Here is a 104,732-nt window from a genome sequence, read left to right on the forward strand (position 1 = left end):
ACCGGCCTGTCACGCCGGGGGTCGCGGGTTCGAGTCCCGTCCACTCCGCCAAAAGAATTTGAGAAAAAAGCAAAAAGGCCACTATATGTGGCCTTTTTGCTTTTCGCTGATTGGCTAGTCTTGGCTCTTGTTCCCTAACATTCCTGCATGTAGACTCGACTAGTCATGGAGTGGTCATGAGCATCATTCAAGCTCTCGGATGTGAGTGTCTGACAGCCTTGAGTCCTGTCCGCTTTAACGGCGATTGATCAATGTCAGGTTGAAGGGCGAACAGAAAGTTCGCCTTTTTTGTATTTCTCCTGTCACAAACCACTTGCCCATAGCTGTAACTAAGGATCCCCGCATGTTTGATGCAGTACGCAACAACAAGAAGATTGTTCAGGTTTTTTTGCTCTTGATTACGCTTCCGTTTGCTTTTTGGGGGGTTGATTCCTACGTCCGGAACATGAGTGGAGGGGATGAGGTCGCCAAAGTCGGGAGCATCACCATTGGGCAGGTAGAGTTCCAGCAGGCTCTTCGTGAACAGCAAGAACGCTTGCGGGCAAAGTTGGGGGCAAATTTTAATCCTGCGATGATGGAGACCGTCGAGGCGCGTCGAGCTGTTCTTGAGAATCTGGTGAACCAGCGGTTGCTTGCGCTCGACTTGTCTAAGAAGCACGTGACTGTCTCTGATCAGAAACTCCGCGACACCATTGCAACAATTCCTGCTTTCCAAGAAAACGGTCATTTTTCGCTGCCTCGTTACGAGGCCGCACTGCAGGCTGAGGGCATGAGCCAGGCTGTCTTCGAATCACGTTTGCGACAGGACCTGGCATTGCAACAGGTGATCGGCGTGCTGACCGAGGGGGCTTTGGTCTCACGCAAGTCTGCTGAAGGCGTGTATGCCGTTCAGCAGGAGGAGCGTCAGGTTAGTGAAGTGCGTCTTGGGGCTGATCAATACGCTACGTCGGTAAAGCTGGCGGATGACGCTGTGCAGAGGTTCTACGACAGCAATCGCAAGCAGTTCGAACTGCCTGCCCAGTTGCGGGCGGAGTATCTCGTCCTCAACCGGGATGAACTGGCTGCGCAGATTGTGGTGAGCGACGCTGATGTCCGCAAGGAATACGACGCTCATCCGGAACGCTTCCGCCAAGGGGAGGAGCGTCGTGCTAGCCATATCCTCATCCAGGCGGACAAGGCTGCCGGCGATGTCGTCCTCAAGGCCGCCAAGGAGAAGGCCGAGGCCCTACTTAAGCAGGTGAAGGCCAATCCTGCCGACTTTGCAAAGCTCGCCAAGGAAAACTCACAGGATCCCGGCTCAGCTGATAAGGGCGGTGATCTTGGTTATTTTGCCCGCGGAGCTATGGTCAAGCCCTTTGAAGACGCGGCTTTTGGGTTGGTGAAGGAAGGCGACTTGTCTGGCGTTGTCCAGTCGGATTTCGGTTTCCACATCATTCGTCTGACTGGGATAAAGGCCGAAAAGGCGCGAGCCTTCGAGGATGTTAAGGCTGAGCTCGCCGCGGAATTGAAGCGTGCGGAGGCCGCCAAGAAGCTGGCCGAACTTGTCGATGCCTTCAGTAATACGGTCTATGAACAGGCGGATAGCCTCAAGCCGGCGGCTGAGAAATTTAAGTTGCAGATCCGTACGAGCGACTGGATTGCTCGAGACGGCAAGATGCCGCCGCCCTTCGACAATCCGAAGCTGGCCGCAGCTATCTTTTCGGACGACAGCGTCAAGAACAAGCGTAATACCGAGGCGGTGGATGTAGGCGGTGGAAGCATGGTGGCCGCGCGGGTACTCGACTTCAAGCCATCGTCCCTGCGCCCGTTTGACGATGTGAAGGGCGATATCCGCAAGGTGCTTTCAGCCGAAGAGGCCGGCAAACTTGCCGAGGCTGATGGTGAGTCCAAGCTCGCCAAATTGCTCAAGGGAGAGACGCTCGAGCTTGGCTGGAGTGCGTCCCACCCTCTGCAGCGGGGCACGCAGGGTTTGCCTCCCGATGCGTTGCGAGCGGTTTTCCGCGCGCCGACGGACAAGTTGCCGACCTACGCCGGCGCGAAATTGCCTGGAGCGGGCTATGTATTGTTCCGTGTTGAGAAAGTTAGCCGCCCGACCATCGCTGAGAATGATCCCCGCTTGGAAGCTCTGCGGCAGCAATATGCACGGATTCTGGCTGAGCAGGATTTCTCCGCCTATATCGCAGCATTGCGCAAGCGTTACGACGTGAAGATCAATGCTGCGGCACTTGAGTCCCCCAAAGACAAGCAATAAGCAGTACTGACTTCGAGCGCAACAAAAAAGCCCTTGTTGAACAAGGGCTTTTTTGCACCAAGAGCGGATTCGGCAGTTAGCCCTGATCGGGGTTGCCGAGTGCCGTTGTATTGAAGCCACCATCGACGTACATGATCTCGCCAGTGATGCCACTGGCCAGATCCGAGCACAGGAAGGCGGCTGCATTGCCGACTTCTTCGATAGTCACGTTGCGGCGCAATGGCGCATTGCGTTCGTTGAAAGCGAGCAGCTTGCCGAAACTGCCGATGCCGGATGCAGCCAGGGTCTTGATGGGGCCGGCGGAAATGGCGTTAACACGGGTGCCTTCAGGCCCCACACTGACTGCCATGTAGCGAACGGCTGCCTCCAGGCTGGCCTTGGCCAGGCCCATGATGTTGTAGTTGGGCATGGTGCGCACTGCGCCCAGATAGGACAGGGTGAGCAGCGAGCCGTTGCGCCCCTTCATCATTGGCCGTGCGGCCTTGGCGAGGGCAGGGAAACTGTAGGCGCTGATCTCTTGGGAAATCCGGAAGGCTTCGCGGCTTGCCCCGTCGAGGAAGTCGCCCTCGAGGGCTTCGCTCGGCGCGAAAGCGATGGAGTGGACGAGACTATCCAAGCCGTCCCACTGCTTGCCGAGCTCGGTGAACAAGTCGGCAATTTCATTGTCGTTTTGGACGTCGCAGGGATAGACCAGCGAGCTGCCGAACTCGGCAGCCATTTTGGAAACCCGTTCAACAAAGCGTTCATTCTGATAGGTGAACGCAAGTTCGGCACCTTCCCGGTGCATGGCTTTGGCGATCCCGTAGGAAATCGAGCGGTTGGACAGCAATCCGGTGATGAGAATGCGTTTGCCGGCGAGAAAGCCCATGTAAGGTGTCTCCAGTGAATAACCGTTCAATTATAACGGATGCTTCCCAGCCGTGCGTCGCCACGGACGGCCGGGCGATCCGTTAGACTTGACACCATGCGCGCGACAATTTCGTATTTCCTTCTGGTGTTACTCGTCCTGGTTACGGCTGGTTGCGGTCAGGGTTGGAACGATCCCTATCCCGCAGCGGAGCAGGGCAAAAACATTCTGTACACCGCCTTCACTCAGCGGCCCAAGCATCTGGATCCGGTGCAATCGTACAGCGAAGATGAAGCAACCTTCCTCAGCCAGATCTATGAGCCGCCGCTCCAGTATCACTACTTGAAGCGTCCATTCCAGCTGGACGTGCTGTCCGCCGCCCAGATGCCTGTCTTGCGCGAGTACGACGGGCAGGGGCATCTTCTGCCGGCAGGCAGCGATCCGGCCAGGATCGCCCGCAGTGAATACGAGATCCGTATCAGGCCCGGGGTGCGCTACCAACCGCATCCTGCCTTTGCCGTGGATGCAAAGGGTGTGCCGGTGTACTGGAATCTGAAAAGGGAGGAACTTGAAGGCCGGCGTGTGCTGGGTGATTTTCCCCTGACTGGGAGCCGGGAGCTGACAGCTGATGACTTTGTCTATCAGATCAAGCGGCTTGCCCATCCGCGCCTGCATTCCCCGGTGCTTGAATTGATGGGCGACTACATCGTCGGCTTGAAGGACTTGCATGCGCGTCTGTTGGCCGACGAGAAGGCTGGGCGTTACCCCAGCCGGGATGCGTGGATTGACCTGCGCGGCTACACCCTGAGTGGTGTCGAGATCGTGGACCGTTACACTTATCGGATCAGTATCAAGGGAACGTACCCGCAGTTTCCTTACTGGCTGGCCATGAACTTCTTCGCGCCGCTCCCGTACGAGGTAGACCGTTTCTTTTCCCAGCCGGGCATGGCGGAGCGCAATCTGACGCTGGACTGGTGGCCGGTGGGGACCGGGCCGTACATGCTCGTGGACAACAATCCCAATGCGCGCATGACCTTGGTCCGCAACCCGAATTTCCATGGGGAGAGCTATCCGTGTGACGGTGAGGCCGGGGATCGTGAGGCAGGCCTGCTGGCCGACTGCGGCAAGGCGCTCCCGTTCGTCGACAGGGTGGTTTTTACTCGGGAAAAGGAAAGCATTCCGTACTGGAACAAGTTTTTGCAGGGTTACTACGATGCGTCGGGGGTCTCGTCGGACAATTTCGACCAGGCTGTCCAGATGGGAGGGCAAGGGGATGTGACCCTGTCTGACGAGATGGTGGCCAAGGGTATTAAGCTCAATACCTCGGTGGCTCCCAGTGTCATGTACATGGGCTTCAACATGCTCGATCCCGTGGTCGGCGGCAACAGCGAGCGTGCCCGCAAGTTGCGTCTGGCCCTATCGATCGCGATCGATCAAGAGGAGTTCATTTCGGTCTTTCTCAACGGACGCGGTCTACCCGCCATGCATCCGATCCCGCCTGGCATCTCGGGCTACAGGGCCGACAAGGCGGGCCTTAACCCTTATGTGTATGACTGGGTTGATGGCAGGGTGCGTCGCAAGCCGGTGGAGGAGGCCCGTCGGCTCCTCGTTGAAGCGGGATATCCAGGCGGACGGGATGCAAAGACAGGGGAGCCGCTGGTGATCAACCTGGACACCACCGGTAGCGGCCTTGGGGATAAAGCCTCCGTTGATTGGCTGTCCAAACAGCTCAAGCAGTTGGATATCCAGTTGGTTGTACGAGCCACGGACTACAACCGTTTTCAGGACAAGATCCGCAAGGGCAATGCCCAGCTTTTCTACTGGGGATGGAACGCCGATTACCCGGATCCAGAGAATTTCCTGTTTCTGCTTTATGGTCCGCAAGGCAAGGTCAAGAGCCAGGGTGAGAATGCCGCGAACTATGAAAACGCCGAATACGATCGTCTTTTTGAGCGCATGAAGGCGATGCCCAACGGGCCCGAGAGGATGGCGATCATCGAACGCATGCTGGCGATCCTGCAGCACGATGCGCCATGGGTCTGGGGGTTTTACGAAAAGGCTTACACGCTGCAGCACGGTTGGCTGTACAACCGAAAGCCAGGCAAGATCATCCGCAACACCTTGAAGTATCAGCGAATTGATGTTGCGGCCAGGGCCAAAAAACGTGCTGAATGGAATGCGCCTGTACTGTGGCCACTGAGCCTGGTCGCCCTGCTCGCTGCGCTTATCGTGGCGCCGGCCGTCATCCACTATCGACGGCGTGAGCGCGCCGCGGCTGATGGATCTGCTTGATCAGGCTGCTCCGCCAGTGGGTCGGCGGGCGCGCATGGCTTGCAGGACGTGCAGCAGAAGCCCGAAGGGCAGAAGCAGACCGCAGCCCATGTGAATCCAGCTGGTGGTTGCGCGTTGAGTTTCGTCCGCGAGGTAGTACAAGCCATAGCCGCTCAGGATCAGCCCCGCCCACAGCAGGAACAGGCTGCCGCCGGACAGGCGGTGAGTCCCACGCTGCCACGCGGGCATCACGTGGGTGGTCCAGATGCTGCCCAGCACGGCCAGGCCGAACATGGCTGCGGCTCCATGTGCGCGCATGGCCCAAGGCTCCAGGGGGTGGCGGGCGGCGTCTTCAGGAAGCGGGAGCAGGTAGTGGGCCAGCATCCATACCACACCGCTGCAGAGGAGCAGAAGGGTGCTCAGGTGGACGGCATGGCGTTGACGACGCCCTGGTCGAACGGCTTTGCGGGGGCGTGGATGGGGATGTTCATGCATGAAGGGCGTGTCCTGGGGAGGCGTCGTGGCCCAGCGCTGACCAGAAGCCGGAACTGGCGTGAAGGGTGTCGGGTGCCTCAATGATGGCGGCGCTGGCATCCAGTTCGGCCAGCAAGGGGCTGGCATGCTGGCCAAGCAGGCTGACGATCTTGGTCAGTGCGTCTGCGGTGCAGCAGCTATCGGCAATGACGGTTACGCTGCGCGGGCGGCATTGTGCAACGCCGTGGCGGGGATCGACAATGGGGGATGTGTCGGTCTGAGTCCCGCTGCGCCCGAGAACGAATTCGCCTGAGCTGGCAACGGCCTTGTTGGCGATGTGGCCGAGGGGGATGGACCGCGATGCATCGCCCGGGTGACGGACCGTCAGCGGATGGCGCAGTCCCTCGCGGCTGAAATTACGGAGATCGCCACCCGCATTTACGCATGCCTCCAGCACGCCGAAGTCTCTCAAGACGTCAATGGCCTGGTCGACGGCGTAGCCCTTGGCGATACCGCCCAGGTCAATCCATAGGGGACGCCGGAAAAAAACTTGGCCGTCCTTGTCGATTTCGATGTCTTCCCAGTTTGCTTCCCGGTCGGCTGCGGGCGCCGCCGGGGTGGGCAGAAGCTGATGCCGTACCAGTGCCGGGGCCATCGTAGGGTCGAACAGACCACCGGATAGCTGTGCAAACCGTCGGGTGGCCAGCAGGACTTCCCGGGTATGGGCGCTGACGCTTACCGGGCGCAGATGGGCTTCCCGATTCAGGCGGGAGATCTCGCTGTCCGGCGAATGGAAGCTCATGGCCCGGTGCACGGCTGCGATGGTCTCGAAGGCGGCTTCTACGGATAGCGCCGCGCGGTGTGCATCAGCTGCCGTCACGTCGATATGTACGTAAGTCCCGAGCCACGGACGGATCCGTCTCAAGGCGCAACTGCTCATCGTGACTTGGTCAGCTGGGCGTGCAGTGCCAGCAGGCGCTGAACGCCGGCTGTGAGGTGGGAGCAGGACAGGGTGGCACCGCTGATGTTCTTGATGTCATCGCCGAAATGGAAGGGCGTATCGAGGCGGCGTCCGGTGAACTGCTTGCGCCAGCTGGGGGTGCGTACTTCGTAACCGTGGGTTTCCCTGTATTCGAGAATTTCCAGGGAGCGGACGGAGCCATTGGCGCCCACCGCCACGGCGTAGGTCACCCATTCGACCTTGCCGAGCACGTCGTCCACATACAGGGTGCCGAGCAGCTTGTTGCCGGCCCAGGCTTCGATCTGACGGATTTCGCCGCGCTGACGCACGCTGGCGACGGCGTCGAGGCTGCGGAGTTGCTCGGGCGTCAGTCGTAGCACGCGCGCATCGAATCGGTCCGCCTCGGGAAAAGCTGCTTTTTCGGCCTGTTCGACGCTCAGGTACTGGGCGGCCTCGACGCTCGGCGGACAGAGCGCGCTCAGGCTGGCGCTGGCCAGGCTGATCAAGGAAACAGTGCTCCAGCTGTCACAGGACTTGCTCATCGTTGTTCCTTCGTTTAAAGCACAAAGCCCGGCCAGTCAGGGAGGACTGCCGGGCAAAGTTGAGAATACAGGCTCCGCTCCTCGATCAGAACTGGTAGCCAATACCCAGGTTCAGGCGATCGCGGGTGCGATCCAGCTGGAAGCGCTGCACGTCGGCCTTCAGGACTACGTTGTCGCCGACACGCAGGTTGGCGCCGACGGTGACCACCTTCTCGTCACGCTGGGAGTCGGCTTCCAGGCCCGCCGGCATGGCGGCGTAATTGGCCGCCGTGTTGAACACCTCGTAGCGCGCGAAGGGGCTCAGACGGTATTCGCCGCCTTCCCACAGCTTGTAGGCAGCCTGGGTGTACCAGCCATAGAAGGACTTGGGCACCAGGGTACCGCCGGCAAACTGCAGGTTGAACTGGCTGGTGTCGGTAATGGCGCCGCGGGCGTAGAGGGCGGCCAGATCCCACTTGCCGGGGGTCCAGCGCGCGTGGGCATCCCACAGGGTCACACGGGCGTCCGGGGCGTACAGGCCGGCCTTGGTGCTGTCGGCAGCGGTGTTCTTGTGGGAGACCTTGCCGGAGAAAACGCCGGCGCCCACGTCCAGGCCGGGCGTGCCGCGCCAGCTGACGGCGCCGTAGGCCGACAGGTTGTTGGCCTTGGCGAGCTGGCCTTCCTGATGCAGAGCGCCCAGCGGCGACTCCTTGCCTTCGCTGCTGGTGCCATCCCACTTGTTTAGGTCAAAGCCGCTGGTCAGGCCGACGTCCCAGCGCAGGCCGGCGTCGGTCACGCCAAAGGCGGACATGCCAACTTCGCGCCAGGTGGTCGGGATGATGGCTGTCTCGACGAAATTGCGCTCAACACCGTAGTAGGAGGTCGGCTCGTGGCTCAGGTTCATGAAGCCGAGAGGGATCAGGAACAGGCCACCCTTGAGGCCGACGTTGTCGTTGAGGCGGTGTTCTACGTAGATCTGCTCGACCTCGACTTCACCTTGGTCGTCGGCCGAGGCGATGGCGTGCTCGAACTCGAATTCGGTGACGATGCGGGTCCGCTCCGAGGCTTGGTGCGTGATGCCGATAACTGCCCGGCGTACATCCATCTTGGTGTTGCTCTGGTCGCGGAAGGGGCGGTTGTAATTGACTTCGCCGTAACCGAAGAAGCTGGTCTGGCCACTGGAGTTGCTGACGGCCAGGGGCGCCTGATAGGCCTGGGCTGGTGCCGAGGCAGGGCTCGGGACGGCAACCGGTGCCGGAGTTGCAGAAGTGGTGGTGGCTGCGACAGGGGCCTGGCTGGCCGTTGCCTGGGCCTTGACGGTTTTCAGCTCAGCCTTGACGGCTTCGAGCTCGGCGGCGAGGCGTTCGAGCCTGGCCATCAGTTCCGCGTCGGTTGCGGCATGGGCGCTGCCAGTGGCAAACAGGGCCGCGAGGGCCAGACAGATCGGGGTGCTCTTCATCGTCGTTTCTCCGGAATCGGCAAGCAGGCTTGAATGTGGAAGTCGGTATCGGCTCAGGGGATGTAGCCGTCGGTCAGCGTGTTCAGGAAGCTCACCAGGTCGGCGATCTCGCTCTCGGTCAGGGCTGGGGTGTCGCCAGGTTTGCGGTTGTACGGCACTTCGACGGTATTCACGTTCTTGCGGTAGGCGGCGGGCAGATCGTTGAATTTCTGCACGATGCCGCTGGCGTCGGTCGGGTACCACTCCTCTGGGTTGGTATCCCGGCGAACGTAGAAGCGGACCGCATCGGTGAGGGTCTTGAGGGCGCCGTTGTGAAAGTAGGGGCCGGTCTTGGCGATGTTGCGCAGGGTTGGTACCCGGAACGCGCCGCACAGGTCGGTCCGGGGGGACAGATCGGTACGCACCGGGCCGCACAGGCCGAGGTCGTAGTAGCTGGCGTCGGCGTTGGCCCTGATGTCCATATTCCGGGGCACGCCGAGGGTGTCGTAGGTGAAGTCGGTGAATAGCGGGGGATGGCCGTCGGCGGCGGTGCCGACGTGGCAGGCGGTGCAGTTACCCTTGTTCGGGTCGTTGAACAGGGCCCAGCCGCGCATCTCGGCGTCGGTGAGCTGGACTTTGCCGGAGAGCCACAGGTCGAATTTGCTGCTGAACGGCGCGAAGTCGGCGTCTTCCAACTGGTACTGCTGGAGCGCGTACTGCAGGCGGGCAAAGGCGTCGGCGGGGCGGTTGAAGATGTCGCTGCCGAAGACCTTCATGAATTCGGCAGCATTGGTAGAGCGCTTGAGCTTGGCCACTACGTCGTCGGCGCTGGTGTTGGCCATTTCGTTCGGGTTGAGGAGAGGGCCCGAGGCTTGGTCGCCGAGGGTGTTGGCGCGGCCGTCCCAGGTGAAGCCGCCGGTGGGCGTGCCATCCTTGGCGAAGTAGAAGGCCGTGTTGAACTTGAGGTATTTGAGTGACGGGGCCTGGCGTCCTGCTTCGTGGCCGGCATCCGCGCCGGCTGGCACCGAACGGGTGTCTGCGGCAGCGTAGTGGTTGGCCTTGTCGTGGCAAGTGGCGCAGGACATGGCGCCGGTGCTGGACAGGATCGGGTCGTTGAACAGCTTTTCGCCGAGTTGGGCTGCTGCGGACAAGCCGCTGGCGCTGTCTGTCCCGACCCCCCCGCTGCTTCCTCCTCCACCTCCGCCGCAGGCTGGGAGAAGCAGGGTCATGAACAGGGATAGGGTAATCCGGGCGAGGCGGTGCATCGAAGGGCTCCAGTCAGTCGGCATCGGCGATGAACCTGGGCGGCATGCAGGCCGTCAGGTTGTCTCCTTTTCGCTGGCTGGCTGGGCGAAATGAACCGCGTGGCTGGCTTGCGTGCGAATGAAAAAATAGGATTCATTCGCAAATGAGAATGAATCCTATGTTACGGCTGATGCCCGAAATGGTCAATGCCCCTGACCTGAATAGGGTGTTTTATGCCGTCTGGAGAGCGGTGTGCGGGACCTTTTTTAGTTGGGGGGAAGCAGTCTTCCGTCCTTGAGGTGCTTGCCGAGCAGGTCGATCAGTTCGTCCACAAGGCGAATGGAAGATTCGGGATTGACCGATTCGGTGACCGCCGACCACACCGGTTTGGCATCAGGCAATCGGTACAGCAGGGTCTCGACGACGACCCGGGTGGTCTCGACGGTGTAGCCGGGGGTTTCGTAGGAGTACGGGTAGTAGCTCAGGAAGGGGCTGTAGTAGGGCCGATAGTAGGGCCCCATCCGCCAGAACAAGGGATCGTGGCCGAAATGGGTTTGCGGGGGGACGATGGTTTGCGACTTGTCCACGGACACCAAGCGGGCGACCAGGGCGGTGTCGAAACCCTCGGCTACCAAGCGTTGGCGAATGCTATCGGCTTCGGGTGTGGGCGCCAGTTCAAGCAGATGTCCGGCGCTGGCCTGCACGCTCCTGGGCATGCGCTGGACGATACGGTTCTCGGCCATCTTGCGCAGGTTATCGTCGTCCTTCGCGGATACGAAGACTGCAATCTTGTGAGGAATGGCGTTGGGTGTGCCTGCATCCCGCCAACTGGATTTGATGGTGCTGGTCGAGCAGCCGGCGAGCAGGAAAATACACATGTAAAGCGTCAGCACGGATAGGAAACGAAGACGCATGAAGGACTCCGAAGGCGGTGGGAATTCGTGTGTATGCCTGAGACCGCCGAACAGCAGCAGGATTCAATGAAAATCCCGGCTTCTTGGGGCGAGCTGACCCAGCAGCGCTGAGCGGTCTACGACCCGTTTGGCGTGCAGGTGCACCACCTTGTCCTGGCGGACGATCTGTCCATACACGCCGAGCAAGCGGGTGCCCAGCAGGATGCGTCTTTCGGCTTCCAGGAGTTCGGGGCGGACGATGACGTTGATCCAGCCGGTTTCGTCCTCGATGGTGACGAACATCGTGCCTTTGGCCGTGCCCGGACGCTGGCGGCAGGTGACGATGCCGGCTGCTCGGGCCAGCTTTCGGTCCGGGCAGTTGGAGATTTCTGCTGCGGTCAGAAAGCGTTCGGCCCGTAAGCGGGAGCGCAGGAAGAGCAGTGGATGCCGGCCCAGGCTGAAACCCAGGTGCGCGTAGTCGGCGATCAGGTCCTGAGTTTCGCTGGGGGCGGGCAGGGGCAGCCGGTCGTCCGCCAGCGGCGCCTGGTGGAGCAGGCCGGGGGCGGAGTGAGCGCCGCTGGCGTCCCACCAAGCCTGGCGCCGGTGGCCGGCCAGGCTGGCGAGGGCGCCGGCGGAGGCCAGCGCGCGGAGCTCTCCGGGATCGAGTCCGGCCCGGCGTGTCAGATCGTCCACCGACAGGAAGGCGCTATCCTGCCTGGCAACGACGATGCGCTCCGCAGCGGCGGCGTTGAAGCCCTTGACGAGGCGCAGACCGAGGCGGGCGGCGGGGATATCCGGGGCGTTGCTGGAGGGCTCCTGGGTGCACTCCCAGTCGCTGGTGCCGACATCGGCCGGGCGGACTTCGACCCCATGACGCCGGGCGTCCTGGATCAGCTGGGAAGGTCCGTAGAAGCCCATCGGCTGGCTGTTGAGCAGACCGCACAGGAAGGCCGCCGGCTCGAAACGCTTGAGCCAGGCGGAGACATAGACCAGCAGCGCGAAGCTGGCAGCGTGGGATTCCGGAAAGCCGTAGCTGCCGAAGCCCTGGATCTGCCGGCACAGCGCCTCGGCGAATTCCGGGGGATATCCTCCTGCGAGCATGCCGGCCGTCAGGCGCGCCTGGTAGTGCTGCAGGTCGCCCTTGCGTCCCCAAGCGCCCATGGAGCGGCGCAGTTGATCCGCATCGCCAGGGCTGAAGCCGGCGGCGACCATCGCCAGCTGCATTACCTGTTCCTGGAAGATCGGCACGCCGTAGGTACGGGACAGGACCGGCTCGATTTCCGGCCGTGGATAGTCGATGGGTTCCAAGCGGGCCGCCTTTTCCCGCGCCTGCAGGTAGGGGTGGACCATGCCGCCCTGGATCGGCCCGGGCCGGACGATGGCCACCTCGACGACCAGGTCGTAGTAGGTGCGGGGCCTCAGGCGCGGCAGCATGCTCATCTGGGCCCGGGACTCTACCTGGAAGACGCCCATGGCGTCGGCTTCGCAGAGCATGTCGTAGACGGGAGCTTGCTCCCGCGGGATATCCTCAACCGCAAAGGACTGACCACGCCAGCGGGAGATGAGATCCAGGCTGCGGCGGATCGCCGAGAGCATGCCGAGGGCCAGCACGTCCACCTTAAGCAGTCCCAGGGTTTCCAGATCGTCCTTGTCCCACTGGATGACGGTGCGATCGGCCATGGCGGCGTTTTCCACCGGAACCAGTTCGGCCAGCGGGCCGCGGGAAATCACGAAGCCGCCTACGTGCTGGGACAGGTGACGGGGAAAGCCGACGAGCGTGTTGGCGAGTTCGAGCAGCAACTGCGTGCGCGGCGCGTCCGGATCGAGGCCGGCTTCGCGCAGGCGCTCCGGTGCCACCCGGCTGCCGTCCCACCAGGCCAGGCGGCGGCTGAGCTGTTCAAGTTGGCCGAGGTCGAAGCCGAGGGCACGGCCCACGTCACGCAGGGCGCTGCGGGGACGGTAGCGGATCACCGTGGCGGCCAAGGCGGCCCGGTCCCGACCGTACTTGTTGTAGATGTACTGGATGATCTCTTCACGCCGGTCGTGCTCGAAGTCCACGTCGATGTCGGGTGGCTCCCGGCGTTCTTTGGACACGAAGCGCTCGAAGAGCAGATGCCCTTCCTCCGGTTTGACCTCGGTGATGCCCAGCGCGTAACACACCACCGAGTTGGCCGCCGAACCGCGCCCCTGGCACAGGATCTTCTTGCTACGGGCGAAGCGGACGATGTCCTCAACGGTGAGGAAGAAGGCCTCGTACTTGAGGTCGATGATCAGCGCGAGCTCCTTGTCGGCCTGGGCGCGGATGTCGGCAGGAACCTGATCCCGACCGTGTGTGGCTGGTGGGTAGCGGCGCCGCAGGCCGGCGTCCACCAGCGCGCGTAGATGGGATCCCGCCGTGGCGCCGGGGGGCACGATTTCATCCGGGTATTGATACCCCAGTTCGCCGAGCGGACAGTGGCAGCGGGCGGCAATCACCAATGTTTCGGCCAGCCACTCAGGCGGGTGGCGGCGGGCCAGGCGCTGGCGGCTCTGCAGGTGGAGTTCGGCATTGGCGGCCAGCCGGTAGCCGGCCTCGTCGAGGCTGCAATGATGGCGCAGTGCACTCAACACATCGGCCACGGGCTGGCGTGACGGGTGGTGCATCAAGGGCGCGCAGGTGCTGGCGACTGGGATGCCAGCAGTATGCGCTGCTTCGGCGATCCACGCCTGCCGGCTGTGGTCGTCGGGCCCCATCGGGAAGAGGGCGGCGATCCAGGCTCTGTCGGGGAAGAGGGCGGCCAGCCAGCCGGCGTCATCCGTGAGCGTGGTGGAGGTGGTGTCCGGCGGAATCAGCAGGGCCAGGCAACTGTTGAGACCGCCACGCAGATCGTGCCGATGCAGCCGGTACTGGCCCTTTTCTGTTGCCAGCCGGCCGCGGCTGATGAGGCGGCACAGCTGGCCGTAGCCCTCCCGGTTTTCGGCGAGCAGCACGAGCTGCGGGCCGTCCTCGAGCTGGATGCGGGTGCCGACGATCAGCTGCAGCCGTTCCTTGTTTGCCTGCCAGGCCGCGTAAGCCCGCACGACGCCGGCCATGGAGCATTCGTCGGCCAACGCCAGTGCGGTATAGCCGAGGGCTGCGGCCTGTTCTACGAGCTCCTCTGGATGCGAAGCGCCGGTCTGGAAACTGAAGTTGGAGCGGGCACAGAGTTCGGCAAAAGCGGGATGATCCTGTTGGGGCATGAGTTAACTGTATATAAATACAGTTAACTCAACAAGCCATACTTCCGCGCTTCAAGACGTGCTCAAAAAGAACAGCCCCGACACGGCGTGAACCGATGTCGGGGCTGTTTCGGGAGCGGCGACCGTGAGGTCGCCGGGCTCCCGGTAGCTGTAGCTGCTTCGCGATCAGGCGAAGTTGGCGGCAGCGAAGTCCCAGTTGGCCAGGCTGTTCAGGAAGGTTTCCACGAACTTGGGACGGGCATTGCGGTAGTCGATGTAGTAGGCGTGTTCCCACACGTCGATGGTCAGCAGGGGCTTGCCTTCGCCGCTCTTCAGCGGGTTGCCGGCAGCACCGGTGTTGACGATGTCGACGGAGCCGTCGGCCTTCTTGACCAGCCAGGTCCAGCCGGAACCGAAGTTGCCGACGGCGGAAGCCTGGAAGGCCTTCTTGAATTCGTCGAAGGAGCCCCACTTGGCGTTGATGGCGTCAGCCAGCGCGCCGGCGGGAGCGCCGCCGCCATTCGGCTTGAGGGAGCTCCAGAAGAAGGTGTGGTTCCAGACCTGGGCGGCGTTGTTGTAGATGCCGCCGGCCGGAGCCTTCAGGAAGGTCTCTTCGACGGACAGGTTTTCGTACTCGGTGCCCGGGATGAGGTTGTTCAGGTTGGTCACATAGGCTTGGTGATGCTTGCCGTAGTGGTATTCGAAGGTCTCCTCGGAAATATGGGGGACCAGGGCGTTCTTGGCGTAGGGCAGTTCGGGCAGGGTATGAGCCATTTGTTTCTCCGGGGTATAGGAAATTGTCCGACTATTCTAGTCGGGATTGGATTCTCTGCACAATCGGCCTCGGCGTACCTCATCCGGTCGCCGGTTCCACCCGCTATTTTGCACCGCAACTAGCTGGAATGCTTGTCTACCTTTGCATCTACGACGCCGTCGTGGAATTCGACGTGGATGAGATCCCCCAGAACGAGCCCACTGGCGGAGCGAATAATCTGGCCCGAGGCATTCCGTGTGATGCTGTAGCCGCGGGACAGGACGCCGCGGGGATCGAGGTGGGCCAGGTGCTGGCCCAGGGTGTTGAGTTGCGTCCGGCGATCGGCGAACAACTTGTGCATGGCCCGCTGCAGTCCTTGCTCCAGCATGCTCAGCCTCTGTTGCCGGCTGGGCAGATCGGGCCTGCGGGCGGCCAGGCGCAGTTCCAGCGTGGTGACCCGCGTCCGGTGGGCGGACAGCTGCTGGCTAATGCGGGCCTGCAGGCGTTGCTGCAGATTCTCCAGTTGCAGCCGGCCGGCGTGCAGACGTTGGCGGGGGTGGATCAGGCGTGCGGCGGCCCGGTCGACGCGCTGGGCTGCGTTCTCGATACGCCGTTCCATGGCTCGTTTGAGGCGATGCGCCAGTTGCTCCAATCCTTCCCGTGCTTCCACGTAGCCGGCGCTGACAAGTTCGGCCGCTGCGGTTGGCGTGGCGGCGCGCAAGTCGGCGGCGAAATCGGCGATGCTCACGTCGGTCTCGTGGCCAACACCGACCACCACCGGCAGGGGGCAGGCGCGAATGGCGCGGGCGACGCTCTCGTCGTTGAAGGCGGCGAGGTCTTCCAGGCTGCCGCCGCCACGTACCAGCAGCAGTACGTCGTTGCCGTCCAGCTCGGCGCGGAGGCCGGCCTGCCTGATCGCCGCAGCGATCTGGGTGGGAGCGTCGGCGCCCTGGACCAGACTCGGATACAGGCTGACTGGCACGTGCGCTGCCCGGCGTGCTAGCGCGGCAGTCACATCGCGCCAGGCGGCGGCCTGGGGCGAGGTGATGACCGCGAGCCCCCGTGGAAAGCGCGGCAGCGGCCGCTTGCTGGCCGGATCGAACAGGCCCTCCGCTTCAAGTCGCGCCTTCAGGCGCAGGAAGGCCTCGTAAAGATTGCCGACGCCCGCCTGACGGACAGACTCGACGTTCAGCTGGTAGTCCCCGCGGGCTTCGAACAGGGTCACCAGCGCGCGGACTTCGACGCGCATGCCGTGCTCCAGGCGAAAGCCGAGCAACTGGGCCCGGTTGCGCCATATGGTGCAACGCACCTGCGCCTGATCGTCCTTGAGCGTGAAGTAGACATGCCCCGAAGCGGCGCGGGTCAGGGTCGACACCTCGCCGGCGATCCACAGCAGAGGGAAGCTGCCCTCGAGTGCTTCGCGGGCCGCGCGGTTCAACCAAGACACGGAAACGACTTCGCCGGAGTTGACTTTGGTACTGATTTGCGGGGTGTTCATGGACTTGAATTCTACCGGAATCCACATCTCGCCCAGGGTGGGGGCAAAAAATCCAGCCCAGGCTCTTGACTTGCCAAAAAACTTATAAGTTATTGATTTAAAACAAAAGTGTATATCGCCTCATTTTTGACCCGACCACTAAAAAGCCTTACGAACTACGGGTTTAGCGTCCTCCCTTGGCATCAATCCACAAAGTTATCCACAGAATTTGTGGATTGTCTGACACGTTCCATGTGTTGCTCTGCAACCTAGGGCAGGTTAGAGTCATGGGCTTCGTCCGATTCTCAGGAGCGCTCGCGTGTTCGCCATTCTCCAAGCTGCCGGCTGGCCCATCTGGCCCTTGTTGTTTGCTTCGATCGTGGCCGTGGCCTTGATCATCGAGCGGCTTATCACGCTGCGTCGCAGCAAAATTCTTCCTGACGGCCTGGTGGACAAGGTCGTTGCCGAAATGCGCCAGAGCGGCGTCACTTCCGAGATGCTCAACCGCGTTGCGCTCAGTTCCCCGTTGGGCCGTGTGCTGGCCGCCGGCCTGCGCAACGTGCGCAGCCCGCGTGAAGTGATGAAGGAGTCAATCGAGGAAACCGGTCGCGCGGTCACTCACGATCTGGAACGTTTCCTGACCACCCTCGGCACCATTGCATCGATCAGCCCGTTGATGGGGCTGTTCGGCACCGTCGTCGGCATGATCGAGATCTTCGGCTCCCAGGCGCCCGGCGGCTCCAACCCCCAGCAGCTGGCCCACGGTATCTCCATCGCCTTGTACAACACCGGTTTCGGCCTGGTCATCGCGATTCCGAGCATGATCTTCTGGCGCCATTTCCGCGCCACCGTCGATGGCCTGGTGATCGAGATGGAGCAGCAGGCGATCCGTCTCGTCGAACTGATCCACGGCGAACGCCGCTGAGGCACCGGCCATGAACTTCAGTCGCGGCCGCTCCCGCGAGGAGCCGGAAATCAACCTGATTCCGATGATCGACGTGTTGCTGGTGATCATCATTTTCCTGATGCTCACCACGACCTATTCGCGATTCGCCGGGCTAGAGATCAACCTGCCCACAGCGGATGCCCAGGTCAGCGACGACAAGCCGGTCGAGATCAACGTGGCTGTCACCGCCGGTGGCGAGGTGGTCATCAACAAGCGCCCGGTCAACGGCACCGACGTGGCCGCCATTGCCGCAGCGTTGCGCGCCGTGGCGCCTGCCAACGCCAAGGATCCGGTGGTCATCATCAATGCGGATGCAAAGGCTGTCCATCAGCGTGTTATCGATGTGATGCAGGCGGCGCAACAGGCCGGCCTGATTCACATTTCCTTCGCCACTCAGGCTGCCCAGCGCTGAGTCTGTAGCACTTCATGCCACGTAGCGCCCCCGGATTCTGGCAGAGCCGAGGGGCGCTCGCATGGAGCCTCCTTCCCCTCTCCCTGTTGTTTGCACTGCTGGCTGGCCTGCGTCGCCGGCTCTTTGCGTTGGGTCTCCTGAAGTCTGTCCGCTTGCCCGTGCGGGTTGTCGTCGTCGGCAACGTCGCGGTGGGTGGAAGCGGCAAAACACCCATCGTGCTGTGGTTGGCGGAGCTCTTGCGCGACCGTGGTTTCAAGCCGGGCATCGTCAGCCGGGGCTACGGCGGGGCGGTTGAAGGTGTTGCTCAGGTGCCGGCCGACGGCGACCCGGCCCGCTTCGGCGACGAGCCCGTGATGATGGCGTCCCGCTCGGGCTGCCCGGTCTTCGTCGGGCGCGACCGTCCTGCTGCGGGGCAGGCCTTGCTGGAAGCCCACCCGGACGTGGATGTGCTGATCGCCGACGATGGCCTCCAGCATTATCGGCTGGCGCGGGATCTGGAAGTCGTAGTGGTGGACGAAGCCACCCTCGGCAACTGCCTGCGCCTGCCGGCGGGGCCGCTGCGGGAAGGCTTGGGCCGCGTTCGCGAAGCGGGATTGGTGCTGGCCCACGGCGCCCTGTCGGTGCGCTTGTCCGCAAAGATCCGCCCGGTGCCGGTGTTCCAGTTCGGGTTGGCCGGTTCGCTGTTCGAACGGCTCGGGCGGCGTGAAGAACGTTGCGACGCGGCGGCCTTCCGCGGTCGCCGGATCCATGCGATGGCCGGTATCGGACGACCCGAACGCTTCTTCAGTCAGCTCGAAGGGCTGGGCTTGAGCATCCAGCGGCGCCCATTTCCTGATCATCACGCGTTCACCGCGGCCGATCTGGCAATTTCCGATGGCGATGTACTTCTGATGACGGAGAAGGATGCGGTAAAATGCGCGCCTTTCGCCCCGGCCGACAGCTGGGTGTGGCCGGTCCGTGCGCAGCTTGCGCCGGGCGCGGCGGAACTGATTGTGGAGAAGCTCGATGGACCCCCGACTGCTTGAAATCCTGGTGTGCCCGATTACCAAGGGCCCGCTCGACTTCCACAAGGACAAGCAGGAGCTGTGGAGCGTCAGCGCCCGCCTGGCTTACCCGATTCGTGACGGCATCCCGGTGATGCTGGAGGAAGAAGCCCGGCCGCTGACTGACGAAGAAATCGCCCAGTCCCGCTGACATGGGTTTCCGTATCGTCATTCCGGCCCGCTATGCGAGCAGCCGCTTGCCTGGCAAGCCACTGCTCGACATTGCCGGCAAGCCGATGGTCCTGCGCGTTCTCGATCGGGCTCTGCAAGCTGGCGCCGACGAGGTATGGGTGGCCACCGATCACGAGGGTATCGCTGCGGTGGTCGAGCAGGCAGGTGGCAAGGTCGTCATCACCGATGCCGGGCATCCGTCGGGCACCGATCGACTGGCGGAAGTGGCAACGCAGCTGGGTTGGGGCGACGACGATATCGTCGTCAATGTGCAGGGTGACGAGCCGCTGATTCCGGCAGGGCTGATCGGTCGCGCGGCTGAGTGCCTGGCCAGTGACGCCGAAGCGGCTATCGCCACTGCCTGCCATCCCCTGGGTTCAGCGGAAGAATTCTTCAATCCGAACGTGGTGAAGGTCGTGCTCGATGCCCGGAGCCGAGCGCTGTATTTTTCCCGGGCGCCGATTCCGTGGGCGCGGGACGCATTTGCGGAAGAGCGTGGCGTGCTGCCGGTCGGCCTGCCAGCCTATCGCCACATCGGTCTGTATGCCTACCGGGCCGGTTTCCTTAAGCGTTATTCCAGCTTGGCGCCGTCGCCGCTGGAGCAATGGGAAGCGCTCGAACAGTTGCGGGCGATGGCCCACGGTTTCCCCATCCGGGTCATGGTGCTGGACCAGGCTCCGCCCGCCGGAGTGGATACCGCTGAAGATCTTGAACGTGTCCGCCAGGCGTTTGACCTTGCGGAAGTTTCGCGATAGTTTCGCAATCCCATGTCGTATCGACAATAACCAGAGGAGGGAAAGACATGCGTTTGATTCTGTTGGGACCGCCGGGCGCCGGCAAGGGCACCCAAGCCAATTACATTAAGGAAAAGTTCGGCATTCCGCAGATTTCCACCGGCGACATGCTGCGTGCGGCCGTCAAGGCCGGCACCCCGCTGGGTATCGAGGCCAAGAAGGTCATGGATGCTGGCGGCCTCGTGTCCGACGACATCATCATCGGTCTGGTTAAGGACCGCCTGAAGGAAGCAGACTGCCAGTCCGGCTACATGTTCGACGGCTTCCCCCGTACCATTCCGCAGGCCGAAGCCATGAAGGCTGCCGGCGTGCCCATCGATTTCGTGCTCGAGATCGACGTGCCCGATGAAGAGATCATCGGCCGCATGTCTGGTCGTCGCGTGCACGTGGCTTCCGGCCGCACCTATCACGTCAAGTTCAATCCGCCCAAGGTGGAAGGCAAAGACGACGAGACCGGCGAGCCGCTGATCCAGCGCGACGACGACAAGGAAGAAACTGTCAAGAAGCGTCTGGACGTGTACCACGCCCAGACCAAGCCGCTGGTCGCCTATTATTCCGATTGGGCGGCCAAGGGTGACGCGAACGCGCCCCAGTATCGCAAGATCGGCGGCCTCGGCAAGGTCGAGGAAATCCGCGAGCGTGCCTTCGAAGCGCTGAAGTAAGCGCCCAGTTCGCACTCGCAAAGGGCCGGCTTCATGCCGGCCTTTGTTTTTTCAGTGGCGCAATCTGCGGCAAGAGGATCCGGATGGCGAAGAATCTGCTTTATGCGCAGTCGGGCGGCGTGACTGCAGTCATCAATGCGTCGGCGGCCGGCGTGATTACCACTGCACGCCAGGCCGGCAAGGCGGTCGGGCGTGTATTGGCGGCGCGCAACGGCATCCTGGGTGTGTTGCGGGAGACCCTGCTGGACACGGCGGTCCTGTCGGACGCAGAGTTGGCCCGCTTGCGCGCAACGCCGGGCGGTGCCTTCGGTTCGTGCCGCTTCGACCTGGATGCGCTGGAGCGCAATCCGGCCCAGTACGACCGCCTGTTCGACGTGCTCGCCGCCCATGATGTCGCTTTCTTTCTTTACAACGGTGGTAACGGCTCGATGGAGACCTGCCGCCAGATCCAGGTCGCGGCAGACCTGCGCGGCTATCCCTTGACCGTGGTCGGGGTGCCGAAGACCGTCGATAACGACATTGTGCTGACCGACTGCTGTCCGGGTTACGGCTCGGCGGCCAAGTATCTGGCCACTTCGATCCGGGAGGTCGGCCTCGATCTGGCGGCGATGACGACCGGCGGCGGGCGGGCCTTCGTGCTGGAGGTCATGGGGCGCAACGCCGGTTGGCTGGCCGCCGCCTGCGCGCTGGCAGCGGAGGAAGAGGACGCTGCACCGCATCTGATCCTGCTCCCCGAGGTGCCGTTCGATGAAGCAGCCTTCCTCGCCCGTGTGAAGGAGGTCGTCGAGCGCATCGGTGCCTGCGCGATCGTCGTGGCAGAAGGCATTCGTGGCCCTGACGGGCAGATCCTAGCCATGCTCGACCGCAACCAGAAGGGCTACGTCCAGTTGGGCGGGGCCGGGGAGGTGGTGGCGGAGCGTATCCACTCCTGTCTCGGCTACAAGGTGCATTACGCGCTGGCTGATTACCTGCAGCGTTCGGCTCGGCACCTGGCATCCCGCACGGATACGGCCCAGGCATTTGCTGTCGGCAAAGCAGCGGTGCGGCGGGCGCTGGCTGGAGAGCACGGCGTTGTCGGCATCGAGCGCGTGTCTGACCAGCCCTATCGCTGGCGCACTAACCTGCAGCCCTTCGAGCGGGTGGCCAATCTGGAGCGGACGTTACCGCCGGAGTTCATCGCTGCCGACGGCTTTGGCGTGACCGAGGCGTTCAAGACCTGGTGCCGCCCGCTGATTGCCGGTGAGGACTGGCCGTCATTCCGGAACGGCTTGCCCGATTACCTGCATTTGCACTTGAACCTGCCGGTGATGGCGGCGCGCCTGCCTTCTTACGAGGTTTGATCCGGCGCTGTGGCCGTCTTCCTGGCGGACGGCCCCGCGCGACGGTTCAGGCTGGGACTGCCGGGTTGAGGCTGTACGTGCCGGTCAGGCTGGCCTGGGCGAGGATGTGCCCGGTCATGGCATCGCGCACCTGCTGTCCCGTGAAGATGCCTTCGAGGGGCAGGCGGGGAATGTCCAGCGCGTATACCGTAAAGACGTAGCGGTGCCGGATGGAGTCGTTCCACGGCGGGCAGGGGCCGTCGTAGCCGAAGTAGTTGCCCTTCATCTGTTCGTCGCCAGCGAACCATCCGGTGTAATCGTTCAGGCCGTGCCGGCTGCCGTCGGGCAGGTCCGGGCCAGGCTTGCCGTTGGCGGTGACCGCGCTGGAGTGCGCACCCTCCGCAATGCTGGTGACGGAGGCCGGCAGGTCGATGAGCGCCCAGTGGAAAAAGTCCACGCGGGGTAGGTCGGCGGGCACAGAGCGCCCTTCCTGGTTGACGTCGTCGCCGCGGCTCGGAACGTCCGGGTCGTGGCAGATCAGCACGAAGGAGCGAGTTCCTGTAGGCGTGTCGTTCCAAGCGAGATGTGGGTTGCGGTTACTGCTGAGGCTCACATGCCCTTCTGCGGCGGGCACGCAGAAGGCGAACTGGCCAGGAATTACGCTGCCGTCGGCAAAGCTGTCGCTGTGTATCTTCATGTTGGTTCGTCTCCCTGAGTGGTTTGGCTGATTGTAGCCAAGATCATACTCAGCTCGCACCGCGCCGGCGGAAGTCGGCGAGCCGGAAGCCGAGTGCGAACAGGACCGCGAAATACACGGCGATGCCGCCGCAGATGAGGGCTGACAGGCGGATCACCCGTTCCAGGCTACTGGCATGCAGCCACAGGCTGTCCGGGCCTGCAGTGAGGTAGATGCCGCAGGCCAGGGCCAGCAGCGCGACGGCCAGCTTGGCCCCAAAGGCACCCCAGCCCGGTTGCGGGTTATAGACGCCCCTGGCGCGCAGGCCGCGGTAGAGCAGGGTAGCGTTGAAGCAGGAGGCGAGGCCGATGGACAAGGCCAGGCCGGCATGCTGGAAGGGGCCGATGAAGGCAAGGTTCATCAATTGGGTAATGATCAGCGACATGATGCCGATGCGCACTGGTGTGCGCACGTCTTGTCGTGAGTAGAAGGCCGGGGCGAGCACCTTGACGAGGATCAGCCCGGTTAGTCCCAAGCTGTAGGCGACCAGCGCGGTCCGAGTCTGGAGCACATCGTTCGCGCTGAAGGCGCCGTGGTGGAACAGGGTGCTGATCAGCGGCACCGCGAGCAAGGCAAGGCCGACGGACGCCGGTAGCGTCAGCAGCAGGGTCAGGCGCAAGCCCCAGTCCAGCAGTGCGGAGAACTCGGCCGGCTTCTCGTCTGCATGCATTTTCGACAGGCTGGGCAGCAGGATGGTGCCGAGCGCCACGCCGAGCATGCCGGACGGGAATTCCATCAGGCGGTCGGCGTAGTACAGCCAGGACACGCTGCCGCTTGGCAGGAAGGAGGCGAAGACCGTGTTGATCAGCAGCGAGATCTGGCTGACCGACACGCCGAGGATCGCCGGTGCCATCAGCTTCAGGATGCGTCGCACGCCCGGGTCGGAGAAATCCAGCGAGAAGCGCGGCAGCATGCCGATCTTGGCAAGCGGGCGCAGTTGCAGCACGACCTGGGCAAGTCCTCCGATGAATACGGCCCAGCCCAGCACCAGGATGGGCGGATCGAAATAGGGGGCCGCGAACAGCGCCATGAAGATGAAAGACAGGTTCAGCAGCACCGGCGTGAAGGCCGGAATCGCAAAACGGCTCCAGGTGTTCAGCACGCCGCCGGCGAGGGCCACCAGCGACATGAAGAAGATGTACGGGAAGGTGATGCGGGTGAGCTGGACGGTCAGCTCGAACTTTTCTGTGTTGTCGGAAAAGCCGGGGGCGGTGGCGTAGATGATGGCCGGCGAGGCCAGTGCACCGAGGATCGAGACGATCAGTACGACCAGGCCCAGTGCGCTGGCGACGTGATTGATCAGGCGGTGGGTTTCGTCCGGGCCGCGCTTGTTCTTGTACTCCGCGAGGATGGGGACGAAGGCCTGGGAGAAGGCCCCTTCGGCAAACATGCGGCGCAGCAGGTTGGGCAGGCGGAAGGCGACGACGAAGGCATCCATCTCGATGCCGGCGCCAAAGGCGCGGGCCTGCACGAAATCACGCACGAAACCCAGGATCCGCGACAGCAGGGTCATGCCGCTGACCGTGACGAGGGCGCGGAGAAGGTTCATCGAAGCCATTTTTGGGAGATCGAGCGGGCAAAGAGGGGCGATGTTAGCGGCTTATTGCGCTGTGCAGCAATGCGATTTTTTTAGCAAAAACAGGGCTGCAGCAGGGCTGGCGCCCGTCGCAGGAGTCGATGGGGTAAAATGGCAAAAATTTCTATGAGTTCGACCGGATGAAAACAACGTTCCTAGATTTTGAGCAGCCTATTGCAGAGCTTGAGGCGAAGATCGAAGAACTACGCTTTGTGCAGGACGATTCGGCGGTGGATATCTCCGAGGAGATCGCCCGCCTGGAGCAGAAGAACCACGGCCTGACCAAGGATATCTATGCCAAGCTGACGCCTTGGCAGAGCGCGCTGGTGGCGCGACATCCCCAGCGCCCCTATACGTTTGACTACGTGCAGCACATCTTCACCGACTTCGAAGAGCTGCACGGCGATCGCAACTTTGCAGACGACAAGGCGATCGTGGGTGGTCTGGCGCGTTTCAATGGCCAGTCCTGCATGGTGATCGGCCATCAGAAAGGTCGCGACACCAAGGAAAAGATCTTCCGCAATTTCGGCATGCCGCGCCCCGAGGGTTACCGCAAGGCGATGCGCCTAATGAAGCTGGCCGAGAAGTTTGGCCTGCCGGTGTTCACCTTCGTCGATACGCCGGGCGCCTATCCCGGCATCGATGCGGAAGAGCGCGGCCAGTCCGAGGCCATCGGCCATAACCTCGCCGTGATGGCCGAGCTGAAGGTGCCGTTGATCTGCACCATCATCGGCGAAGGTGGCTCGGGCGGCGCGCTGGCGATCGCAGTCGGCGACCAGTTGCTGATGCTTCAGTACTCCACCTATTCGGTGATTTCGCCGGAAGGTTGTGCCTCCATCCTGTGGAAGAGCGCAGAGCGCGCCTCCGACGCTGCCGAGACGATGGGGATCACCGCTTCGCGGCTGAAGTCCCTGGGGCTCATCGACAAGGTGGTCAATGAGCCTGTCGGTGGCGCCCATCGAGACCATCGAGCGATGGCGCAGAACCTCAAGCGGGCGCTGCAGGACGCGCTGCGCCAGGTCTCCGAGCTGTCGCCGTCGGAGCTGCTCGAGCGCCGCTTCGAGCGGCTGATGAGCTACGGCAAGTTCAAGGAAATTGCTGTCGACTGAGCTCGCAGCGCGGGTTGCCGCCAGTTGGCGGCAACTGTCCGCCCCACCCCGCGAGGTTCGGGTTGGTCTGAGCGGCGGGCTCGACTCCTCGGTGTTGACGCACGTCCTGGGCGGCTTGCGGAGCGCGCTCGGGATTGAGCTGAGCGCCGTTCACGTGAGCCATGGCCTCGTGGCCGGTTCCGAAGCGTGGGGCGATGTGTGTGCTGAGCTTTGCGCCGCGCTCGATGTGCCATTTACGGTTTGCCCGGTTGAGGTGGACAGGGCTCACCCCTGTGGCCTCGAGGCCGCAGCGCGGGAGGCTCGGCGGACGGCGCTGCTGCGCGGCCTGGACCGCGGTGTGCTGGCTCTGGCCCACCATCGGGACGACCAGGCCGAAACCATTCTGTTTCGTGCGTTGCGCGGCTCTGGCGTCAAGGGCCTGGCCGGCATGCGCGACTCCGTCGATGTTGGCGCGGCCGCGCGGATCTGGCGGCCCCTGCTCGATATCCCGCGCCAGCTGTTGCATGACTATGCGCTCCGGCATGGGCTGCGCTGGATCGATGATCCAAGCAACGCCGACACAGCCTTCACGCGCAATTTTCTGCGCAACACGATCCTGCCGCAGCTCGACGCACGTTTCACCGGCGCATCGGCCAACCTCGCCCGCCTGGGGCGATTGGCCGGCGAGGCCGAGGGGTTGCTGGAAGAACTGGCCGATGGCGACCTGGAACTGCTGAGTCTGGCCGGAGGGACACGGCTGTCTTACCCGCCGGCGCTGGCCCTATCGTCTGCCCGTTTGCGCAATGTGTTGCGGCGTCTGCTCGGGCAGGCCGGTTTGCCGATGCCGGACGAGAATCGCTTGCGCGAGGTTGAGCGCCAGTTCCGTGAAAGTGGGGCTGCGTCGGGATCGCGAATTCCGTTGGGCAAGGTTGCGCTGTGTGTCTATCGCCAGCACTGGTGGCTGGAAGCGGCTACGTTGCTGGTTGGTGCCGTTGAGTCCCGTTCGTGGCGTGGTGAAGCTTCCGTCCCATGGTGTGGCGGCGTGCTGGATTTCACTCCCGTGGTGGGGCAAGGGCTGGCGGCGGATCTGCTGAAATCTGCGGCGTGTGCCCTGCAGTCGCGTCACCCCAGCGCTCGCATGCGCCTTCATGCTGGCGGCCCCTCCCGGAGCCTGAAGAACCTCTGGCAGGAGGCGGGGGTTCCGCCCTGGTTGCGGGATGCCGTGCCGATGCTATGGGTTGATGGTCGGCTCGCGTGGATCGCCGGGGTCGGTGTGGCAGCCGAATTCCAGTGCCCGTCCGGCCAGGCCGGCATCCTGCCCCGCTGGTCAGTGTTCGCCTGAGCTTCCGGAGCCCTTGTCGCGGCTGGGGGCGAGGAGCTGGGCAAGCTCGACGGCGGAGCGCACTCCCATTTTCTCGAAGACCCGCGCCCGATGAACCTCGACGGTGCGCATCGAGATGTTCAGTTCGTCGGCGATGACCTTGTTGAATTTGCCGGCCAGTACCAGGTTCATGACTTCCTGCTCCCGTGGCGTCAGTAACGCCAGGTGGTTGCTAACCGAGGCCTGGGTTGCTTGGCTGGCCTGGCGCTTGGCATCTTGGGCCAGCGCCCGGATGACCACATCGACCAGTGCGTTGTCTTCAAAGGGCTTCTCGAGGAAGTCAAAGGCGCCTTTTTTCAACGCACTGACCGCCATCGGCACGTCGCCATGGCCGGTCAGGAAGATCACCGGCAGCGTATTGCCGCGTTCCTGCAGCACGTCGAAGCATTCCAGGCCGCTCATTTCCCGCATGCGGATATCCAGAACGATGCAGCCGCGCCAGTCCGGCTGCCAGGCGGCCAGGAACTCCTCGGCGGAGTCCCATTCGGCGCTCGCAACCTCCTTGGTCCGGAAGAGCCAGGTGAGGGCGTCGCGGATGGCTTCGTCGTCGTCAACAATGTGGGCGAGGGGCGTGCTCATGGCGGAATCGGCAGGGAGAAGTGGAAAATCGTACCACCGCCCGGGTTGTTCTCGAAGCTCAGGCGACCCCGGTGAAGTTCGGCGATCGAGCGGCAGATGTTGAGCCCGATGCCCATGCCTTCAGCCTTGGTGGTGAAGAAGGGGGCAAACAGCTTTTCCGCGACCTCTGGTGGAATGCCCGCGCCCCGGTCGGCCACGGTGCATACCAGCGTACCGTTCTGGCGTTGGGTCCGGATCATCAGGCGGCGAGTCTCGCGCGGGTTGTCCGCCATGGCGTCCATGCCGTTGCGGATCAGGTTCACCGCGACCTGCTCAATCATCACCGGGTCGGCGTGGATTGAGGGCAGGTTGTCCTCCAGCTCCAGTTCGATGAGGACGCCGCGCCGGTCTGCGTCGGGCTCCACCAGGCCGACGGCTTCCTTGAGGATGGCATTCACATCCACCGTTTCAAACTTGGGCTCGCTGCGCCGCACGAAGGTGTGTACGCGCCGGATGATCTGGCCGGCCCGCTGGGCCTGCTTGCCGATCTTCTCGAGGATGGTCGTCAGCTCCTTCTTCGGCAGGTCGCCGTTGCCGAGCATGTTCAGGCAGCCGGTGTTGTAGCTGGAAATGGCGGCCAGCGGCTGGTTGAGTTCGTGGGCGAGGGTGGAGGCCATTTCGCCCATGGTGACCAGGCGGGCGGTGGCCTGCAGGCGTTCCTGCTGCTGGCGTGCGAGCTCCTGGGCGCGCTTTTGCTCGGTGACATCCACCACTGAGCCCATCCAGCCAATGTGCTTCCCGCTGGAGTCGATCAGCGGGGCTTCGATGAGCAGTGCGTCGAAGCGCTCGCCATTGCGGCGCATCAGGCGGATCTCCATGCCCTGGGGAGGTGCATTGCCGCCCAGCACCAGCTCATGGACGGCGCGAGTGCGCTCCAGGGCTTCGGGGGCCCAGTAGGGCATGGGGGGCGTCAGGCCGACCAGCTCCTCAGCGCTCCAGCCGACCATGCGGCAGAAAGCCGGGTTCACATAGGTGATCTTGCCGGTCAGGTCGCGGGCGCGCATGCCAGTATTGAGGGAATCTTCCATGGCCTTGCGGAAGGCGTGTTCGGCGCTAAGCGCTTGCTCGGCCTGCTGGCGGCGTTTCATGTGCCGGCGCAACTGCCACAGACTCCATACGATGGCGGCGCCGAGTACGCCGAGGGAGCCCATCAGCAATAGCGGAATCCAGCGCACCTCGCTCTTGTAGGCGGTGACGTTGACCGTCAGGCCGTGGCCGGGCGGCTCGAAGGGGATTTCGTAGTTGAGGCTGGACAGCGGGGAGACCTTGGACTTGGCGGCAATCTCGGTGCCCAGGTTGTTGCTCACCGAAACCCGGTAGCGTTCAGAGAACCACCATGGAATCTGGCGGGCCAGCATGTTGTTCAATGAATAAACGCCGACCACTGAGCCCAGGTAGCGGCCGCCGTCGAAGATCGGAACATGGGCCTCGAACTGGGTCTGGTTGTCGAGGACGGCATAGGCGTCGCTATAAACCGGTCGACCGAGGGAGCGGGCCAGGCGATAGGCCGAGGACGACGGAAAAGTGCCCGATGCTTCGCCAACAAGATGGCTGTCGGTGTAGGGAGGCTCCGACCCCTTGACGCGTCCGCTGGGGTCGAGCCAAAGCACACGGATCAGTCCGCTCTCCGGGTCCAGGGCCTGCTTGAGGCGGGCCTCGGCGGTGGCGCTCGGGCGGCCGTTGGACAGCAGGGCCGGCCCGAGCTGGGTCAGTTGCGCATCGTTGCGTTCGAACTGAAAAGATAGATTCTGCTCCATCCACAGCACGTCGTTGATCAGCGTGGCGCGCTGCTCTTCGGCGTCCTGGCGGTGGGTCAGCCACAGCAGCGCCGCCATCGTGGCGATGAACAGGGCTACGGCGGCGTAGGGCAGGCTCCAGTACCAGCTCGGCGGAGGAGGGGCTGAATTCGACGGAGGCAAGGGGTTGAGAATCACGAACGGGAGGATTCCTAGTTATCGCCGGCCTGGCCGTTTAGAGCCATCCGATGTTTCCACACTGCGGATGACCACAATTGAGCCTATTGATGCTGTCTTCCAGAGTGCAGTGCTGCAGTCTGCCGGAATTGCGCCTCATGTACCATGCCGCCTCGACTGCCCATAATGGAGATTCGAATGTATTTGCGTAGCCTGCTGTTCGGCCTGATTGCCATGGGGGCGTGTGCGATGGCCGCGGCCCAGGCGCCGATAGTCATCAAGTTCAGCCACGTGGTGGCGGCGGACACTCCTAAGGGCAAGGCCTCCGAGTATTTCAAGAAGCGCGCCGAGGAACTGACCCATGGCAAGGTCAGGGTGGAGGTCTATCCGAACAGCACGCTCTACAAGGACAAGGAAGAGCTCGAGGCCCTGCAACTGGGCGTCGTGCAGATGCTGGCGCCGTCCCTGGCCAAGTTCGGACCGCTTGGCGTGAAGGAGTTCGAGGTCTTCGACCTGCCTTACATCTTCGACGACTACGCCGACCTGCATCGGGTGACCCAGGGGCCGGTCGGGGCGAGCATCCTGAGGAAGCTCGAATCGAAGGGGATCGTCGGCCTGGCGTACTGGGACAATGGCTTCAAGTCTTTCTCTGCGAACACGCCGATCCGCACGCCGGCTGACTTGCGCGGCAAGAAGTTGCGTATCCAGTCGTCGAAGGTTCTGGAGGAGCAGATCCGTGCCGTTGGTGGCATGCCGCTGGTGATGGCTTTCTCCGAGGTCTATCAGGGCTTGAAGACCGGTGTCGTGGATGGCACTGAAAATCCCCATTCGAACACCTACACCCAAAAGATGCACGAGGTGCAGAAGTATCTGGCGGTGACCAATCACGGTTATCTCGGCTACGCGGTCATTGCCAACAAGCGCTTCTGGGATGGTTTGCCTGCCGAGCTGCGGGGCCAGTTGGAGCAGGCGATGCGGGAGGCAACGGTCTACGCCAACCGGATCGCGAAGGAGGAGAACGACAAGGCACTGGAGGCGATCCGCAAGAGCGGCAAGGTGCAGGTGTATATCCCCAACAAGGATGAGCGGCTGGCCTTCAAGAAAGCCATGCTGCCGGTGCATCAGAAGATGGAGGCCCGAATCGGCAGCGAGCTGATCCATTCAATCTACCGGGAAACCGGCTTCGATCCGTCGCGACTCTAGCCGTCTGCCAGTTGTCAGGGTAGGGGTGGTTCGCCGTGGGTGGCCGCTTTGTGATAAAAGGCGTGTTTTCCCGGCGGCCACTGTCCGGTTACCGGTGAGTCCTGTGCGAGGCCTTCGTTGTCGTCCCCTTCCCCTGTTTTGCCCGAGCATGATTGCTATCACTGCGGGCTGCCCATTCCCGCAGACGTAGACCTCCCCGTCGACATCGAGGGGGTTCGCCACCAGATGTGCTGTACCGGTTGCCAGGCCGTGGCCCAGTCCATTGTCAGCAGCGGGCTCATCGATTACTACAAGCGCCGCGACGCGATGCCCGAGCAGGCCCGCGAGGCGATGCCCGACGAGCTGAAGGATCTGGGGCTGTTCGATCACCCGGATTTCCAGCAGGGATTCGTTAAGCCGATTGGCGAGCATGAGCGCGAGGCGGCGCTGATCCTCGAGGGCATCACCTGCGCTGCCTGCATCTGGCTGAACGAGCAGCACGTGGCCCACCAGCCCGGCGTGACGGCGGTGGACATCAATTACGCGACGCGCCGTGCGCGGGTGCGCTGGGACGAGCGGCGCATCAAGCTGTCGGACATCCTGGCGGCAATCCACGCCATCGGCTACCGCGCCTATCCCTACGACGCTGCGCGGTCCGAGCAGATCTCCCAGCGGGAACGCCGCTCCGCACTGTGGCGCCTGTTCGTGGCCGGCTTCGGGATGATGCAGGTCATGATGTACGCCTTCCCGGTGTATATCGCCGACGCCGGCGACATGACCAGCGACATCGAGCAGTTGATGCGCTGGGCGAGCCTGATCCTGACAGCGCCGGTCGTGCTGTATTCCGCCGCACCGTTCTTCAGTCACGCCATACGCGACATCCGCCTGCGCCGACTGGGCATGGACGTGCCGGTCGCACTTGGCGTCGGGGCAGCCTTCGTGGCCAGTTGCTGGGCTACGCTGGTGGGCAAGGGTGAGGTGTATTTCGATTCGGTGACGATGTTCGTCTTCTTCCTGCTGTGCGGCCGCTACGTGGAGATGCTGGCACGGCAGAAGGCTGTGCGCGGTGTCGAAGAAATGGGCAAGGCCCTGCCGGCCTTCGCCGAGCGCCTGTCGGCCTATCCGGCCCAGGAGGGCGAGAAGGTTCCGGTGTCACAGTTGCTGGCGGGCGATGTGATCCGCGTCAAGCCGGGCGAAGCCGTGCCGGCCGATGGCGTTGTCGTCGATGGGAATAGCCAAGCCAATGAAGCGCTGTTGACCGGCGAGAGCCGGCCGGTGCCCAAGGCTCGTGGCAGTGAAGTGACCGGAGGCAGCATCAATGTCACCAGCCCCTTGCTGGTGCGCGTCACCCGTACGGGGGAGCACACTCGCCTGGCGGCGATCCGCCAGCTGATGGAGCGGGCATCGGCCGAGAAGCCGCGCGTGGTGCAGCAAGCCGATCAGGTGGCGGCGTGGTTTATTGTTGTGCTGCTGATTCTCGCTACCGTTACGGCTGCGGGGTGGTGGTGGTTTGATCCAGATCGGGCTCTGTGGGTCTTCGTGTCGGTGCTGGTGGTCAGCTGCCCGTGTGCGCTGTCCCTCGCTACGCCGGTGGCGCTGACAGTGGCCACGGACGCATTGGCGCGTATGGGGGTGCTGGTCACGCGCGGCCATGCTGTCGAGGCGCTGGCGCGGGCCCGGCACTTCGTTTTCGACAAGACAGGAACCCTGACCTACGGCGAGATGCGCCTTGAGCAGGTGCGCTTGCTCGGGGATCAGGCCGAAGGCGAAGCTCTGGCCCGAGCTGCCGGGCTGGAACAGGGGTCGGAGCACGCCATCGCGGTGGCCATCCGGTTGGCGGCCAAGGATGAGGCTCTTGCTTCGTTTGCCGCCCTGCAGGCCGTGACAGGGCAGGGTGTCTCGGGAGAGCTGGCTGGTGTGGTTCACCGGATCGGCCGGCCGGCCTTCGTGGCCGAGCTTGCGGGTTCCCCGATTCCGGCGGCTTTGCTGGAGGACGAGCGTTCGGGTAGAACGGTGGTCGCGCTGGCTTCGTCGGCCGGCTGGATTGCAGGCTTTGCCCTGAGCGACGGCTTGCGGGAGGACTGCGCCGCCACGTTCGATACTTTGAGGGGGCAGGGCATGGAACTGTCCATCTTCAGTGGCGATACGCCGGCTACCGTGACGGAGCTGGGGGGGCGCCTGGGCGTGGCGCGGGCGGAAGGTGGGATGACGCCAGAGGGAAAGCATGCCGCGCTGACGTTGTTGCAGCGTGATGGCGCAGTCGTGGCGATGGTTGGCGACGGAGTGAACGACGCGCCGGTACTGGCCCAGGCCCAGGTGTCGATTGCCATGGGCGGCGGGACGGATCTGGCTCGCAACCAGGCGGACATCGTGCTGCTGGGGGCTCGTCTCGGTGTGCTGGCGGAAGGCGTGGAGTTGTCGCGGCGTGCGCTGCGCATCATCCGGCAGAACCTGTGGTGGTCCTTCGCCTACAATTTCACGGCGGTGCCGCTGGCCATGTCCGGCCTCGTGACGCCCTGGATGGCGGGCATCGGGATGTCCGCCAGCTCCTTGTTCGTAGTCTTGAATGCTCTGCGCCTGCAACGGCGGCGGGCGAACTGAAAGCCATTTCTCATGGAAAGCCTGTATCTGCTCATTCCCATGTCCGTGCTGCTCGTCTTTCTGATCGGGGTGATCTTCTGGTGGTCTGTTCGCAGCGGCCAGTTCGATGACCTCGAGGGGCCTGGCTATCGTGTCGTCAGTGATGACGACACGCCGCAGCCAACTCCGCGTGGTGAGGGGGAGAAGGATGCAAATGGGCGCTGACATTGCAGCTCCGATCACCCCGCAATGTGAAGGGTTTTTGACGCAGGTCAAGACCGGCCGGCAGGACTTCTCCCATACTTCGTCCCAAGTTCAAGGCGCAGACAACAAGCAATACCGGGCGCCTTCTGGATCACGGTCCAGACTAAAGTCTCTCTGTTGGGGTTGGGGGTGCGCGATGCGCACCCTTTTTTTTGTTCACAATCGCGCCAGCAGCCCCGCGCGCCGCGCCATTTGCTCCTCGTCGTGCTGTGATGAGCCGAAAAAAGCCGAATTGACGCATCAACCTGCTAAAATTCCAAGCTTTCGGTTTTTCGACCATCCTTTGTCTCACTGGAGCAAGCAACATGGCTATTGAACGCACCCTCTCCATCATCAAGCCCGACGCCGTCGCCAAGAACGTGATCGGCCAGATCTACGCCCGCTTCGAAGGCGCCGGCCTGAAGATCATCGCCGCCAGGATGGTGCACCTGTCCGAGCAGGAAGCCGGCCAGTTCTACGCGGTGCACAAGGAGCGCCCCTTCTTCAAGGATCTGGTGTCCTTCATGACCTCCGGCCCCGTGATGATCCAAGTGCTGGAAGGCGAAGGCGCCATTGCCAAGAACCGTGAGCTGATGGGCGCCACCGACCCGAAGAAGGCCGCTCCGGGCACCATCCGCGCTGACTTCGCCGACTCCATCGACGCTAACGCCGTGCATGGCTCCGACGCTCCTGAAACCGCTGCCGTGGAAGTGGCTTTCTTCTTCCCGGGCATGAACGTTTACAGCCGTTAATGATCTCTACCGGCGGGGCGGAATTTCTCCACCCCTCTGGTCTGGATGGAAATAACACGTGGTCAATCTTCTCGATTTCGATGCCGAAGCCCTCACTGAATGGTTCGTCCAGCAGGGTGAGAAACCATTTCGCGCCAAACAGGTGCTCCGCTGGGTGCACCGTTTCGGCGAGACCGATTTCGAGCAGATGACCGACGTCGCCAAGTCGCTGCGGGCCAAGCTCGCAGCGACGGCGTGCGTCACGCCTCCGGTTCCGGTGCGTGACAGCGTGTCAACGGACGGCACGCGCAAGTGGTTGCTCGACGTGGGCAACAGCAACGCGGTAGAAACGGTGTTCATTCCCGAGACAAACCGCGGCACCCTGTGCATCTCCTCGCAGGCCGGCTGCGCGCTCGATTGCGCGTTCTGCTCGACGGGCAAGCAGGGCTTCAATCGCAATCTCACGGCAGCCGAGATCATCGGCCAGTTGTGGCTCGCCAATCGCATGCTGGGTGCCAACGGCGATGGCGAACGGGTCATCAGCAATGTCGTGATGATGGGGATGGGCGAGCCCCTAGCCAATTTCGACAACGTCGTATCGGCGCTCAAGCTGATGCTTGACGACAATGCTTATGGGCTTTCCCGGCGGCGCGTCACAGTGTCCACGTCTGGCATCGTGCCGGCCATGGATCGCCTGCGCGATGCCTGTCCGACCGCTCTGGCGGTATCGCTGCATGCGTCTAATGACGCGCTGCGCGACAAGCTGGTGCCTATCAACCAGAAGTATCCGCTGCGCGAACTGATGGCTGCCTGCCGGCGCTATCTTGAGAAGGCGCCGCGGGACTTCATTACCTTCGAGTATGTGATGCTCGACGGCATCAACGATTCCGATGCACACGCACGGGAGCTGATCGCGCTCACTCGCGACGTGCCGTGCAAGTTCAATCTGATTCCTTTCAACCCCTTCCCGAGCTCAGGCTTCGATCGCTCCCCAGCGCAGCGCATCAAGCGCTTTGCCGAGATCCTCATTGATGCCGGCATCGTCACGACCACCCGCAAAACCCGCGGCGATGACGTGGATGCAGCCTGCGGCCAGCTCGCTGGCCAGGTCAAGGACAAGACCCGCCGGACGGCCACCCGGATCGTGCCGGTGGTGGAGGTGCGCTCCTGATGCGTAACTGGCTGGTGCTGGGGGGGCTGGCGCTGGTGCTGGGGGGGTGTGCGGCGCCGATGCTGCCCGCTGACACGGGCAGGCTCGAACGTCCGGTGTCCGATCAGCCGGCAGGCACCGATGCCCGCCGTAAGGCAAAGGTGCACGTTGAGCTCGGACAGGCGTATTTCCAGGTTGGCAAGTATGGCGTCGCCCTGGACGAGGCCAAGGCCGCTGTTCAGTACGACTCCGGTTATGCGCCCGCTTACCAGCTTATGGGGCTCGTGCATATGTTTTTGCAGGAGAACCAGATTGCCGCGAGCAACTTCGAGTATGCGATGCGGCTGGCTCCCGGCGATCCGGAAATCATGAACAGTTATGGCTGGTTCCTGTGTTCCTCCGGCAAGGAGAGCGCCGGCCTCGAACTGCTTGGCCGGGCGGCACGTAATCCGTATTACCAGACGCCAACCCGTGCATATGCCAACGCCGGCCTGTGCCAACTCCGCCTCCGCAACGATGCTGCTGCGGAGGCTCAGTTCCTGCGCGCCCTCGAGGCTGATGGCAGCAATATCCAGGCATTGTTTCATCTGGCTGACATTACCTATCGGCGAGGGGCTTACGAGGCTGCGAAGCGCTACCTCGCCGTGTTGCATCAGGGTGGAGAACCGACCGCAGAGAGCCTGTGGCTGGCGATCCGCATCGAGCGTCGGCTGGGAAACAGGCCGGCCGAGACGAGCTACGTGCAGCAGTTGCGGCGCCGTTTTCCTGAGTCGCCGGAATATCAGGCTTTCTTGCAAGGGCAGTATCAGTGACAGACTCTCAAGCACTTTCGTCTTCGGCCGAGCCGCCTGTGGCTGACGGCTCCGTGGGCGATACCCTGCGCCGTGCCCGCGAGGCGCAAGGCTTCAGCCTTGCCGAAGTGGCGAACGCGCTCAAGCTCAATGTGCGGCAGGTCGAAGCACTGGAAGGCGGCCGGTTTGACGAATTGCCGGGTCTGGCCTTCACGCGCGGTTTCTTGCGCAACTATGCGCGCCTGCTGCGGGTAGACGTCGCGCCCCTGCTGGCGACCCTGGATCGCCCCGCCGACACGTCCGTGGAGCTGATGCCGGCGTCCAACGCCCATGGGGACATCCCTCAGGAAGGCCGTGGCCGTTTCCGGAAGTCGATCCTGCCGGGCGTGCTGGCGGCTGCAGGATTGTTCGGCGTGGTTGTTGCAGGCTGGTATTTCGATACTCAAAAGAAAGTGGTTGAGAACGTGGCCGTACAGGCGCCGGAGCCTGTGCCCGAGAATGCGCCCGGTGGGGCGACGACGCCGTCGCAGGATGCATCTGTTGCGCCCGTTATCCCGCAGGGGGCTCCCGCACAGCCTGCTGAAGTCGCAGCGCCGTCGCCAGCTGACAGCGCTGTTCCGCAGGCGGCGACGGCTTCCACCGTGCCGCCCCCTGTTGGCACTCCGGTGCCTACCGTTGTGGCTCCCGCCGACAAGGCAGTCGAGGCTCCGCAGGCAAAGCCGGCCGGGGAGAGCGGCGCAGATCAGCTCGTCTTCGAGTTTTCCCAGGATGCGTGGGTCGAGGTGAAGGACAAGAACGGCAAGATCTTGCTGTCGCAGCTTGGCAAGGCAGGGGCGCGTCGTGAGGTGAGTGGCACTGGGCCCTTCTCCCTGGTCGTCGGCAACGCCCGGTTCGTGAAATTGCAGCGAAACGGCACCCCCGTCGATCTGACTCCGGCCACCAAGGTGACGGTGGCACGTCTCAAGCTCGAATAATCAGGCGCTTCGTTTATGGATCTACTACTTTCAGGGCGCGCTTGCGCCCGTCGTCAGACCCGTCAGGTTCGCGTCGGCCATGTGTCGATTGGCTCCGGTGCGCCCGTCGTCGTGCAGTCGATGACCAATACGGACACCGCCGATGACTTCGCGACCACGATGCAGGTGGCCCAGTTGGCGCGAGCCGGTTCCGAACTCGTCCGGATCACCGTCAATAACGACGAAGCGGCCAAGGCCGTGCCGAAGATCCGCGAGAAGCTGCTGGCAATGAACCTCGATGTTCCGCTGGTTGGCGACTTCCACTACAACGGCCACAAGCTGCTGGCTGACAATCCGGCCTGCGCCGAGGCCCTCGACAAGCTGCGCATTAACCCGGGCAACGTGGGGCAGGGCGCCAAGCGCGACACCCAGTTTGCGTCGATCGTCGAAATGGCTTGCAAGTACGACAAGCCGGTACGGATCGGCGTCAACTGGGGTAGCCTCGACCAATCGGTGCTGGCGCGCATCATGGACGAGAATGCCAAGCGGGCCGTGCCGCGCGATGCCGGCGCGGTGATGCGCGAGGCGCTGGTGACGTCGGCGCTGGAGTCTGCAGCGAAGGCCGAGGAGTATGGCTTGGCCGGCAACAAGATCATCTTGTCGGCCAAGGTCAGCAGCGTGCAGGACCTGATCGCTGTATATCGTGACATGGCTGCCAAGTGTGATTACCCGCTGCATCTGGGCCTGACGGAAGCTGGTATGGGGTCGAAGGGCATCGTGGCGTCGACGGCGGCTCTGGCGGTGCTGCTGCAGGAAGGCATCGGCGACACGATCCGCGTGTCCCTCACCCCCGAGCCCAACGGCAGCCGGACTCAGGAAGTCATCGTTGCTCAGGAGATCCTGCAGACGATGGGCCTGCGGGCATTCACGCCGATGGTCACCGCCTGCCCGGGTTGCGGGCGTACCACAAGCACCCTGTTCCAGGAGCTGGCGTCCGACGTGCAGTCCTTCGTGCGCGACAACATGCCGATCTGGCGCGATCAGTACGATGGCGTCGAGAACATGAGCCTGGCGGTGATGGGCTGCATCGTGAATGGCCCCGGCGAAAGCAAGCATGCAAACATCGGTATTTCCCTGCCGGGTACTGGTGAGTCGCCCGCCGCGCCGGTGTTCGAAGACGGGGTGAAGACCCAGACCCTCCGGGGCGACAACATTGCCAATGAATTCAAGGCCATCATAGAAAACTATGTGGCCCGCACCTACCCCCGCAAGGGCGCAGCGGCCTGATCCGCGCGTTACAGAAAAACAAAAGGAATCATGAGCAAGACCCTCCAGGCCGTGCGCGGGATGAATGACATCCTGCCCGATGAAGCAGAAATCTGGGAGCAATTCGAGGAAATCGTCCGCAACTGGCTGCATAGCTATGGCTATCGCCCGATCCGCATGCCGCTGGTCGAGCCGACCCCGCTGTTCAAGCGGGCCATCGGTGAAGTGACGGACATCGTCGAGAAGGAAATGTATTCCTTCGAGGACGCTCTGAATGGCGAGCATCTGACCCTCCGTCCGGAAGGCACCGCCTCCTGCGTGCGGGCCGCGATCCAGCACAACCTGCTGTTCAGCCAGCCACGCCGCCTGTATTACCAGGGCCCGATGTTCCGTCACGAGCGTCCCCAGAAGGGGCGTTACCGCCAGTTCCACCAGGTCGGCGTCGAGGCGCTGGGTTTCGAAGGCCCGGACATCGATGCTGAGCACATCCTGATGTGCGCGCGCCTGTGGGATGACCTCGGTCTCGACGACGTCAAGCTTGAGATCAATTCCCTTGGCAGCAGCGATGAGCGTGCGACCCACCGGGCTGCGTTGATCGCCTACCTCGAACAGCACCAGGCCCGTCTGGACGAGGACGGCAAGCGTCGCCTGTACACCAATCCGCTGCGCATCCTTGATACCAAGAATCCGGATCTGCAGGATCTGGTCGAAGGGGCCCCGAAGCTGGCCGATTTCCTCGGTGAGGAATCGATCAAGCACTTCGAGGGTGTCCAGGCTGTTCTCAAGGATGCCGGCCTGCCTTATCGCATCAATCATCGGTTGGTGCGCGGCCTGGATTACTACAATCGCACCGTTTTCGAGTGGGTTACGACCCGTCTCGGGGCCCAGGGCACGATCTGTGCCGGCGGGCGCTACGACGGTCTCGTCGCCCAACTGGGTGGCAAGCCGGCTCCGGCGGCGGGCTTCGCAATGGGTGTCGAGCGTCTGCTCGCCCTGTGGCTCGAAAGCGGTGGCGAGGCCGAGCGCATCGTCCCCGATGTTTACCTCGTTCATGCGGGTGAGGCCGCCCAGCGGGCAGCCTTCCGGGTGGCCGAAATGCTGCGCGGTACCGGGTTTGCGGTAACCCAGCACTGTGGCGGTGGCAGTTTCAAATCTCAGATGAAGCGGGCAGACGCCTCGGGTGCGCCGTTTGCGGTGGTAATCGGTGACGACGAGGCCGCTGCTGGTGAAGTCAGTCTCAAGCCCTTGCGCGACGGTGGAGAACAGATTCGTGTTCCCATGGAAGTGCTCCCCGAAACCCTGGCGGATCGCCTAATCGAATCGGAAGAAGACGATGGCAGCATTTGACCTCGAAGAACAGGAACAGATTTCCCAGATCAAGGGCTGGTGGGAGCAGTACGGCAAGCTCGTCACGGCGCTGGCGATCGTTGTAGCGCTGGCCTCGGTCGCCTGGCAGGGCTGGAACTGGTACGTGAGCAAGCAGAGCGCAGAAGCTTCTGCGCTGTACGATGCCGTGCAGCAGGCGGCGGCCGAACACAATGCGCAGAAGGCTCGTGAAGTTGCCGGGACGCTGATCGAGAAGTACGGCGCTACGTCCTATGCAGATCTGGCCGCGTTGCTGTCCGCCAAGGTCCAAGTGGAGGCGGGGGATCTGAAGAACGCCCGCGTACCGCTGGCCTGGGCCGCAGAGAAGGCCAATGACTCCGCCCTTCGCAGCCTCGCAAAGCTGCGTCTGGCAACCGTCCTGCTGGACGACAAGGCCTACGATGAGGCGCTGGCTCAACTGCAGGCCAAGCCCGACGACGAGTTGGCTGCCCGCTATGCGGATCTCAAGGGCGACATCCTGATGGCGCAGGGTAAACCGGCTGAAGCACGCGTCGCCTACAAGGCTGCGGTGGACGCGCTCGGCGATGCATCGAAGGTTGAATCCGCGACCCTGCGTGAAGTTGCCCAGGCCAAGCTGGATGCGCTCGGGGGTGTCCAATGATGCGGCTTCGTCCGAGCCTTGTCGCGGTTGTCGCGTCCCTCAGTCTGGTTGCGTGCTCTTCCTGGAACCCCTTCGCAGCTGGAGATGGGAAGCTGGCCGCCTTGAAGCCGGTGAGGAATCCGGTGCGTACCGCCGAGATCTGGCGCGCGAGCGTCGGTGATTCCGGGGCGTTCGTGCTGCAGCCGGCTCTGGCTGGCGATGCTGTCTTTGCTGCAGGGCGTGATGGCAAGGTCGTGAAGCTGCAGGGCGGCAAGATCGTCTGGAAGACCGACGTGGGCGTTACGGTATCCGGTGGTGTTGGCAGCGACGGGCAGCTCGTTCTGGTTGCCTCGCCGAAGGGTGACGTCATCGCGCTGGACGGCGCCAGCGGGCAGATTCGCTGGAAGGTCAAGGTCAATGCGGAAGTGCTTGCGGCGCCGGCGGTTTCCGACGGGATCGTCGTGGTGCGCAGTGCTGACAGCCGCTTGTTCGGCCTCGAGCCCGGCAACGGCAAGCAGCGCTGGGTTTACCAGCGCGCTACGCCCCCGCTGGCCTTGCGCAGTTCGGCTGGCGTCGTGCTGGACGACAAGCTGATCCTCGCCGGCTTCCCTGGCGGCAAGCTGGCGGCGCTGAATCCTGCCAACGGCTCACTGATGTGGGAGGGTACTGTCGCGATCCCCCGCGGGGCGACCGAACTCGAGCGTGTGGCCGACATTACCAGCCTGCCGGTGATGAGTGCCCGCGCGACCTGCGCCGTGGCCTATCAGGGGCGGGTAGCATGCTTCGACATGTCCAATGGCTCCACGCTGTGGACGCGTGATCTGTCCAGCTCTCGTGGGCTGGACGTGGATGAGCGCCATGTCTTCGTTACCGACGAAAAAGGGGCTGTGCATGCCCTTGACCTCTCCAATGGTGCAAGCGCCTGGAAGCAGGATCAACTGGCTGGACGCTCGCCGGGGCGTCCCCGTGTCATCGGAGGCTATGTGATCGTCGGTGACGGTTTTGGAGACATCCATGTGCTGCGTCGTGACGACGGAACGCTGGTCGGTCGCAGCCGGGTCGTATCCAGCGCCATTACAGCCGATCCGCAACGTGCGGGCAGCGATGTCGTGGTGCAGACCCAGAACGGCACAATTTACGCCCTCGGCGTGCAATAACGGAGTCGCTGACGCGTGAAACCCACTCTTGTCCTGGTCGGACGCCCCAACGTGGGCAAGTCCACCTTGTTCAACCGCCTTACCAAGACGCGTGATGCGCTCGTGGCGGACTTTCCGGGGCTGACCCGCGACCGTCGTTATGGCCTCGGGCGTGCGGCTGAGCGGGAATTCCTGGTCGTCGACACCGCCGGTTTCGATCCGGTGGCGAAGGAAGGCATCGTTCATGAAATGGCCAAGCAGGCCGAGCAGGCGATTGCGGAAGCCGATGCCTTGCTGTTCATGGTGGATGCTCGCGCCGGCCTGACGCCTCATGATGAACAGATTGCGACGCGTTTGCGTCGTGCCGGTCGCCCAACCTTCCTCGTAGTTAACAAGGCGGAGGGCATGAACCGGGCGATGGTATCGGCCGAATTCCATGCGCTTGGGCTCGGCGATCCGCTGTGCATTTCGTCGGCCCACGGCGACAACGTCAATGCCTTGATGGAGTTGATCCTCGAAAGCTTTCCCGTCGATCCGGATGACGACGATGCCGCCGGCAAGGGGCCGCGAGTGGCCATCGTCGGCCGCCCCAACGTGGGCAAGTCTACGTTGGTCAATACGCTGATCGGCGAGGAACGCGTCATTGCCTTTGACATGCCCGGCACCACGCGGGATGCGATCGAAGTGCCGTTCGAGCGCAATGGCCAGCATTACACCCTGATCGACACCGCCGGGCTGCGCAAGCGCGGTAAGGTCTTCGAGGCCGTGGAGAAATTCTCCGTGATCAAGACCCTGCAGGCGGTCGAGCAGGCCAATGTGGTGGTGCTCGTGCTTGACGCCAGCCAGGAAATCTCCGATCAGGACGCGCATATCGGCGGCTTCATCGTCGAGGCTGGCCGAGCGTTGGTCGTGGCGGTCAACAAGTGGGATGCGATCGACGACTATCGTCGCCAGCGGGTCAAGGAAGATATCGCCCGCAAGTTGCCCTTCCTCGGCTTTGCCCGCTTTCTGTACGTTTCTGCGCTGAAGGGGCAGGGCATCGTGCCGATGCTCAAGTGTGTGGACGGCGCCTATGAGGCGGCCATGACCAAGTTGTCTACGCCCAAGCTGACGCGTCTGCTGCTCGATGCCGTGCTGCGCCAGCAGCCGCCGAGGCATGGCGGTTTCCGTCCCAAGATGCGCTATGCGCACCAGGGCGGCATGAATCCGCCGGTGATCGTGATTCACGGCAGTGCGCTGGACGACGTGTCTGCATCCTATGTCCGCTATCTGGAGCGGACGTTCCAGGAAGCGTTCAAATTGCAGGGCACGCCGTTGCGGATACAATTCAAGTCGTCGCACAACCCCTACGCGAACAAAGATTAAGTAACCCGTTTTCCACACCTGCGAGCCAGCGCCCGCTGATGCGGCGGTGCAGCAAATGGCTCTATAATTATTCCAAACTAAAACCATAGAGGTTATGACATGAGCAATAAGGGGCAACTCCTGCAAGATCCGTTTCTCAACGCCCTGCGTCGTGAACACGTGCCCGTTTCCATCTATCTCGTGAACGGCATCAAGCTCCAGGGGCAGGTGGAGTCTTTCGACCAGTATGTTGTGCTGCTGAAGAACACGGTCACCCAGATGGTGTACAAGCACGCCATTTCCACCGTCGTTCCGGCTCGTCCGGTCAACATCCAACAGGAACAGAACGAGGCTGCGAGCTGAGTTCAATGACTGCCCGGCCGCAATGCGGCCCAATCCAATCCGGGTTTTCGCGTGTTTGACCGGCCTTCCGCGGGAACCCGCGCGCTTCTGGTTCAGGTCGATTTCGGTCAGGGCGGCATCGACGAGCGCCTGTCCGAAATCGGCTTGCTGGCGACCAGTGCCGGTGCCACGGTGGTCAGCATCGTCAAGTGCCGCCGGCAGGCTCCCGATCCCGCCCTCTACATTGGCAAAGGCAAGGCTGACGAGATCCGAATGGCGGCGCAGCTCGACGAGGCCGACATTGTCATCTTCAATCATGACATTACGGCGGCGCAGCAGCGCAACCTGGAGCGGGTGCTGGAACGGCGCGTGATCGACCGCTCCGCCCTGATCCTCGACATCTTTGCGCTCCGTGCCAAGAGCCATGAGGGCAAGTTGCAGGTTGAGCTAGCCCAGTTGCAGCATCTTTCCACCCGGCTAGTCAGGGGGTGGACGCACCTGGAGCGCCAGAAAGGCGGCATCGGCCTGCGTGGCCCCGGTGAAAAGCAGTTGGAAACCGACCGTCGTCTGCTCGGTGAGCGCGTTAAGCTGCTGAAATCGCGGCTGGCCCAACTGGAGCGCCAGCGCGGAGTGCGGCGCCGGGCACGGGAGCGTCGAGATGTTCTGACCGTATCCTTGGTGGGTTACACCAACGCAGGCAAGTCCACGCTGTTCAATGCCTTGACCAAGGCAGGTGCCTATGCGGCCGACCAACTGTTTGCAACGCTGGACACCACGTCGCGACGACTTTTTCTCGGGGAAGCCGGGAACATCGTGCTATCGGACACGGTCGGATTCATTCGCGATCTTCCCCATTCTCTTGTCGCGGCTTTCCACGCCACTCTCGAGGAGACCGTGGCTGCGGATGTTCTGCTGCATGTCGTGGATTCATCGAGTGAGGACAGGGAGGGGCAGATAGCGGCGGTCAATGTCGTGCTCGAGGAAATCGGTGCCGGCAGCCTTCCGCAGATCCAGATCTGGAACAAGATCGATGCCACCCTGGCCAGTCCGGAGGTCCAGCGGGACGCGTGTGGTAATATCTCGCGCGTTTTGCTTAGCGCCAGGACGGGTGAAGGGCTCGATTTGCTGAGGCAGGTGCTGTCCGATATCGCACTTGCCCACAAGGCATCGTTGGCGGCCAAATCGGCAACACAGGATTCTGTCTGACGAATCCTTTCCCACCACCTTCCCGGAGCGGATTTTTACTGTGATCACAGGCATTCTCATGTCTCTCAACGATCCCAAATGGGGTAATCGCGGCGGTGACAACCGCGGCGGCGGCGATGGAAACCAGGGGCCTCCCGATTTGGAGGAACTCTGGCGCGACTTCAACCGGCGCCTTTCCGGCATGTTCGGGCGTGACTCGGGGCGCGGTAACGGATCGGGTGGCGGGGACGGAGGCAATCGCACTCCCGACTTCAACATGCGGCAGTTCGGCGGCGGGATTGGTCTGATTGCTGCCTTCGCAGTCGTTGTGTGGCTGGCCAGTGGTTTCTATATCGTCGACGCGAGCCAGCGCGGTATCGTGCTGCAGTTCGGCCGATTCCAGGAGGCGACCGAGCCCGGCCTGCGCTGGCGCCTGCCGTATCCGATCCAGACCCACGAACTGGTCAACCTGACGGGCGTGCGAACGGTCGAGATCGGCTATCGTGGGTCGGAGCGCAACAAGGTGCTGAAAGAAGCCCTGATGCTGACCGACGACGAGAACATCGTGAACATTCAGTTCGCGGTGCAGTACATCCTGAAGGATCCGCAGCAGTACCTGTTCAGCAACCGCAACTCCGACGATTCGGTGATTCAGGCTGCCGAGACGGCGGTGCGCGAGATCGTCGGTAAGAGCAAGATGGATTTCGTGCTCTACGAGGGCCGTGAACAGGTTGCTGCCAACGCCCAGAAATTGACGCAGGACATCCTGGATCGCTATTCAACCGGTATCCAGGTCAGCAAGGTGACGATGCAGAACGCCCAGCCGCCCGAGCAGGTGCAGGCCGCTTTCGACGACGCGGTGAAGGCTGGTCAGGACCGGGAGCGCCAGAAGAACGAAGGTCAGGCCTATGCCAACGACGTGATTCCGCGCGCCCGTGGTGCAGCCTCCCGCCTGATCGAAGAAGCGGATGCCTACAAGGGGCGGGTGGTTGCCCAGGCAGAGGGCGATGCTTCGCGCTTCAAGCAGATCTACACCGAATACGCCAAGGCGCCTGAGGTTACGCGCCAGCGTATGTATATCGACACCATGCAGCAGATTTTCTCCAATACCTCCAAGGTGATGGTGGATGCACGCGGCAGTGGCAATCTACTGTACCTGCCGCTCGACAAGCTGATCCAGCAGACGGCTGCACCGGCCAGCGTGCCGGCAAGCGAGCCCGTCCAGGCCAGCCGCCCCATGTCATCGCCAGTGGCAGAGAGCAATGTCGCCCCGCCGCGGGCTGATGCGTTGCTGGGGGAATCCCGCACCCGTGAGGCTGCGCGCAACCGTGACCGTGGAGAGCGCTGATGCGTGAACGATTGCCTTTGTTTTTTGGTGCGGGCCTGTTCGGCGTGGCCGTGCTGTCCATGTCCTTGTTTACAGTGGATCAGCGTCAGCACGCGCTGGTCTTCCAGTTGGGGGAAGTGAAGGGGCAGATCAGCGAGCCGGGTCTGCATTTCAAGATCCCGCTGATCCAGAACGTCCGCTACTTCGACAAGCGCATCCTGACGATGGACACCTCCGAGCCGGAGCGCTTCATCACTTCCGAGAAGAAGAACGTCCTGGTGGACCTCTTCGTGAAGTGGCGCATCGTTGATCCCAAGCTCTACTATGTATCTGTCGGTGGCGATGAGATGCGTGCCCGCACCCGCCTTGAGCAGACGGTCAATGCTGGTCTGCGCGAGGAGTTCGGCAAGCGTACGGTGCATGAGGTCGTCTCCGGTGAGCGGGAGAAGATCATGGATGAGATGCGCGTGAAGGCAGACCTCGACGCCCGGAAGATTGGTGTGCAGATCGTCGATGTTCGCCTCAAGCGCGTGGATCTGCCGGTCGAGGTTTCCGAGTCCGTCTATCGTCGCATGGAGGCTGAGCGAAAGCGGGTGGCGAATGAGCTGCGCTCCCAAGGTGGTGCCGAGGCGGAGAAGATCAAGGCCGATGCTGACAAGCAGCGGGAGGTGATCATCGCTGAAGCCTATCGTGATGCGCAGAAGGTTAAGGGTGAAGGCGATGCCAAGGCGTCCGCAATCTATGCGCAGGCCTTTGGACAGAGCCCTGAGTTCTTTGCCTTCTACCGCAGCCTCGAGGCGTACCGTAGCAGCTTCAAGAGCAAGTCGGACGTGATGGTTGTCGAACCCAACTCCGAGTTCTTCAAGTACCTCAAGAGTGCAGGTGGACGGGCCGCGGCCAACAGCGAGCCCGGAAAGAGCAAGAAGTAACAATGGGGCGCTCCCTCATCCTCGCCTTCGCGCTGATGCTGGTGCTTGAAGGCGTCGTCCCCTTTGTCGCGCCAGCCCTGTGGAGGGAAACATTCGCCCGTCTGATCCGTATGGCGGACGGGCAGATCCGTTTTGTCGGCCTCGGCTCCATGCTGCTTGGCCTCGTTGTCCTATTTGTTTTTTCGTAAGGCGCTACCTCATGTTGCGTTGGGTTCTACCCGAATATATCCAGGATGCCTTGCCCGCTGAGGCGGCCAAACTGGAAGATCTGCGCCGTCGCCTGCTCGATGCCTTCCGTCTCAATGGCTATCAGCTCGTTGCGCCGCCCCTGCTGGAATACCTGGAGTCCCTGTTGACCGGTGCCGGTCAGGATCTCCAACTCAAGACCCTCAAACTGGTCGATCAGCTGTCTGGCCGTACGATGGGCGTGCGGGCCGACATCACGCCCCAAGTGGCGCGTATTGATGCGCACCTGCTCAACCGCAAGGGCGTCGCCCGCCTGAGCTATTGCGGCAGCGTTGCCCACGCAGTCCCTTCGTCCCTGACGGCGACCCGCGAGCCCCTGCAGCTTGGCGCCGAGATCTATGGTCATGCAGGCCTCGAGGCTGACGCCGAAGTGATCCGACTGCTTGCCGAGGCGCTGCAAGCTGCTGGTGTGGGAACGTCCCGCATCGACCTCGGTCATGTGGGGCTTTTCAAGGCGCTGGTGGCCAAGGCTGGGATCGGGGCCGAGCGGGAGGAGCCTCTGTTCGATTGTCTGCAGGCCAAGGATCTGCCCGGTTTGCGTGATTTGCTGTCCGGTGTCGCCGAAGATGTCCGCGACGCGCTGCTGGCCCTGCCGACCCTCTACGGTGGCGCTGAAGTGCTGGCGCGCGCGCGCGGGATCCTGCCGACCGACGGGGAAATCCAGGCTGCACTGAGCGATCTCCAGTGGCTGGCTGATGAACTGGAAGGCCTGCCCATCAGTTTCGATCTGGCCGACCTGCGTGGTTACCATTACCACAGCGGAGTGGTCTTCGCGGCCTACGGTGGCAGGTCGCCCGTCGCGCTTGCCCTCGGTGGGCGCTACGACAGTGTCGGCAGAGCCTTTGGACGTGGTCGCCCGGCGACCGGTTTCAGCCTGGATTTGCGCGAGCTGGCGGCGCAGGTTGCCGACCCGGCTGTGCCGGGGGCCGTCCTGGCACCCCGCGGGCGCGATCCACAGTTGCAGGCGGCCATTGCCGCCCTGCGCGAAAGCGGCGAAAGCGTAGTGATTGAATTGCCCGGCCATGACGGCACGTGGCGCGAGGCCGGCTGTGACCGGCATCTGGTTCTGCGGGGCGGTGCCTGGCAGGTTGAACCGCTTCAGGGAGAGTGAATAAATGGCAAAGAATGTAGTGGTTGTGGGCACCCAGTGGGGTGACGAAGGCAAGGGCAAGATCGTCGACTGGCTGACCGATCAGGCTCAGGGGGTTGTCCGCTTCCAGGGCGGTCATAATGCCGGTCACACGCTGGTCGTCGGCACCACCGAATACAAGCTGAACCTGGTTCCGTCCGGTATCGTGCGTGATGGTGTGCAGTGCTTCATCGGGAATGGAGTGGTGCTCGACATCCACCATCTGCTGGCCGAGGTCCGTGGCCTGGAAGCGGGTGGCATCAAGGTGCGCGAGCGCCTGAAGATCAGCCCGGGCTGTCCGATCATCCTCGGTTACCACTCCGCGCTCGATCGCGCCCGTGAGGCCAAGAAGAGCGCCGGCGACAAGATCGGCACCACCGGCAAGGGCATCGGTCCCACCTACGAAGACAAGGTGGCCCGTCGCGCTTTGCGTGTATACGACCTGTTCCATCCGGAGCGCTTCGCCGAGAAGCTGAAGGAGAACCTGGACTACCACAACTTTGTGCTGACCCAGTATCTGGGCGCTGATCCGGTGGATTTCCAGACTGTCTACGATCAGGCACTGGCCGATGCGGAAGAGATCCGCCCGATGGTCACCGACGTGTCCGCCGATCTCTACGCAATCAACAAGTCCGGCGGCAACCTGCTGTTCGAAGGCGCGCAAGGCACGCTGCTGGACATCGATCACGGCACCTACCCGTTCGTGACCTCCAGCAACTGCGTGGCCGGTCAGGCTGCGGCGGGCAGCGGTGTCGGTCCTGGCCGTCTGCACTATGTGCTGGGTATCACCAAGGCCTACTGTACCCGTGTTGGCGGCGGCCCTTTCCCGACTGAGCTGGATTTCGAGACCGCGGGTACGCCGGGCTATCAGATGTCCACCGTCGGCCGTGAATTCGGTACCGTGACGGGGCGTAAGCGTCGTTGCGGCTGGCTGGATCTGGCTGCACTGAAGCGCTCCATCATCATCAATGGGGTGTCCGGCCTGTGCATCACCAAGCTGGACGTGCTGGATGGTCTGACCGAACTCAAGCTGTGCACCGGCTACATGCTCGACGGAAAGCGCGTCGATCTGCTCCCGATGGGGGCCGAGGAAGTCGTGCGTTGCGAGCCCATTCTCGAGACGCTGCCCGGCTGGAGCGGCACAACCTTTGGTGCGCGTACGTGGGATGCGCTGCCGCCCGAAGCCCGTGCCTACCTGCACCGCATCGAGGAGATCTGCGAAGTGTCCATCGACGTGATCTCGACCGGTCCGGAGCGTGACGAGACGATCCTTAAGCGCCACCCCTTCGGGGCCTGATAAGGGTTTTGCTTCCGCCAGTTGCTTTTTGCGAGCAGTGGCGGACAGCAAGCAAACAAAAAGCCGACGGTTTCGTCGGCTTTTTGTCATTTGCGTGACGGCTTTTGTTACTTGATCGTCGCCTTGCCGCGCAGTTCGGCGATGTGGCGTTCAACGCGCTGCTGCTCGAGGCGCTGCTTGATCTGGCCCTTCACCTCGTCGAAGGTCGGTGCCTTGAGGGGGCGGCTGTCTTCCAGTTTGATGACGTGGTAGCCGAAGTCGGTTTTCACCGGCGTGGTGGTGATCTTGCCCTTTTCGAGTTTGGTCAGGGCTTCGGCGAAGGGTTTCACGAAGCCGGCGGGATTGGCCCAGCCGAGGTCGCCGCCCTTGTCCTTGGAGCCCGGATCCTTGGAGTGCTTGGCGAGCTCCTCGAACTTCTCACCCTTTTCCAGTTTGGCGATGATGGATTTGGCTTCGTCTTCCTTCTCGACCAGGATGTGGCGCGCCTTGTATTCCTTGTCACCAAGCTGCGACTTGATCTTGTCGTACTCGGCCTTGACCTCGCCATCGGTGACAGGGTGGCTCTTCACGAAATCCTGCAGGTAGGCGCGGATCAGCACGGCCTGGCGAGCCAGTTCAACCTGTGCCTGCATCGCTGCGGACTTCTCGAGACCCTTCTTGCGGGCTTCCTGGGCGAGCACTTCGCGACGGACGAGTTCTTCCTTCACTGCGTTACGCAGTTGTTCGGAGTCGGGCGTGCCTTGGGACTTCTGCTCGGAGATCATCACGTCGGCGCGTGCCTGGGGGATGGCCGTGCCATTGACCGTTGCCACGGTTTGGGCAAAGGCGGGAAGCGCAATGGTGACGGCGAGGAGGGACAGAGCCAGGCGGCTCGGGATGATTTTCATCAGTTTTCCTTGCTGGTGGAGCGGGTTGAAATTCAACTTTCGTCGGGTGTCCTGGCCTGGATGGCCAAGGCATGGATGTCACGGCGCATCATGTCACCGAGAGTGTCGTACACCAGGCGGTGGCGGGCGACAGTGTTCTTGCCGCTGAAGGCATCCGAGACGATGCTGAGGCGGTAGTGGCCACCGCCGGAGCGCGCACCGGCGTGGCCGGCATGCAGATGGCTGTCATCGATCAGTTCGAGGCTCGAGGGGGCCAGCACGCTTAGGCGCTGACGGATCTCGTCCATGACGCTCACGGCAGTACCTTCTTGAAGGGCTTGACGGTGCATCTCACGAACACGCCGGTGGTCGCGTAGGGATCGGCAGCGGCCCAGGCCTCGGCGTCGGCGAGGGAGGGGAACTCTGCCACGATCACGCTGCCTGTGAAGCCGGCAGGGCCTGGGTCGGGGGAGTCCACGGCCGGACAGGGGCCGGCCAGTACGAGGCGGCCTTCCGCTTGCAGGGCCTGCAGGCGGGCAAGGTGTTCACCGCGCACGGCCATGCGCTTGTCCAGGGAGTTGGGGGCGTCTTCGCCGATCAGGGCGTACAGCATTATTTGGATTCCTCTTCGATGTAACGGGACAGCAGCATTCCCTGAGCCAGCACGAACACGAGCATCAGGCCCATGCCGCCAAACAGCTTGAAGTTGACCCAGGTGTCTTCGGAAAAGTTGTAGGCCACGAATAGGTTGATGAATCCCATCACGCCAAAGAACCCGGCCCAGGCCAGATTGAGCCGGCCCCATAGGGCTTCGGGCAGTTTCATCTGGGCTTCAAGCAGACTGCGGATAAGGTTCTTGCCAAGAAACTGTACGGAGAACAGCAGGGATCCGGCAAAAAACCAGTACAGCACAGTCGGTTTCCATTTGATGAAGGTCGGATTTTGAAAGAACAGGGTGGCGCCACCGAAAACCGTGACGATCACGAGGCTGACCCACAGCATGGTGTCCACCTTGCGGTGGCGGAACCATACCCAGCCGATCTGGCCGATGGTGGCCGCGATGGCTACGGCGGTTGCCGCGAAGATGCCGGCAAACTTGTAGGCGATGAAAAACAGGATGATCGGAAACAGGTCGAAAAGAAATTTCATCAGTTCGGAACAGAGGGGAAGCTGGGCGGGGGCGTGAGTGGAGCCGGTCAGGCGAGGTCAGTGCGGTTGCGCATATGGTCGGCCAGGCCGAGGATCGCGGCCCACAGCTTGTCTCGTAGTGGACCGACGGGAAGGCATTCGTCAAAGGCTGCTTCCATGCACATCAGCCACTGGTCCCGTTCCCTGGAGGCGATTGCGAAGGGAAGGTGACGGGCGCGCAGGCGCGGATGGCCGAACTCCTGCTCGTAAAGCGGAGGGCCGCCTAGCCAGCCGGTCAGATACTTGAACAGCTTCTCTTCCGAGCCGGACAAGTCTTCGGGGTGCATCTGGCGGACATCCCATGCCTCGGGCAGGGTATCCATGAGTTCGTAGAAACGATGGACGAGGCGACGAATCGTCTCTTCGCCGCCGAGTTCGGAGTACGGGGTCAAAGGTTCAAGTGCCATGTATGTCCTGCTCTCCAATACGGCCGCAGCGCAGGTTGGCGGGCAGTGCTTCGTCCATCATGCGCGGACGTGGCAGGCCGAGGCTGGCCATCAGGTCGATGAATTCCTGCCGGGTACGTCCGGCCAAGCGCGGATTGCTGCCTTTTTCCTGGGCCACGCTGGAGACGCGGGCGCCCCGGTAATCGTGGCCCGGATAGACAAGTGTTTCGTCTGGGAAGGTGAACAGGCGTTCGGTGATGCTGTCGTACAACTGACCGGCGTCGCCCCCCTGGAAGTCGGTGCGGCCGCAGCCGCCGATCATCAGGGCATCGCCGGTGAAGAGCCGGTCGCGCCAGTGGTAGGTGACGCAACCCGGCGTGTGTCCCGGGGTAGGAATGACTCGGATCACCTCGTTGCCAAAGACGATTGTGTCGCCGTCGCTAACCGTGCGATCGGCACAGCCCACGCCGCCTCCAGCGCTGATGATGCTGCGTGCACCGGTCACTTCGCGCAGGCCGGCCGAACCGGTGATGTGGTCGGCATGCACATGAGTCTCCATCACCCAGACCAGTTGGAGTTCCTGCTCCTGAAGAAAGCTGATGTAGGCGCCCACGTGCTCCTTCACCGAGTCGATGATGACCGCATCTCCGGTCAAAGGGTCGGCCAGGAGGTAGCTGAGCGTGCAGCTGCTCGGATCGAAGAACTGGCGGAACAGGATCATGGGCGTGGCGCCGAAACGGGATAGCATCGATTCTAGCTGCAACTCAGGCTTTTGTTGTGGCTCGCAGGTGGATGCTGGCCGTCAGTCCGCCACCCTGCCGCGGAGTCAGGCGGAATTCTCCGTTCTGGCCGCGCACGATGCGGTCTACGATGGCGAGCCCGAGGCCTGATCCCTTGGTGTTGCTGCGAGCCGATTCGAGACGGGTGAAGGGCCGCTTGACGCGTTCGATGTCGGCTTCGGGGATGCCCGGGCCGCGGTCGAGGACACGGATGGTCGGCCGGCCCTGGTCCGTGCCGACCTCCAGTTCAGGTGTCTCTCCGGCGTAGCGCAGTGCGTTCTCGATCAGGTTTGTTACCGCCCGACGCAGGGCTTGCGGGCGGGCCACAGCCATGACACGGCCGATGCTGCGTAGTTCAAGCGTGAAGCCGCGCCGGGCGTAAAGGGTGACGAGTTCTGAGGCGAGTTCCGAGAGATCCAGCATTGTCAGCGCTTCGCCGCCGTCGAGTTTCGAGAATTCCAGGAACTGACCGATGATGCGGTCCATGTCTTCGATGTCGGAGACCATCGCGTCGATGTCGGCCGGGTCGGCGCCGCACATCTCGATGCCGAGCCGCAGCCGGGCTAGGGGAGTGCGTAGATCGTGGGATACGCCTGCCAGGATGAGTGCCCGGTCGGCGTCGAGTTGCTGCAGGTCGTGGGACATCTGGTTGAAGGCGTGGGCGAGATCGGACAGTTCGGCAGGGCCGCTTTCGCTCAGTTGTGGCGGCACCTCGCCACGCCCCACGGTGCGAGCCGCCGCTGCCATTGCCTTGAGGGGGCGACTGAGGCGCGAGACGATCATGTAGGCGCCCAGGGTTGCCAGGCACAGGGCGGCAGCTCCCCACCACATCCATTCCAGCGCGTGCGGGCGGATGATCCGTTCGCTGGGCAGCATGACCCAGAATTCCATGCTTTCCGATGGCGGATCGTCGTCCAGCCGGAAACTGACCCAGAAGCCGGTCAGTCCCTCCCAGGAGGATGCAAAGCGGGTGTCCATGCCGAGTTGCTTGCGGACATCGGTGATGACCATCCGCATGATCGCCGTGTCTTCCAGTGGCAGCACCTTGTCCTGCGTTTCAGCGGGATAGATGCGGATGCCTTCCAGGGTCGCCAAATCGAGCAGCAGGTCCTTGCGTCGTGCCGGGTCGGCATTGAGGAGTGCCGTGCGGGTCAGGTTGATGATGCTGATGACCGTCTGGGCAGTCTGACGTGCCCGGCTGGACTGGTCGAAATGGCTGAAGATGGCCGACCACACCGCCACTGAAGCCAGCATTAGCGTTGCGACGACGAGAAAGATGCGCCACAGCAGCGTGCGTGGCGCAGCATGGAAGAGTGACAGATAGCGGGCCGATGCCATGATGCGGCGGGCGAGGAGGTGCGCTGCTGCTGGTCTTGCTAGGCGTGCTTGTTGCCGTCCGGCACGAAGACGTAGCCGAAGCCCCACACGGTCTGGATGTAGCGGGGCTTGCCCGGGTCTTCCTCGATGAGCTTGCGCAGGCGGGAGATCTGCACGTCGATGGAGCGGTCGAACACGTCGTATTCGCGGCCCCGGGCGAGTTCCATCAGGCGGTCACGTGAAAGCGGCTGGCGGGGATGCTGCAGCAGCACCTTGAGCAGCGCGAACTCGCCGGTAGTGAGCAGGGTTTCCTCGCCGTTGCGGATCAGCATGCGCGTGCCAAGCTGCACGACGATCTGCCCGAAGCGTACGTCCTCGTCGTCGGCCGCCGGAGCGCCGGGGGGCATCTGCGGCTGGCGGCGCAGCACGGCGTTGATGCGGGCCACCAGCTCGCGCGGGTTGAAGGGTTTGGGGAGATAGTCGTCGGCACCCATTTCGAGGCCGACGATACGGTCCACGTCGTCGCCCTTGGCGGTGAGCATCACGATAGGAATGCCGTTGTTGGTGCCGCGCAGGCGCCGGCAGATGGACAGGCCATCCTCGCCCGGCAGCATCAGGTCGAGCACCATCAGGTCGAAGTGTTCGCGCAGCAGCGCGCGATCCATCTGCGCCGCGTCGGCCACTGTCTTGACGTTGAAGCCTTGTTCGCCAAGGTAACGCTTTAGTAGGTCGCGCAGGCGGAGGTCGTCGTCGACGACGAGGATGCGAAAGCTCTCTTTTTCCATGGGTCGAATGCTAGCCGCTCGTTCGCGAGCCGGCTAGCGGCACGGTGAAGGACGCCGGTAAAGAAACGTAAGTGGGGCGGCAGGCCTAACATTCCCTTACAAAGCGTCGCACGCTGTATTGTCCTGCCTGCCAGAATCAAATCGGCCCGCTTCCCGGAGATGCCTGAATGATCGCGGCCGGGTTAGGATAAGCGTCATGTGCAACGAAACAACTTTGCCGAACAAGTCTGGTCGAGGCCCGAGCTTGACGCTGGGGTTGTTGCTGGTGGGCCTGCTGGTATCCGGGGCCTCGGCAGCCCAGGGCAACGAGCGCTTGGGCCCGTTCCTCCGCCAGTATGCGGTTCCCCAGGATCGTCAGGGGCGTGAAATGCCCGCTTTTTCCGCTGAGCCGATTCGGCGGCAGGAGGTGGACGAGAGCCGCAATCCACGCCGTTGGTCGCCCGAGGAGCGGCGCCAGCTGCGGCGGGATGTTCACGACGCTGGACGGGATCTGTATGGCGATCGCCATCGCCGTCCGGACTGAGCACAGGCGGTGGCTTGCGTTGTGAACGCGGCTGCCGGCACCGGAGGCGCGGTAGAATGCGCCTCCTATGAAGATTCTCGCCCTCGAAACCTCTACTGAACACGGTTCCGTCGCCCTGCTCGACGGCGCTTGCATCGTCGAACGTCCGGTGCGTGGCCGGCCAGGCCATTCGGAAACCATTCTTCCCGAAGTGCGTGCGCTCCTGAAGGAAGCTGCGGTCACGCTTGCCGAGCTAGATGCGATTGCCTTTGGCGCCGGCCCGGGAGCCTTTACCGGTTTGCGTTTGGCTTGCGGTGCCGCCCAGGGGCTGGCGCTGGGCGCCGGCAAGCCGGTGGTGCCGGTATGCACGCTGGAGGCGCTGGCGGAACAGTGCGAGCAGCCGTCGATTTTCGTTGCCGCAGATGCGCGCATGTCGGAAGTTTATTTTGCCGCGTACCGGCGCGTTGACGGTCGGCTGGTTGAACAGCTCGCACCTGCCTGCGCTGTGCCTGCGGCGGTGGCATTGCCGCCGGAGGGCGACTGGTTTGGTTTCGGCTCTGCCTTTGGTGCTTATGGAGATACGCTGATCCCGGCGCTCGGCGGGCGTCTCGCTGGCTTCGATGCTTCACCGCTGCCGCGGGCGTCCGCTGTGGCGCGTCTGGCGGCGGGCCGATTTGCCAGCGGCCTGGCGATCGATGCAGCCTTGGCGGCTCCCCTCTATGTGCGCGACAAGGTGGCGATGACCACCGCCGAACGTCTCGCCAATGGAGGGCGTGCGTGACCCATGTAGGACTGAATTTCGCGCCGATGCAGGACGATGACCTGGAGTGGGTCGCGGCGCAGGACGCGCAGTTGTATTCCTTTCCGTGGTCGGCTGGCAACTTCTCGGATTCGATGCGTTCCGGCTATGGCTGCTGGACGATGCGGGACGGGGAGGAACGGATAGGCTACGCGGTCTTGATGATGGTGCTCGATGAGGCCCATATCCTCAACATTAGCGTACTTGCCGGGCGCCAGCGCCAGGGCTTGGGGCGTCGGATGCTGGATCATCTGGGCGAGGTGGCTCGTCAGGCGGGGGCTCGCCAGATGTTCCTCGAGGTGCGGCCGTCCAATGTTGCTGCGCTGGCGCTCTACGCGCGAGCGGGCTTCGAGACCATTGGCCGTCGCAAGGGCTACTATCCCGCGGCCGAAGGGCGCGAGGATGCGCTGGTGATGAGGTCCCGTCTGTGAAGGCGTCGCGATGAGCCAGCGTAGAGACAGCATCCTGCGGGAGATGGGGCTGGCGCCCTTGTGGCGGGTCCGCGGTCCTGCGGATCTGAACGAGGGGACGGGGGCTGCGGAGCTTGCACCGCCACAGAATGCGCCACCAGCGCCACCCGCCGTTGCTCCAGCTTCATCTGCATTGCCGCGGCCTCTGCGCAGCGTGCTTCCCGTCGTGGCCTCGCAGGAGCCTGAGCCCATGCCGCCTGCGAGGCTCCCCGCCACCTCGTCGGGGATCGGCGAGTTGGATTGGGACGCCCTTGAGGCGCGCATCCGTGGCTGCGAGGCCTGCGGCCTGTGCCGGCGACGCAAGCAGGCCGTTCCCGGCGTGGGCGATCGCGAGGCCGACTGGCTGTTCGTCGGCGAAGGGCCCGGTGCCGAGGAGGATGAGCGGGGCGAACCGTTCGTCGGCCAGGCCGGACGTCTGCTGGACAACATGCTGGCATCGATCGGCTTGAAGCGGGGCGAAGACGTCTACATCGGCAATGCCGTTAAGTGCCGGCCGCCACATAACCGCACGCCGGATACCGCCGAGCTGGCGGCCTGTTTCCCCTACCTGCAGCGCCAGATCGAACTGGTGCGGCCGCGCCTGATCGTTGCTCTGGGGCGTCCGGCGGCGCAGGCCTTGCTCAATCAGGAAATCCGGATCGGCGCCGCGCGGGGCAAGCTGTTTTCCTACGGCTCAATACCGGTCGTCGTGACTTATCACCCGGCCTATCTACTGCGAAACCTTCCAGACAAGGCGAAGGCTTGGGAAGATTTGTGCTTCGCGCGGCATACCATGCAGCGCCTCAAGGCCGAGGATGTAACTCCGCGCAGCACCTGAGCGTCGCGGGGCTTCGGTGGCTGGAGCGCCACGGCGGGATTCAACGCGTTTTCGGGAAAGGCACTTCTCATGCGTCACTGGCTGGCCGCCGTGCTGTTCCTGATTTTGTCAGCAAGCCTGCTGAGTGGCTGCGGGTATCGGCAGATCCAGGCAGAAGATGAGCAGGTGCTGGCGGTCGCCTCCGAGTACATCGTGCTCAGTCAGCGGCGTGCCGACCAGGTACCCGGCTTGGTCCGGATTGTTCAGACCTACGCTCCCAACGAGCGCGAGGCGCTGGAGCGGGTCGGGAGCGCCCGTGCTGCCGTCTTGGCGCACATGCCTGCCAGCCCGGACGCCCTGGGCGGACCGGCTACCGTGATCGCGTTCTCCCAGGGCAATCTGGCCTTGTCTCGCGCCGTCGATGGCTTGTTGGCGATCTCAGAAAATTATCCGGCCCTCAAGGCTGATGCCGGTTTCCGCGACCTTCAGGCGCAGCTGGAGGAGGCCGGTGGGCGCATCGACGCAGTCCAGCTCCGCTATGCGGATGCGGTCAGGGCATACAACACGGAGATCGGTGTCTGGCCGAGCAGTCTGCTGGCCATGCTGATGGGGGCGAAGCCGAAGGCAGAGATCCGCTGAATGGGCGTAAGGTGTCGGGACATGTCCGGCCTGCCTCTTTCCTATGGGATCTGGCCTGGCTGGCATAACATGCATGAATAGCGACGTGTGAAGGAGGAGGGGCCTGTGCATCTTTTCGGATTGCTGAAACATTGTCTGATGGTCTTGCTGCTGCTATCCGCACTGCCGGTATCGGCGCTACCACTCGCTGGAGCAGAGATGGCCACGAGCGTGCCCGAGTTGACCGGCCGGGTGACCGACGAGTCCGGACTAATGCCTGCCGGGAATAAGGCTGCGCTCGAGAGCAAGCTCGAGAAGCTCGCCAAGGAGCGGGGTTTGCAGATCGGAGTCGTGTTGATTGCCTCACCGCAACCATACACCCTCGATGTTTACTGGGGCCGTGCCGTGACAGCATGGCGCAATCGGTATACCGGCGGCAAGGATGGTGTGTTGCTGCTGATCGCCAAGAATGATGGACGGATCTTCGTCGATATCGGCCAGGGGCCCAGCGAGAAGGCCTATCGTGATGCAATGGGCGTGGCGGTGGACGTGATGGCGCCGCTGCTCCGTAAGGGGGACTACGCTGCAGGCCTCGATACCGGCATCAATGCGCTGACTGTCGCCTTCGAGGCTGCGGGAAGGTCGCAGCAGCAACAACAAACTGCCGACACCCCGGTCCCGATGCCTTTGTTGTCGGTTGCCGACCATCGCTGGTTGCTGGCGCTGGTCGTGGTCGTGCTGGTCGTGCGGAGGCTGGGTATGATCACCGGACGGATGCTGGCGGGGGCGCTGGGGGGCGGGGCCGTGTTCGTTCTGGCCTGGGAGCTGACCGCGCTGGCCTGGGTCGGTGCCGTATGCGCCGGTTTCGTTGCCCTGTTTGCGCTGGGTGGATCACCGGGTAATAGCATGAAAGTCATCGGGCGCTCGACTGGCGGCAGCGCAGGCACGACTGGAGCATCTGGAGACTGGCTGCGATGAAACTGATGCAAACCCTCAAACATCTGTTTACCCCTGCCTGGATGCGGGGCAGGGCCTTCTCGGCGGAGACTCTTTCAGCCATTGAGGTTGCGCTCGGAGAGTCCGAGAAATGGCATCGGGGGGAAATTCGCGTGGTCATCGAGGGCAGCCTCGGTCTGGCCGAACTGTGGCGCTACTCCAGCGCCAGGGCGCGGGCAGAAGAACTGTTTTCCCGCTTGCGGGTGTGGGACACGGAAGAGAATAACGGTGTGCTGATCTACATTCAGTGGCTCGACCACAAGGTGGAGGTGATCGCGGATCGCGGCCTCGCCACCCGGGTGCCACAGGCCGAATGGGACCAGCTCTGCCACCGCATGGACTATGCGTTCAGGGAGGGCGACTACCGGGGCGGGGCGGTGATGGCCGCCCGGGAACTGGGCTTGATCCTGGCCGCGCACTTCCCGGCTCCGGGCATCAATCCGGCGACCCTCCAAGACCGCCCGATTTTGCTCTGATAGATTATCCAGCACCGCGCGCATCAGGCTGGAGGTAGCGTCCACTTCGAGGCTCGGGGCGCTATCGACCCGGATCATCCGCTCTCTGGCTCTTGTAGTTGCAGTTCTTCGCCGATGGTCCGGGCCAGCCGGGACTGCTCGTCCTGGCGTCGTTCCACCAGCAAGCCGCTGGCTCATGCTGAATGCCGCCACGCCGCCCAGCAGCGCATGGGCGCAGGTGAGGGCTGTCTTGGTGCGGTTTCGCTGAGGCTTTCCACACTGCTGCTTTAAAATCCCGGCTTTAGGTCCCCCAGGGTCCCAGGTTTGTCGAACATGTCCCCCATCCTTTCCGAGCAGGACAGCGCGTTCATGCGCATGGCGATCGCGCTGGCCGAAGATGCCGGTCGCTGTGGCGAAGTCCCAGTCGGTGCGCTGATCGTCGGCCCCGATGGCCAGGTGATCGGACGTGGCTTCAATCAGCCGATCCTTCGCCACGATCCCACCTCCCACGCCGAAGTGATGGCCCTGCGGGATGCAGCAACGCGCCTCGGCAACTACCGCCTGCCGGGCTGCACCCTGTACGTCACCCTGGAGCCCTGCGCGATGTGCGCGGGGGCGATCATGCATGCGCGTATCGGCCGGGTGGTCTTTGGTGCCCGTGACCCGAAGACGGGGGTTGCCGGTAGCGTAATCGATCTGTTTGCGGAGACACGCCTAAACCATCACGCCGCCATCGAGGGAGGAATCCTGGCTGATGAGTGCGGCGGCCTGTTGTCGAGTTTCTTTGCGGCCCGGCGCAAGCGGGTCATCGCGGGGTGAGGCGTGCGGATCCGAGTCGATGTTGCCAGCCAGACCCTGTCCCTGTTCGGGGACGACGGGGCCTGCGTCCGTCGCTATTCCGTGTCCACCGCAAAGAACGGCGTGGGCGAGGAGAAGGGGAGCCATTGCACACCGCGCGGCCGTCACGTCATCCGGGCGCGCATTGGTGCGGGCGCGCCGCTGGGCGCGGCTTTCCGCGGGCGGCGGCCGACCGGCGAGGTGTGGTCGGCGGAACTGGATGAGGCCTCACCGGGGCGGGACTGGATCCTCACGCGGATTCTGTGGCTGTCCGGTCTGGAGCCGGGGCGGAACCGTCTAGGCCAGGTGGATTCGATGCAGCGCTACATCTACATCCATGGCACGCCGGACAGCGAGCCGATGGGGGTGCCGCTGTCCATCGGTTGCGTGCGCATGCGTAATCGCGACGTGGCGGAATTGTTCGATCTGGTAACGGCCGGCACACCGGTGGAGATCCACGAATGAATGCCCGACCTGTGATCATGCTCCGGCTTGGCGATTGGAGCGAGCTGGCCGCCCAGGCGACGCCGATCCGCTTCCAGGTCTTTGTTGATGAGCAGCAGGTGCCGGCCGACATGGAGCTCGACGAGTTCGATGCGCTGTCGTGTCACGCACTGGCCCTGGCCGGCGAAGAGACCGTCGGGACTGGCCGTTTGCTGCCCGACGGCCACATCGGGCGCATGGCGGTGCGCGCCGACTGGCGCGGGCAGGGCGTGGGTGCTGCCCTGCTGCAAGCATTGATCGACGAGGCGGAGCGACGGGGCATGCGTCGGCTGGTACTGAGCGCGCAGACCCATGCGCTGGGTTTCTACACCCGCTTCGGTTTCGTGCCGGAAGGCGAGGTGTACGACGAGGCGGGACTGCCGCACCAGATGATGCTGCGCCAGAGCTAGCTGGGTTCGGCCTTGTCGGCGTCAGCCGCGGCCGGCTGGCGGATGAGGTGGTGGTGGAACCAGTCGGCGGCCTTGGTGGCGGCCTCGTCCAGCGCACCGGGTTCGCGGAAATCCTCATCGGTGCCGGCGATGCTCCTCCAGTCCTTGGTGCAGGTCAGCAGATCGAAGGCTTGCCGGACGGCCTGCAGGCCGGTGTCCTTCTCGCCCACCACGAAGCGTGTCGGGCAAACGATCTGCCGTAGCGGCGAGATGCCGGCCAGGCCGGGGCGCCCGCCACGCAACACCAGCGCGTCGACTGCCATCGGCTCCTTCGACAGGGCACGCACCGCGGCGGCGCTGCCGGTGCCGCTGGCGACCAGCCCGATGGGAAGGGCGACGAGCGGCGGTTGATGGCGTAGCCATTCGAAAAGCAGGTTGATGCGTTGCCCGAGGAGCGGCGAGTTGTAGCGGGTGTCCGGGTCGCGGGTTTCTTCGTAATGGGTCAGCAGGTCGAAGATCAGCGTGGCGAAGCCGGCATCCTGCAGGCGCTTGGCGAAATGGGCCTCGCGGGATTCCCGATGATTGCCGACCGAGTTCTGGGCGATGAGGATCAGCCCCTCGGCATCGGGGGAATGGGCGAGCAGGGCTTCGAGCCAGATCGGGCCGGCGGCGATGCTTAGAGGGGTTTGACGCAGTTTCATCATGGCAAAGCGTGTTCTTTGCTCAAAAGATGGCACGCCAGCTGGCGTCGGGCAAGGGAGCGCCGCGACCTATTGGGTGTGAATGTGCACTGGGACACGGCGTGGGCCAAAAGCACCGTGGAATTCGCCGAAGCGGCCGGCCACTCGGTGCCCGCAACTTGAGCAGGCGCCGTGGGCATCGAGCCGGTAGGCGAGGATCGCATACCAGTCCCGTTCGATAACCGCCTGCCCACAGCCCGGACAGTACGTGGAACTTCCTTCCGGATCATGCACGTTGCCGGTGTAGACGTAGTGTAGGCCGGCGTCCCGGGCGATCTGCCGAGCGCGGCGGAGGGTGGAAAGCGGGGTCGGCGGGATCTGGTCCAGCTTGTAGTCCGGGTGGAAGGCGGTGAAGTGCAGCGGGACGTCCGGGCCGAGTTCGGTTGCGACCCATTTCGATAGCGCGGTCACTTCCGCCTCGCTGTCGTTGAGGCCGGGGATCAGTAAGGTCGTGATCTCCACCCAAACCTGCGTCTCGTGGTGCAGATAGAGTAGGGTGTCGAGCACCGGTGCTAGATGGGCGCCGGTCTGATGCACATAGAAGTCTTCGGTGAAACCCTTCAGGTCGACGTTGGCCGCGTCCATTACCGCGTAGAAGTCTCGGCGGGCTTCAGGGCTGATGTAGCCCGCAGTCACCGCGACGGTGGCCAGCTGGCGGGCGTGGCAGGCCTCGGCGGTGTCCATCGCGTATTCGGCGAAGATCACCGGGTCGTTGTAGGTGAAGGCCACGCTGCGGCAGCCGTGGCTGGCGGCGGTGGCGGCGATGTCATCCGGTGAGGCGGCATCCATCAGCCGGTCCATGTCGCGGCTTTTGGATATGTCCCAATTCTGGCAGAACTTGCAGGCCAGATTGCAGCCCGCTGTGCCGAAGGAGAACACGCTGGAGCCCGGATAGAAGTGGTTCAGCGGCTTCTTCTCGATGGGGTCGATGCAGAAGCCGGAGCTGCGCCCGTAGGTGGTCAGCACCATCTTGCCGTCCACCATCTGGCGCACGAAGCAGGCGCCGCGCTGGCCTTCATGCAGGCGGCAGTCCCGCGGGCACAGGTCGCACTGGATGCGGCCACCGTCGATGGGATGCCAGTAACGGGCGGGATGGTCGGACATGATCTACTCCGTGTCGCTGCCCTCGTGCCATTTCTGGACCTGGTAACGGGCCAGCATCACGTTGGGGCCCCAGAAATCGGCTGGCAGGCGGGCCTTGCGCTTCAGCGCCGCCATGAAGTCGCGGGGATCGGGCAGTTGATCCCACACCTGGGGCAGAAAAGTGGCTTTCTGGCAGCCATTGAAAAAGATCACGCCGTCGCGGCCGGGAACCAGCTGGGCGAGGGCGTCGGCCTCATCGCTGAACTCCATAAATTCGGGCTCGCTGAGCAGTGACACCTCGACGCGGACCTGTCCAAATTCCCTGGCCGACAGCGGGGGAAAGCGCGGGTCGCGCAACGCGGCGGCTAACGCATTCTCACGCACGTCCTCGCCGAGGGCACGGTGGGCGTTGAGGCTGCCGATGCAGCCGCGCAACTCTCCATTGATCGTTAGAGTCACGAAGCTCGCCCCACGTTCCTTCAACTGTGGGTGGTCTGCCGGTGTGGGGGCAGGCTGGTCGAGGGCGTCGGCAATCGCCTTGCGGGCCTGGGCGAGCAGGACCGGGCCGAGGGGGTCAGTGGTGGGCATGCTGGCGGTCCTCGGAAAAGGCGATCGACGCGTAACCGACCACGTGCTCCCGGTCGCCGGCGGTGTCACCCGAGTTTCGCAGGTCGAGCACGTGGGGCGTCAGGTGATGGCGGATGGCGGCGAGGAGCAGGCCGTTGATCGCTCCGGCGCCACAGGCCTGTTCACCTTCCAGGCGGGCATCTAGTTGCCGGATCTGGGCAATGGTGGCCTTGTCGCGCAGCTGGGCCTGGCGGTAGGGGTGGTAATGGGACAGGTCGGAGCTGATGACGATCAGGGTTTCCGGGCCGCCCCACAGGGCTTCCAGTACTTTCGCCACAGTGTGCGGATCGACGTCGCCGACGGCGATCGGCAGGATCTCGAAGTGATCAAGGGTGGTCTGCAGAAAGGGCAGTTGTACTTCGATCGCGTGCTCGTCCGCGTGGGGGCGGTCGTCCACGATCACCCCGGGCAGTTCGCGCGCCTTGAGCCACGCCTCCCGGTCCACTGCCACTGCGCCGAGGGGCGTCAGGAAGCTCTGCGCCGCCGGGATGGCCATGCCGCGTACCGCAACCCGGTGGGTGGGGCAGAGGATCAGTACGCGGCGGATCACGTCACGTCGTAGCGCGAGCTCGCTATAAGCGCTGGCTGCCACCGCACCGGAATAGACGTAGCCGGCGTGGGGAACAACCAGTGCTTTCGGCGCTTCGACGACTTCGGCGGGAATCGCTGCCGACAAAAAACCCGCTACCTGCGCGTGCAGGCTGTGGGGATCCGCAGGGTAGAACATGCCGGCAACCGCCGGCAGACGTTGGGATGCGTGAGCCATGATTTCCTTCAATGCGACAGGCTTGTCTGATTCCATTATAGGGAGGTGTGCAGCAACCAACCGATCCCGGCACCCAGCCCGGCTCCGACGACCAGCATGCCGACGAGGACACGCCGGCCGAGTGCTTGCCCCCCGAGGGCGAAGGCCAGTCCGGCCTTGAAGGCCAGGTTCGCCAGCATCGCCAGCAGGATGGCGATTGCAGATGGCAGCAGTTCGAGTTTGCCGATGTTGAGCAGGCGGAGTGTCGACAGGGTGATGGCGTCCACATCGGTGAGGCCCGAGGCGAAGGCCAGCAGGTAGAGGCCGCCTTGCCCCGCAATGTCCGACAGCCACGCCGCGCACACCAGTACTGCGGCATAGAGCAGGCCGAAGCCCATCGCCGTGCGCAGCTCGGTCGGGTTGCGGGTTTCCGGTATCGGCAGACTATTCTGGCTTGCCAATTGCCGCCAGTCGAAGGCGATGACCACGCTGCCGACAAGCACCGCTAGCACGCAGCCGGTCAGCAGCAGCGGGGTGATGTCCGGCGACAGCGCCCCGGCGATCGCCAGCACCCGCACGACCATGATGAGGTTGGCGAGCAGGATGACCAGCTTGGCGGTCGGTGCCATCGCCGGATTCTCGCGGGCGTGGCGGGAAAACACCATGGTCGTGGCGGTGCTGGACACGAGCCCACCGAGCAGTCCGAGCAGCGGGGCGCCGTAGCGGGCGCCGACCAGGCGCAGTGCGGCATAGCCGGTGAGGCTGACCCCGGAGATCAGCACGATCATCAGCCACACCTGATGGGGGTTGATCGCTTCGTAGGGGCCGAAGCCCCGGTCCGGCAGGATGGGCAGCACGATCAGCGACAGCACTGAAAACTGCAGGATCGAACGCCAGTCCTGGCTGGTCAGGCGGGCGGCGACGCCGCGCAGCTCGGACTTGAAATAGAGCAGCATGGTCGAGCCGACGGCGGCCATGACCGCCAGCCGCCCGTGCCCCAGCCAGACCATCGCGCCGAGGCAGTAGCACACCAGCAGGGCGACGACCGAGGTGGTGCCGGGGTCATTGGGTTCCGGCTGGCGGTAGTTGGCGGCGATGATCGTGCAGGCGACCAGCGCGAAGCCGCCGACCAGGAGCGCAGGCTCGGAGAGTTGTTCGGTAAGAAGCGAGGCCAGGGCGCCGAGCAGGCCGGTCAGGCCGAAAGTGCGTACGCCGGCGAGGGCAGAAGCGCGGCGTTCCCGCTCCAGTCCCATCAGCAGGCCGATCGCGGTGGCGAGGGCCAAGGCTTCCAGTTCGCGGGTGTCGAAGGCTTGTGAGAACAGCATGATGGGTTCTCCGAAAAGGCGTACGGCTTAATCAGCGGCAGGATCGTGGGTGACATTGAGTAGAATCGCGCGATGCGAAATCCTACAACCCGTTGTTATGCGATGGTGCCGGCCGCCGGGAGCGGCAGCCGGATGGGCAGCGAACAGCCCAAACAATATCTTTCCCTGCTTGGTGAGCCTCTGATCCGACACACCCTGGCGGTGCTATGTGCATCGCCGGTGATCGATCGGGTCTATGTGGTCCTTTCGGTTGGTGATCAGGAATGGGACCGCCATGACTGGAGCAGCTTCGGCGACCGTCTGGTGCCCCTGTTCTGCGGCGGGGCGTCCCGGGCGGACAGCGTGCTCAACGGCCTGCGCGCCATTGCCGATGATACGTCCGAATCCGACTGGGTTCTTGTTCATGACGCAGCACGGCCGTGTCTCGCACCGTGGCATATCGAGAACCTGGTGCGCGAACTGATTCACGACGAGGTCGGCGGCATCCTGGCCGTGCCGGTCGCCGATACCTTGAAGCGGGAAGACAGTCTGCACCGTATCGCTACGACCGTGCCACGGGATGGGCTGTGGCAGGCCCAGACGCCGCAGATGTTCCGCTACGTGATGCTCAAGCGTGCGCTGGAAAATGCCCGCCACGTTACCGATGAGGCCAGTGCCATGGAGGCCATGGGCCTCAAGCCACGCCTGGTGCGCGGCGATCCGACCAACCTGAAGGTGACCTTTCCCCTCGACCTGCACCTGGCCGAGTGGATTCTTCAACATCGCGAGGGCAAGGCATGAATGTTCCGTTCCGCATCGGGCAGGGCTTCGACGTCCACGCCCTGGTTCCCGGCCGTCCGCTGATCATCGGCGGCGTGACGATTCCTTTCGCCCGCGGGCTGCTGGGCCATTCGGACGCCGACGTGCTGCTGCATACGATCACTGATGCAATTCTCGGCGCGGCGGGTTTGGGTGACATTGGCCGGCATTTTCCCGATACCGACCCGCGCTTCGAGGGGGCAGATTCCCGCGTGCTGCTGCGTGAAGCCGCCGCTGCCGCGCGGGCTGCCGGCTGGCAGACCATCAACGTGGATGCGACCGTGATCGCCCGCGCACCGAAGATCCTGCCCCATGTGCCGGCGATGATCGCCAACATCGCGGCAGACCTGGGCGTGGAGCAGGCCGCCATCAACGTCAAGGGCAAGACCACCGAGAAGCTCGGCTTCACTGGCCGTGGTGAGGGCATTGCCGCCCAGGCGGTGGCGCTGCTGGCCCGCGTGGATGGCTGAACAAAGCCGCCGGCTCTTCCTGGCCCTGTGGCCGGAGCCGGCCTTGGCCGAGCGCCTGCACCAGCTGGCCGGCGAGGCCCACCGGGAGTGCGGTGGGCGGATCATGCGGCGGGAGACTCTGCATCTCACGCTGGCCTTCATCGGAGCCGTGGGAGAGGAGCGCCTGCCGGAACTGCTGACGACCTTGGGGCGGCTTCGGGCGCCGCGCTTCCGCATGCAGTTGGATGTGCTCGGCCACTGGGCCCACAACCATATCCTGTGGCTCGGGTGTACGGACGCGCCACCGGCCTTGCCCCAGCTCGCGGCCGACATTCGCAGGGAGCTAGCGGCGATCGGCTTGCCTGTCAGCGGGCCGGAGTTCGTGCCGCACATGACCCTTTTGCGAAAGGCCCACGTGCCCCGTGAGCTGCCGGTTTTTGAGCCTGCGGACTGGGCGGTCGCCGAGTGGGTGCTGGTGGAGTCCCGCATGACCCCGCATGGCGCGGACTATCAGCCCTTGGCCACCTGGGCGCTGGATTGAGCGATTCGCGCCGCGCAGACAAAAATCAGGCGGCAGCGATGGGCATCGCGGCCGCCTGAAAGTGCGCTGACCCGAACGGGCGCGCTGGGAGGTCAAAGGAGACAGATTGCAGTCTGAGCGGTCAGCTCAGACGAACAGACATCCTTCAAGGTGATCGCGCAGCGCCGGCTCCGGTGTCTTGGTGTAGTCCTTCTCAAAGCGGTCGGTGATCAGTTGCGCTGTTGGTCGGTCGAGAACCGAATTGAGCATGCCCATGAATGACGGCGGTGCGATGACGATGGCGCGACCGAAGAGGTTGCGACTGCGCCCGAGGTAGAGTTCCTTGGCGAGCTTCTGGGCGAAATTGCGGGCGGCGTTCTCCTTCGGCGGGGTCTGCTGTTCCCGGGCGCCATGTCCGCTGATGGAGGCCTGCATCTGACCGGCGCGGTCTGAGGACAGCTCGGAATTCTTCATGCGACTGGCGGGGTGGGCGATTTCCTTGACGAGTTGCAGGCCTTGCTTGGGCCCGAGGTTGGCATACAGGCGGGCAAGACTCGCATTGGCGACCAGAATCCAGGTAATAGCCATGAATTGCTCTCCACACTTGGTAAGGAATGCCGAGGCGGCTTACCCACTGTAGACAGCGGAGCGGGGGACTTCAAAGTTTTGTTGCAGGCGTGCTGTCGGATTTATTGCGTTTGGGTTTCACGGGATGCCGGATCCTGCTTGTAAAAACGGGAAAGCTGCGTGTAAACAGCGGGATAGTTCGATTTAAGAAGTCCAGGCGTCTCGAAGAATGCCTCACTCATGACGGCGAAGAATTCGGCGGGATGTTCCGCTCCGTAGGGGTCCAGCAGCAAGTCTTCGCCATCGTCCACACGCCGACAGAAGTCGTCGAACGCCGGCTGAAAGGCGGCCGCCCAGTCGCTGGCGGACATGTCGGCGGGGAGTGCCGGATAACCGTCTACCTCGCCATTGCCCATGTCCAGCTTGTGGGCGAATTCGTGGATCACCACGTTGATGCCGGCGGGCTGGGCTTCCCCGTCGAACCACGAGAGGAGAACGGGACCGCCCTCCCAGGCTTCGCCGAGCACCTCGTCATCGTATTCGTGGACGACTCCATCTTCATCGACGACGCTACGCGGAATGATGAAGTCGCCTGGATAGACCACGATGCCGACCCAGTCGGCGTAGGCGTCGAGACCGATGTGGAGGATTGGCAGGCAGGCCTGCAGCGCGATGGACAGCAGCATGTCATCAGTGATGCTCACACCTTCCGCGCCGTGGATCTGTTTGTCGGCAAGAAACTCCAGGGCTAGGCGGCGCAGGCGCGGGCGATCCTCAGCCGGCAGGAAATCGAGAAAGGGAAGGCTTTGCTCGATGCGCTCCCATTGCGCGGGAGCCACCTGCATGCGGTCGGCGGCGCGCTGACGGCGCCAGCGGCGGAAGGCGGAGAACATGGCGGGTCGTTGTCTGTCGAAGGGGCCGGCGGTGCGAGGAAGGCAGCGTCCTCGTGTCGTCGGTCACCCGAACACGATGAAGATCAAGCTTTGTGGCATCAGCCTATAGGATAATGCCGGCATGGTTGCCGTTACACATTCGATATCCCAGTCCGTGTCCGCGTTTTCGGCGGTCGAGTTATTGTGCGAGGGGCTCGGCCCCGACGATGCCGCCCGCGTAGGCGTTGCCCTCGAGTGGGTGCAGCCGCTCTACGGAGAGCGCACCCTCGGCACCAACGAACCCATCTGGCAGCACGCCCTCGGTACAGCGCTGATCGTCGCGTCCCTGCGTCTCGACGCGGATACGCGAATTGCGGCCCTGTGCTTTGCGCTGGGCGACGTTCTCGATCACTCCGGAGAACAGATTGCCACCCGTTTCGGGGACGGGGTGGCGCGTCTCGTGGACGGCCTGCGCAAGCTCAACGGGCTGCGCGTCATCACGCGCATGACCACTACCGCCAGCGCTCCCGAGATCCGCGCCCAGAGCGAGGTGTTGCGCAAGATGCTGCTGGCGATGGTGGAGGACATCCGCGTGGTGCTGCTGCGCGTGTCGTCGCGCACCCAGACGCTGCGTTACTTTACCGACCATGCGGGCAAAATCCGTGAGTCCATTGCCCGTGAGAGCCTCGACATCTATGCGCCGCTGGCCAACCGGCTCGGCATCTGGCAGCTCAAGTGGGAACTGGAAGATCTGTCCTTCCGCTTCCTTGAGCCGGAAACCTACAAGCGCATCGCGCGCATGCTCGATGAGCGGCGTGTCGAGCGTGAGCAGTTCATCGTCGATGCGGTGGCCCGGCTGAAGAGCGAGGTGGAGGCCATTGGTATCAAGGCCGAGGTCTATGGCCGGCCCAAGCACATCTACAGCATCTACAACAAGATGCGCGCCAAGCGTCTGGATTTTTCGCAGATCTACGACGTGCGCGCGCTGCGTGTGCTGGTGGACGAGGTGAAGGACTGCTATGCGGTGCTGGGCATCGTGCACCAGATCTGGACGCCGATCCCCAAGGAGTTCGACGACTACATCTCGATGCCCAAGGGCAACAACTACCAGTCGCTGCATACCGCCGTGTATGCCGGGGACGGACGTGCCCTGGAAGTGCAGATCCGTACCCACGCGATGCACAACCATGCCGAGCTCGGCGTAGCCGCTCACTGGCGTTACAAGGAAGGTTCCGGCGCGGCAACCGGCGAGTACGACGAGAAGATCGCGCTGCTGCGCAGCCTGCTGTCGTGGCGCGACGAGGTGACCGATTCGGCGGACTGGCTGGAGCAGTTCAAGCGGGCCTCGCTGGACGACACGATCTATGCGCTGACGCCGCAGGGGCGGGTCATCGACCTGCCGCGCGGGGCGACGCCGATCGACTTCGCTTACCGCGTGCATACGGACCTCGGCCACCGTTGCCGAGGCGCCAAGGTCAATGGCCAGCTGGTGACCCTCAACACGCCGCTGGAAAACGGCCAGACGGTGGAGATCATGTCCACCAAGGAGGGCGGGCCCTCCCGCGACTGGCTCAACCTGCAGCAAAATTATGTGGCTACGCCGCGGGCGCGCCAGAAGATCAAGCAGTACTTCAGCGCGCTGGAAGAAGAGGAACTGCTGGTCCGTGGCCGTAGCGTGCTGACCAAGGAGATCCAGCGGGAAGGGCACGGGCAGGTCAATCTCGAGGACCTGGCGACGCGCCTGGGCTTCAAGAATCCGGAGGCACTGTTCATTGCAGCCGGCCGTGGCGAGGTCGGGCCGCGGGCGATCCAGGTAGCGCTGCGTGGCGCCGATTCCGTGGATGACTTGCCGGAGACGCCGGAAGTGGTCATTGGCCAAAGTCATTCCGGCGATGCCAGCGACACCATTCTGATCGTCGGGGTCGGCAAGCTGATGACGTCCCTCGGGCGCTGCTGCAAGCCAGCACCGCCAGACGCGATTCAGGGCTATGTGACCCGCGGTCGTGGCGTGTCCATCCACCGCGTCGAGTGCCGGGATTTCCAGGAGCTGGTGCGCCTGCATCCGGAGCGGCTGATCAGCGCCCAGTGGGGCGAGGCTTCCAATGTCGCCAAGGACATCGCGGTCTTCCCGGTGGATGTGCTGGTCCATGCGATGGACAGGCAGGGCCTGCTGCGCGATATCTCCGAAGTCCTGTCGCGGGAAAAGCTCAACGTGATCGCCGTGAATACCCTCAGCCGCAAGGGCGCCGCGCGCATGCGCTTCACGTTGGAGGTGCAGGGTGTGCACCAGATCCAGCGGGCAGTCACGCTGATCCGGGAGGTCAAGGGCGTCACTGACGTGGAGCGTGGTTGAGGCGTGATTGATAACGGCCGCTTGGAGCGGCATCACTTCGCGTGGCTGTCCATCGCCGCGGCAGTGGCGACGATCGGCCTGAAGACGCTGGCCTGGTGGCTGACCGGTTCGGTGGGCCTGCTGTCCGACGCGCTGGAGTCCTTCGTCAACCTGGCGGGCGCCACCTTCGCGCTGTGGATGATCCTGGTCACGCGGGACCCACCGGATCGGCGCCACCCCTTCGGGCACGGCAAGGCTGAGTACTTTTCCAGCGGCTTCGAAGGCATCCTGATTCTCGGCGCTGCGGTGGCAATCATCTGGGCTGGGGTGGAGCGCCTGATTTACCCCGCCCCGATAGAGTCGGCCGGTTGGGGGCTGGCCTGGTCTGCGGCCGCGACCTTCATCAACTTCATCGTGGCCCGCGTGCTCGGCCGGGCCGGCGAGCGTTTCGACTCGATCGCGCTGCGGGCCGACTCCCGCCATCTGATGACCGACGTATGGACGTCCGTGGGTGTGATTGCCGGTGTCACGCTGGTCGCGCTTACCGGTTGGCTGGTGCTCGACCCGCTGATCGCGATTGCCGTCGGCCTGCACATCACGCTGGAAGCCTGGCACCTGTTGCGCGAGTCGGTGGACGGCCTGATGGATCGCAGCATGGATCGGGCCGCGGTGGAGCGGGCCACCGGCGTGCTCGAATCCTTCCATCGTCGCGGCGTGGCTTTCCAGGGCCTGCGTACCCGCCGGGCGGGTGCGTCGTCCTTCCTGCAGGTGGTGGTGCTGGTGCCGGGGGAGTGGAGCGTCCGGCAAGGGCATGATCTGCTCGACGAGATAGAGGAAGCGCTCGGCAAGGCCTTGCCGGGCACCGAAGTGACGACCCACCTTGAGCCCTTGCCCTGAGAGTGCTGCGGTGCGCCGGATCACGGCCGATCTCGTACCCGAAATGAGGCCGGCAGGCAGTAGAATCGCGGCATTCCAGAATTCAGGTCGTCCCCATGATTTTCGTGCTGTCCCCCGCCAAGGCGCTCGACTACGAGACGCCACCCACCACCCCGCGCTTTACTGAACCCGATTACCTGGACGACGCGGCCGAACTGATCGCCGGCCTGCGTGAGCTGTCCCATGCCGAGGTCGCGAAGCTGATGGACTTGTCCGATCAGTTGGCGGCGCTCAACGTCGCCCGTTATGCCGAGTGGTCGCGGCCGTTCACGCCTGGCAATGCCAAGCCGGCCGTGCTGGCCTTCAACGGCGATGTCTACGATGGACTCGATGCGCGCAGCCTTGGTGAAGCCGAGCTGGACTACGCTCAGTCGCACCTGCGCATCTTGTCCGGCCTGTATGGTCTGCTGAAGCCACTGGACCTGATGCAACCCTATCGCCTGGAGATGGGTACCCGTTTCAAGAACGGGCGCGGCAAGGATCTGTACGCCTTCTGGGGCATGACCCAGACCGAGGCGCTCAACCGTCTGCTGGCGCGGGACGAAGCGGCGGGACGTGAGCCGGTGCTGGTCAATCTGGCCTCGGAGGAGTATTTCAAGTCGGTCAAGCCGGCCCAACTCAAGGGCCGCCTGCTCAACATCGGTTTTGAAGACTGGAAGGGCGGGCGCTATAAGATCATCAGCTTTTACGCCAAGCGGGCCCGCGGCCTGATGGCCCGCTATGCGATCACCCAGCAGGTGGAGCAGGTGGAGCAGCTGAAGGACTTTGATCTGGATGGCTACGCTTTTGCCGCCGAGGCTTCCGACGCCGACCGCTGGGTCTTCCGGCGGCGCCAGGATTGACGGAGGCTGACTGTGGCGAATCCCCAGAAGATCGCGCAGCTGGCGCGCATGAAGGGTGTTGCCGTGGCGGCGCTGATCGCTGTCGCGGCCTTGTTCATACTGGCCCGGCATCAGGGCTGGCCGTGGGTGGCGGCGTTTGCCGAGGCCGCCACCATTGGTGCGTTGGCGGATTGGTTCGCTGTCGTGGCCTTGTTCCGTCATCCCCTCGGTTTGCCAATTCCCCACACCGCGATCCTGCCGCGCAACAAGGCACGCCTGGCCGACAACATCGCTGAGTTCATCCGCGACAAGTTCCTCGATACCGCATCGCTGGTGGCCCGTTTGCGCGGTGCCAACCCGGCCGAGAAGCTGGCTGGCTGGCTGCAGGACCCGAAGAACGCAGCCATCTTCGCGGAGCGCCTGGTGGTGGTGATGGCTGAGTCGCTGGATTTCATGGACGATCCGCGGGTCCGCAGGCTTGCGTTGCATGCGCTGCGGCGGCGGGCGGGTAGTCTGGACCTGGCCGATAGCATGGGCGGTATCCTTGATGCGCTGACGCAGGGTGGCCGGCACCAGGCCCTGCTTGATGAGGGCATCCACAAGCTGGTCCAGTGGCTGGATGAGCCGGGCGTGCGGCACAGTTTCGCCGGAATGATCCTGGATGTGGCGGCGCGGGAGTATCCGAAGGTGGTCGCGACCCTCGGCTTCGTCGGCATCGATCCAACCGAACTCGGCGACAAGGTGGCGACCGGCATCGTTGCCGGCGTGCATGGTCTGCTCGACGACATTGCGTCCAATCCAGAGCATCCGCGCCGAGCGGCTTTTGACGAGGTGGTGAACCGCTACATCGGGCGCCTCAAGAGCGACGAGGCCTTCCGGGCCCAGGTGGACCAGATGAAGCGGGAGTTTCTCGCTCACCCGGCTGTCGGCACGTATCTGCGGGATCTGTGGGACGAACTGCGTGCCTGGCTGGGGCGCGACATGGCCAGTGCGGATTCGATGATCCGCCAGCGCATCGCGTCGGCGGCCGGGGCGCTGGGCACCAGCCTGGCGGCCAACGAAGCGCTGCGCGACTCCCTCAACGAGCATCTGGAAAAAACAGTGGAAAGCCTGGCACCGGAACTGCGTGCTGGCCTGGCCCGCCATATCGCAAGCACCGTGCGAGCCTGGAACGACGAAGATCTCGTGCGCGAGATCGAAGTCAGCGTCGGTCGCGATCTGCAGTTCATCCGCCTCAACGGCACCTTCGTCGGCGGCCTCATCGGTCTGGTGCTGTATGCGGTGACCCAACTCCTGACCTGAACTTAGTCATGACTCTCAGAATCAGCAGCAATTTCGATTCCGGCGCCATCGAGGCGCTGTCCGTGGAGCGACCCGACGACATCCGCCTGCGCCTGCGTGCCGACCAGGGCGTGACGGGCGAAGGGGCCTTCCGCCAATGGTTCCATTTCCGCCTGCACGGCGCGGCCGGGCAGGATGTGCGGATGGTGTTCGAGAACGCTGCCGACGCGGCTTACCCGGACGGTTGGCTGGATTACCGCTGCGTGGCCTCCTACGACCGCCGCCACTGGTTCCGCATCAGCTCGACCCGTTACGAAAACGGGCAGTTGATCGTCGAGCATAAGCCCGAACGCAACAGCGTCTACTACGCGTACTTCGAGCCGTATTCCCACGAGCGCCACCTGGACCTGCTGGGGCAGGTCGAAATGTCGCCGTTCGCATCGGTGAGCAACCTGGGGGCGACGGTGGATGGGCGCGACCTGGACCTGGTCACTGTTGGCCGTGCTGCGCCGGGCAAGAGGCCGGTGTGGATCATCGCGCGCCAGCATCCGGGTGAGAGCATGGCGGAGTGGTTTGTGGAAGGTCTGCTGGAGCGTCTGCTCGACGCGGCGGATCCGGTCGCCCGCCGGATCCGCGAACATGCGGTACTGTACATCGTGCCGAACATGAATCCGGATGGGGCGATTCGCGGCAATCTGCGCACCAATGCAGCCGGGGCCAACCTCAACCGCGAATGGCGCGACCCGAGTATCGAGCGTAGCCCTGAGGTATTGCTGGTGCGCCAGGCGATGGAAGCGAGCGGCATCGACCTGTTCCTCGATATCCACGGAGATGAGGCTCTGCCTTATGTGTTCTTCTCGAGCGCGGAGGAGGTGCCAGGCTTCTCGGATGAGCAGAAGCGCCGCCAGGCGCGTTTCGTCGAGCGTTTTCAGGTGGTGAGCCCGGATTTCCAGACCGAGCACGGCTATCTCAACGGGCGTTTCAAGGACGAGTTGCTGAGCCTGGCCTCGAAGTGGGTGGCCCACAGCTTTGGTTGCGTCTCCCTGACCCTGGAAATGCCGTTCAAGGACAATGCCAACCTCCCTGATGGTCTGAATGGCTGGAACGGCGAGCGCAGCAAGCGCCTTGGCGCGGCCATGCTCAATCCCATCCTCGGCCATCTGACGGACTGAGCGTGCGTGGGGCCGGTGCCTTGCGCCGGATCCATGAACCGTAACATTACAGTCATACAATCCACCGACCCTTCATCCCACGGAGCCGGGCGACGTCCCGTTTCCGACCGCTTGTCGGATTGAATCCTATGCGTATCCATTCTTTCGCCGGCCCCCGCTGCAGGGGACGCCGGTCATTGTCTGCATTGGCCCTCGGCCTGCTCGCCGGCCTGGTTGCACCAGGGCAAGCAAGTGCTGAATCACAAGACACCGAGACGTGGACTGCACGTTTTCAGACGACTTATGTGTGGCAGAACAAGCCGGCATTCCATGCGGACTACAGCGGCCGCAACAGTCTGACCGCCGACCACGACAAGAGCTACACGGCAACGGCGACAGCCTTCCTGGGCTTCCGACCATGGAGGGGGGGCGAACTGTACTTCAACGGGGAAGAGACCCAGGGACGACCGTTTTCAAACCTGGAGGGTACTGCTGCGTTCACGAACGGGGAATTGACGCGGACCGCCGGTTCCCGTCCGAAGTCGTACCGCCAGCGCCTGTTCCTGCGCCAGACCTGGGGGCTGGGCGGTGAGCAGGAACATCAAGAGGGCGACCTGAACCAGATGGCCGGTTTCGTGGACAAGAACCGGGTGGTGCTGACTGTCGGTAATTTTTCGTTGCTCGATGTTTTTGACGATAACGTCTACGCCAAGGACCCCCGTGTCCATTTCATGAACGCTGCCTTCATGGCGCCGCTGGCCTACGACTACGCCGCTGATGCACGAGGTTTCGGCTGGGGTTATACGCTCGAGTGGTATCAGGATGACTGGGCTGTGCGCATCGGCCGGATGACCGGCCCGCAGGAGCCCAACATGCTTCCCATCGATTCGCGCATCGGCAAACACTATGGCGACCAGATAGAGGTGGAGCGCGCCCACACGCTGTACGGCCAACCCGGCAAACTCCGCGTGCTGGCCTGGCGAAACCGGGCCCGGCTGGCCCGTTTCGATGATGCGCTGGCTTATCTGCGTGCCAATCCGGATGCGGATCCACAGGCAATCCTGGCCGTGCGCCATGGGGACCAGATCAAGTTCGGCCTGGGCATCAACCTGGAACAGGCGATCTCCGCAGATCTGGGTTTTTTCCTGCGTGCGATGAAGGCCGACGGACGCAGCGAGACCTTTGCGTTCACCGAGACCGACAGCTCCATCGGAACCGGCCTGTCCCTGAAAGGCAGCCGTTGGGGGCGGGCCGCTGACACTGTAGGCGTCGCCTATGCCCGCAACGCCTTGTCCCTGGATCGTCGGCGCTATCTGGAAGCGGGGGGGCTATCCTTCTTCCTCGGCGACGGCGGTCTGAACTATCAGCCGGAACAGGTCATCGAGGCCTACTACAGCCTCAATCTCTGGAAGAGCGTCTATGTGACAGCGGACGCGCAGCGCATGTGGAACCCGGGTTACAACGCCGACCGAGGGCCGGCAAATTTCTTTGCACTGCGCTTTCACGCGGAGTTCTAGGAGCCGGACCAGCTAGGAAAAATGCCTGTGGCGCCCCGCTGGCCTCATGGCCGGCGGGCTATAGCGGGCCGCTCCCGTGTGGCGTAGGTCATGCGGTTGCGTGCCTGGTTGTCGTTGGCCTGGGCGCCGCTGACGGACTCAGAGCTGAGTCGGGAAGAAGAGCGCAATGACTGCCGGCGATTCGTTGCGTGCTTGGGCGCGGATGGCGGCGAGTTGCGTCGTGTCCATGTCGAGGCGCGCAGCCGCTACCGGATCCAGCAGCGCCAGCGCGGCATCGTCGGCGTGATCCAGGTCTTCGGTCGCCAGCACATGGTTGGCGACATGCAGCAGGGCGGCCTCGGTGGCATGGGAGCCACCCAGGGCTGGCATCAGCTGAGCGCCAATGACCGTTGCGAAGCTGGCGGGCAGGTTCCATGCCGATGCCAGTGCGGCGCCGACCTCCGCATGGTTGCAGCCGATGATGGATTGCTCGGCTTCGTGCAGCGGCAGGCCGCTTTCATGCACTTGTTCAAAGGCAGCCCGGCAAAGGTCGGGCACGGCCTGGAACATCACCAGGTGGCCGATGTCGGCCAGCAGGCCTTCGATAAACAAGCGTTCAGGGTCGCCGACCCCCAGCTGCCGCGCTGCCGAGCGGGCCGCCAGGCCGCGGAACACGCAACCCTTCCAGAACCGCATCAAGGGCATGTGTGGCGGCTGGATTGAGGACAGGGCTGAAATCACCGTCGTGCTGAGGATGAGGTCGTGGATCTGCTGCATGCCCATCAAGTTGACCGCGCGAACGACCGTTTCCACCTTGCCTGGGAAGCCATAGAGGGCGCTGTTGACGATGCGGAGCACGCGGGCAGTGACGGCCGCGTCGCTGGAAACGGTTTCGGCCAGCTGCTGCACCGAGCTGTCCGGATCGTCGACGATGTCTCGGATCCGGTGATAGATCGCCGGCAGGCTGGCGAGCTTCTCGACGCAGGCGACGAGTTCCTGTGGGGTGCTCATGGGCTTTGAGGTATGACGGAATCGGCAAGTTTAACGGCATCTACGCTTGCCACTTTAGAGGCCAGCTGGCTTTGTACCCAGAGCGTTGCCGTGAAATAAATCCTGTTTTGCTTGCTCACCTGAGCGCATTTCGGGATTTGAGCACAGAGCAGCGAGGATAGGGAGAGAAGCGCGCCGGCAGCCTTGCTATCCTGCAGAAAACCGACCCGGGAGTTTGTTGAGAATGGGCGGGCATCATGGAGAACACAGGTTTGTCGATGAAGGTATTGAGCTGGAACATTCAGTGGGGGCGGGGGGCTGATGGCGAGGTGAACCTCGCCCGCACGATCTCGGCCATCCGCATGCTGGGTGACTTCGATGTGTTGTGCCTGCAGGAGGTAGCGGTCGGCTTTGCTGGGCTGCAGGGGCCGGCGCCGCAGGATCAGGTGGCGGTGCTGGCCGCCGCCTTTCCGGGCTACAGCGCGCACTTCGCCGCTGGCGTTGATGTGCCGGACGAGGTCGGAGGGCGGAATCTGTTCGGCAATCTCACGCTGTCACGGCTCCCTGTCGGACAGGTGTTGCGCCACAGCCTGCCGCGCCCGCTGGATGCGGGAGTGCCGAGTATGCAGAGGGTCTGCCTGGAACTCGTGATAAGCGGGCCGGCTGGCCCGGTGCGGGTGCTCAACACGCATCTGGAGTATTACTCGGAACTGCAGCGCACGGCGCAGATCGATGCCTTGCGCGGTCTGCAGGCCGGGGTGAGGGAGGTCGTTGAAAGCGCTGAAGCCGGCGACGACAGAGAGGATGATTCGCCCTTCCGCAGCTGGCCCCGCCCGCTGTCGGCGATCGTCTGCGGCGACTTCAATTGCGAGCCGGGCAGTCAGGCCTACTATCACATGACGCTTGCCGGAGAGGCTGGGCCCGAGTGGGCCGATGCCTGGCCCGCCTGCTACGGGGAAATCCCGCATTTGAGCACCGTCGGGTTGAATGGCGCTGAGTGGCCCGACAGGCCTTACTGCTGCGATTTCTTTTTTGTCAGTGTCGACCTGGTGGACAAGGTCGATGCGGTAGCGGTCAACCAGGCTACCGCAGCGTCCGACCACCAGCCGGTGATGCTGACTGTGTTCTAGGCAGTCCGCGGCACGGCGCTCCGCGGGCTGGCCTTATTCGTCCTTGAGTTCGACCAGTTCCGCTTGGTAGCGGAGTGCGTTCTTCACGTAACCGTCGGCGCTGGCCTTCAGGCGGCTGATTTCGTGATCGGTCAGTTCCCGGATGATCCGTCCAGGCGAACCGCAGACCAGGGAGCGGTCGGGGATGACCTTGCCTTCGGGGATCAGGGAGTTGGCGCCGATAAGACAGTGCTTGCCAATGACGGCACGGTTGAGGACGACGGCGTTGATGCCGATCAGCGTGCCTTCCCCGACCTTGCAGCCGTGGAGCATGGCCTTGTGGCCGACCGTGACGTCGTGGGCGATATCGAGGGGTACGCCGTCGTCGGTGTGAAGCACCGCGCCGTCCTGGATATTGGTATTTTCGCCGACCGTGATCGGGTCATTGTCCCCGCGCAGAATCGCGCCGAACCACACGTTGACATTGGCGCCGAGCCGCACGTCACCGATGACGGTGGCGTTTTCTGCGATCCAGACCCCCTCTTCCAGTTGTGGAGCGCGCTCTCCTAGGCGGTAAATCGGCATGTGTTTTCCTGTTTTAGTTGAATCTCGGCCGTGCCGCCGAATGGCCGGCCAAAGAGCGCGCCATAATAACAGGGTGACAGTCGAGCGCAAGGGGAAAGCGTAGTATTTTGATACATTTCCCGTGGCGAAATAAGGGCTTAGCGCTGCATCGAAAGATGCCGGGCGGCAGGAATGGCCCGCCTGGCGGGCGTGTGAGTGGCGATTCAATGGTGTTTCAAGGCTGGATCAAGGGGGAGTCGGATGGCTGATCTGGATGAATTGCGGGGCTTGGTGTGTGCCTTTCGGGATGAGCGGGAGTGGGCCCAGTTTCACTCGCTGCGCAATCTGATCGTGTCCCTCAATCTGGAGGCGGGCGAACTGCTCGAGCTGACCCAATGGAAGAGCGACGATGAAATTGCGGCTTTGCCATCCGATCTGTACGGGCGGGAGGCGCTGGAGGACGAATGCGCGGATGTCCTGCTGTATCTGCTGCTGATTGCGGATCGGGCCGGTATTGACCTTGAGGCTGCGACTCGGGCCAAGCTGGCGAAAAATGCGGCTAAGTACCCGGTTGAGCGTTTTCGCGGCTCGCGCCGCAAGTACGATGCGCCGGAGTGATCGCCGTTGAGGCGGCGGGGCGGGCGAGGTGTTAGCATCGCCCCCCTGATCTTTTGTTCCCGTTGTCGGGCGTCCCCAACATGCTGAGTTACCGCCACGCCTTCCATGCCGGCAACCACGCCGATGTGCTCAAGCACTTCGTGCTAGTCCAGTTGCTCGAATACTTCAACCAGAAGGACAAGCCCTACTGGTACATCGATACCCATGCCGGTGCGGGTTGTTATTCCTTGGAAGAGGTTTTTGCCCGCAAGAACGCGGAGTACGAGGAGGGGGTTGCCCGCCTTCTTGGTCGCAAGGATGTGCCGAAGGAGCTGCGCGAGTATCTGAAGGTGGTGCGTGATCTGAACACGGACGGCCGTCTGCGCCTCTATCCCGGCTCGCCCTGCTGCGCGGCAGCAGTGTTGCGACCGGATGACCGGATGAGGTTGTTCGAGCTGCACCCGGCCGATAGCCGGCTGCTTCAGCAGGCCGTTGAAAACATGGGGAACAAGGCGTTGGTCCTCGAGCAGGACGGCTTCACGGGGATCAATGCCTTCCTGCCGCCGCCGACCCGTCGGGCGCTGGTGCTGATCGACCCCCCGTATGAGGTTAAGACCGACTATCGGACGGTGATCTCGATGCTGAAGGAGAGCCTGCGCCGTTTTGCGACGGGTACTTATGTGGTGTGGTATCCGAAGCTACAGTCCATGCAGTCGCGGGAGCTGCCCGACAAGCTCAAGCGCCTGCCGATCAACAGCTGGCTGAATGTGAGCCTGGATGTACAGAAGCCCTCCGAGGACGGATTTGGAATGCATGGCAGTGGCTTGTTTGTCATCAATCCGCCGTGGACCCTGCCGGAAATGCTGAAGAAAGTGATGCCTTATCTGGTCGAGGTGCTGGGCCTGGATGATGGTGCCAAGTTCGAGCTGGAGTACGAGATCCCCTAAATGAAAACCGCGAGACGGCGTCCGGGGACGCTGACTCGCGGTTAGTTGATGCCTGCAGGTCAGATCTGCTGAAAGGCCGTTCCGGTGTTTTACCGGAACGGCCTTTTGTGCGTTATAGCAGGTGCATCTTCTTGGCTGCGGTAGTCAGTTCGGCGCGGAAATCCGGGTGGGCGATGCCGATCAGGGCCTGAGCACGCTGCTTCGCCGTCTTGCCGCGCAGTTGCGCGACGCCGTACTCGGTGACCACGTAGTTGATGTCGTTCTTGCTGGTGGACACGTGAGTGCCCGGCGTGAGGGTCGGCGCGATGCGGGAGATTGCTCCATCCTTGGCGGTGGAAGGCAGCACGATGAAGGCTTTGCCGCCCTTCGAGCGGTTTGCCGCGCGCACGAAGTCAGACTGGCCCCCGGTACCGGAGTAGGGGATCGGGCCGAGACTCTCGGAACCGCACTGGCCGAGGAAGTCGATTTCCAGCGTCGCGTTGATGGCGATGAGGTTGTCGTTCTGGCCGGCGAGGTAGGGATCGTTGGTGTAGTCCACCGGATGCATCTCGAACATCGGGTTGCGGTCCATCCAGTTGTAGAGCTTTTTGGAGCCGAGTGCGAAGGTCGCGACCATCTTGTTGGGCAGGTAGTTCTTGCGGCGGTTGGTGACCGCGCCGGCCTCGATGAGGGTCAGGATGCCGTCACCGATCATCTCGGTGTGGATGCCCAGGTCGTGCTTGTGGGTCAACTGCATTACCACCGCGTCGGGAATGCCGCCGTAGCCGATCTGCAGCGTGGAGCCGTCGTCGATGAGGTCGGCGACGTACTTGCCGATGGCTTCCTGGACAGGCCCGATGGTCGGCAGTCCGACTTCCAGGATGGGCTCCTCGTTTTCGACCAGCGCGGTGACCTGGGAGATGTGCAGGTGGCAGTTGCCGAAAGAATACGGCACGTTCGGGTTCACCTCGACAATCACCGCACGCGCCTTGCGGATCGCGGCCATCGTGTAGTCAGCGGCGATGCCCAGCGAGAAGTAGCCATGCTTGTCCATCGGCGAAACCTGCGTGAACACGACCTCTGCCGGCATCAGGCCGCGATCGATCAGCTGTGGCATTTCCGAGAAGTAGCTGGGCGTGAAGTCCACGACGCCTTCGCGGAAGCCAGGGCGGGTGGCGCCGCTGAAGAAGTAGGCAACGTGGCGGACATGCTCTGCGGTAGTCGGGTCGAGGTAGCCGAACTTGCGTACGGAGAGGATCTGCGAAACCTTCACGTCGCGGAAGTCGCGACGGTGCTCGGACAGTGCGCCAAGCAGGGCGGGCGGTTCGGCGACGGCGGTCGGCACGACGATGGTGTCGCCATTGTGCACATGACGAATCGCTTCGACTGCAGTGGTGCGCTTGGCTGCGTATTGCTCCTGGAAACTCATCTACTTTTCTCCCTTGGTAATCGTTTTAGTTCAGATTAGACCACGCTGGCGCGGCCCAAGCTGTACTCGATTGTAAAGCCGGTCCGTACTTTTCCGTATGGGCCGGATCAAGGAATGCGTATGTGAGGTTTGCTCAGGGCAGAGTCGAGGGATTGCGTCCCAGGCACGTGCGGTGGCGGCCATCCACCCGCTCGGCAAACCAGGCGGTAGTAAGTTTGCGCTGGATCTTCGGGCTCTTGAGGTCGATCATCGGCAGCATTTCCCGCGGCAGGCGTGGGCTGGATGCTTCCGCCAGATTGAAGACGCGGTTGTACAGCTGGGTCTGGGCGAACTGCCAGCTCTTTTCAAGGCGCAGGTCGCGCTGTATTTCTGGGCGGGACATGCCCAGCCGTCCCGCGAGGGCCTGCAAGGCAGTCTGCGTGGTGCTGGGCTCCGACGATGGCGCGCCATCGACGTAGCGCAGCAGGTCGCCGTCGAGCGCCATCTGCTGCCCGCTCAGACGGACCAGTGCATTCTGGAACGCCGCGTTGCGGCTGCTGTAGCGGCCGGCGTTGAAGTCTGCAAAGCGATATAGGATCTTGCTGTAGGGCGCCGGGTAGTCAAGCAGGATCGCGATGCCGAAATAGACCCCTCCGCGGCGGGTGAACACCTCGGAACGCACGCTGCCCGGGCGCGGATAGGGGTAGGGTTTCTCCCGCACCTGTTCCTCGGCAAAAGCCACGCTGACCTGCATCGGGCCACCGGTGCGCACCGGGTTGTAGCCACCGAGAAGCGACTTGCCGTTGGGCAGTTCGGAGATCATGTCCTCGAAGAGGGCGTTCATCTGCTTCTCGGTGCGCAGTGCGTCCACTCGTGCCTTGTAGCTGCGGCCGTCCGGGGATGTCTTCAGGAACGCGGTGTCGACCAGCAGCTTGGGCAGGTGCACACGCTCTCGCCGGCTATCGATCTCCTTCCAGACAATTTTCGACAAGCCGGGTACCACAGGGTCGGCCTGGAAGCTGGACTCCTGCTCGATGACCGCGATGGCGGCGCAGATGTTGTCCGGCGTGGGAGGGATGCGTAGCGTCGAGAAAGCCGTGAAGATGTCGGCGGCCCAGCCGTCGCGATCCTTGGTTCCGGGAGGGATGAAGCGGGCTACCAATGCGCGGCCTTCCCGCTCGCCAAGGTAGGGCGCAGGGGTGGGGGGCACTGCCTGGGGCGCGCGCGTCACGACAGGAGGCGGTGCGGCCGGGGGGGCTGCGGGTAACGTTTGCGGAGTCGGGCGGGCCAGGTCGGGGGCGGGGAGTGGTCGTGCCTGTGCAGGGGACTCTGTTGGGGGCGGAAGTCTCGGTGAGGGGCGGGATTCGACCGGCGCGTTGCTGGTGGCACAGCCGGCGAGCAGGATGAGGCTGGTCAGCAGCCCTCCCAGCGTGGCTGGCGCTCGGATCACGGTTGTTGCGATTGCTTTTCGGCCGCGGCGATACGCCCGAGGCTGCGGGTGTAGTAGGCCGCGTAGCCGAGGCCCAGCAGTGCCATGACGCCGGTCAGGAGTACCGGGCCTTCCGCCGGTTGGCCGGCCAGGACGTTGGTGATGAAGGAGTAGCCGAGCACGGTGGCTGCTGCGAAGCCACCGACGATGCGGATGGCGGCAAAGGTCTTTTGCTGTCTCAGGGTGGGAGCGGGCATGATTTGGGCGGGGCCAAATGTATTGACGGCCGCGAGGATCGGACTTCTCTTCGCGGCCGTCAAGTTACTGCGCTGCTTACAGCAGGCCGCGGCCTAGCCAGTAGCCGCCGGCGGCGATGAGTGCCGAGCAGGGAATGGTCAGGATCCAGGCCCATACGATGTTGCCGGCGACGCCCCAGCGCACGGCGGCCGTGCGGCGCACAGAGCCGACACCGACGATGGCCCCGGTGATGGTGTGGGTCGTAGACACTGGGACCCCCATTGCAGTCGCAATGAACAGTGTGATCGCGCCGCCGGTCTCGGCACAGAAACCGCCCACCGGCTTGAGCTTGGTGATGCGCTGCCCCATGGTCTTGACGATACGCCAGCCACCGAACAGGGTGCCGAGGCCGATGGCCATGTAACACAGGACAACGACCCACATCGGGACCGGATCGCCCTGGGCCGTCATGCCGGAGGCGATCAGGAGCATCCAGATGATGCCGACCGTCTTCTGCGCATCATTGCCACCGTGCCCGAGGCTGTACAGGCCCGCCGAGACGAGCTGTAGCCGTCGGAACCATTTGTCCACCCTGCGCTGCGTCTTGTTCCGGCACACCCAGGCGACGATGACGAGAATCAGCGAGCCGAGTATGTAGCCGAACAGCGGCGAGATGATGATGAAGGAGACGGTCTTCCAGATGCCTGCGCCGATCAGGGTGTCGGTGTTGCCGGCCTTGGCGATGGCTGCGCCGACGATGCCGCCGATGAGAGCATGGGAGGAACTCGACGGGATGCCGTAGTACCAGGTGACGATGTTCCAGGCGATGGCCCCGACAAGGGCGCCGAAGACCAGGTAGTGATCCACCGCAGATGGATCGATGATGCCCTTACCGACGGTACTGGCCACCTTCAGCTGGAAGACGAACAGCGCGATGAAATTGAAGGTGGCGGCCCAGGCCACGGCCTGATGGGGCTTGAGCACGCCGGTGGATACGACGGTGGCGATGGCGTTCGCGGCGTCGTGAAAGCCGTTCATGAAATCGAACAGCAGGGCGACGATGACGAGCCCTGCGATGACCCACAGGCCGATCTGTACGTGTTCCATGGAAGCGCTCAGGCGTTTTCGAGCACGATGCCTTCGACGATCTTGGCGACGTCCTCGCAGCGATCGGTGATGGATTCGAGCTGCTCGTAGATAGCCTTGAGCTTCATGACCTGCAGTGCATCGCGCTCGTCACGGAAGAGCTTGGACATGGCGCCGCGCATGATGCGGTCGGCGTCCGTTTCGAGGCGGTCGATCTCCTGGCAGGTTTGCAGGATCGCACTGGCGTTGTCCATATTGGCGATCAAGCCGACGACGATCTTGACCCGCGTGCAACAGGACAGGCTCACGTTGGCCAGTTGCAGGGCTTCGGGGGTGATGCGCTGGATGTGATAAAGCGTGGTGCACTCGGCGACGTCCTGGACGGTGTCGAGGATGTCATCCATGGCATTGATGAGACCATGGATCTCGTCGCGGTCGAGCGGCGTGATGAAGCTCTTGTGAAGCTGTGCAATGGTCTCGTGGGTGATCTTGTCCGCCGCTTGTTCGATCGCCTCGATGTTGGCGATGTGTTGTTCCGCGCCGTCGAGATCCTCCATCAGCGCGACAAGGGCTTCACCACCGCGGACGATCTGTTCCGCGTGGCTGTTGAAGAGTTCAAAAAAGCGCCCCTCTTGGGGCAGCAGGCGTCCGAACATGTGTGATTGTTACCAGGTGATGACGGTAATTTTTCATTTTATCAGACGCTTGCAGGCTTCACGAAGGACGGTTTGCAAGAGTGTGGGGCGAATGCAACGGAAGCCGGCGCTTCTTTTCGCTGTGTAGGGGCCGTTAAATCTGTTGTGGATAGGACGTTCAGGGGAGCGAAATGCCTCTTGAGCAATTGACGCTTGCGTCCTTGTCGGGGCGTTGTTCCGGTCGCGAAGACGCCGGAGATCATGGTCCACGAGGTCGGCCGGGCCATCGACGAGGGCTGCTTTGCGCCGCTTAGGGAGGTCGTCGATGGCCTTGGGTTCGAATGAAGCCTGGATGGGTCAGGGCTTCGGCTTGCGTGCCTTGAAGCCGCCTCCGCCATCGCGATTGAAGTTGTTGCCGCCGTCACGGTTGAAGCCTTCCTTGCGGAAGGGCTTTTTAGGCGGCGCGCCACGGCCGCCGGGGCCCGGACGGCCACGTTCGCGGCTGGCTTCCTCAGGGCTGGCCAGGCGGATGTTGAGCGGCTGCTGACGGACCCGTGCGCGGCGCAAGATCTGGATCACTTCGTTGGGCAGATCGGCCGGAAGTTCGACCGTGCTGTAGTCCTCGAAGAGATTGATCTGGCCGATGAAGCGGCTCTCGATGCCGGCCTCGTTGGCGATGGCGCCGACGATGTCCTTCGGCGAGGCCATGTGCTCGCGACCCACGTCGATGCGGTAACGGGCCAGCCGGCCTTCGGCGAAATCGCGACGTCGCTCGAGGATCTGGCCGCGATTCTCGCGCGGCTCGCGGGCGTCGCGCGGCGCGCGGGGCTCGGGCTTGCCAGCGGCGAGCTGGGCAATGTCGGGCCGGCCGGTGTCCGGCATCTGCAGCGGGCGGTCCTTTTGGGCCAGGAAGGCCAGTGCGGCGGCGATCTCGTGGATGCTGGCGTCGTGCTTTTCTTCCATGCCGGCGATCACGTCGAGGAAGAAATTCAGATCCTCCGATTCCAGCACCTCGGAAACCTGTTGCCGGAAGGCCGCGACGCGCTTGTCGGCGACGGCTTCGCGGCTCGGCAGCTTGAGCAGTTCGATCGGCTGGCGGGTGGCGCGCTCGATCTGGCGCAGCAGGTGATTCTCTCGCGGAGCGACGAAGAGGATCGCGTTGCCGGCGCGCCCGGCGCGGCCGGTACGGCCGATGCGGTGCACGTAGGCTTCGGTGTCGTAGGGGATGTCGTAGTTGATGACGTGGCTGACGCGTGGCACGTCGATGCCGCGGGCGGCCACGTCGGTGGCGACGACGATGTCGAGGGTTTCGTTCTTGAGCTGTTCGATGACCCGCTCGCGCAGTTGCTGGGTCATGTCGCCGTTCAGGCAGGCGGCGGCGTAACCGCGGGCTTCCAGCTTCTCCGCCAGTTCGACAGTGGCGGTCTTGGTGCGTACGAAGACGATGGCGGCGTCGAAGTCGTCCTCGACCTCGAGGATGCGGGTCAGCGCGTCGAGTTTGTGGGCGCCGGCAATCTGCAGGAAGCGCTGGCGGATGGTGGAGACGGTGGCAGTGGCTGCCTTGATCTTCACTTCCTTCGGGTCGCGCAGGTAGCGGTGAGCAACCCGGCGGATGGCGTCCGGCATGGTGGCCGAGAACAGAGCGGTCTGGCGCTCGGCGGGCGTGTGCTCGAGGATCCACTCCACGTCGTCGATGAAGCCCATGCGCAGCATCTCGTCGGCTTCGTCGAGGACCAGCGTGGTCAGGCCGTCGAGGTTGAGGCTCTTGCGCTCGATGTGGTCCATCACGCGGCCGGGGGTGCCGACCACTACGTGGGCGCCGCGCTGCAGCTGGCGGAGCTGGACAACCATGCTCTGGCCGCCGTAGATCGGCAGCACGTGGAAGCCCGGCATCTTGCTGGCGTAGCGCTGGAAGGCTTCGGCCACCTGGATGGCGAGTTCGCGGGTCGGGGCGAGTACCAGCACTTGCGGGCTGCGCTTGCCGATGTCGACGCGGTCTAGGGCGGGCAGCGCAAAGGCGGCTGTCTTGCCGGTGCCGGTCTGGGCTTCGCCGAGGATGTCGTGACCTGCGAGCAGGTGCGGGATGCAGGCGGCCTGAATGGGGGAGGGGGTTTCGTAGCCGATCTCGGCCAGGGCCTCGAGAATCGGGGCCTGGAGGTCGAGCTGGTCGAAGCGTTCGATGGAAGCGGTCATGGGAGCGGGACGCGGGCCGGGTGATGGGTGAAGCGGTCTTGGGCCCGGAAAAAAGAAGCGGCTTCAGAGTAAACCGCGATTTTACCGGAAGCGCACCCGGCCGTGCCGTCGCCCCATCACGCTTTGTTTACAGTTCTAGCATCTTGGCCAAAAAGAATCTTTCTCGATTCTTCATCCACCGTCGGGGACTTGTTGATGCCTTCGGCGAGCGCATAGGCGCGAATGGTGGCTGGGCGCTGCCGGATGGACTCGAACCAGCGCTGCAGGTTTGGGAAATCCTCGAGGCGTTGCCCCTGGCGTTCGTGGGGGACGATCCACGGATAGCAGGCCATGTCGGCAATCGAGTAGTTGTTGCCGGCAATGAAGTTGCGGCCATGCAGCTGTTTGTCGAGGACGGCATAGAGGCGGGCGGTTTCCTTGACGTAGCGTTCGATGGCGTAAGGAATCGGTTGGGGTGCGTACTGCACGAAGTGGTGGTTCTGCCCGGCCATTGGCCCGAGGCCACCCATCTGCCAGAACAGCCATTGCAGCGTGTAGATGCGGGTACGTGTGTGGGCAGACAGGAACTGGCCGGTCTTCTCGGCGAGGTAGAGCAGGATGGCGCCGGACTCGAAGATGGAGATCGGCTCGCCGCCATCCGCCGGCGTCGTGTCGACGATGGCGGGAATGCGGTTGTTCGGGGCGATCCGCAGGAAGTCGGGCTGGAATTGCTCGCCTTTGCCGATGTTGATTGGGTGGATCCGGTAGGGCAGGCCGCTCTCTTCCAGAAACAGAGTGACTTTGTGGCCGTTGGGCGTGGTCCAGTAGTAAAGGTTGATCATCTCGCGGTTCTTTCAGGCGGAAGGCCGCCGTTCGTCAGGCAGGACCCAGCCGGCATCGAGCGCACGAATTGGTACGCCGGGGTCGGTGGGGATGCGTCCGCTGAGCTGCAGCTGCAGGTAACGCATGCAAGAGACCCGCAGAAAGGAGCTGAAGTTCGCGTGTTCATCGAGCCGGCCGCTGGTCGAGAGTTCGTCGTACAGTTTGCCGACAAGTTGCGGCACGCTGAGGCCGTCCCGCTCGCCGATTTCTTCCAGGACGTTCCAGAACAGATTTTCCAGGCGCAGGCTGGTAGCGACGCCGCGCAGGCGGATCGAGCGGCTGCGGCTGGCGTACAGGTCGGGGTCGGCGTTGATGAAGATCTGGCACATGCTGCGATGACTCCGTTAACGGGAACACCCCCGCCAGGCCATTCTAGGCCGGGTGGGGGCGTCGCGCCGAAGGGGATGGCTCAGTGGCTGATCCGCGTGCCGAGTACCGTCAGGAACTGGGCGATCCAGGCTGGATGGGCCGGCCAGGCCGGGGCCGACACCAGGTTGCCGTCGGTGACGGCCTGGTCTACCGGGATGTCGGCATAGGTGCCGCCGGCGAGCTCCACTTCGGCACGGCAGGCCGGGTAGGCGGAACAGGTCCGTCCTTCGAGCACACGGGCCCCAGCCAGCAACTGCGCACCGTGGCAGATGGCGGCAACGGGCTTGTTGGCGGTGAAAAAGTGACGGACCGCTTCGACGACGGCCGGATACATGCGCAGGTATTCCGGCCCGCGCCCGCCGGGCACCACCAGCGCGTCGTAATCTTCGGCGCGGATGTCGGCAAAGGTCGCATTCAAGGCAAAATTGTGGCCCCGCTTCTCGGTGTAGGTCTGATCGCCTTCGAAGTCGTGAATGGCGGTGGCGATGGTGTCACCGGCCTTCTTGTCGGGGCATACGGCGTGCACGGTGTGGCCGACGGCGAGCAGCGCCTGGAACGGCACCATGGTTTCGTAGTCTTCACAGAAGTCGCCGCAGATCATCAGGATTTTCTTGGGCATGCCAGTCTCCTCGGTGGTGGGTGGGGTGCAGGAAGTGTGTCGATGGATCACGGGCTTCGGGTGGTAACCGGTTACCGCGCCCCCGAATACGGTCCGGCATCGTGATCTGATGCGGACAACATGAACACGTGGAAAGGATTGACTGGATGGATTTCGTAATTGTTCCGCCGCCAGTGGTGGCGGTGCCGGTGGTCGGCAAGGATGCGTCTTTCCCGGTGCGCCGGGTGTATTGCGTCGGGCGCAACTACGCCGCCCATGCCCGTGAAATGGGCTCGGACCCAACGCGGGAGCCGCCGTTCTTCTTCTGCAAGCCGGCTGATGCGGTGGTGCCGGTGGCTCAGGGCGCAACGCTCGAGCTGCCTTATCCACGGGCGACGGCCAATCTGCATCATGAGATCGAACTCGTCGTGGCGATCGGCAAGGGCGGGGCGGACATTCCCGTGGACGAGGCCTTGTCCCACTTGTGGGGTTACGGGGCGGGGCTCGACATGACGCGTCGCGACCTGCAGTTTGCGCTGCGCGACAAGGGGCGTCCGTGGGAACTCGGCAAGGCTTTCGACCAGGCAGCGCCTATTTCCCCGCTGGTGCCGGCGTCCGTCGTGGGGCATCCCGGCAAGGGCGAGGTGTGGCTGAACGTGAACGGCGAGTCCCGTCAGCGCGGTGACGTGTCGGACATGATCTGGTCGATGGCGGAGATCATCTCCAACCTGTCCACGTACTTCCGGCTGGAGCCGGGCGATCTCATCTTCACGGGCACGCCGGAAGGTGTCGGCCCCGTTGTGGCTGGCGATCTCATCGAGGCCGGGGTAGAGGGCGTCGGCAGCCTGGCGGTGCGGATCGTCTAGCCGGAATGGGCAAGGCGACGCTGTCTGGCGCCGCCTTGCTTGGACTTACTCGGAGCGCAATGCGTCGGCCCAGCAGTTGGGGGTCTCGAACAGACGTACTCTCTCGAGGCGCAGGTGGTTGCCGTAGCTGTCCCGGTAGAGGGGATCGAGGATGCGAAAGGCCTCGGCGGCTAGGTTCTCGGCGGTTGGCACTACGTCGAGAATCACTGTCTTGTGGCCGGGCATGCTCTGCAGGAAGTCCACCACCGCTGTGTCGTGGCGATAGGCCAGGAAGGCGTGATCCCAGATATCGACGATGTGCTGTTTGGCGATGGCCTTCACATCGGCAAAGTCCATCACCATGCCGTTAACGGGCGTGCCGGCGGCCTGGATGATCTCGCCAGATAAGGTGATCTCCAGTCCGTAGCGATGGCCGTGCAGGTGACGGCATTGGCTGGCGTGGTCGGGGATGCGGTGGCCCGCGTCGAATTCCAGGCGGCGCGTGATACGCATGGGGAGCACCGGGTAAACAAAAAAGGTCCCGTATTATACGCGCCTCGTTTTTGGAGCCGGATAGTGCCATGAACACCAGGCAGCAGATGCTGACCGTGACCGACCATAACCGCAGCTACATCGACATGACCTACGTCTACCCGGTCGTGTCCAGGCGGGCGCGGGGCGTGTCGGTGGGGATCAACCTGAACCCGAACAATGCCTGCAACTGGCATTGCGCCTATTGCCAGGTTCCCGGCCTGGTTCGCGGTGCGGCGCCGGTGATTGACGAAGCATTGCTGGGACGGGAGCTCGAAGGCTTTCTGCACGAACTCATTCACGGCCGTTTCATGGCCGAGCATGTGCCGGAGGACGCCCGGGTAATACGGGATATTGCGTTCTCGGGGAACGGTGAGCCCACGGGCTGTGCGACGTTTTCCCGGATCGTGAAGCTGGTGGTGGAGATTCGCGACGCGGCCGGTCTGGGGCACGTGCCCATCCGTCTGATCACCAATGGCAGTCAGGTGGACAAAGCCGACGTTCAGGCGGGCCTGTGTCTGCTCGCAGAGGCGGGCGGAGAAGTGTGGTTCAAACTGGATGCCGGTACTCAAGCCGATATTGCACGCATCAACGGCGTCAGCATCCGGCCTGAATCCCACGCACGACGATTGGCGCTCTGCGCATCCCTGTGTCCGACCTGGGTGCAGACGTGCATGTTCCGTTGGGACGGGGAGGTGCCGTCAGAGGGTTTCGTCGGCAGTTATCTGACGCTGCTGGAGCAGGCGGGCTTGGCTTCCCTGAAGGGAGTGCTGCTATATGGCCTTGCCCGTCAGTCCTTTCAGCCTGAGGCAATTCACCTTCAACAGCTCAGTGCCGACGAACTCGAAGCGATCGCCGGCAGGCTGAGGCAGAAAGGGCTGGCCGTGGCAGTCAGCCCTTGAGGCTCATACCTGCTCAGTGAGCGACGCGCTCTTTCTTCTTGGCGCGGGCTTCCTTCTTTAGCGTCTTGAACAGCTCGGGGTTGGTGGACTTCAGGTATTCCACGACCTCGACGTCGTCTTTCTTGATCTTGCTGATGTCGACTTGTTCGATATGCACTAGGCGGAGCAGTGCCTGGACCGGACGCGGAATGTTGCGGCCGCTTTCGTAGCGGGAGCCACCGCTCTGGGTGACGCCGATCTTGGACCAGAACTGGGACTGGTTCAAACCGAGCTTACGACGGATTTCGCGCACATCAACTTTTTCGCTTGTCTTCATTTTTTGCCATCCTCAAGGGGTTGTTCACTCTGTCAGTCATAACAACAGACTAGCTGCTGTCTGATATAACTTTCGTTATATGTCGGAAAGTATAGATCAGTACTCGTAACACATACAACGCCATATTTGCATGGACTAGGGTTTTCCACAGCAGTTTTTCGTGACATGGCACACATCGTTACGGAAAAACTCAGAGGGCTGCGCACGGCAGCGATATCCGTTAAGATCACGGGTTTCTAATATCCTCACCTTCTTAGAAGTCAAGATGGCGCTCATAGTTCAGAAGTATGGCGGCACTTCCGTCGGCAACCCCGAGCGGATCAAGAACGTGGCCAAGCGGGTCGCGAAGTTCCATGCCCAGGGGCACAAGATGGTGATCGTCCTGTCCGCGATGAGCGGCGAGACCAATCGCCTGATTGCGCTGGCCAAGGAAGTCAGTGCCAATCCCAGCCCCCGCGAACTCGACGTGGTGATCTCCACCGGCGAGCAGGTCACCATCGGCCTGCTGTGCATGGCGCTCGAGGAACAGGGAATCAAGGCCCGCAGCTACACCGGCGGCCAAGTGCGCATCCTGACCGACGACTCGTACACCAAGGCGCGCATCCTCGACATCGATGGCGACAACATCCGCCGTGATCTGGATGCCGGCGCGGTCGTGGTCGTGGCCGGTTTCCAGGGGGTGGACGAGGCCGGTAACATCACCACGCTGGGCCGTGGCGGTTCCGATACCACCGGCGTTGCGCTGGCCGCCGCGATCCAGGCCGACGAGTGCCAGATTTACACCGACGTGGATGGTGTGTACACCACCGACCCCCGCGTCGTGCCGGAAGCCCGCAAGCTGGACACCATCACCTTCGAAGAAATGCTGGAAATGGCCAGCCTGGGTTCCAAGGTGCTGCAGATCCGTTCCGTGGAGTTTGCCGGCAAGTACAAAGTGAAGCTTCGTGTTCTCTCCAGCTTCCAGGAGGAAGGTGAGGGCACCCTGATTACCGTTGAGGAAGACAAGAACATGGAACAGCCGATCATCTCCGGCATTGCTTTCAATCGCGACGAAGCCAAGATCACCGTGCAGGGCGTGCCGGACAAGCCGGGCATCGCCTACCAGATCCTTGGCCCGGTGGCGGATGCCAATGTCGATGTGGACATGATCATCCAGAATGTTGGCCACGACGGCACCACGGATTTCTCCTTCACGGTCAGCCGTGGCGACTTTGACAAGACCATCAAGATCCTCGAACAGGTTCAGGGCCACATTGGTGCTCGCGAGATCAAGGGTGACCGCACGATGGCCAAGGTGTCCATCGTTGGCGTCGGCATGCGCTCCCACCCGGGCGTTGCGTCGCGCATGTTCCGCACGCTGGCCGAAGAGGGCATCAACCTACAGATGATCTCCACCTCCGAGATCAAGATCTCCGTTGTCATCGACGAGAAGTACCTCGAGCTGGCGGTGCGCGTGCTGCACCGCGCGTTCGGCCTAGATCAGGCGCAATCCTGATTTGACAAAGCGCTGCGTTAGGTCTACAATGCGCAGCTCTTGACGGGAGAGTTGGCCGAGAGGTCGAAGGCACTCCCCTGCTAAGGGAGCATGCGAGCTAAAACTTGCATCGAGGGTTCGAATCCCTCACTCTCCGCCAAGAAACTGGTAAACCCCTTTAAAAAGCTGAACTTAGGCTATTTGAAGGGGTTTATTTTTTTGTGTTGGTACAAAGGACTGGTACAAGCGTGCGGAAGAAGGGGGCGTCTCAGGTGTCGGAGAACGACGTGATGCCTCAGTATGTGTCCAAGCGTGGTGGACAGTTCCTGTTCCGCCAGGGGGTCCCCAAAAACCTTCAGGCGGTCATCGGCAAGACCGAAATCAAGAAGGCGTTAGGAGCTGACCGCAGCGCAGCCCTGTCGCTGGCAAAGAGCTACGCGGCAGAGACCGACAAGCTCTTCAACGATGCTCGAGCCTCCCTCAACCGAAAATCTCAGGCCTTGGCGAATCGGTCGCTTCAAAAGCGGCTGATTGAAGAAGTCACGCCTGAGCTTCGGGCTGCGCTCAGGTCGCTCTGGCTCTCTATTGTCGATACGGCTGACGTCCAGCGCAGGGCTTCGTGCTTTGAGAGCATGGGGCAAGATGAGGTCGTGGAGCAGTCTGCGGAAGTCACCTCCATCTTTCGGCAAGCACTGGTGAGCGGTGATTTCTCCATGGTTCTCGGGCCCATGCATCAGCTACTCCACCTCGCAGGATATGAACTGGCACCTAGCCTGTATGGGACGCCTGCCGAACTGGAGCTGGCCATCGAATACGCGAGAGCTGTCCAGTTGGGTACGAAGCTGCTTGCTGCTCGGGACGAAGGGGATGATTTGCCGCTTCCCGTTGTTCCTCCGCTGCCAAACTTAGTGGAGGTTGCCGGTAGTCGGGAGGCGGAAGTGCAAGTTCTAGCGTCTAGCATGGGCTCTTCCTCTGTCGTGAGTCCCGTAGCGACGCCCGCTACAGGGGTGCTAAAGCTGTCGGACATCATTCAGACCGTCCTGGATGATTGGAAGCGTGGCAAGCCGATGAAGGTCAAGCTGTCGATGGTTCTGAAGTTGTTTCTCACTGTCGTGGGAGATAAGCCGATTACCCAACTGAGGCAGCTTGATATAAAACGGTTCTTCAACTTAGTGAATAACCTTCCGCCAAGGTGGAGCGACGAGTGTCGTAAGCTGAATGTGGGGGTTGTCGAGCTGGCTGAAATGGAACACCCGGCTCAGCTTAGTTCGAAGACCTTTGACGATACCTACGTAGCAGCGTTTCGACTGTTTCTTGACGAGGCTACGCTCACTTGGCAGGACGAGGGCTTTCCCGCAACTCTGACAACGCGAGGCATTCGATATACCGGAAAAGTTAAAGCAGGTCAGAACAAGCAGCGCGCCTTTACTCGTAATGAGTTGAAAACTGTCTTCGAGGGCAAGAGTCTCTTGGAGTCCAGTCAGAAGATGGACGAGTTACATAAGTTCTGGTTGCCGGTGGTGTGCTTGTATACGGGCGCTCGTATCAACGAAATCTGTCAGCTCAATCCGCAATGTGACATTCGGAGGGTCTCTGATATTCTCATTCTTCACATTACGGAAGAGTCGGAAAGTGCACCTGGTATTATTAAAACTGTAAAGAATGACTCCAGCCGACGTCTCATCCCGGTCCATGAGAAGCTGATTGAACTTGGTTTTGACCAATACGTAGCTGCACTACAGGCGGCCGGTGCGCAGCAGCTGTTTCCCGCTTGGCGACCGTACAATGGAAACGCCGGTGCTAACGCTGGAAAGTGGCATACCCGTTGGCTTAAGAGGCATGATGTTAATGTCGAAAGTCGTGATGATGGGCGGAAAGTGCGAGGGGCGCATGCATATCGGCACACGCTACTGACGTATGGCCGTAAGGCTGAACTGGTGCTGTGGGGTATAAGCGGCCATGCCACTAACCATCAAGATGGTGCAGACGGCAAGCGAAAAGACGATAATCTTGAAAGTCCGGTGGGTGAAAACTATGTGGACGAAGAAATAGTCTGGCCATTGGAGTACAAGCAAGCGACCCTTAATCAGCTAGATTATAGGATAACTATTCCTACGCCCATCAAGCTATCGAGTACGGCTGCTAGAAGGATTGTCGAGAAAGCTAGGGCTTCTTCAAAGCGAACTCGTTTTAGTTTGACCTTGTGAAGCTCTAACTAACCTATCTCCTGAAAAAATGGCGCAAGCAGAACTTGTTAAGGTTCCAGTTGCAGTAGCAATGTCGGGCCGCGAACTTGCTTATTGAAAGTCTGGCGGCACTCTCTAGACCTTAGTGTTTGAGTGCAGTGTTTGTACTTGCACTAACAGTAAGGATTATTCGAGCGCGGCTGGCTGGGTTGTCAGACCTTGAAAACATTCGATAGCGAAGTGTGTGTGACACCCAGAGTATGTGTGTTCGAGTCAACACGTCCGAAGATGGCTTGACTCGAACGGGTGCGGCACCTAGATAGCAAAGTCTTCTTTGTTCTTGCCTTCCAGCCACTGAGGAGCGCGCCCCTTCCCTGACCAAGTTTTTCCAGAGACCGGGTCGCGATACTTCGCCGGCAGGGAGGCTTTGGCAGCCTTCTGCTTCTTGCCGAACAGCTCATCTACACTCAGTTCAAATGATTCGATAAGCGCACGAGCCTGTGTAAGTGCATTGGCGCGCTCTTCTTTTCGAACGTCAGCGATACGGCGCTCGAGTTCGTCTTTTTGTGCAATCAGTTCAGCAAGAGAGGTCATGGGTCTTTGTTCGTGTTAAAGGTGACATAGGATTCTATGTGCTGATTGCTACTGCGTCAAAGATTATGGCTATAACCAGCAGGCCTAAGTGCATTGAGAAGACTGTGCGCTTTCATCCAAATCTTGAAGATGCTGTATTCCATCTTTCAGTAAGCGTGGCCCTTGGGCCTTAGGCTTAACCGGTACCTTGATGTTTCAATTACTTCAAGGTTAAGCCTCATGGTGTGAAACTGTGATGGTGTCACGTAGTCCTCGCTGCTTAGGTGGGGCAGTGAAGGTAGGCAGGGCATCAAGGCCTCCACATTTGGTTGGCAGAAAAGCAGAGTCTGACGCTTGATGTGGCATCTGGTATGTCATTTCTTACCAGGACGGCCGGTACGCCGACCGTTACGTTGCGCTTTTGCGGAGCTGTATGGCGGTGCGAAGCGAGCCTATGCTACTGCACACGCCCCTGCTGGTTGGTAAGTACAGAAGCTGACGTGAGATGTCTCCTGCGGTATGCCATGTCCCACCAGGACGGCCGGTATGCCGGCCGTTGCGTTGTGTTCGTGCAGTACTGTGTTTGAGCGGAGAAGCGAATTCCGTGACGCAGTGAATGCAACTGGATTCTGTATAGCGCGGGCAGAGTGTGCGCGAAGTCCTAGTAAGAGCGGAGGCGAGGGAGGAGAGCGTAGTCGTGTCGAGGGGGCTATCACGCTTAAAGACTATTTTTGATATTGTTTATGGCACTCTCCCATTTTCAATCTCTTCTTTATCTCTCCGTTGTTTGCTAGGCCTTTTTCGAATCAAAACCTTCCATCTTCATGTTTTGACGTCAAGCATTTTATGTGGCTAGGTCAAGTCGTCAATGTCTTAAGGTCAAGTTTTTCATGTGTTGAGGTCAAGTAAATCATGTTTTGACATCAGTTTTCGTTTTGTAGATTCAGCACCCGTTCATGCACCGACGCTTCGCCTATACCTCCCCGGCTGTTTTGTTCAACTTAGGAGGTCTTGTGCTGCTTATGCGTAGTCGTATTAACGAGGGGTGGGGCGTGAGCTCATCCGTAGGTGCATGCCTGGCAAGAGGGAGGCTCTATGGCCAGGGTGCATGAAGTGGATGGTGTTAAGTCGTGCCGGGAAGAAGCTGCCGCTATCCGCGAAGGAGCTCTGTTGTGTCCAGACGATGCTATAAGGGTTCGGGCGAACAAGGGCGCCGACAGACTCGAATCTTTGGCAGCAAGCGAGGAGCGTAAGCGTAAGGCGAATGAGGGCGGTGTTCTTGTTCTCGCTGAGGACGCCACGAACCAGACTGTGAGCCGGGAGCGTAGTCGACAGGCCGTTCGTCGGGGGCGTGACGTCTACCTTCCCTTACGACGCGAAGGGGCCGTTTTGCTTCCAAATATTCTTCTGCGTTCAGCGCTCTTTTCCGCAAACAATAATGCAGGCGAGGAGCTAGTGAACGAGCCGATTGCGTCCCTTGGGCAAAAAAATGAGCTGACCTTTACTGGCCCGAGGCTTGGTTGTTACGACCGGCGCGTTTTGGCGGCTTGCCTTCAGTATTATGGAGCTGGAGTGCCACTTTGTCCTGAAGGTGGGGAGGGACAGTGGATAAAAGTGACGTTTTGGGAGCTCGCTCGGTCCATCAGATGTTCCTATGGGACAACCGTGCACATCGCGATTCGCAACAGCTTGAAGCGTCTGCACAAAGCGCAATTGCGAGCCCGCTTTGATGGGTGGGGTATTCCACAGCTGCGGCTACTTGAAGTGGCATTTGATGATGGTGAAGATGGACTCGAGAACTCTACACGCAGCCCAAAAGGCAGTGATGTGGTAGCTTTTCGCATTGGGGCTTCGATGGCGAAGCTCTTTGGGCTAAACGTGTGGACTGCAGTCAACTTGTCGGTGGCTCACGACTACTCTGGGCTGGCATCTTGGCTGGCTAATTTTTACAGCACCCATGCAAAGCCCTATACGCTGACCTTGAGTTACTTGTATGAGCTATGTGGGGTTGTATGTTCCTTGCCAGAGTTCAAGCGTCGCCTTAAGAATGCCCTTACGCGCTTGCAAAAGGACGATGTCCCTGATGGCTGCCGAGTGGGGTGCTTTGAGTTGGACAACGAGTCGCTGACGGTAACTTTGGTACGTTGGGGGTCGAAATGATTTACCTGAGTTCTTGCTCTATCCCTAAGCGGGAAAAGCTCGTAAGAACCCTCTAGGCTGACCTACTAGGCATTTAATGCCCTATGAGGATTTTGAGCGATTCGTTTCTTCATAATGCAGGAGTGAAGAGAGGGAAGCGTTTAAACCGACGGCTTCCCCTATTTGGCTGGATGTGTTTGTGGGGAGGCGCTGCGGGCGCGCAGTGCCTCATAGAGCTGCGCCGGCCCCAGCAGTGTCTCTTTCAGTCCCTCCCTTACTCGCTCTGACCCAAGCGCTTGGGTGCTCATCGTTGTGTGTGCTTCGAAAGCCTCCATTATGGCGTTCATTAGCGCGTCGGCCAGGTCCGGTGAGTTCGCGAACTGCTCTTTGCTGTTGGTGGCCGCTTGCTGGACCAGGAGTTCGTTCTCCAGCAGCTTGCCCTTCAGCACGCCGTTCACATAGACCAGCTGGTCGTTGTCCGACAGTTCGCCTTCGAAGAGGCCATTCACCTTCTCGATGATTTCGGCGAGGTAGGCCTTTTCCTTCTCCTGGACACTGCCGCTACCGGTCTCGGTCATCGGCGGGAGTTTCGGCGTGTCGCCGGCCGCGAGGTTCAGCGACTGCTGGCCCTTGTTCTTCAGCGTGTGGTGGGTCAGCACGACCTTGGAGAGGTCCACCGTGTCCCGCTCACGGCCGAAGTCGAGCAGCGGAATGAGGCGCTTGTAGAAGATGAAGCGCTTTTCGATGTCCGTGTTGCCATAGTCGAAAATCTGCGACAGGAAGGCATACAGGCGCGTGAAGGCGCCCATATCGCCCTTGAAGAGGACGAGCACGTCCATCGCGTCCTTCGCCGTCTGGGCAGCGGCTGTGTCCTGGCCCGCCTCGGCGGCCGCCTTCTGGGCCTGGAGTGCTTTGTAGCGCTTCAGCAGCCGGTCGGCCACCGGGGCAAGCGCGGCGCTGAGCTGAGCTTGGGTGCCCTTCGGGTTCGTCTCCACCTCGGTAACGCGGTCCACCTCGAAGCTGTCGTAATGGCCCGACGCGTCCAACTTGGCGCGCAGGTCGAAGACCAGATTGGGGTCTGTGTTGGCTTCGAGCTGGGCAGTTTCATAGTACGTCTTGAAGGCGGCCAGCACCTCTTCGGCGTCATTCACGAAGTCGAGGATGTAAGTCGTGTCCTTGCCTGGATGGGCGCGGTTCAGGCGCGACAGGGTCTGCACCGCCTGGATGCCGGCCAGTCGTTTGTCCACGTACATGCCGCACAGCAGGGGCTGGTCGAAGCCGGTCTGGAACTTGTTGGCCACCAGCAGCAGATGATAGTCGGGTGCCTTGAAGGCTTCCCGGATGTCCCCCTTGAGGCAGGGGTTGAGCGCTTTGCTGTGCTCGCTGACGGGCTCCGGGTAGCTCTCCGGGTCATTGATTTCGCCGGAGAACGCCACCAGCACGCCTAGGGGGTAGCTCCGCTTCTGGATGTAGCTGGTGATGGCTTTCTTCCAGCGCACCGCTTCCTTGCGGCTGCTCACGACAATCATCGCCTTCGCCTTGCCGTCCAGGAGCTGCTGCACGTTTTCGCGGAAGTGCTCCACCACCACCTGAACCTTCTGGGCGATGTTGTAGGGGTGAAGGCGCACCCACTGCATGATGCCCTTCAGCGCCTCGGATTTCTCGACCGCCTTCTCGTCGTACTCCTTGCCGTTGTTGGCGAGCTTGAAGGCGAGCTTGTAGGTTGTGTAGTTCTTCAGCACGTCGAGGATGAAGCCCTCCTCGATGGCCTGGCGCATCGAATACACGTGGAAAGGCTGCGGCAGGCCGTCGGCGTCCTTGCGGCCGAAGAGTTCCAGCGTCTTTTGTTTGGGCGTCGCAGTGAAGGCGATATAAGTCAGCCCCTTGTCCTGGGCAGCCTTGGCGGACATCTGGGCAGCAAGTACCGTTTCGGTGTCGATTTCGCCGCCGTCCTGGAGTTCAGCCAGTTCCTCGGCTGAAAGCACCTGTTTGAGCTTGGCCGCCGCCTCGCCGGTCTGGGAGCTGTGGGCCTCGTCGGCGATGACCGCGAAGCGCTTGCCCTCGGTCGCCGCCAGTTCCTGCACGGCCTTCAGCGCGAAGGGAAAGGTCTGAATAGTGCAGACGATGACCTTCTTGCCGTCCTTGAGCGCCTGGGATAGCTGGGAGCTCTTGCTGCCGTGCTCGTCGCTGATGGTTGCCACCACGCCCGTGGTGCGCTGGAAGTCGAAAATGGCCTCCTGGAGCTGGGCATCGAGCACATTACGGTCGGACACCACCAGCACGCTGTCGAACTGCTTGTTGTGCTGGGCATCGTGCAGGTCGGCGAGGAAGTGGGCCGTCCAGGCGATGGAGTTGGTCTTGCCGGAGCCGGCAGAGTGTTGAATCAGGTAACGCTCGCCAGCGCTATGCTCCAGCACGTCAGCAACGAGTTTGCGGGTGGCGTCGAGCTGGTGGTAGCGGGGGAAGATGACGCTGGTGAGTTGCTTCTTGTCGTTGCGCTTGCCGATGAGGTAGCGGCCGAGGATTTCGAGCCAGCTATCCCGCTGCCACACTTCCTGCCAGAGGTACCAGGTGGCGAAGCCGAAGGGGTTGGGCGGGTTGCCGGCACCGCCGCCGTTGCCGCGGTTGAAGGGCAGAAAGGTGGTCGCCGTACCGGCGAGCCGGGTGCTCATTCTCACTTCGGACTGGCTCACCGCAAAATGCACCAGCGCACCGCCTGGAAAAGTCAGCAGCGGCTCCACGAGCCCGCCCTTCGGGGTCGGGTCGCGGTCGAAGCGGTACTGGTCCACCGCGTCGCCGACGCTCTGGGTGAAGTCCGATTTCAGTTCGGCAGTGGCCACCGCGATACCGTTCACGAACAGCACCAGGTCCACCGCGTCCTTTGGGTTGTTGAGCGAGTGATGAACCTGCCGCACGACCCGCAGCCGGTTGGCGGCATAGGCCTGCTGGATGGCTGGGTTCATCCCCAGCGCGGGCTTAAACTGCACCAGCGAAAGAGGCTTTTTCAGCCCGACCATCTCCACACCGCGACGCAGCACCTCAAGTGTGCCCTGTTCGTTGAGGCACTTGCGCACCCGTTCGGCCAGCACCTTGGGCAGGCCGGTGCCATGGGTCTTGGACAGTTGCTGCCAGCTGTCGGGCTGGGTTGCCTCGACCCAGGTCAGCAGGTCAGGCAGGAACAAGGCACTCTGCCGGTCGTAGTGGGTGGCATCCCCGTCGGCGTAAAACCAGCCATGCTGGCCGAGGTGTTCGCAGATGGCGGATTCGAAGTGAGCTTCCTGGTGCAGGTTGTTCATGCGTCGGCCGACTCATCTTCTAGTTTTGCTAGGTATGCGGTCGGTTGCAGTGCCAAGCGTAAATCATCACCAAATGGGTTGCGTAGTTCTTTAATAACTCGTGATTGGGTGGGGTTACTTTCATCGACCATTACCAGATAGATGTACGCATCATCCCCCAGTTTTTTAAGTGTTTCTCTTTCATTTTCTGAAATAAAGAAGGAGTTCTCCCTGCTGGTAGATGACTTGACTTCGATGAATCGAACTTCCTCTTGAAACTCCGACTTGATGTCAAAGCTAGCTCCGACATCGGATTTGGAAACTTGAGTAATGTAGGCCGTGGGATTCGGGCAAAGACGGTCGTACAAGCGGAGATGCTCGTGCCGCATGGCGGCCTGCTCTCCGAGTTCGCCGATGGCTGCTTGTCTGACCAATCGCTTTTGAAGCTCTTCGAGCGTTAGACTTATATCGCCACTTTTTTCAGGACCAGTGGCGGAGGAAGTTCTTTCTTCAACAGAATCACTGATTGGCGCATCAAGCACAGGCGCAGATTGAATTTCCTCAAGCAGCTTGCGGAGTCGCGAAGAGATGATGAGGCGCTCGCGTTTGGAGAACGTAATTGTGGACTGTCTTCCGTTAGCTCGGTAGCCGGTGACCCACAAGCCAGATTCGTTTGCGGCGAGTCTCCGTATGAAGTCATCCAGCGGTACGTGTTCTTTCTGGCAATACACGCAAAGGATACCGTCTTTGAAGACGGTTCGGGGGTGAATGACCTCTTCGGGGTAGTCCGTTCGATAGCTGATGTCTTCGAGCGTGTCATTCTTGACCAAGAAAGCATAGGTCGTCATTTCGTTATCCCTGTTACGTCGATTCGGCCGGTAACCGCGGCGGCGATGAGGGCTGAACGGCGCTCCTTCAATAGGGCGATGGCGCGCTCGGATTCGGCTTTGAGCGAGTCGAGCTTGGCATTTTCTCTAGCAATAAATGCAGCAATAACTACTTGTTCCTCTGCAGAAGGTAAAGCGAGTTTCCTCGACGACATGATGCTCAATGGAATTCGAGACCGGGTAGTTCCTGTTGAAAGAATGCCGGAGTCATGGGCTGCTCCTGCGGAGAGTTGCCACGCAACAAACTCTGGTACGGCTCGTTTCGTATCGAGACGAAATCTAAAGCAGTCGGCTTTAACCAACGCCAAGCCAAGACCTGCCGGCGCAACGCACGCGCGGCCCAACAAGTTGTTGTCATCGCCAAGGCCAGCCACCAACAGGTCGCCTTCCTTTACTTCATGGCCGCGAAGCTCTTCCAGGAAGTAGCTCTCATCAAGGAATACAGGCTCGCCCATATTGAATAGGCCTGCACGGATATTCTGCAACCGAACAACAAGCGCACCTTTATCGGTGTAATGCTCTGACTTGATACCTGAGCCAAATGGGCCATCACATCGTTCAAGGGATATACGTGCTAGCGGTGTTAGCACCCAATGCCGTGGCACCTCCCCCAGCCACGCCACCCCGGAATCCTTCATCGGCACGTCCGGGTTCAGGCCCTTGGTGACGGCGTGGGAGATGGTGGCCTGGCGCTTCTCGGCCAGCAGGGTCAGGAGCTTTTCCTGCTCGGCAATCAGGGCGTCAATCTTGGCAGTTTCTCTATCTAGGAAGGACGCAATTTCCTTCTGCTCCTCGATAGGTATTACCGGTAGGGACACCTGTGCAAAATTCGAAAAGCGAAGTTCTTGTCCATCCCGAATCAGGTCAGTGGTCCGGCGTAAGGCTTGTATGTAAGGCACTGACTTCAGTAGATGAGCAAAGAACGCAGGCCAGACCCATTTCACCGGGGTCAGCATCACATAGTGAAAGCTTGTTGAACCTCGGATACGGCACCATTCAATACCCCCTTGGAAGCTGCGCATACTGATAATGAAGTCATCAGGCTCCACATGCTTCAGGCTATCTAAGCCCTGAATGACCTCAACGACTCGTCGCCCTTCTCGAAGGATGAACTCTGCCTGAGGCAATACCCCATACTTCTGCGACGCCGTAAGCATTTGGTCATCGACATGTGCTGGCTCGCTTCTGACTTTGAACATCCGCCGGCTTTGAGCAACCGTCCAATGCACAGGGATTTGTCCCAACCATTCGACCCCGCTAGGTTTGCATTTCGGGTATTTCGGCAAACTCATTCCGCCAACCCTTCCAGCATCCGCGTGATGTTGGTTGCAACCGCCTTCAGTTCCGCATCTATCTCATGCAAGCTGCGCGGTGGCTCAAAGACATAGAAGTGCCGGTTGAACGGAATTTCGTATCCGACCTTGGATTTCTCGTGGTCAATCCAGGCATCCGGCGCGTGGGGCAGGACTTCGCGCTGGAAGTAGGCCTCAATATCCTCGGTTAGCGGCACGTTCTCGGTGTCGCGCAATGCGCTGTCCGGTTGGGGCTTGCCCTTCTGCTTGCCGCGCTCGCCCAGTACGACCTTCCCGGCTTCATCCCGTAGCGGGCGCTCGACGGTGAGGGTCGTGTAGCCAAACTCCTCGTTCTTGAAAACGCGCGAGACGGGCACGCGCTTGACCTTGCCGCCTTTGGGCGGCATCGGCTCCGCATCGCCGAAGAGCAGTATCTGCCGGCCGACTTCCTTGCCCGCCGAGTCGAGCACGACCGCCTGCTCGGCTTCGACGAGGTCACCAAACAGACGAGTGATGTCGGCGATGTGCTGCTCGGAGAGTTCCTTGCGCTTGCTGCCGAGGCTCTTCCTCATCTTTTGCCAGAAGCTGCTGGCGTCGATGAGTTGCACCCAGCCTTTGCGCTCGTCGGGCTTCTTATTGGACAGAATCCAGATGTAGGTACTGATGCCGGTGTTGTAGAACATGTCGGTCGGCAGGCCGATGATGGCCTCGACCAGGTCGTTCTCCAGCACGTAGCGGCGGATTTCCGATTCACCGCTGCCGGCGCCGCCGGTAAACAGCGGCGAGCCGTTGAGGACGATACCGATGCGGCTGCCGCCATCGACGGCCGGGCGCATCTTGCTGATGAGGTGCAGCAGGAACAGCATTGAGCCGTCCGACACCCGCGGCAGGCCTGGACCGAAGCGGCCATCGAAACCCTTTTCGGCCGCTTCCTTGCGGACTTCCTTTTCGACCTTCTTCCACTCCACGCCGAAGGGCGGGTTGGAGAGCATGTAGTCGAACTTGGTGCTGGCGTGGCCGTCGTCGGACAAGGTATTGCCGACGACGATGTTGCGCACGTCCTGCCCCTTGATGAGCATGTCCGCCTTGCAGATGGCGTAGGACTCGTCGTTGAG

104 protein-coding genes and 1 tRNA gene are annotated in these 104,732 nt (G+C 62.5%); 58 read left to right on the top strand and 47 right to left on the bottom strand.

Annotated features, from left to right (window positions below; translation table 11 throughout):
* Positions 1–343: 343 nt before the first annotated feature.
* Complete coding sequence (locus tag ACE3RX_RS10850) at positions 344–2,251, top strand: SurA N-terminal domain-containing protein (RefSeq protein ID WP_374483248.1); 1,908 nt, start codon at positions 344–346, stop codon at positions 2,249–2,251.
* Positions 2,252–2,327: 76 nt separating this feature from the next.
* Here the strand turns inward: ACE3RX_RS10850 and fabI are convergent, their stop codons facing one another.
* On the bottom strand, positions 2,328–3,119 hold the full coding sequence (gene fabI / locus ACE3RX_RS10855; RefSeq protein ID WP_374483250.1) for an enoyl-ACP reductase FabI: 792 nt from the start codon (positions 3,117–3,119) through the stop codon (positions 2,328–2,330).
* 96 nt (positions 3,120–3,215) lie between these two features.
* Between fabI and ACE3RX_RS10860 the strand changes: the two genes are divergently transcribed.
* Positions 3,216–5,390, top strand: a complete 2,175-nt coding sequence (locus ACE3RX_RS10860; RefSeq protein WP_374483252.1) for an ABC transporter substrate-binding protein — start codon at positions 3,216–3,218, stop codon at positions 5,388–5,390.
* On the opposite strand, the gene ACE3RX_RS10865 is transcribed toward ACE3RX_RS10860, so the two are convergent.
* From ACE3RX_RS10865 to xseA, 9 genes are all read right to left on the bottom strand, one after another.
* Positions 5,391–5,687, bottom strand: a complete 297-nt coding sequence (locus tag ACE3RX_RS10865; RefSeq protein ID WP_374483254.1) for a hypothetical protein — start codon at positions 5,685–5,687, stop codon at positions 5,391–5,393.
* Between the two features lie 169 nt (positions 5,688–5,856).
* Entirely contained in the window at positions 5,857–6,768 is a 912-nt protein-coding gene (locus ACE3RX_RS10870) for an FAD:protein FMN transferase (protein WP_374483256.1), read from the bottom strand.
* A gap of 11 nt (positions 6,769–6,779) precedes the next feature.
* Positions 6,780–7,346: an FMN-binding protein gene (locus ACE3RX_RS10875; protein WP_374483258.1), complete on the bottom strand. Its 567-nt coding sequence runs from the start codon at positions 7,344–7,346 to the stop codon at positions 6,780–6,782.
* An 85-nt stretch (positions 7,347–7,431) separates the two neighbouring features.
* On the bottom strand, positions 7,432–8,784 hold the full coding sequence (locus ACE3RX_RS10880) for a porin (RefSeq protein WP_374483260.1): 1,353 nt from the start codon (positions 8,782–8,784) through the stop codon (positions 7,432–7,434).
* A gap of 53 nt (positions 8,785–8,837) precedes the next feature.
* A complete protein-coding gene (locus ACE3RX_RS10885; protein ID WP_374483262.1) occupies positions 8,838–10,028 on the bottom strand; it encodes a cytochrome-c peroxidase in 1,191 nt (396 codons plus the stop codon).
* Between the two features lie 246 nt (positions 10,029–10,274).
* Complete coding sequence (locus ACE3RX_RS10890) at positions 10,275–10,922, bottom strand: hypothetical protein (RefSeq protein WP_374483264.1); 648 nt, start codon at positions 10,920–10,922, stop codon at positions 10,275–10,277.
* A 63-nt stretch (positions 10,923–10,985) separates the two neighbouring features.
* Positions 10,986–14,120 carry an error-prone DNA polymerase gene (locus ACE3RX_RS10895; RefSeq protein WP_374483266.1) on the bottom strand — a complete coding sequence of 1,045 codons (3,135 nt, stop codon included), beginning with the start codon at positions 14,118–14,120 and terminating at the stop codon, positions 10,986–10,988.
* Positions 14,121–14,285: 165 nt separating this feature from the next.
* Positions 14,286–14,873, bottom strand: a complete 588-nt coding sequence (locus ACE3RX_RS10900) for a superoxide dismutase (protein ID WP_374483268.1) — start codon at positions 14,871–14,873, stop codon at positions 14,286–14,288.
* Positions 14,874–14,992: 119 nt separating this feature from the next.
* A complete protein-coding gene (gene xseA / locus ACE3RX_RS10905; protein ID WP_374483270.1) occupies positions 14,993–16,351 on the bottom strand; it encodes an exodeoxyribonuclease VII large subunit in 1,359 nt (452 codons plus the stop codon).
* Between the two features lie 298 nt (positions 16,352–16,649).
* On the opposite strand from xseA, the gene ACE3RX_RS10910 reads away from it, so the two are divergent.
* From ACE3RX_RS10910 to ACE3RX_RS10940, 7 genes are all read left to right on the top strand, one after another.
* Complete coding sequence (locus ACE3RX_RS10910) at positions 16,650–17,255, top strand: MotA/TolQ/ExbB proton channel family protein (protein WP_374483272.1); 606 nt, start codon at positions 16,650–16,652, stop codon at positions 17,253–17,255.
* Positions 17,256–17,265: 10 nt separating this feature from the next.
* On the top strand, positions 17,266–17,688 hold the full coding sequence (locus ACE3RX_RS10915; protein WP_374483275.1) for an ExbD/TolR family protein: 423 nt from the start codon (positions 17,266–17,268) through the stop codon (positions 17,686–17,688).
* A 14-nt stretch (positions 17,689–17,702) separates the two neighbouring features.
* Positions 17,703–18,713, top strand: coding sequence for a tetraacyldisaccharide 4'-kinase (gene lpxK / locus ACE3RX_RS10920; RefSeq protein WP_374483278.1), 1,011 nt, complete (start codon positions 17,703–17,705; stop codon positions 18,711–18,713).
* Positions 18,694–18,882, top strand: coding sequence for a Trm112 family protein (locus ACE3RX_RS10925; protein WP_374483280.1), 189 nt, complete (start codon positions 18,694–18,696; stop codon positions 18,880–18,882). The genes lpxK and ACE3RX_RS10925 overlap by 20 nt, the downstream gene beginning before the upstream one ends.
* Before the next feature lies 1 nt (position 18,883).
* The gene (kdsB, locus tag ACE3RX_RS10930) at positions 18,884–19,657 is read left to right on the top strand and encodes a 3-deoxy-manno-octulosonate cytidylyltransferase (RefSeq protein WP_374483282.1); all 774 of its coding nucleotides are present in this window, start codon (positions 18,884–18,886) and stop codon (positions 19,655–19,657) included.
* Positions 19,658–19,704: 47 nt separating this feature from the next.
* On the top strand, positions 19,705–20,358 hold the full coding sequence (gene adk / locus ACE3RX_RS10935) for an adenylate kinase (RefSeq protein WP_374483284.1): 654 nt from the start codon (positions 19,705–19,707) through the stop codon (positions 20,356–20,358).
* A gap of 83 nt (positions 20,359–20,441) precedes the next feature.
* A complete protein-coding gene (locus ACE3RX_RS10940; RefSeq protein ID WP_374483286.1) occupies positions 20,442–21,698 on the top strand; it encodes a 6-phosphofructokinase in 1,257 nt (418 codons plus the stop codon).
* Between the two features lie 46 nt (positions 21,699–21,744).
* Here ACE3RX_RS10940 and ACE3RX_RS10945 read toward each other — a convergent pair whose 3' ends face one another.
* A complete protein-coding gene (locus tag ACE3RX_RS10945; RefSeq protein WP_374483287.1) occupies positions 21,745–22,374 on the bottom strand; it encodes a YbhB/YbcL family Raf kinase inhibitor-like protein in 630 nt (209 codons plus the stop codon).
* Between the two features lie 49 nt (positions 22,375–22,423).
* Positions 22,424–23,962 (bottom strand): murein biosynthesis integral membrane protein MurJ, encoded by a 1,539-nt coding sequence (murJ, locus tag ACE3RX_RS10950; protein WP_374483289.1) that lies wholly within the window; start codon positions 23,960–23,962, stop codon positions 22,424–22,426.
* 167 nt (positions 23,963–24,129) lie between these two features.
* Here murJ and ACE3RX_RS10955 point away from each other — a divergent pair, with 167 nt between their 5' ends.
* Positions 24,130–25,098, top strand: coding sequence for an acetyl-CoA carboxylase carboxyltransferase subunit alpha (locus tag ACE3RX_RS10955; RefSeq protein WP_374483291.1), 969 nt, complete (start codon positions 24,130–24,132; stop codon positions 25,096–25,098).
* Positions 25,085–26,419, top strand: a complete 1,335-nt coding sequence (gene tilS / locus ACE3RX_RS10960; protein WP_374483294.1) for a tRNA lysidine(34) synthetase TilS — start codon at positions 25,085–25,087, stop codon at positions 26,417–26,419. The genes ACE3RX_RS10955 and tilS overlap by 14 nt, the downstream gene beginning before the upstream one ends.
* Here the strand turns inward: tilS and ACE3RX_RS10965 are convergent.
* Positions 26,405–27,037, bottom strand: coding sequence for a response regulator transcription factor (locus ACE3RX_RS10965; RefSeq protein ID WP_374483296.1), 633 nt, complete (start codon positions 27,035–27,037; stop codon positions 26,405–26,407). The two genes, tilS and ACE3RX_RS10965, sit on opposite strands and share 15 nt — an antisense overlap.
* Positions 27,034–29,010, bottom strand: a complete 1,977-nt coding sequence (locus ACE3RX_RS10970; protein ID WP_374483298.1) for a PAS domain S-box protein — start codon at positions 29,008–29,010, stop codon at positions 27,034–27,036. The genes ACE3RX_RS10965 and ACE3RX_RS10970 overlap by 4 nt, the downstream gene beginning before the upstream one ends.
* Positions 29,011–29,187: 177 nt before the next feature.
* On the opposite strand from ACE3RX_RS10970, the gene ACE3RX_RS10975 reads away from it, so the two are divergent.
* The 19 genes from ACE3RX_RS10975 (at position 29,188) to ACE3RX_RS11065 (ending at position 48,786) form a co-directional block, all read left to right on the top strand.
* On the top strand, positions 29,188–30,192 hold the full coding sequence (locus ACE3RX_RS10975) for a TRAP transporter substrate-binding protein (RefSeq protein WP_374483300.1): 1,005 nt from the start codon (positions 29,188–29,190) through the stop codon (positions 30,190–30,192).
* 138 nt (positions 30,193–30,330) lie between these two features.
* On the top strand, positions 30,331–32,772 hold the full coding sequence (locus ACE3RX_RS10980) for a heavy metal translocating P-type ATPase (protein WP_374483454.1): 2,442 nt from the start codon (positions 30,331–30,333) through the stop codon (positions 32,770–32,772).
* 12 nt (positions 32,773–32,784) lie between these two features.
* Positions 32,785–32,976, top strand: a complete 192-nt coding sequence (ccoS, locus tag ACE3RX_RS10985; protein ID WP_374483302.1) for a cbb3-type cytochrome oxidase assembly protein CcoS — start codon at positions 32,785–32,787, stop codon at positions 32,974–32,976.
* A gap of 344 nt (positions 32,977–33,320) precedes the next feature.
* On the top strand, positions 33,321–33,746 hold the full coding sequence (gene ndk / locus ACE3RX_RS10990) for a nucleoside-diphosphate kinase (RefSeq protein WP_374483304.1): 426 nt from the start codon (positions 33,321–33,323) through the stop codon (positions 33,744–33,746).
* Between the two features lie 58 nt (positions 33,747–33,804).
* Positions 33,805–34,896 (top strand): 23S rRNA (adenine(2503)-C(2))-methyltransferase RlmN, encoded by a 1,092-nt coding sequence (rlmN, locus tag ACE3RX_RS10995; protein WP_374483306.1) that lies wholly within the window; start codon positions 33,805–33,807, stop codon positions 34,894–34,896.
* On the top strand, positions 34,896–35,687 hold the full coding sequence (gene pilW, locus ACE3RX_RS11000) for a type IV pilus biogenesis/stability protein PilW (protein WP_374483309.1): 792 nt from the start codon (positions 34,896–34,898) through the stop codon (positions 35,685–35,687). Before rlmN ends, pilW begins: the two co-directional genes overlap by 1 nt.
* Before the next feature lie 53 nt (positions 35,688–35,740).
* Positions 35,741–36,640, top strand: coding sequence for a RodZ domain-containing protein (locus tag ACE3RX_RS11005; RefSeq protein ID WP_374483311.1), 900 nt, complete (start codon positions 35,741–35,743; stop codon positions 36,638–36,640).
* Between the two features lie 15 nt (positions 36,641–36,655).
* A complete protein-coding gene (gene ispG / locus ACE3RX_RS11010) occupies positions 36,656–37,906 on the top strand; it encodes a flavodoxin-dependent (E)-4-hydroxy-3-methylbut-2-enyl-diphosphate synthase (protein ID WP_374483313.1) in 1,251 nt (416 codons plus the stop codon).
* A gap of 30 nt (positions 37,907–37,936) precedes the next feature.
* Positions 37,937–39,232 (top strand): histidine--tRNA ligase, encoded by a 1,296-nt coding sequence (hisS, locus tag ACE3RX_RS11015; RefSeq protein ID WP_374483315.1) that lies wholly within the window; start codon positions 37,937–37,939, stop codon positions 39,230–39,232.
* Positions 39,219–39,872: a YfgM family protein gene (locus tag ACE3RX_RS11020; RefSeq protein WP_374483317.1), complete on the top strand. Its 654-nt coding sequence runs from the start codon at positions 39,219–39,221 to the stop codon at positions 39,870–39,872. Before hisS ends, ACE3RX_RS11020 begins: the two co-directional genes overlap by 14 nt.
* Positions 39,872–41,008: an outer membrane protein assembly factor BamB gene (bamB, locus tag ACE3RX_RS11025; RefSeq protein WP_374483456.1), complete on the top strand. Its 1,137-nt coding sequence runs from the start codon at positions 39,872–39,874 to the stop codon at positions 41,006–41,008. Before ACE3RX_RS11020 ends, bamB begins: the two co-directional genes overlap by 1 nt.
* 15 nt (positions 41,009–41,023) lie before the next feature.
* A complete protein-coding gene (der, locus tag ACE3RX_RS11030) occupies positions 41,024–42,352 on the top strand; it encodes a ribosome biogenesis GTPase Der (RefSeq protein ID WP_374483319.1) in 1,329 nt (442 codons plus the stop codon).
* A 99-nt stretch (positions 42,353–42,451) separates the two neighbouring features.
* Entirely contained in the window at positions 42,452–42,694 is a 243-nt protein-coding gene (gene hfq, locus ACE3RX_RS11035) for an RNA chaperone Hfq (RefSeq protein WP_079434940.1), read from the top strand.
* Between the two features lie 51 nt (positions 42,695–42,745).
* Complete coding sequence (gene hflX, locus ACE3RX_RS11040) at positions 42,746–43,879, top strand: GTPase HflX (RefSeq protein ID WP_374483321.1); 1,134 nt, start codon at positions 42,746–42,748, stop codon at positions 43,877–43,879.
* Between the two features lie 58 nt (positions 43,880–43,937).
* Positions 43,938–45,206: an FtsH protease activity modulator HflK gene (gene hflK, locus ACE3RX_RS11045; protein ID WP_374483323.1), complete on the top strand. Its 1,269-nt coding sequence runs from the start codon at positions 43,938–43,940 to the stop codon at positions 45,204–45,206.
* Positions 45,206–46,114: a protease modulator HflC gene (gene hflC / locus ACE3RX_RS11050; protein WP_374483325.1), complete on the top strand. Its 909-nt coding sequence runs from the start codon at positions 45,206–45,208 to the stop codon at positions 46,112–46,114. The genes hflK and hflC overlap by 1 nt, the downstream gene beginning before the upstream one ends.
* Positions 46,115–46,116: 2 nt before the next feature.
* Positions 46,117–46,302 (top strand): DUF2065 domain-containing protein, encoded by a 186-nt coding sequence (locus ACE3RX_RS11055; protein WP_374483327.1) that lies wholly within the window; start codon positions 46,117–46,119, stop codon positions 46,300–46,302.
* 14 nt (positions 46,303–46,316) lie between these two features.
* Entirely contained in the window at positions 46,317–47,471 is a 1,155-nt protein-coding gene (locus tag ACE3RX_RS11060) for an ATP phosphoribosyltransferase regulatory subunit (protein ID WP_374483459.1), read from the top strand.
* Between the two features lie 4 nt (positions 47,472–47,475).
* On the top strand, positions 47,476–48,786 hold the full coding sequence (locus ACE3RX_RS11065) for an adenylosuccinate synthase (RefSeq protein ID WP_079434945.1): 1,311 nt from the start codon (positions 47,476–47,478) through the stop codon (positions 48,784–48,786).
* Between the two features lie 107 nt (positions 48,787–48,893).
* Here ACE3RX_RS11065 and ACE3RX_RS11070 read toward each other — a convergent pair whose 3' ends face one another.
* The 8 genes from ACE3RX_RS11070 to ompR are packed head-to-tail and all read right to left on the bottom strand — an operon-like array spanning position 48,894 to position 54,107.
* Positions 48,894–49,673, bottom strand: a complete 780-nt coding sequence (locus ACE3RX_RS11070) for a peptidylprolyl isomerase (protein ID WP_374483329.1) — start codon at positions 49,671–49,673, stop codon at positions 48,894–48,896.
* 32 nt (positions 49,674–49,705) lie between these two features.
* Complete coding sequence (locus tag ACE3RX_RS11075) at positions 49,706–49,960, bottom strand: BolA family protein (RefSeq protein ID WP_374483461.1); 255 nt, start codon at positions 49,958–49,960, stop codon at positions 49,706–49,708.
* A 5-nt stretch (positions 49,961–49,965) separates the two neighbouring features.
* Positions 49,966–50,265, bottom strand: a complete 300-nt coding sequence (locus tag ACE3RX_RS11080) for a YciI family protein (protein ID WP_374483331.1) — start codon at positions 50,263–50,265, stop codon at positions 49,966–49,968.
* Positions 50,265–50,801, bottom strand: a complete 537-nt coding sequence (locus tag ACE3RX_RS11085) for a septation protein A (protein WP_374483333.1) — start codon at positions 50,799–50,801, stop codon at positions 50,265–50,267. Before ACE3RX_RS11085 ends, ACE3RX_RS11080 begins: the two co-directional genes overlap by 1 nt.
* 47 nt (positions 50,802–50,848) lie before the next feature.
* Positions 50,849–51,247 carry a group II truncated hemoglobin gene (locus tag ACE3RX_RS11090; protein ID WP_374483335.1) on the bottom strand — a complete coding sequence of 133 codons (399 nt, stop codon included), beginning with the start codon at positions 51,245–51,247 and terminating at the stop codon, positions 50,849–50,851.
* Positions 51,237–51,974, bottom strand: a complete 738-nt coding sequence (locus tag ACE3RX_RS11095) for an MBL fold metallo-hydrolase (protein WP_374483337.1) — start codon at positions 51,972–51,974, stop codon at positions 51,237–51,239. Before ACE3RX_RS11095 ends, ACE3RX_RS11090 begins: the two co-directional genes overlap by 11 nt.
* Before the next feature lie 16 nt (positions 51,975–51,990).
* Positions 51,991–53,343 carry an ATP-binding protein gene (locus ACE3RX_RS11100; RefSeq protein WP_374483339.1) on the bottom strand — a complete coding sequence of 451 codons (1,353 nt, stop codon included), beginning with the start codon at positions 53,341–53,343 and terminating at the stop codon, positions 51,991–51,993.
* Between the two features lie 38 nt (positions 53,344–53,381).
* Positions 53,382–54,107, bottom strand: a complete 726-nt coding sequence (gene ompR, locus ACE3RX_RS11105) for a two-component system response regulator OmpR (RefSeq protein WP_374483341.1) — start codon at positions 54,105–54,107, stop codon at positions 53,382–53,384.
* Between the two features lie 196 nt (positions 54,108–54,303).
* Here ompR and ACE3RX_RS11110 point away from each other — a divergent pair, with 196 nt between their 5' ends.
* The 10 genes from ACE3RX_RS11110 (at position 54,304) to ACE3RX_RS11155 (ending at position 60,473) form a co-directional block, all read left to right on the top strand.
* Positions 54,304–54,630, top strand: coding sequence for a hypothetical protein (locus ACE3RX_RS11110; protein ID WP_374483343.1), 327 nt, complete (start codon positions 54,304–54,306; stop codon positions 54,628–54,630).
* Between the two features lie 67 nt (positions 54,631–54,697).
* Entirely contained in the window at positions 54,698–55,390 is a 693-nt protein-coding gene (tsaB, locus tag ACE3RX_RS11115) for a tRNA (adenosine(37)-N6)-threonylcarbamoyltransferase complex dimerization subunit type 1 TsaB (protein ID WP_374483345.1), read from the top strand.
* A complete protein-coding gene (gene rimI, locus ACE3RX_RS11120; protein ID WP_374483347.1) occupies positions 55,387–55,839 on the top strand; it encodes a ribosomal protein S18-alanine N-acetyltransferase in 453 nt (150 codons plus the stop codon). The genes tsaB and rimI overlap by 4 nt, the downstream gene beginning before the upstream one ends.
* Before the next feature lie 10 nt (positions 55,840–55,849).
* Positions 55,850–56,695, top strand: coding sequence for a uracil-DNA glycosylase family protein (locus tag ACE3RX_RS11125; RefSeq protein WP_374483349.1), 846 nt, complete (start codon positions 55,850–55,852; stop codon positions 56,693–56,695).
* 69 nt (positions 56,696–56,764) lie between these two features.
* A complete protein-coding gene (locus ACE3RX_RS11130; RefSeq protein ID WP_374483351.1) occupies positions 56,765–57,313 on the top strand; it encodes a LemA family protein in 549 nt (182 codons plus the stop codon).
* A 198-nt stretch (positions 57,314–57,511) separates the two neighbouring features.
* Complete coding sequence (locus tag ACE3RX_RS11135; RefSeq protein ID WP_374483353.1) at positions 57,512–58,270, top strand: YgcG family protein; 759 nt, start codon at positions 57,512–57,514, stop codon at positions 58,268–58,270.
* On the top strand, positions 58,267–58,764 hold the full coding sequence (locus ACE3RX_RS11140) for a TPM domain-containing protein (protein ID WP_374483355.1): 498 nt from the start codon (positions 58,267–58,269) through the stop codon (positions 58,762–58,764). The genes ACE3RX_RS11135 and ACE3RX_RS11140 overlap by 4 nt, the downstream gene beginning before the upstream one ends.
* A gap of 312 nt (positions 58,765–59,076) precedes the next feature.
* The gene (gene tadA / locus ACE3RX_RS11145) at positions 59,077–59,562 is read left to right on the top strand and encodes a tRNA adenosine(34) deaminase TadA (RefSeq protein ID WP_374483356.1); all 486 of its coding nucleotides are present in this window, start codon (positions 59,077–59,079) and stop codon (positions 59,560–59,562) included.
* Between the two features lie 3 nt (positions 59,563–59,565).
* The gene (locus tag ACE3RX_RS11150; RefSeq protein ID WP_374483358.1) at positions 59,566–60,045 is read left to right on the top strand and encodes a L,D-transpeptidase family protein; all 480 of its coding nucleotides are present in this window, start codon (positions 59,566–59,568) and stop codon (positions 60,043–60,045) included.
* Positions 60,042–60,473 carry a GNAT family N-acetyltransferase gene (locus ACE3RX_RS11155; protein WP_374483360.1) on the top strand — a complete coding sequence of 144 codons (432 nt, stop codon included), beginning with the start codon at positions 60,042–60,044 and terminating at the stop codon, positions 60,471–60,473. The genes ACE3RX_RS11150 and ACE3RX_RS11155 overlap by 4 nt, the downstream gene beginning before the upstream one ends.
* On the opposite strand, the gene ACE3RX_RS11160 is transcribed toward ACE3RX_RS11155, so the two are convergent.
* The 5 genes from ACE3RX_RS11160 to ACE3RX_RS11180 all read right to left on the bottom strand — a co-directional run bounded on the left by ACE3RX_RS11160 (position 60,470) and on the right by ACE3RX_RS11180 (position 64,972).
* Positions 60,470–61,156 (bottom strand): dienelactone hydrolase family protein, encoded by a 687-nt coding sequence (locus tag ACE3RX_RS11160; protein WP_374483362.1) that lies wholly within the window; start codon positions 61,154–61,156, stop codon positions 60,470–60,472. The genes ACE3RX_RS11155 and ACE3RX_RS11160 overlap by 4 nt on opposite strands.
* Before the next feature lie 66 nt (positions 61,157–61,222).
* Entirely contained in the window at positions 61,223–62,296 is a 1,074-nt protein-coding gene (gene amrS / locus ACE3RX_RS11165; protein WP_374483364.1) for an AmmeMemoRadiSam system radical SAM enzyme, read from the bottom strand.
* Positions 62,297–62,299: 3 nt separating this feature from the next.
* Positions 62,300–62,863, bottom strand: coding sequence for an AmmeMemoRadiSam system protein A (gene amrA, locus ACE3RX_RS11170; protein WP_374483366.1), 564 nt, complete (start codon positions 62,861–62,863; stop codon positions 62,300–62,302).
* On the bottom strand, positions 62,850–63,668 hold the full coding sequence (gene amrB / locus ACE3RX_RS11175; protein WP_374483368.1) for an AmmeMemoRadiSam system protein B: 819 nt from the start codon (positions 63,666–63,668) through the stop codon (positions 62,850–62,852). Before amrB ends, amrA begins: the two co-directional genes overlap by 14 nt.
* 35 nt (positions 63,669–63,703) lie before the next feature.
* The gene (locus ACE3RX_RS11180) at positions 63,704–64,972 is read right to left on the bottom strand and encodes an MgtC/SapB family protein (RefSeq protein ID WP_374483370.1); all 1,269 of its coding nucleotides are present in this window, start codon (positions 64,970–64,972) and stop codon (positions 63,704–63,706) included.
* Positions 64,973–65,044: 72 nt separating this feature from the next.
* Here ACE3RX_RS11180 and ispD point away from each other — a divergent pair, with 72 nt between their 5' ends.
* The 3 genes from ispD to thpR are packed head-to-tail and all read left to right on the top strand — an operon-like array spanning position 65,045 to position 66,760.
* Positions 65,045–65,752, top strand: coding sequence for a 2-C-methyl-D-erythritol 4-phosphate cytidylyltransferase (gene ispD / locus ACE3RX_RS11185; protein ID WP_374483372.1), 708 nt, complete (start codon positions 65,045–65,047; stop codon positions 65,750–65,752).
* Complete coding sequence (gene ispF / locus ACE3RX_RS11190; RefSeq protein ID WP_374483374.1) at positions 65,749–66,240, top strand: 2-C-methyl-D-erythritol 2,4-cyclodiphosphate synthase; 492 nt, start codon at positions 65,749–65,751, stop codon at positions 66,238–66,240. Before ispD ends, ispF begins: the two co-directional genes overlap by 4 nt.
* Positions 66,233–66,760 carry an RNA 2',3'-cyclic phosphodiesterase gene (thpR, locus tag ACE3RX_RS11195; RefSeq protein WP_374483376.1) on the top strand — a complete coding sequence of 176 codons (528 nt, stop codon included), beginning with the start codon at positions 66,233–66,235 and terminating at the stop codon, positions 66,758–66,760. Before ispF ends, thpR begins: the two co-directional genes overlap by 8 nt.
* A gap of 126 nt (positions 66,761–66,886) precedes the next feature.
* Here thpR and ACE3RX_RS11200 read toward each other — a convergent pair whose 3' ends face one another.
* Entirely contained in the window at positions 66,887–67,327 is a 441-nt protein-coding gene (locus ACE3RX_RS11200) for a host attachment protein (RefSeq protein ID WP_374483378.1), read from the bottom strand.
* A gap of 101 nt (positions 67,328–67,428) precedes the next feature.
* Positions 67,429–68,199: a zinc-dependent peptidase gene (locus ACE3RX_RS11205; RefSeq protein WP_374483380.1), complete on the bottom strand. Its 771-nt coding sequence runs from the start codon at positions 68,197–68,199 to the stop codon at positions 67,429–67,431.
* A 121-nt stretch (positions 68,200–68,320) separates the two neighbouring features.
* Here ACE3RX_RS11205 and ACE3RX_RS11210 point away from each other — a divergent pair, with 121 nt between their 5' ends.
* The 6 genes from ACE3RX_RS11210 (at position 68,321) to ACE3RX_RS11235 (ending at position 76,216) form a co-directional block, all read left to right on the top strand.
* Positions 68,321–70,531, top strand: coding sequence for a bifunctional (p)ppGpp synthetase/guanosine-3',5'-bis(diphosphate) 3'-pyrophosphohydrolase (locus ACE3RX_RS11210; protein WP_374483382.1), 2,211 nt, complete (start codon positions 68,321–68,323; stop codon positions 70,529–70,531).
* A gap of 3 nt (positions 70,532–70,534) precedes the next feature.
* Positions 70,535–71,407, top strand: coding sequence for a cation diffusion facilitator family transporter (locus ACE3RX_RS11215; RefSeq protein ID WP_374483384.1), 873 nt, complete (start codon positions 70,535–70,537; stop codon positions 71,405–71,407).
* 95 nt (positions 71,408–71,502) lie between these two features.
* Positions 71,503–72,288, top strand: a complete 786-nt coding sequence (yaaA, locus tag ACE3RX_RS11220; RefSeq protein ID WP_374483386.1) for a peroxide stress protein YaaA — start codon at positions 71,503–71,505, stop codon at positions 72,286–72,288.
* Positions 72,289–72,300: 12 nt separating this feature from the next.
* The gene (locus ACE3RX_RS11225; protein WP_374483389.1) at positions 72,301–73,569 is read left to right on the top strand and encodes a DUF445 domain-containing protein; all 1,269 of its coding nucleotides are present in this window, start codon (positions 72,301–72,303) and stop codon (positions 73,567–73,569) included.
* 8 nt (positions 73,570–73,577) lie between these two features.
* Entirely contained in the window at positions 73,578–74,720 is a 1,143-nt protein-coding gene (locus ACE3RX_RS11230; RefSeq protein WP_374483391.1) for a M14-type cytosolic carboxypeptidase, read from the top strand.
* Between the two features lie 284 nt (positions 74,721–75,004).
* Positions 75,005–76,216 carry a carbohydrate porin gene (locus tag ACE3RX_RS11235; RefSeq protein WP_374483393.1) on the top strand — a complete coding sequence of 404 codons (1,212 nt, stop codon included), beginning with the start codon at positions 75,005–75,007 and terminating at the stop codon, positions 76,214–76,216.
* A 138-nt stretch (positions 76,217–76,354) separates the two neighbouring features.
* On the opposite strand, the gene ACE3RX_RS11240 is transcribed toward ACE3RX_RS11235, so the two are convergent.
* Positions 76,355–77,206 carry an HDOD domain-containing protein gene (locus ACE3RX_RS11240; protein WP_374483395.1) on the bottom strand — a complete coding sequence of 284 codons (852 nt, stop codon included), beginning with the start codon at positions 77,204–77,206 and terminating at the stop codon, positions 76,355–76,357.
* 257 nt (positions 77,207–77,463) lie between these two features.
* On the opposite strand from ACE3RX_RS11240, the gene ACE3RX_RS11245 reads away from it, so the two are divergent.
* The gene (locus ACE3RX_RS11245) at positions 77,464–78,315 is read left to right on the top strand and encodes an endonuclease/exonuclease/phosphatase family protein (protein ID WP_374483464.1); all 852 of its coding nucleotides are present in this window, start codon (positions 77,464–77,466) and stop codon (positions 78,313–78,315) included.
* A 33-nt stretch (positions 78,316–78,348) separates the two neighbouring features.
* Here ACE3RX_RS11245 and ACE3RX_RS11250 read toward each other — a convergent pair whose 3' ends face one another.
* Complete coding sequence (locus tag ACE3RX_RS11250; protein ID WP_374483397.1) at positions 78,349–78,879, bottom strand: gamma carbonic anhydrase family protein; 531 nt, start codon at positions 78,877–78,879, stop codon at positions 78,349–78,351.
* Positions 78,880–79,119: 240 nt separating this feature from the next.
* Between ACE3RX_RS11250 and ACE3RX_RS11255 the strand changes: the two genes are divergently transcribed.
* Positions 79,120–79,476, top strand: coding sequence for a nucleotide pyrophosphohydrolase (locus ACE3RX_RS11255; protein WP_374483399.1), 357 nt, complete (start codon positions 79,120–79,122; stop codon positions 79,474–79,476).
* A gap of 80 nt (positions 79,477–79,556) precedes the next feature.
* Positions 79,557–80,402, top strand: coding sequence for a 23S rRNA (adenine(2030)-N(6))-methyltransferase RlmJ (locus ACE3RX_RS11260; RefSeq protein ID WP_374483401.1), 846 nt, complete (start codon positions 79,557–79,559; stop codon positions 80,400–80,402).
* A gap of 112 nt (positions 80,403–80,514) precedes the next feature.
* On the opposite strand, the gene ACE3RX_RS11265 is transcribed toward ACE3RX_RS11260, so the two are convergent.
* The 9 genes from ACE3RX_RS11265 to ACE3RX_RS11305 form a co-directional block, all read right to left on the bottom strand.
* Entirely contained in the window at positions 80,515–81,810 is a 1,296-nt protein-coding gene (locus ACE3RX_RS11265; RefSeq protein ID WP_374483403.1) for an acetyl-CoA hydrolase/transferase family protein, read from the bottom strand.
* A 133-nt stretch (positions 81,811–81,943) separates the two neighbouring features.
* Positions 81,944–82,999, bottom strand: coding sequence for a DUF1615 domain-containing protein (locus tag ACE3RX_RS11270; RefSeq protein WP_374483406.1), 1,056 nt, complete (start codon positions 82,997–82,999; stop codon positions 81,944–81,946).
* 236 nt (positions 83,000–83,235) lie between these two features.
* Positions 83,236–83,475, bottom strand: a complete 240-nt coding sequence (locus ACE3RX_RS11275; RefSeq protein ID WP_374483408.1) for a hypothetical protein — start codon at positions 83,473–83,475, stop codon at positions 83,236–83,238.
* Between the two features lie 76 nt (positions 83,476–83,551).
* Positions 83,552–84,562 (bottom strand): anion permease, encoded by a 1,011-nt coding sequence (locus tag ACE3RX_RS11280; protein WP_374483410.1) that lies wholly within the window; start codon positions 84,560–84,562, stop codon positions 83,552–83,554.
* A gap of 8 nt (positions 84,563–84,570) precedes the next feature.
* Positions 84,571–85,197, bottom strand: coding sequence for a DUF47 domain-containing protein (locus tag ACE3RX_RS11285; RefSeq protein ID WP_374483412.1), 627 nt, complete (start codon positions 85,195–85,197; stop codon positions 84,571–84,573).
* A gap of 336 nt (positions 85,198–85,533) precedes the next feature.
* Positions 85,534–87,369, bottom strand: a complete 1,836-nt coding sequence (locus ACE3RX_RS11290) for a DEAD/DEAH box helicase (protein ID WP_374483414.1) — start codon at positions 87,367–87,369, stop codon at positions 85,534–85,536.
* Between the two features lie 116 nt (positions 87,370–87,485).
* Positions 87,486–88,190 carry a glutathione binding-like protein gene (locus ACE3RX_RS11295; RefSeq protein ID WP_374483417.1) on the bottom strand — a complete coding sequence of 235 codons (705 nt, stop codon included), beginning with the start codon at positions 88,188–88,190 and terminating at the stop codon, positions 87,486–87,488.
* A 12-nt stretch (positions 88,191–88,202) separates the two neighbouring features.
* Positions 88,203–88,559, bottom strand: a complete 357-nt coding sequence (locus tag ACE3RX_RS11300) for a ribbon-helix-helix domain-containing protein (RefSeq protein ID WP_374483419.1) — start codon at positions 88,557–88,559, stop codon at positions 88,203–88,205.
* Positions 88,560–88,639: 80 nt separating this feature from the next.
* Positions 88,640–89,218 (bottom strand): DJ-1/PfpI family protein, encoded by a 579-nt coding sequence (locus tag ACE3RX_RS11305; RefSeq protein ID WP_374483422.1) that lies wholly within the window; start codon positions 89,216–89,218, stop codon positions 88,640–88,642.
* A 146-nt stretch (positions 89,219–89,364) separates the two neighbouring features.
* Between ACE3RX_RS11305 and ACE3RX_RS11310 the strand changes: the two genes are divergently transcribed.
* Entirely contained in the window at positions 89,365–90,063 is a 699-nt protein-coding gene (locus ACE3RX_RS11310) for a fumarylacetoacetate hydrolase family protein (protein ID WP_374483424.1), read from the top strand.
* 45 nt (positions 90,064–90,108) lie between these two features.
* Here the strand turns inward: ACE3RX_RS11310 and queD are convergent, their stop codons facing one another.
* Positions 90,109–90,555 (bottom strand): 6-carboxytetrahydropterin synthase QueD, encoded by a 447-nt coding sequence (queD, locus tag ACE3RX_RS11315; RefSeq protein WP_374483426.1) that lies wholly within the window; start codon positions 90,553–90,555, stop codon positions 90,109–90,111.
* A gap of 68 nt (positions 90,556–90,623) precedes the next feature.
* On the opposite strand from queD, the gene ACE3RX_RS11320 reads away from it, so the two are divergent.
* The gene (locus ACE3RX_RS11320; protein WP_374483429.1) at positions 90,624–91,475 is read left to right on the top strand and encodes a radical SAM protein; all 852 of its coding nucleotides are present in this window, start codon (positions 90,624–90,626) and stop codon (positions 91,473–91,475) included.
* 13 nt (positions 91,476–91,488) lie between these two features.
* Here the strand turns inward: ACE3RX_RS11320 and ACE3RX_RS11325 are convergent, their stop codons facing one another.
* Positions 91,489–91,791: a helix-turn-helix domain-containing protein gene (locus ACE3RX_RS11325; protein ID WP_374483431.1), complete on the bottom strand. Its 303-nt coding sequence runs from the start codon at positions 91,789–91,791 to the stop codon at positions 91,489–91,491.
* Between the two features lie 265 nt (positions 91,792–92,056).
* Here ACE3RX_RS11325 and ACE3RX_RS11330 point away from each other — a divergent pair, with 265 nt between their 5' ends.
* The 3 genes from ACE3RX_RS11330 to ACE3RX_RS11340 all read left to right on the top strand — a co-directional run bounded on the left by ACE3RX_RS11330 (position 92,057) and on the right by ACE3RX_RS11340 (position 95,472).
* A complete protein-coding gene (locus ACE3RX_RS11330) occupies positions 92,057–93,286 on the top strand; it encodes an aspartate kinase (protein ID WP_374483434.1) in 1,230 nt (409 codons plus the stop codon).
* Positions 93,287–93,331: 45 nt separating this feature from the next.
* A tRNA-Ser gene (locus ACE3RX_RS11335) sits at positions 93,332–93,425 on the top strand.
* Positions 93,426–93,555: 130 nt separating this feature from the next.
* Positions 93,556–95,472: a DUF6538 domain-containing protein gene (locus ACE3RX_RS11340; protein ID WP_374483436.1), complete on the top strand. Its 1,917-nt coding sequence runs from the start codon at positions 93,556–93,558 to the stop codon at positions 95,470–95,472.
* Between the two features lie 294 nt (positions 95,473–95,766).
* On the opposite strand, the gene ACE3RX_RS11345 is transcribed toward ACE3RX_RS11340, so the two are convergent.
* Positions 95,767–96,045, bottom strand: a complete 279-nt coding sequence (locus ACE3RX_RS11345; RefSeq protein ID WP_374483439.1) for an H-NS family nucleoid-associated regulatory protein — start codon at positions 96,043–96,045, stop codon at positions 95,767–95,769.
* A gap of 1,074 nt (positions 96,046–97,119) precedes the next feature.
* On the opposite strand from ACE3RX_RS11345, the gene ACE3RX_RS11350 reads away from it, so the two are divergent.
* Positions 97,120–98,184 (top strand): hypothetical protein, encoded by a 1,065-nt coding sequence (locus tag ACE3RX_RS11350; protein WP_374483441.1) that lies wholly within the window; start codon positions 97,120–97,122, stop codon positions 98,182–98,184.
* A gap of 158 nt (positions 98,185–98,342) precedes the next feature.
* Here the strand turns inward: ACE3RX_RS11350 and ACE3RX_RS11355 are convergent, their stop codons facing one another.
* The 4 genes from ACE3RX_RS11355 to ACE3RX_RS11370 form a co-directional block, all read right to left on the bottom strand.
* Positions 98,343–101,459 carry a type I restriction endonuclease subunit R gene (locus ACE3RX_RS11355; RefSeq protein WP_374483444.1) on the bottom strand — a complete coding sequence of 1,039 codons (3,117 nt, stop codon included), beginning with the start codon at positions 101,457–101,459 and terminating at the stop codon, positions 98,343–98,345.
* Positions 101,456–102,286 carry a DUF3883 domain-containing protein gene (locus ACE3RX_RS11360; protein WP_374483447.1) on the bottom strand — a complete coding sequence of 277 codons (831 nt, stop codon included), beginning with the start codon at positions 102,284–102,286 and terminating at the stop codon, positions 101,456–101,458. Before ACE3RX_RS11360 ends, ACE3RX_RS11355 begins: the two co-directional genes overlap by 4 nt.
* On the bottom strand, positions 102,283–103,617 hold the full coding sequence (locus ACE3RX_RS11365; protein WP_374483449.1) for a hypothetical protein: 1,335 nt from the start codon (positions 103,615–103,617) through the stop codon (positions 102,283–102,285). The genes ACE3RX_RS11360 and ACE3RX_RS11365 overlap by 4 nt, the downstream gene beginning before the upstream one ends.
* Positions 103,614–104,732 (bottom strand): class I SAM-dependent DNA methyltransferase (locus tag ACE3RX_RS11370; RefSeq protein ID WP_374483452.1); only part of this gene is annotated, 1,119 nt, incomplete at its 5' end. The genes ACE3RX_RS11365 and ACE3RX_RS11370, both read right to left, overlap by 4 nt.

The sequence above is a fragment of the Zoogloea sp. genome (assembly GCF_041914405.1).
Classification (GTDB): Bacteria; Pseudomonadota; Gammaproteobacteria; order Burkholderiales; family Rhodocyclaceae; genus Zoogloea.

Coding starts and splice junctions, on each gene's coding strand:
- ACE3RX_RS10850 (WP_374483248.1), top strand. CDS start 344: ATGTTTGATGCAGTACGCAACAACAAGAAGATTGTTCAGGTTTTTTTG.
- fabI (WP_374483250.1), bottom strand. CDS start 3,119: ATGGGCTTTCTCGCCGGCAAACGCATTCTCATCACCGGATTGCTGTCC.
- ACE3RX_RS10860 (WP_374483252.1), top strand. CDS start 3,216: ATGCGCGCGACAATTTCGTATTTCCTTCTGGTGTTACTCGTCCTGGTT.
- ACE3RX_RS10865 (WP_374483254.1), bottom strand. CDS start 5,687: ATGCGCGCACATGGAGCCGCAGCCATGTTCGGCCTGGCCGTGCTGGGC.
- ACE3RX_RS10875 (WP_374483258.1), bottom strand. CDS start 7,346: ATGAGCAAGTCCTGTGACAGCTGGAGCACTGTTTCCTTGATCAGCCTG.
- ACE3RX_RS10880 (WP_374483260.1), bottom strand. CDS start 8,784: ATGAAGAGCACCCCGATCTGTCTGGCCCTCGCGGCCCTGTTTGCCACT.
- ACE3RX_RS10885 (WP_374483262.1), bottom strand. CDS start 10,028: ATGCACCGCCTCGCCCGGATTACCCTATCCCTGTTCATGACCCTGCTT.
- ACE3RX_RS10890 (WP_374483264.1), bottom strand. CDS start 10,922: ATGCGTCTTCGTTTCCTATCCGTGCTGACGCTTTACATGTGTATTTTC.
- ACE3RX_RS10895 (WP_374483266.1), bottom strand. CDS start 14,120: ATGCCCCAACAGGATCATCCCGCTTTTGCCGAACTCTGTGCCCGCTCC.
- ACE3RX_RS10900 (WP_374483268.1), bottom strand. CDS start 14,873: ATGGCTCATACCCTGCCCGAACTGCCCTACGCCAAGAACGCCCTGGTC.
- xseA (WP_374483270.1), bottom strand. CDS start 16,351: ATGAACACCCCGCAAATCAGTACCAAAGTCAACTCCGGCGAAGTCGTT.
- ACE3RX_RS10915 (WP_374483275.1), top strand. CDS start 17,266: ATGAACTTCAGTCGCGGCCGCTCCCGCGAGGAGCCGGAAATCAACCTG.
- lpxK (WP_374483278.1), top strand. CDS start 17,703: ATGCCACGTAGCGCCCCCGGATTCTGGCAGAGCCGAGGGGCGCTCGCA.
- ACE3RX_RS10925 (WP_374483280.1), top strand. CDS start 18,694: ATGGACCCCCGACTGCTTGAAATCCTGGTGTGCCCGATTACCAAGGGC.
- kdsB (WP_374483282.1), top strand. CDS start 18,884: ATGGGTTTCCGTATCGTCATTCCGGCCCGCTATGCGAGCAGCCGCTTG.
- adk (WP_374483284.1), top strand. CDS start 19,705: ATGCGTTTGATTCTGTTGGGACCGCCGGGCGCCGGCAAGGGCACCCAA.
- ACE3RX_RS10940 (WP_374483286.1), top strand. CDS start 20,442: ATGGCGAAGAATCTGCTTTATGCGCAGTCGGGCGGCGTGACTGCAGTC.
- ACE3RX_RS10945 (WP_374483287.1), bottom strand. CDS start 22,374: ATGAAGATACACAGCGACAGCTTTGCCGACGGCAGCGTAATTCCTGGC.
- murJ (WP_374483289.1), bottom strand. CDS start 23,962: ATGAACCTTCTCCGCGCCCTCGTCACGGTCAGCGGCATGACCCTGCTG.
- ACE3RX_RS10955 (WP_374483291.1), top strand. CDS start 24,130: ATGAAAACAACGTTCCTAGATTTTGAGCAGCCTATTGCAGAGCTTGAG.
- ACE3RX_RS10965 (WP_374483296.1), bottom strand. CDS start 27,037: ATGAGCACGCCCCTCGCCCACATTGTTGACGACGACGAAGCCATCCGC.
- ACE3RX_RS10975 (WP_374483300.1), top strand. CDS start 29,188: ATGTATTTGCGTAGCCTGCTGTTCGGCCTGATTGCCATGGGGGCGTGT.
- ccoS (WP_374483302.1), top strand. CDS start 32,785: ATGGAAAGCCTGTATCTGCTCATTCCCATGTCCGTGCTGCTCGTCTTT.
- ndk (WP_374483304.1), top strand. CDS start 33,321: ATGGCTATTGAACGCACCCTCTCCATCATCAAGCCCGACGCCGTCGCC.
- pilW (WP_374483309.1), top strand. CDS start 34,896: ATGCGTAACTGGCTGGTGCTGGGGGGGCTGGCGCTGGTGCTGGGGGGG.
- ispG (WP_374483313.1), top strand. CDS start 36,656: ATGGATCTACTACTTTCAGGGCGCGCTTGCGCCCGTCGTCAGACCCGT.
- hisS (WP_374483315.1), top strand. CDS start 37,937: ATGAGCAAGACCCTCCAGGCCGTGCGCGGGATGAATGACATCCTGCCC.
- ACE3RX_RS11020 (WP_374483317.1), top strand. CDS start 39,219: ATGGCAGCATTTGACCTCGAAGAACAGGAACAGATTTCCCAGATCAAG.
- bamB (WP_374483456.1), top strand. CDS start 39,872: ATGCGGCTTCGTCCGAGCCTTGTCGCGGTTGTCGCGTCCCTCAGTCTG.
- hfq (WP_079434940.1), top strand. CDS start 42,452: ATGAGCAATAAGGGGCAACTCCTGCAAGATCCGTTTCTCAACGCCCTG.
- hflK (WP_374483323.1), top strand. CDS start 43,938: ATGTCTCTCAACGATCCCAAATGGGGTAATCGCGGCGGTGACAACCGC.
- hflC (WP_374483325.1), top strand. CDS start 45,206: ATGCGTGAACGATTGCCTTTGTTTTTTGGTGCGGGCCTGTTCGGCGTG.
- ACE3RX_RS11055 (WP_374483327.1), top strand. CDS start 46,117: ATGGGGCGCTCCCTCATCCTCGCCTTCGCGCTGATGCTGGTGCTTGAA.
- ACE3RX_RS11065 (WP_079434945.1), top strand. CDS start 47,476: ATGGCAAAGAATGTAGTGGTTGTGGGCACCCAGTGGGGTGACGAAGGC.
- ACE3RX_RS11070 (WP_374483329.1), bottom strand. CDS start 49,673: ATGAAAATCATCCCGAGCCGCCTGGCTCTGTCCCTCCTCGCCGTCACC.
- ACE3RX_RS11075 (WP_374483461.1), bottom strand. CDS start 49,960: ATGGACGAGATCCGTCAGCGCCTAAGCGTGCTGGCCCCCTCGAGCCTC.
- ACE3RX_RS11080 (WP_374483331.1), bottom strand. CDS start 50,265: ATGCTGTACGCCCTGATCGGCGAAGACGCCCCCAACTCCCTGGACAAG.
- ACE3RX_RS11085 (WP_374483333.1), bottom strand. CDS start 50,801: ATGAAATTTCTTTTCGACCTGTTTCCGATCATCCTGTTTTTCATCGCC.
- ACE3RX_RS11090 (WP_374483335.1), bottom strand. CDS start 51,247: ATGGCACTTGAACCTTTGACCCCGTACTCCGAACTCGGCGGCGAAGAG.
- ACE3RX_RS11095 (WP_374483337.1), bottom strand. CDS start 51,974: ATGCTATCCCGTTTCGGCGCCACGCCCATGATCCTGTTCCGCCAGTTC.
- ACE3RX_RS11100 (WP_374483339.1), bottom strand. CDS start 53,343: ATGGCATCGGCCCGCTATCTGTCACTCTTCCATGCTGCGCCACGCACG.
- ompR (WP_374483341.1), bottom strand. CDS start 54,107: ATGGAAAAAGAGAGCTTTCGCATCCTCGTCGTCGACGACGACCTCCGC.
- ACE3RX_RS11110 (WP_374483343.1), top strand. CDS start 54,304: ATGTGCAACGAAACAACTTTGCCGAACAAGTCTGGTCGAGGCCCGAGC.
- tsaB (WP_374483345.1), top strand. CDS start 54,698: ATGAAGATTCTCGCCCTCGAAACCTCTACTGAACACGGTTCCGTCGCC.
- ACE3RX_RS11125 (WP_374483349.1), top strand. CDS start 55,850: ATGAGCCAGCGTAGAGACAGCATCCTGCGGGAGATGGGGCTGGCGCCC.
- ACE3RX_RS11130 (WP_374483351.1), top strand. CDS start 56,765: ATGCGTCACTGGCTGGCCGCCGTGCTGTTCCTGATTTTGTCAGCAAGC.
- ACE3RX_RS11135 (WP_374483353.1), top strand. CDS start 57,512: ATGGCCACGAGCGTGCCCGAGTTGACCGGCCGGGTGACCGACGAGTCC.
- ACE3RX_RS11140 (WP_374483355.1), top strand. CDS start 58,267: ATGAAACTGATGCAAACCCTCAAACATCTGTTTACCCCTGCCTGGATG.
- tadA (WP_374483356.1), top strand. CDS start 59,077: ATGTCCCCCATCCTTTCCGAGCAGGACAGCGCGTTCATGCGCATGGCG.
- ACE3RX_RS11155 (WP_374483360.1), top strand. CDS start 60,042: ATGAATGCCCGACCTGTGATCATGCTCCGGCTTGGCGATTGGAGCGAG.
- ACE3RX_RS11160 (WP_374483362.1), bottom strand. CDS start 61,156: ATGATGAAACTGCGTCAAACCCCTCTAAGCATCGCCGCCGGCCCGATC.
- amrS (WP_374483364.1), bottom strand. CDS start 62,296: ATGTCCGACCATCCCGCCCGTTACTGGCATCCCATCGACGGTGGCCGC.
- amrA (WP_374483366.1), bottom strand. CDS start 62,863: ATGCCCACCACTGACCCCCTCGGCCCGGTCCTGCTCGCCCAGGCCCGC.
- amrB (WP_374483368.1), bottom strand. CDS start 63,668: ATGGCTCACGCATCCCAACGTCTGCCGGCGGTTGCCGGCATGTTCTAC.
- ACE3RX_RS11180 (WP_374483370.1), bottom strand. CDS start 64,972: ATGCTGTTCTCACAAGCCTTCGACACCCGCGAACTGGAAGCCTTGGCC.
- ispD (WP_374483372.1), top strand. CDS start 65,045: ATGCGAAATCCTACAACCCGTTGTTATGCGATGGTGCCGGCCGCCGGG.
- ispF (WP_374483374.1), top strand. CDS start 65,749: ATGAATGTTCCGTTCCGCATCGGGCAGGGCTTCGACGTCCACGCCCTG.
- thpR (WP_374483376.1), top strand. CDS start 66,233: ATGGCTGAACAAAGCCGCCGGCTCTTCCTGGCCCTGTGGCCGGAGCCG.
- ACE3RX_RS11200 (WP_374483378.1), bottom strand. CDS start 67,327: ATGGCTATTACCTGGATTCTGGTCGCCAATGCGAGTCTTGCCCGCCTG.
- ACE3RX_RS11205 (WP_374483380.1), bottom strand. CDS start 68,199: ATGTTCTCCGCCTTCCGCCGCTGGCGCCGTCAGCGCGCCGCCGACCGC.
- ACE3RX_RS11210 (WP_374483382.1), top strand. CDS start 68,321: ATGGTTGCCGTTACACATTCGATATCCCAGTCCGTGTCCGCGTTTTCG.
- yaaA (WP_374483386.1), top strand. CDS start 71,503: ATGATTTTCGTGCTGTCCCCCGCCAAGGCGCTCGACTACGAGACGCCA.
- ACE3RX_RS11230 (WP_374483391.1), top strand. CDS start 73,578: ATGACTCTCAGAATCAGCAGCAATTTCGATTCCGGCGCCATCGAGGCG.
- ACE3RX_RS11240 (WP_374483395.1), bottom strand. CDS start 77,206: ATGAGCACCCCACAGGAACTCGTCGCCTGCGTCGAGAAGCTCGCCAGC.
- ACE3RX_RS11245 (WP_374483464.1), top strand. CDS start 77,464: ATGAAGGTATTGAGCTGGAACATTCAGTGGGGGCGGGGGGCTGATGGC.
- ACE3RX_RS11250 (WP_374483397.1), bottom strand. CDS start 78,879: ATGCCGATTTACCGCCTAGGAGAGCGCGCTCCACAACTGGAAGAGGGG.
- ACE3RX_RS11255 (WP_374483399.1), top strand. CDS start 79,120: ATGGCTGATCTGGATGAATTGCGGGGCTTGGTGTGTGCCTTTCGGGAT.
- ACE3RX_RS11260 (WP_374483401.1), top strand. CDS start 79,557: ATGCTGAGTTACCGCCACGCCTTCCATGCCGGCAACCACGCCGATGTG.
- ACE3RX_RS11265 (WP_374483403.1), bottom strand. CDS start 81,810: ATGAGTTTCCAGGAGCAATACGCAGCCAAGCGCACCACTGCAGTCGAA.
- ACE3RX_RS11275 (WP_374483408.1), bottom strand. CDS start 83,475: ATGCCCGCTCCCACCCTGAGACAGCAAAAGACCTTTGCCGCCATCCGC.
- ACE3RX_RS11280 (WP_374483410.1), bottom strand. CDS start 84,562: ATGGAACACGTACAGATCGGCCTGTGGGTCATCGCAGGGCTCGTCATC.
- ACE3RX_RS11285 (WP_374483412.1), bottom strand. CDS start 85,197: ATGTTCGGACGCCTGCTGCCCCAAGAGGGGCGCTTTTTTGAACTCTTC.
- ACE3RX_RS11290 (WP_374483414.1), bottom strand. CDS start 87,369: ATGACCGCTTCCATCGAACGCTTCGACCAGCTCGACCTCCAGGCCCCG.
- ACE3RX_RS11295 (WP_374483417.1), bottom strand. CDS start 88,190: ATGATCAACCTTTACTACTGGACCACGCCCAACGGCCACAAAGTCACT.
- ACE3RX_RS11300 (WP_374483419.1), bottom strand. CDS start 88,559: ATGTGCCAGATCTTCATCAACGCCGACCCCGACCTGTACGCCAGCCGC.
- ACE3RX_RS11305 (WP_374483422.1), bottom strand. CDS start 89,218: ATGCCCAAGAAAATCCTGATGATCTGCGGCGACTTCTGTGAAGACTAC.
- ACE3RX_RS11310 (WP_374483424.1), top strand. CDS start 89,365: ATGGATTTCGTAATTGTTCCGCCGCCAGTGGTGGCGGTGCCGGTGGTC.
- queD (WP_374483426.1), bottom strand. CDS start 90,555: ATGCGTATCACGCGCCGCCTGGAATTCGACGCGGGCCACCGCATCCCC.
- ACE3RX_RS11320 (WP_374483429.1), top strand. CDS start 90,624: ATGAACACCAGGCAGCAGATGCTGACCGTGACCGACCATAACCGCAGC.
- ACE3RX_RS11325 (WP_374483431.1), bottom strand. CDS start 91,791: ATGAAGACAAGCGAAAAAGTTGATGTGCGCGAAATCCGTCGTAAGCTC.
- ACE3RX_RS11330 (WP_374483434.1), top strand. CDS start 92,057: ATGGCGCTCATAGTTCAGAAGTATGGCGGCACTTCCGTCGGCAACCCC.
- ACE3RX_RS11340 (WP_374483436.1), top strand. CDS start 93,556: ATGCCTCAGTATGTGTCCAAGCGTGGTGGACAGTTCCTGTTCCGCCAG.
- ACE3RX_RS11345 (WP_374483439.1), bottom strand. CDS start 96,045: ATGACCTCTCTTGCTGAACTGATTGCACAAAAAGACGAACTCGAGCGC.
- ACE3RX_RS11350 (WP_374483441.1), top strand. CDS start 97,120: ATGGCCAGGGTGCATGAAGTGGATGGTGTTAAGTCGTGCCGGGAAGAA.
- ACE3RX_RS11355 (WP_374483444.1), bottom strand. CDS start 101,459: ATGAACAACCTGCACCAGGAAGCTCACTTCGAATCCGCCATCTGCGAA.
- ACE3RX_RS11360 (WP_374483447.1), bottom strand. CDS start 102,286: ATGACGACCTATGCTTTCTTGGTCAAGAATGACACGCTCGAAGACATC.
- ACE3RX_RS11365 (WP_374483449.1), bottom strand. CDS start 103,617: ATGAGTTTGCCGAAATACCCGAAATGCAAACCTAGCGGGGTCGAATGG.